Genomic DNA, 115,343 nt, shown 5'->3' on the forward strand with positions numbered 1-115,343 from the left:
GCTGGTAAGCTAGGAGAAGGAATGAATGCGTTTAAAGTAGCCGATAAAGTAACCATGTTAAGCAAGCTAGAAAGACAACTAGATAGTGGATAAAGCGCTGAAATATGGAGATGATACTCTAAAAGCATTTGTAAAAAAATTATAGAATATCCCACTGCCAATAATAGACAAAGCGGCACTTGCAGGAGGAGGAAGCTTCAACGTAGTAGGAAAAGGTACCTTAATCAGGAATAAAATTTGATACAGATGGATTCCCATTTTTTGATTCTGAGCACACAATGAAGTTAGATGAAATAGATTTTTTAAATCTAGAGGAACGCATTTTGATAGAGCAAGTAAAAACCTTCCTATACCATAAGTCTAACAGCAGAAATTTTAAATGGTTTATCAAATGATCTTCTAAGCAGAATCCAGTTTCCCTTTTTCTCTCTAAAATTGCTTGGACTTTTCCAACCTAATTTTTTTATATGAGAATGATTGTAATAATCAATATAATGTTAAATCTCTTCTTTTAGTTCTTGTTAGTTACCATAAATCACTCCGTAATACATTTCTTATTTTAGAATTTCTTCGAAATGTCCTTTACAAGACATGATTTGGAATATTAGATTCGTTCTTAAAAAAGGTCCATACGCTTTCATTTGATAAGCCGATCCTTGATCAGAGTGAAATGTTCGACAGAAAGTACAATCATTTGCTTTTTTTGATGGACATTCTTATATTTAAGCAGATATATAATTTTAAATAGCTCTAATATGTTTAATTGTTTTTATTTCATATTCGTAATGGAATTTATTATTGTTGTTTTTTAGTATAAAACTATTGAAGAAATACTCTATAACGGTTATTCTTAAATGGAATGATAATTTTAAATTGGGGGAGAAATGATGGGAGATCGTGTAATAACTACTGCAAATCTAAATTATATTGAAAATAATTTAAAGAATCTTAATTATCAGCTTAATACGATGAACAATCAAGTAGAAATGGTTGATAAAAATGTGCAAGTAGTCTATCAAGAACTAGCAGATTTGGCACAAGAATTTCGAGATTACGTAGAACAGGCAAATAAGCAACACTATATTTCGATTGCTGAAACACGCTTGGTGAAGATTAGGCAGGAGATAGAGAATAAATTTGGTCATTATGATGATGTACGGAGAACAACTATTGGTATTTTACAAGCAGATGACCTTGAAATGATTCGGAAAGAAACCATTACATTGACTACTGAAGAACTAATGTTAAATTCACCTAACTATTGGCTAGCGCCTTGTCTAGTTGGAGTAGCAGCGTGGATTAATAATCAAAAAGAATTAGCAGAACGGTCTGTAAAAGAGGCGATTAGTCGTAATGATGAAAAAACGTCCCTTTTATTTGCTTTACTTTGCCGACGGATTGGTCGTAAGCAAGCGAGTATGAAATGGGCCTATCGCTATTTATGTAGTCAAGATGAAGAAAAATTAGATCGTGAAACAATCGTAATCATTGATGCTTTTTCTAGTGGTTTATTAGGGGCGGATACAGAAGGATTGGTTTCTAGAAAACTGACTGAGTGGTTGGACAAAATTTCGGAAAAACCTGGATTTGTCGAAAAACAAAAAGATCAATGGTCAGAAGCAATTTCATTATATCGACCAAATATGATTGAAGAGAATGTAAACTATCTCTATTTGAAAAAATATAGCGCTACTTGGCCAAAAATTGAAAATATTTTAAAAGGAGCTTATCTACATCGTAATCTCTTGGATTATTTTGTAACTATTTTTAATACACCTTATTCAACGAAAAGTTTAAAAGATCAACTAGATGATGTTCTATTTTCTTTAGTTTCTAATTATGATGTAGAAGAATTAGGTTATCGAAAAGATGAAAAATTGAATGAATTTATTATTCAATACGATGGTGATTTGTTGCGAGCACAAAATAGTATGCAAGTTGAAGAAACGGCTTATCAGCAAAATCGAGATTTTTCACAATTGTTAACTGATGCAGCAATGAAGCCAGAAGCTTCAAGCGCGAGTCTTTCAACTCAAAAGTTAGCCATTGCTCTATCTAAAGAATGGATTAACGAAGCATATCTTGATGTTGTAGCTAAAAATCGTATGAATATCCCCTATGAAATTGAATTTATGTTACAAGATTTTTCAGGGAATACGCAAGACGGTTCCAATGAAGAAGAAACAGTTAACCGTTATTCAGAATATATTGAAGAGAAAAAAATGATAGAAATTGAAAAAATCAAACCCAATAAAGTTGCTTTTTATGCTGGTTTAACTGTGGCTGGTATCGGAATTTTAATGAGTTTTATTGGAGTATTGATTGGAGTGATTGTGATTATAGGAGGAGGCTATTGGGCCTATAAAACCTACCTTAACAATAATTTAGTTGAAATTCGACGTCAAGAAACTAGAGATAGATATGATGAAATGAAAAAAAATGGAATAGAAATTATTCGTGCAGTGATGGCTGAAGTAGTCGATTTTAGAAAGCATTTTGAAGAAGTAGATGGTGAGAGCCAGCAAGTCATTGATTATATGGAACAAATTTCGCCAGAACAGTACGTTGCTTCAATTTCCGGTAATGTTAGAAAAATAAAAATTAAGGCAAAGGAGTAGAGCAGATGACGTGTCAAAAGTGTGGGAATACGGAAATAAGTGCTAATGATAAATTTTGTAAAATGTGCGAAACAAAAATAAACTCAGTAGAAGTTGTTGTACCGTTTTCTTCAATTGAAGAAGTTACCGAAGTAGAAAGTAAAATGCCATTAAAAACGAATAAATCAATTTTTTCACCCGTCTTTTCAATAGAAGATGAAGTAAGTGAAGCGGAAGCAATTTTAGCTAAAGGATTTCCTGAATGGGACTTAGAACCACCAATGATTTTGGTTAGGAGAAGGCATCAATGAGCTTAAAAATCCCAACTACCTATAAAGAATGGTCAGATATCTTAGAACAATTTGCTACAGGAGAAAATGACAAAGATGTTGTTGAACGAATGAAAACAGGATCCTTAAGTTGGCAGAGTGGAGTCGCCGAAAGATTTATTACAAGATTTTCAACTGTGATTAATTTACGTTTAGATCAAGCAACAAAAACATTTCAAAAAAGAATGACTCAAGCAAATGGGGCTGAAGGCGTAATTGTCCAAGCTCTTCTACAGTTGCGTAAAGAAATGATTTTATTAGAGGATGCGGTCTCAATTAATGCATTACCTGCGGATATGCGCAAGACGTTTGTTAAATTGATTCAAGACCAAAGAACAAGTATTCAAGATACACTAATCGATTCAGCTAAAAGTGAGCGTTCTGGAAAACTAATGAGTATTATTAGAAACAACAAATTAAAATAGAAGGGGTTTTAGCTAATGGGAAGCGTTAAAGAATGTAAGGACTTGATGAAAAGATATTCAATTGCACGAATTCCTTTAATTGTGATTGATACAATTGAGCGTTCTCGAACGCTAGATATGCTAAAAGAGGTTTCAGAAGACTTAGGGTTAGCATTTTTTGTTCATACCTTGTCAAAAGGTGTATACAATTTGACAGATCAACAAATTTTGAATGAAGATCATTCGATTTATGGTGCAATAGATTATATGAGCGACCAAATGAAACGTCGGCAAAATCTAACAATGATTTTAACTGAAGTACCAGATTTATCCAGTGATCATTCGGAGACTAAATTGATCATGGATTTAGTGAATTTAGCAAATGAATCTGGGGGAACCATCTTTGTTTTCACCAATAATCCAGTCTGGAGTCAATTACAACGATTAGGGATGCGCATTAAAGTTGATCTGCCTGACGAGGAAGAAATGTACGGGATAGTAAAGGAGTACATTGACGACTATCGAAGTGAGATTCCAATAGAGTGGGATAATCTTGATGTGATGGAAGTTGCCTCACTTTTAGCCGGTGTCACTCGAATCGAGGCAGAAAATGTTATTGCATCACTGATTTCTAATAAAGAAATCAAAAAAAATGATATCGACGAGGTTCGTTTTTCGAAAGATCGATTGTTTTCGGATATCTCTGGCTTGGAAAAAATTGAAGTAGATGAGCACGTTAAAGATGTAGGTGGACTAGCTGGATTACGTAAATGGCTAGATGTGAAAAGAACACTATTAACACCTGAAAAACGGTTGATAATGAAAGAAAGAGGGTTACAATCGCCAAGAGGTATTTTATTAGTTGGGGTACCAGGCTGTGGAAAATCCCTTTCAGCTAAATCAATCGCTGCTAATTGGAAATTACCGCTTTATCGTTTAGATTTTGCTACTGTTCAAGGAAGTTATGTCGGACAGTCAGAACAACAACTTCGGGATGCACTGACAACAGCTGAACACGTTTCCCCTTGTGTTTTATGGATTGATGAAATTGAGAAAGGATTATCTGGGTCTGGTGGATATGATGGTGGTGTTTCAACACGAATGGTGGGACAATTTTTATTCTGGTTACAAGAAAGTAAAAAGCAAGTTTTTGTTGTAGCAACCGCTAATGATGTTAGTATGTTACCTTCTGAGCTGTTACGACGTGGCCGATTTGACGAATTATTTTTCGTTGATTTGCCAACAGGAGAAGAAAGAAGAGAGATATTGAACATCTACATGAATAAATATTTGAAATTGAATTTTGAAGGTGAATTTTCTGATAAAATAGTTGAAATTTCTGAAGGATTTACGGGTGCTGATTTAGAATCTGCTGTTAGAGAGTTAACTTACGGGGCTATCGCAAGTGATGATTTTCAAATGACAGAAGCGATAATCTTAGATGTATTTAAAAATGTAGTACCATTATCACAAACAAGTCCAGAGAAGATTGAATCCATTCGTGAATGGGGGAAATCTCGTGCAGTACCAGCTTCAGGTAGACCAATTGGAGTCGAAGGGAAAATTTCTACTCCTCAACAAAATAAAACTCGAAAAGTACTTGTTTAGGAGGAATGAAAATGGTGAGACCTAGACCTATCTTAAATCAAATACAAAAACAAAACACTGTAGATTTAAAAACTGTCGAATCAAAACAAGCAGGTGCAACAGACCTGCTTGTTAAAAATCGTATACTTCGCAAAAAACGTTCTAAAGAATACATGGGACTATTATCGAAATTGGATATGGGGCAACAAATGCTTTCTCAAGAAGAAGTCAGCAGAGTCATAACTGATCTCCAAAAGGAATTTCCCGAAGTCGTCTTGAGTGGTATTTTATTAGGATATGTAGCTAAGTGTTATTTAGGAGCCCCTTATGAAGTACACATTTTGGATTATAGTTTGGAGATTATTGAACATATGAAGAAAGGTCAACCATTGCCTGGTGAAATGGAAAAAGCTAGAGGGTTAGTGTGGCAAAGGAATTATGCGTTTGTTGAAGTTTATACGGATTGCTGTCGAGCGATTAGCCAAAGTGGCGATGTATCAGTGATTCCTCGTTAATTTGAAGAGGAAATATGTTTTTCAAGAAGAGTCTTTTTAATTGTATTCCTAATAAAATGCGCCAAATCGCTTTACAAGAAGGTATTCTTGAAAGGTTAGTTGATGAAGTGAAAAGAATATTTAGTCCTTAAGAAAAATTGTTGTGCTATAGAAAACTAGCGATGCAATAATTTTTTTATTATCATGATTATATAGTTAAAGTACTTCCAGAGATTAATTGAACTGGATTTCATTTAAAGCAAGCTTTGAATAATGATGAAATTAAAAAAATAGTTCAATACTAACTGCAATTTACAATTGGCAAAAAAATAATGGATACAACAACAGTCTTTAATAGTATCTAAAAATCTTGACATTTCCCAAAAACCTGCTAAATTTACCAACTGAATTTCATATGCTATAGTATGAAAATAACCCTTGAGAGGAAGTTGGATATGAAAAAAATAGTGGAGCCCGTTCAGGAAATAACCGAATTTATTGAAAATGAAGAGATCTATATAGAAGAGATTGAAAGTCATACACACTATAAAAATTGTCGGATTGAAATGAGATTTGGCGTAAAAAAAATCAATGAAGTGAAATTTGAAAATTGTCAATTTGAAATCAAAGACTTTAATAATATGGAATTTTTAGATGTCGTATTTATTAATTGCGACCTATCAAATAAAGATTTTTCAGATTCGATTCTCTACCGAACACGCTTTGAAACTTGTAAATTAAGTGGCGGGAACTTTATTGGAACCGTATTGAAAAATGTGCAGTGGTTTGACTGCTTATTAAGCTATATTAATTTTTCGGATACAAAAATGGAGAATAGTCTATTTTCCGAAGGACGACTAAATGAAAGCTATTTCCAAGAAGCTACTTTAAAAAAAGTTCATTTTAAAAATATCGATATGGATGAGATTGATTTAAAAGGCACAGATCTTAGAGGTGTTGATTTATCTGAGGCGACTTTTGAAACAATCAGCTTAGATATTCCGCTTGCAAAAGGCTTGATTATTGACTACAGTCAGGCTTATAAAATTATTTCATTATGTGGCATTGTTATTAAATAAAGAGTTAAGTTTTTTATATAAAGATTAATTTTTTTAGAACCTCATTAGAAGGTTCTTTTTTTGCATTAAAACCAAATGATATTCATAATGGTTTGTTCTGAAAGAAAACAATAAGATGTTATATTATAAAAAAAGAGATGAAACTATGTAAAAAGAACGTTCTTGATGTTATAATGTAAGAGGTTACAAATTTATCTCATAGGAGTGAATCGGATGAAAGCAGCAGTAGTTAGTGAAAAAAATAACGGGAAAGTTGAAATTAAAGACGTAACATTACGAGCTCTAAAAGAAGGTGAAGCGTTAGTTGATGTGGAATATTGTGGCGTTTGTCACACAGATTTACATGTTGCCCATGGTGATTTTGGTGAAGTTCCAGGACGTGTTATTGGACATGAAGGAATTGGAATCGTCAAAGAAATCGCGCCTGATGTTACGAATTTAAAAGTTGGTGACCGCGTAAGTATTGCTTGGTTTTTTGAAGGCTGTGGAACATGTGAATATTGCGTTACGGGTCGTGAAACATTCTGTCGTGATGTTAAAAATGCAGGTTTTTCAGTTGATGGTGCGATGGCAGAAGAATGTATCGTTAAAGCTGATTATGCAGTTAAAGTACCAGAAGGATTAGATCCGGCTCAAGCAAGTAGTATCAGCTGTGCGGGTGTGACTTGTTACAAAGCAATTAAAGTTTCTGACGTGAAGCCAGGACAATGGATTGCGATTTATGGTATTGGTGGACTGGGGAATTTAGCCATTCAATACGCTAAAAATGTTTTTAATGCAAAGGTAATTGCAGTTGATATTAATGATGATAAATTAGAATTTGCAAAAGAATTAGGTGCAGATTTAGTTTGCAACCCATTGAAAGATGGTGACGCAGGTGAGTGGATTCAAAAAGCTGTTGGCGGCGCACATGCAGCTGTCGTAACAGCAGTGTCTAAAGTAGCTTTCAATCAAGCGGTTAATTCAGTTCGTGCTGCTTCAAAAGTAGTGGCAGTAGGATTGCCTTCTGAGACGATGGATCTAGAAATTGTTAAAACGGTTTTAGATGGCATTCAAATCGTTGGTTCATTAGTTGGAACTAGAAAAGATTTAGAAGAAGCATTCCAATTTGGCGCTGAAGGAAAAGTTGTGCCATTAGTTGAAACGCGTAGCTTAGATGAAGTAAACGATATTTTTGAAGAAATGGAACAAGGAAAAATTAGAGGAAGAATGGTTGTCGATTTACACAAAGGATGCAGCCATTAATGAATGAAACAAGAAGGATCAACTGATCTTTCTTGTTTTTTTACCTATTTTTATTTTTTGTTTGCAACCCCTTTCTTTAAGCAGTAGAATAAGAGAGTAAGAGAAACGGAGGGAATCATCGTTATGAAACAATTAGATTTAGGAAAAAGTGGCTTAATGGTTTCAGAAATTGCCTTAGGCTGCATGAGAATGTCGGATCTTTCAATTCAAGAGGCTAGTAAGGTGATTGAAACATCTGTAAGTGAAGGCATGACGTTTTTTGATCATGCGGATATTTATGGTGGCGGAGCTTCTGAAGAAATTTTTGCGTCAGCTTTAAAACAAACATCGATTAAACGAGAAGAGATTCATTTACAAACAAAATGTGGCATTCGTAAGGGATTCTTTGATTTTTCTAAGGAACATATTATCGCTTCAGTTGAAGGAAGCTTAAAACGTTTAAATACAGATTACGTTGACACGTTGTTACTCCATAGACCAGATACGTTGATGGAACCAGCAGAAGTAGCAGAAGCCTTTAACGACTTACAAAAAAGTGGAAAAGTGCGTCATTTTGGTGTCAGCAATCAAAATCCGTTACAAGTAGACTTATTACAAAAATCAGTGGATCAAAAACTAATCGCAAATCAATTACAATTCGGTGTGATGCATACAGGAATGATTGACTCAGGTATCAACGCGAATATGAAAAATTCAGCAAGTATTTTCCATGATGGAGGCGTATTAGAATATTCACGCTTAAAAGAAATCACCATTCAAGCGTGGTCACCGTATCAATACGGCATGTTTGAAGGGGTCTTTTTAGGCAATGAAAAATTCCCAGAGGTTAACCAAAAAATCGATGAAATTGCAGACCGCTACCAAGTCAGCAATACAACGATTGCAACAGCTTGGATCTTGCGTCATCCAGCAAATATGCAGACCATTGTTGGGAGCATGAATACCGACCGAATCAAACAAATTGCACAAGCTTCTGACATTCAATTAAGTCGTGAAGAATGGTATGAAATTTATCGCGCAGCAGGCAATCAACTGCCTTAATATAAAAAAACACGTCAACAATCGTTTAGTATTGTTGGCGTGTTTTAATTTTAATTGGTATGAGATTTACGATAAACCTCTAAAGTTGAATGTTGTTCTGTTGCTAATTGGAAGCCACATTTTTCAACTAATTTCTTTGAAGCGGTATTTTCTTTTTCGATAGAAGCAAACACCGTTTCCAATCCGAGCTTTTCAAAAGCGGTCTGGCAAAGAAGAGCAACAATTTCAGTTCCTAATCCAAGATTCCAAAAAGTCGGTAAAATTTCATAGCCGATTTCAGTTTCCTTTGCTTGCCAGTCAAAGAAATTAAAACCACAACTGCCAATGCAATTATTCTGGTAATAAATAGCATAGCGCACTGCTTTTTCAGTTAGCAAGCTTTCTTCAAAAAAAGCAATCATCTCTTTTGCCTGTTGAAGCGATTCAAATGGTGCAATATTCATATACTTGGTAACGGTTGAATTCGACCAAACATTAAAGAGAACCGTAGCTTCGCTTAATTGAACTGGGGTTAACGTTAGTCGTTTAGTTTTTAGTAATGTTGGGATCACTTAATTACACATCCTTTATTTTTTTTAGGTAGTGGTATTTGTGATTTTCGCTGGCATTGTTCACTCCCTTCAAGAAAGTTAAATATTAAAGTAAAACAATCAAAATTCCGGTCATAATAATTAATGAAAGAATAATACTTGCCGATGAAATAAATCCAGCAACAGAGGCTTTACAACCAAAGGCGATTGAGCTAATCGTAGACAAACTACCAATTGGAGCAAATGCAAGTAAGACAAGCACTTTACGAATAAACAATGGGAACGGCAATACGAAATAGAAAAAACAAGCCACGACGGTAGCCAGTAAATAACGAGTAACTAATACTTTACTGACAAGTTTTAAATCGGTTTTTTGAATCGAGATTTCTAAGTACAAACCAATCATAAACATTGATAAGAAGGCATTTCCGCTAGCAAATAAGTGTACATAGGATAAGACGTTTTTTGGAATTGTAATGTGAAAGATGGCAAGAAAAAACATCAGAATGTAAACCGTGAAAGGAGGAGAAGAAAACAACCGTTTTAAGCTTTGAAGTGCAGAAAATTTAGATTCACTTTTACCCGTCATTTTTTCTACTAAAATGGTTGAACCTCCTGATAACATTAAGGCATTTCCCATGTCGAACATACATAAAAAAGGAACGGCGGCGCTAAAAAAACCTTGTACAAAAGGAAGGGTAAAGTTGCCAATATTATAACCTGAGATTCCAAACATCATAAAGCCTTGTTGGATGGGATCTTTCTTTTTCCAAATGAAACCGCCAAAAAACACGAGCACCACATTCGTAAGAAAACCAATTAAAATTAAATAAAAGAAAACGGAATTTACTTGAACACCATTAAATCCCAAAATAATAGCAGCTGGTAAGGTAAGATTGACGATTACCTTCGATAAGAGGTGGCCATCACTTTGCTTAAATAGCCCTCCTTGTTTTAATAAATAGGCAACTGAGATAATCAATAAAAATCCCGTTGCTTGTAAAATAATCGAACTCATTAAATCACTCCTCTACTACTATTATGGAATGAATAGGCTAGAAGAGCAAGGAGAAAAAATGCCATCTTGTAAATTATGGTATACTAAATTGAATTCAATTAAAGTGGGTGAAAAAATGAATGGCAAAAATAGAAAAGATATCCAAATTGGTGCATCGGTTGAAATTGTGTTAAAAAAAGACCAACGCACTGGAAAATTAACTAAAGGACACGTTAAAAGAATTTTAACCAACAGTCCTACTCATCCACACGGCATTAAAGTCATGTTAGTAGAAGAGGACCAAGTTGGGCGTGTTCAAAAAATCAATCCAAATTAAAAGGTTGAAAAGAGAGTTCTCTTTTCAACCTTTTTTTAATTTGGACTAAGCTGATTTAATTTCTCTAAAGCTTTTTTTGGAACGTCATTTTGTGTGACTTCTTCCCACTCACGAACATAGTCCCCTTTAGCATCTAATTTAAGATACGCGCCTTCCTTTAAAATGCCTCCTGCGTAATATTTAATGGGAGATTCGTCCCCATCTTGGTTATAAGCTTTTTGAGTATAATGATAACCGCCTTCTGGAACTTTGACAGCATCCTTTGTTGAAGTCAAAACATAGACAGGCTCACTCTTTACTAGTGGATTAAAGCGATCGCCAAATCCGATAATGGCTAAAGCACTGGCTGCGATAGCTAAAATAATTAATAAAATACTACTACTTAAAATTACTTTTTTCATACAAATCATTCTCCTTTTTTTTATTACTCTTTAAGTATAAAGTATTTGTTATTTTTTTGAATTGAATCACCTTACAAAAAAGTGACGAAACTTACAGAACTGTTAGAAACGACTAGGTCTTAAGGTTGATTTTTTGTTATTAAATCATTAAGATATGCTCAAAGTTGAACAAAATCTTGTTTTTGACCTAAAAAAAGGCGTATACTATTTATATAGTAAGAATTAGATAGTAGGGGGCTTAAAGAATGAGAATAGGAATTCCAAAAGAGATTAAGAACAATGAAAATAGAGTGGCGATTGTGCCAGCGGGTGTTGCGACTTTAGTTGCAGCAGGACACGAGGTGTTTGTTGAAAATGAAGCAGGCGTTGGAGCGGGTTTTTCTAACGCTGAATATGTAAAAGTAGGGGCAAAAATGATTGAAGAGGCTGAAACCGTTTGGTCAGCCGATATGATTATGAAAGTAAAAGAACCACAAGTATCAGAATATCGTTATTTTAGAGAAGACTTGATTTTGTTTACTTACTTACATTTAGCGCCAGTAAAAGAATTAACGCTAGCATTAAAAGAAAGTGGCGTGACAGCTGTTGCTTATGAAACGATGGTAGACAATGAAAGAACCTTGCCGTTGTTAACACCAATGAGTGAAGTGGCAGGAAGAATGTCTGTGCAAATTGGCGCTCAATTTTTAGAAAGTCAATATGGCGGCAATGGCACCTTGCTTGCAGGCGTTCCTGGGGTTAAGCGTGGTAAAATTGTGATTATTGGTGGAGGGAAAGCCGGTACGAATGCAGCTAAAGTTGGCATTGGAATGGGTGCTTCTGTGACAATTTTAGATGTTAGTTCAAAACGATTAGCGGAATTAGATGATTTATTTGGCAATCAAATCAATACGGCGATTTCTAACGGATACACGATTGCACAGGAATTACGCGACGCGGATGTTGTGATTGGAGCCGTTCTAATACCGGGAGCGAAGGCACCAAAATTAGTTACGGAAGAGATGGTCAAGGAAATGAAAAAAGGCGCTGTTTTAGTTGATATTGCTATTGATCAAGGAGGCATTTTTGAAACAACAGATAAAATTACGACTCATGATGATCCTATTTATCTAAAACATGGTGTCATTCACTATGCCGTTGCCAATATGCCTGGTGCAGTAGCTAGAACATCAACACTGGCACTAACAAATGCTACGTTACCTTATGCACTTCAAATTGCCAATCAGGGTATCAAAGAAGCAGCGAAAGCTAATCCAACAATTTTTAGTGGACTTAATTTGATGAATCATGAAGTTACTTATGAAGCAGTTGCACTTGCTCATGGGTTAAATTATGTTTCGGCAATTAATTATATAGAATAAAAAGACAAAAAACGAACTCTTTATTGGAATTTGATGCAAATTCGCGAATAAAGGTTTCGTTTTTTTCATGAAAGTTTTATAATAGTAAAGAAGAGAAAATATTTGTTGATAAAGGAGTTCATCATTTTGGCTAGAAGCAATAAAGAAATTAGCGTAGAAGTGAGAGAGACGAGTAAAAATACTGAGAGTTTTGTAGAACTTGAATTAGTCGTAAATAAAGAGGTAATAGGCATTGTTCAGCAAGAAGTTGGTCAAAATCCTATTATTATTACAAATGATGGCAAACAACAAACTGTTAAATCAGTTGATGTTGGAATCAATGAACTGATTATGGCGTATAATTTACACAATTAAAAAGAAGAGTGAAAAATCTATTTTTAGATTTTCCACTCTTTATTTTTTTGTTTGAAAACCAATTATGCTATTCTAAGGATAAGAACTTTTTAAAATGACTTGTATAGGATGTGACGTATTGGTTTCAACAGAAAAGAAAGAAAAAATAAAAGAGTCAGCAGTCGCCATTTTTATTTTAGCAAAGAATAATTGGGCAAGGGTAAATATTTCCTCTCAATCTGCTGAATTAGCGTATTATGTGTTGCTCTCATTGTTTCCTATTTTGATTGTTGTAGGAAATTTAGTGCCATTTTTACCGATTGATGTCGATGCAACTCTGCCTTACATCGAATCGATGATGCCTCCTGATATTTTTAAAGTCTTAAAGCCAATTTTGCTACAGTTTTTAAATAGCTCAAGTAGTAGCGCTATTTCAATTGGATTGATAACGGCAATTTGGTCTTCTTCGAAAGGCTTTAATTCGCTACAAACGGTATTGAATAGTGTTTACGGAACCAAGAAACGAAAGAATTTTATTATTGTTCGAGTAGTGTCCTTCTTAATTGCGTTAGCCATGATTGTGATTCTTGGAGCTATTGTCTTTCTATTCGTTTTTGGCGAACAACTCATTCGGTTTATCCAAGATAAATTGTCATTGCCTTTCGATTTGTTAACGGACTTTACTCAATTGAAGTGGGGCGTTACGGTGATTGTTTTAACGGTTATTTTTACAGTGATTTATTTCTTGGTTCCGAATAATCGCTGGAATATTCTCTACTCATTGCCAGGAGCTGTTTTTGCAACTGTTGGTTGGTTGGTTTCATCCCAAGCTTTCTCGTTATATGTTCGTTTTGGTGGTGGAAATTCAGTAGGGTATGGAACGATTGGTATTTTTATTGTGTTGATGTTATGGTTGTATTTAGTATCGATGATCTTGTTAACAGGAGCTTTTGTCAATGTTATGGTGTATCAATATCTGAACGGCGTTGACTTTCAAAATGAGCCGAAAAGAGAAGTGAAAATGGCAAAAGTATCAAAAAAACAGCGTCGGAAATTAACTAAAACTTAGGCATTTTTAATGAAAAATGAATAATTCAACAGGGAAAATGCATAAACTTACAAAGTGAGAAGGATTTCCTATTTTGAATGGCTTGACTATGCTAAACTAGATAGGATTATAAGAATTTAGGAGATTACTAAAGTGGATAAAATTCGTAAGCAAGAAGAAATAAAAAGTGACCAGCATAAAGTTGGACTGTTGCCGTTGATTACCTTAGTGATGGGTTCTGCTATTGGTGCCGGAATTTTTAATTTGATGAAAGATATGGCTCAAGGAGCAGCTCCAGGGGCGGTATTGATTAGCTGGGTGATTGTTGGAATCGGAATTATAGCCTTAGCTTTATGTTTTCAAAATTTATCAAATGCGTTGCCAGAATTAGATGCCGGAATTTTTCAATATGCAGAAGATGGTTTTGGGAAATTTGCGGGCTTTGCAAGTGCATGGGGGTACTGGTTGTCGATTTGGCTAGGCAATGTTGCTTTTGCAACGATGTTGATGAGTAGTTTGGGTTTCTTTTTTCCAATTTTTAAAGGAGGACAAAATATTCCTTCTATTATTGGTGCTAGTATTTTATTATGGTTTTTGAATTATTTAGTAACTAAAGGAGTAGAAAATGCTACAGTTATCAATTTTGTTGTTACAATCTGCAAGTTGGTTCCGATTTTTGTCTTTATTGTTTGTGGCTTGTTTGCCTTTAAGCTAAGTACGTTTACCTATGATTTTTGGGGAACAGTTTCTCAACGTTTTGAATGGGCAGATGTCTTCTATCAAGTGAAGTCAACGATGCTGATTACGATTTTTGTTTTTGTTGGGATTGAAGGTGCTTCAATCTTGTCATCCCGTGCAAAATATAAAAAAGATGTTGGACGCGCGACCATTATTGGTGTTTTAAGCGTTTTAGTCATCTACATGTTGGTGACGATTCTTTCCTTTGGCATTTTACCGCAAGGGGAGCTAGCTCATTTACCTGAACCGGGGATGGCTTATGTTTTAGAGGCGATTGTTGGTTATTGGGGCGCAGCGTTTATTTGTGGCGGACTGTCTATTTCAATTTTGGGTGTGTGGCTGTCATGGACAATTTTACCTGCCGAAACAGGATTGATTGCAGCAAAACAAGGCTTGTTTCCACAATTATTTGGGAAAGTAAACAAGCATGGTGCGCCAACCTATTCATTGGCAATCACAAGTGGTTGTATTCAATTGTTTATGTTTACCTTTTTAATTACCGATGAAGCTTACCAGTTTATGGCTTCGATGGTTTCAAGTGTTGTGATTATTACCTATTTATTTGTGACGCTTTACCAAGTAAAATTTTCTTATCAGCAACCGAAAAGTAAAAATAGAACTATCCAATTAGCGATTGGAGTTGTTGCAACACTTTTCCAAATTTGGGCATTCTTTAGTGCTGGTTTAAAATACAACTTATTATTAACGCTTCTCTTTGTACCAGGTATTTTTGTTTATATTCAAGCTCAAAAAGAGCAGGGGCGTTCAAAAAATATCTTTTCCAATTTTGAAAAAATGGTAGTCGGTTTGATTTTTGTTGGAAGTGTCGTGGCCCTTTACTTTTTAGTTACAGGTGTCATAGCTATTTAAATAAAAAGAAAAAAAGCATCCCTCGTTTTCGGAGGTGATGCTTTTTTTTGTTAGAATGTTTCAGCTAAAGTTTGAGCTTGTTCAAAACCTTTTGCCATAATTTGAGGAGCTAAATCTGGATCGTGATCCATTCCTTCAACAAAGATTTGGTGGTAGTCAGTTACTCCAATAAAGTTAAAAATCATTTTAAGGTATTGGCTAGCAGGGTCGTTTCCTTCATAAACGCCACCACTTGCTTGGATGTGTAGTACTTTTTTGTCAGTTACTAATCCAACAGGACCTTCAGCAGTATATTTAAATGTTTTTCCAGCAACGTTTACTGTATCAATCCATGCTTTTAAGCGAGTTGGAACATTTAAATTCCATAATGGATTTGCAATAACAACCTTATCTGCATCTAAAAATAGTTGAGTTAATTCGTTGAAACGAGAAACTTTGTCTTGTTGTTCTTGAGAAAGTGTTTCAAAGTTTGCTCCGTTTGCCAAAGCACCCCAAGCATTTAAAATATCTAAATCAACTTCTGGAATAAATGAAGTGTATAAGCTTAGCTCTTCAATTTTATCGAAATGATTTTTTGCAGCATAAGCTTCAACAAACTTGTCTGCTACTTGCATAGAACGTGATGTTTCTCCAGTTAAGGGATGTGCGCGAACGACTAATAATTTTGTCATGATTGTGAACCTCTTTCGTAGTTTTATGAATGTAGTAAGCTAAAAAATGCTTGTAACATGTTTACAAGATTAATCTTACCAAAAGTAAGTGAAAATTACAATACTTTTATATTAATAGTGTTAAAACAGCTTTGAGAAAAATTAACTACTGTTTAGTTTGTGTGAAAAAAGAGTGGAAATTCAAAAAGTCATGTAATGAGGGAGAGATTGAACGAATCTCAAAAAAAAATTTAGCTATACTAAGGTCAAGTAGTTAAAACAACTGAAACGAATTACCGCAATCGATTTAGAAAGGTGGAGCGCAAGATGAACATCAAAAAAAAAGTACTTGGAATAATTAGCGTAAGTCTATTTTTAATCCTAGGTTGGAATCAGTTAGCTGAAGCTAGTGAGAATGATTATACAGTTAAGGCTATTTTATCAGAAAATCAAGACCCGACTATTTCGAGCTATTTTGACGTAACTGTTACTCCGGGTGAGAAACAAAACTTTATTCTTTCTATCCAAAACAATTCAAATGATGCAAAAGAATATAAAATCGAACCCAATACAGCCGTGACAAATCGTAATGGAGTTATTGATTATAGCAACCAACTAGGAGCGAAAGATGCAACGCTAAAAAATAGCTTCAAAGAATTGATTTCGGATTCACAGAAAGTAAAGTTAGCAGCAGGTGAAAAGAGAAACATTGAATTTGAATTAAAAGTTCCTGAAAAGGAATTTGAAGGAATTATGTTAGGGGGATTTGTGGTAACCCCTATTGAACAAAAGAAAAGCGAACAGTCGATTTTACACGTCTACACTCATACTATTGCAGCAGTAATCAGACAATCTCATCATTCTATTGAACCAGAATTACAGCTTGATAGTGTGGAGCTAGGACAAATTAATTATCATAATATAGTTGAGGCAACATTGCATAATAGTAGACCGACAATCATCAGTGAATTAAAAATAGATGCAACCGTTACAAAAAAAGGACATACAGAAGTACTTTATCATGAAAAAAAAGAAAAATTAAAAATGGCTCCAAATTCAACGTTAGCCTATCCTATTCCTACTAATGAAGGTTTTAAGGCAGGTGAGTATACAGTGAGTATTGTTGCATCTTCGAAAGAAAATCAATGGCATTTTACAAAGGATTTTACCATTAAAAAAGAAAGCGAACAGCAATTAAATTCTAAAACAATCGATACAGAAAAAAAATCTAAGTGGGGATATCTTTTACTAGGAATAGTAGTCCTGATTATTCTGATGATAGGAGTAGGCCAGTATTTGAATAAAAGAGAAGAAAAAACTCTAAAAAAAGAGAGGAGGAAAAGGACTTGAAAAAATATAGTCTGATCTGCTTTGTGATTCTATTGATGGTTATTAGTTTAGGTGAGTCTAGGGTGACTGCTGTCACAACAGAAATGATAAATAATCAAGAATTAGGACACGAGTTAGTTGAAGACAATTTGAATGAAGAAAGTGCTGAAGCCGATGAATTAAATCAAGAAACAGTTGAGCAACTGATTCCTCAACATGAGCCAGATTTTACTACTCGTGATGTTTACGATGAAGTAAATGCAAACGAAGTTGCAATAAAAAATAGCAAAGGGTTGATTGAAAATGCAATGAATAATGCGTACGCCAAAAAAAAATTAGGCTATCAAGCTGGAGATACTATTTCTTGGTCAGTTTCAACGAGTATGGAACATTCGGGAACGGATATGATGGGATCGGCTTCTAACCTAAAATATACAGGAACGACTACAGTCAATCAGGATATTAATAAAATTTCTGATGATGGGACAGTTAGCTTTAAGTTCAATCTAGCAACTAAAATAGCTAGTTTGACAAGATTAAAAAATAAAGAAACCATTTTAGAAAGTGGAAAAGGACTTACCTATTCATACTCAGCAAAATATTCTTATCGAACTTCAAAAAAGGCATTAGGCATCTGGGTTCAAGTAGAAGATCGATTTGGAACGATTGCTTCTTTAGCTAAGCTTTCAAATATAGAGTTGGAAGAGGCTCCGGGTTTAATTGCAATTTCCAAAAAACCAACAAATATATTAGAACAAGAGAGTTCGTTTCCAGAAAATTCGATAGCTGAATTAGTGGAGGTATCACAAAAAATGAATGGAGGGAGCCTAACGTATGAATGGCTTATAAAACCAGATACATTATTACTAGGGGAGCAAATAGGGAGGATAAGGGTGACAGATACTTTGGGAGATTACAAGCATAGGGTTGACGTTGCAATCTCCTTTACTATTAAAGAGAAAGGAGAAATAAAAATTCAAGCACCAAAGCTGTTAGAATTTAAAGATTATCATATTCAAACAGCCGAAACCGTTGTTCAACGAAAAGAAAATAATTGGACAATTGTAGTTGAAGATTCACGAAATTTAACGAGTCTAGTAGAAGAACAATGGACATTAACTGCTAAAGCAGAGTCGTCTGAATCAGGTTTAGAACAATATATGGTTTTTATTGATGAAAATGGGACAGAGCCCAGTTTAATTGAAGAAACGCCCATATATAAAAATCAAGAGTTTAAAGAAAATACAGCCATTAATTGGCCAGAAAACAAAGGCTTTCTTTTAAGAATACCCAAAAATAATCAGTTGAGTTTAGAAAAAAATTATCAAACAATGATTACTTGGAATATTGTTGAAGGACCATAAAAAAGGAGAAAAAAAAATGAGAAAAACAATTTTAACACTAGTAGGATTAAGTATTTTAGGTGGGACAACCTTGGGAGGATTTGCATTGAACGTGCAAGCCGTCGAAACCATTAATAGTCAAGCGAATGTATCTATTTTAGGTGGTCCATTAAGTATAAATGGCATAGAAGAGATGAATTTTGGAAATATTGAGTTAAATGGTAAAGATCAGATTAAAACAGGTGATTCAATTTCAGTTACGTTTAGTGATTATCGTGGATCAAATAACGAAGGATTTGAATTAACTGTGAAAAGCGACAGTGCTTTTGATAATAAAGGCTTAAATTTAAAACTTAATCCAACAGCCTCAAGTGATAGTCAAGTCACCTTAGCACCTGAGTTTGAAGTCACAAATGAACTTCATCAAGTAGTTATAGGCGAACAAGAAAAATTAAAAGGAACAGCTACGGATTATGATGTGACAGTTGGAAATGAATTGATTGCAGCAAAATCTGCGAAAGCAGGAAGTTATCAAACGATTTTAACTTGGAATTTGACCGCAACTCCTAACGAGTAATAAAGAGCATCAAAGTAATTGTTCGAGGAAAAAGGACAATAAATAGTAGATGAAATAATAAGTAGAAGAGTTCTAATATAGCATAGCATTATAAGTAGAGTCATTTTTGAAAAGCAGCGAACCTTGTTTAAATTGGGAAAATCAACCAATTTGAACAAGGTTTCTTTTTTTTTAAGAATTAGCTCTATGATGAAAGAGCAAAATAATTTAAATAACTCAAAATTATTTTTGAGAACGCATTCATTAAAATAAGACAAAAACCAGTAAAAATTACTTGCAAAATGACAGGTTGTCATCTATAATGACAAAGTGTCATATGACGACGTGTCATTAATGCTTGATTAGATTAACCAAACTCTCTATGAAAGGAGTCAACGATATGCCTACTCAAACTTTTTTTAATCTTCCAAAAGATAAACAGCAACGTTTATTAGATGCCGCGGCAACTGAGTTTTCAAGAGTACCATTAAAAGATGCTTCTATTAATAATATTATTAAACTTGCTGAAATTTCACGAGGGAGCTTTTATCAATATTTTGAAGATAAGGAAGATTTGTATTATTATTTCTTTCAAACGCTTCGACATGATACAAAGAAAATTTTAGAAGATTGTTTTAAAAAAGCAGATGGGGATTTATTTGTCGCTTTTGATGCTTTTTTCCCAATGATTTTAACAATGATTACGGAAGAGCAACATTCAGAGTTTTTTAGACATTTATTTGTTCACATGGATTATCGGTCAAGTAGAAAAGTTTCACCAGAAACGATGCAGCAACAAAAATGTGAACATGCTAAAAAGAATGGTCATTTCTTTGAAGATTATGTTGATACGGATCTCTTAAAGATTGGCGATGAAGATGTTCATCTGCTTGTAAAATTAATTATGAGCTTCCTATTTCAAACAATTGGCGAAGGATTTGTTAAAGATTGGCCAAAAGAAAAAATGCTTGAGGTTTTTGATAAAAAACTAAGCTGGGTAAGATACGGGGTAGCTGTTAAAGAATAATGAGGTAAGGGATAGCCTTTACTTATTAGATAAAAAATCGTTCAATGTAACGACCAACAGAAAGAAAGGGATGATTAGTTTATGTTGAAATTAGCAAAAAGAATGTCTTTCTGGGCTGTAGCAGGAGCGATTCTGTTTATGATCGTCCAGGTGGTTAGTGATCTATATTTGCCAACCTTAACTTCAGATATTATTAATAATGGGGTTGCCAAAGGAGACGTTGATTACATTTGGTCTGTCGGACTTAAAATGTTAGGCTTTTCTTTAATCAGTATTGCTGCAGCAACTGGAAATGTTTTTCTGGCAGCTCGTCAATCACAAAAATTAGGGAAAACCTTACGTAGTGAGGTTTATAAAAAAGTAACGAATTTTACCAATGATGAATTTGATGAAATGGGAACTTCTTCTCTAATTACGCGGACAACCAATGACGTTGTTCAAGTTCAAAACGTTGTCATGATGTTTTTAAGAATGATGATTATGGCACCAATTATGTTGATTGGCGCAAGTTTCTTAGCCTATAGCAAAGATGGCGAATTAACAAAAATTTTCCTATATGTTTTGCCTATTCTAGCTGTTTTTATGGGTGTAATTATGTATTTTGCTGTTCCACTCTTTAAATCAATGCAAAAGAAAACGGATAAATTAAATCTTGTTTTCCGTGAAGGTTTAACTGGGATTCGTGTTATTCGTGCATTTAATCGCAGTAAATCTGAAGCTGTTCGTTTTGATGAAGCGAATAAAGATTTCACCGATACTTCTATTAAAGTAAATACTATTATGAGCTTTATGTTACCTGTTATGACTTTTGTTATGAGTGCAACAAATATTGCCATTATTTGGTATGGTGGACACTATATAGCTGATGGTACATTAGAAGTTGGGAACTTGATTGCCTTTATGACTTACGCAATGCAAATTTTAATGAGCTTTATGATGTTGTCGATGGTTTTCGTCTTTATTCCAAGAGGACAAGCATCTGCTGTTCGGATCAATGAAGTATTAAATATGGAAAGTAAAATTAATGATCCAAAAGTAATCACGAAAATGCCAGCTGAAAACCGTGGTACGTTAGACTTTAATCATGTTGATTTCCGCTATGAAGGCGCAGAACGACTAGCATTAAAAGATATTGATTTCCACGGACGTAACGGACAAACGGTTGCCATTATTGGTGGTACGGGGTCTGGTAAATCCTCTTTATCCAATTTAATTCCTCGTTTTTATGATGTTGAATCAGGTTCCATTGAGATTAATGGAATCGACATTCGTCAAATGAGCCAACATGAATTAAGAGATGCTGTAGGATTTGTTCCACAAAAAGCGATGCTCTTTACAGGAACCATTCGTGAAAATATTCAATATGGGAAAAAAGATGCAACCGATGAAGAGATTTGGCATGCACTTGAAATTGCACAATCTAAAGAATTTGTTGAAGAATTACCTGATGGACTGGATTCCTATGTTGAACAAGGCGGAGGCAATTTCTCTGGTGGACAAAAACAACGTTTGTGTATTGCAAGAGCATTAATTAAGAAAGCCGATATTTTTGTCTTTGATGATTCATTCTCAGCGCTTGACTTTAAAACTGATGCAGCACTTAGAAAAGCGTTGAAACCAGAAACAAAAGAAGCAGTTGTTGTTATCGTAGCGCAACGCATTAGTACGGTAGTGGATGCTGATTTAATTTTAGTCTTAGACGAAGGAGAACTCGTTGGAATGGGAACGCATGAGGAATTGAAAGAAACCAATGCAACGTACCAAGAAATTATTAGTTCTCAACTTAGAGAGGAGGAAATCTAATGAGCGAAAAAGCGAATCATTCAAAACCAGCTGCTGGAAAAGGACCAATGGGCGGCGGACCTGGTGCGCGTATGCCAGCTGAAAAGGCTAAAAACTTTTGGCCAACTGTGAAACGTTTATTAGGTTATATGTCAAAACGTTCAATTGCGATTATTGCTGTTTTCGTTTTAGCCATTACCTCAACTATTTTTCAAATTAGAACGCCTAAAATTTTAGGGGAAGCAACAACGGAAATCTTTAAAGGTGTGATGAAAGGTTTCAAAATGAAACAAGCTGGTATCGCAGTTGATAAATTTCCAATTGACTTTGATAAAATTGCTACCATTCTTTTAATTGTTGGTGGACTTTATATTGCTTCGGCTGTCTTTAGTTTCTTACAACAATTTATTATGACGCGTGTTTCTCAAAGAACAGTATTTGAATTAAGACGTGATTTAAAAACTAAAATGAATACTGTGCCAATGGAATATTATGATACCCATTCAAACGGAGACGTGATGTCACGTGCAGTTAATGATATGGATAATATTTCGAACACCTTGCAACAAAGTTTAACACAATTAGTTACAAGTATTGTGTTGTTCTTTGGGGTTATGTATATGATGTTCACAATCAGCTGGCAGTTAACTTTAGTTGCTTTGGCAACTGTACCACTAAGCTTGATTGTTGTTGGAATCGTAGCACCTAAATCACAAAAATTCTTTGCTAGCCAACAAAAAAGTTTAGGTCTTTTAAACAATCAAGTGGAAGAAACCTATAGCGGACATGTAGTTGTTAAAGGCTTTAACCAAGAGGGTGAAGCGATTGAAACATTTGAAGAGCAAAATGAAAAATTATTTGCGGCTTCATGGAAAGCGCAATTCATTTCTGGATTGATTTTCCCACTGATGAACTTTGTTAAAAACTTAGGCTATGTTTTTGTAGCTGTTCTTGGTGGAGTAAAAGTTGCTAATGGAAATATGACATTAGGGGATGTGCAAGCATTCTTACAATACACCAACCAATTTTCACAACCGATTACTCAAATCGCAAACTTAATGAATACAATTCAATCAACAGTCGCGTCAGCGGAACGGGTTTTTGAAGTTCTAGATGAAATGGATATGGACAATACGCCATCTGGCATTGCACCAATTCCAAATTCGCCTTATAAAATCAGTTTTGACCATGTTCAATTTGGCTATGGTGAAGGCAAAGAAAACTTGCTGATGACTGATTTTAACTTAGATGTTAAAGAAGGCCAAATGGTGGCGATTGTAGGCCCAACTGGTGCTGGTAAATCAACTCTAATCAATCTGCTAGAGCGTTTCTATGACGTTAAAGGTGGAAGCATTAAGTTAGATGGTACCGACACAAGAGATATGACTCGTGAAGAATTGCGTAGTCATTTCGCAATGGTACTGCAAGATACGTGGTTATTTAATGGAAGTATCTATGACAACATTAAATATGGGAATGAACGAAACGAAGCAGATGATCATATTATTGAAGCTGCCAAAGCGGCTCATGTCGATGACTTTGTGCGTAAATTACCACATGGATATGAGACTATTTTAAATGAAGACGCTAGCAATATTTCACAAGGACAACGTCAATTAATTACGATTGCTAGAGCCTTCCTTGCAGATCCAGAAGTTTTAATTCTTGATGAAGCAACATCAAGTGTGGATACTCGTACAGAAGTCTTGATTCAAAAAGCCATGCGTAAATTATTAAAAGGCAGAACAAGTTTTGTTGTTGCTCATCGCTTATCAACGATTCGAGATGCGGATAATATTATTGTAATGAACCATGGCTCTGTTATTGAAACAGGGACTCATGATGAATTAATGGCGAAAGATGGTTTTTATGCTGATTTATATAATAGCCAGTTTTCAGAAAAAGCCGCTGTATAATAAAGAAATAGAAGCTTGTTAAACTAAGAATTCTCTTAGCTTAACAAGCTTTTTTTGTTCCTTAGCTAGCGATTAAAAAAGGATGCAACTTTTTTTTATTATGGTAAAATGAACTAGTAAATGTAAGTAGAGGGAGTGGGAGCATGTCAGATTATCAAGTTGTAACAGCAAAAGATCGTGACCAAATGATGGAATTGGCAGCGTATGCATTTAATCAGGAAGTGACTGAAAAAAGAAGAGCTGTTTTTGAACGATTGTGTGAAGAGTCAATTTCTTTAGGTGCTTTTCAAGGAGATGTTTTAACGAGTCAGGTCATGGTAACGCCTTTTAACGTTCATCTGCATGGTAGTGTTTACCAAATGGGTGGAATTGGTTATGTAGCCAGCTACCCTGAGTATCGAGGTGGCGGGGATGTTGCAAAACTAATGAGGCTATCTCTTGAAAAAATGAGAGCAGCTGGCATGAGTTTATCTTATTTAGCGCCTTTTTCCTATGGTTTTTACCGTAAATATGGTTTTGAGCAAGTTTTCGATCGTTTGAAATTAACTTTTGAAGTGAGTGAACTCCCCTTTACTAAAGGAACAGAGGGCACGTTAAAGCGCCTTCAATGGGGAGATGCTCTAGAAACTTTAAAAGCTCTTTATGAAGAAAAAAATAAAACCGCAGTAGGGCCTTTAAAACGGAGCGACTGGTGGTGGGACTACTTGATGTTAAAGCATAGCCAACGTAAAATTGGCATTTATTATAATGAAGAAGGAACAGCAACGGGTTACGTCATCTATGAAGGTACGGGTATGACCTTTACAATTCATGAATTGATTTATTTAACAAAAACGGCTTATGATCGTTTATGGCAATTTATATCTTCTCATAGTGCGAGCTTTAATGAATTTGTTTATTTTACTGGAACAGATAATAATGAAGCATATTTATTAAGCAACCCACGTATTAAACAAGAAATTGTTCCTTTTATGATGGCACGAATTGTGGATATCGAACCTTTCTTGAAAAACTATGATTTTAAAAAAGGGCAAACAGGTACTTGTTATTTAAAAGTGAAGGATGAATCAGCAGCTTGGAACGAGGGTGTTTGGAAACTTCAAGTGAGCGAAAATAAAACAAAGGTATCCTTGCTTGAAAATCCATCAAAGACTGAATTAGAATGTGTTTTATCTGCAGATATTCAAACGTGGACGCAAATTTTTATGAACTATCAACCCATTCATCATTTAGCGTTTTATGAGCGTATTTCTGGAAATACAACTGAACTTGAACAATTAGCCGATCTATTGAAGACTGGAACTCCAGTTTTAGCCGATTATTTTTAAATAAAAAGCATTGCGAAATTTTCGCAATGCTTTTTTACTATAGAAGATTTAATACTTTTTCATAGGCTGAGATTTCACCTTTTAAGGTTTCGATTTTCAGTTCATTTTCGATGTAGTTAATGGCGTCTGCCAAATTTTCTGTGCGGTGTGTTGTTAATCGATCGACTTCTTTTTTTGCTTCGACTAGATAATGGTTGACTTGTTCTTTAGTTGTATTTGACATCTTAAATTCCTCCTCAAATTTCTCTAGTTACTTCTAATCTCATCCTACCTTTAATGGTTAAAATATGCAAAAGATATGAATTGAACATAAAACTTACAAAAAAGAAGTTTGTTACTTGAAGTAATTAAAAAAGTATGGTTAAATAGATTTAACTAGTAAAGTGAGATTGGAAAGGATGATAGACTATGACAAACATTCACCCAGCAGCCCATATTGGAATGGTGGCCTTAAAAGTTGAGAACTTGCCATTAATGAGCGAATTCTACCAAGAAATAATTGGATTAGATGTAAAAAAGCAAACAGAAACAGAAATACAACTTGGCAATCAAGAGGATGAAAAAATTTTATTAAGGCTTCAAAAAGTAACCCCGCAAAAGAAAAGTCAATCAACAACCGGCTTATACCACATTGCCTTTTTACTTCCAGAACGAAAAGATCTAGGGGATAGCTTATACCATCTATTAAAGGTTAACTATCCATTAGCAGGTGCAAGTGATCATGGATATAGCGAAGCAATTTATTTAACGGATCCTGAAGGGAATGGGATTGAAATTTATCGCGATAAACCAAAAGAAGTTTGGACGATTGAATCAGATGGTCGTATTGAGGGCATCACGATTGAAATGGATGCAGAAGGTGTTTTAGGAGAAGCAACAGGAAGTTTTAGGGGGATGCCATCTGGAACGACGGTTGGTCATGTTCATTTGACTGTAGCAGATTTAGCGAAAACAGAAGATTTTTATGTAGAATTAATTGGAATGTCTTTAAAATCAACATTACAAAATTCTGCTAAATTTATTGCCGCTGGGGACTATCATCACCATATAGGAACCAACATCTGGTCAGGTCGTCATTTACCACCATTGCCAGAAGATATGCGAGGATTAAATTATTTTACCATCGAGATACCATCAGCAGAAGATACCCAAGCAATCGCGTTGCGATTGAATGACGCAGAGTATCCTTTTGAGTGGAGAGAAAATGATACGACACTTGCTGTGACTGATCCAAATGGAATTCATCTTTTAGTGAAAGTTGAAAAATAACTAATAGCAAGTACCTCAAAGTTGATTTTTAATGAATTGAGGTACTCTTTTTAGTCATAAAAAAATGAATGAACCGATTGACGCTAAATAACATTCAATCGGTTCATTTGTTTTTACAGACAACAGCAATCCTATTTAATCCAATTATTTATCAGGCATTTCTATTTTTGCAGTACCATTACCTTGTTCAGTAACTTTGACTTTTTTTCCATCTATTTCTTTTACAGTCGTTTTAGTCTGTTCATCTGCCTCTTTCTTACCACAACCTGCTAAAAAGCTTGTTGAAACAAATAAAGACGCGAGTGCAACAACGATTAGTTTTAATTTTTTTGATTTCATAAAAATAATTCCTTTCATCAGTTATTGGTATTCTAGAATATAATTATTTCATAGGCGCTAATTGTACCTTTTTACCATTAATTTCTGAAGTAGCCGTTGGTGTTAGTTCCTTTTTATCGTTCTCTTTTTTTCCACAGCCAGTCATTAACCCTAAAGAGATAAAAGCCATTGTTAAACAAGTAATGATCATTTTTAATTTTTTTGATTTCATAAAATTGCTCCTTTCTTGAATTAAGTCAAGTATAGAAGAGAATTGTCAAAAAATGTATGGAATTCATCTGTATCTTATCTGAAGTTTTTATGAAGCCCTTTTCCAAGAGGTAAGTTGTATGCTATTGTACTATTAAAGATTGCAACGAAAGTAGGCAAGGTTATTGTGAATAAAACAATTTTAGTCGTAGAAGATGATCTAAATACAAATGAAGTGATTTCAATTTTTTTAAGAGAAAAAGGATACACAGTGGAATCTTTTGATAATGGTGAAAAAGCCTATGAGTTTATTTCAATGAACAAAGCCATCGATTTAATTATTGTGGATATCATGCTTCCTGGAATGGATGGAATTGAATTGTTAACTAAAGTTCGCTCCTTTTCTCAAGTACCAATCATTGTTTTAACAGCAATGGTAGATGAGCAAACCCAACTAGTAAGCTTTAGTAAACTTGCAGATGATTTTGTTGAAAAACCATTCTCACCGTTACTATTAGTGAAGCGAGTTGAAGCGATTTTAAGAAGAAGCAATCCAATAAAGCAAACAAAAACAATCATTGGAGACTATACGATTGAGTTGGATAACTTAAAGGTATTACATGAAGGGAAAGAAGCCCATTTGACCGTCAAGGAAGCCGAAATTTTACATTATTTAATTGAAAACCGTGGCAATATTGTCACACGAAAAAAATTGATTGAAAGCGTCTGGGAGTACGATTATGATGTAAATGATCGTTCATTAGACACACATATCAAAAACTTACGGAAAAAAATTGGTCAACAAAACATAATCACCTGTAAAGGTCTTGGCTACAAATTAGGTCAATGAGGAGAAAAGCAATCTTTCATTTAATGGAAGATGCTTTTTTTTTTTGAAAAATACAGATTAAATACAGATAAGTTACATAATGGCTTCACGAGGCTTTGGTATGATTTGACTAGTAAAGAAATGAGGGAAAACAATGATAAAGAAGAAAAAGAAAAAATTAATAATCGCACTAACCGTAGCAGGAATTATCGTTGCAGGTACATCGATTTATGTAGTATCTAATCAGAAACAACAAGAAAGCAATTTAGTTCAAGATGCGCCTCAAGTAAACAAAGTCAGTGATTTGATGTCTAGTAGCACGTCAAAAGGCGAATCTTATTTGACTGGTAAAGTAGCGCCTAATGCAACAAGTAAACTAAATGCAGATTCTGCAAAAGGAAAAATTAATGAAGTATTTGTAAAAGTAGGAGACAAAGTAACAAAAGGTCAAAAACTTTTTTCTTATAGCAACCCTGATGGTCAAATTGCGATGGAAGAAGCCGAGACTGATCGAACAAAACTCCAAAATAAAATCAATCAATTAAACGAATCAATTGCAACAAAACGAACACAATTGACTAAAAAAATGGATGAACTAACAGCATTAACGAATAAAGTCAACAATGCGACTACAGAAGAAAAAGAATCTTTAAATCAAGAGAAAAAAAGTTTAGAAGAAACAGTTGAGTTAGGAAAAAATGAGATTGAAACAGCTAAAAGCGAATTAAGTGATGCTAAATTAGACTTACAAAAAGCAGAACGCACACAGCAACTAACAAATGAAAAATATGGAAGTTCAGAAGTAGTATCAGACGTAGATGGCATTATTCAAAAAATAGACGATACTCAGATTAACAGCACTGTCAGTACTGGTTCACAGCCAGAAAGTTTTATGGAAATTATGGATACTTCTGTTTTAAGAGTTCTTGGGAAAGTAGATGAATTTCAAAAAGGAGAAATTGCAGTTGACCAACCTGTCAAATTAATTGATCGAAAAGATCAAAGTAAAACATGGCGTGGAAAAATTGCTAGAGTTGATGCAACGGCAACAGACGAAAAAGAGGAAAGTACTATTTCTAAATATCCGTTTGAAGTCGTGATGGAAAATGGAGAAGATATGCCTAATATTGGCAACCATGTCTATATTCAACCTGAAAAAGAAGAAAATGCGAAAGTCAGTCTTCCTACAGATTATATTATGAATGAAAAGAACAAAAAATTTGTCTGGAAAGTGATCAAAGGTCAAGTTGTTAAACAAGAAGTAACCCTAGGAAAATCGAATGAAGAAGCCAAGACGATTGAAGTTAACTCGGGATTAACAAAAGAAGATACAATTGTTTTTCCAACAAAACTTATTAAAGAAGGAATGAAGGTGCCAATTCATGATTAGCTTGAAAAACATTTATAAATCTTATTGGCAAGGAGAAGAAGAAATAGCTATTTTAAAAAACATCAATTTAGAAATAGAAAAAGGGGATTACATTTCAATTATGGGACCTTCTGGATCTGGGAAATCTACCTTAATGAACATCATTGGTTGTTTAGATAAACCAACTTCTGGAGACTACCACATCTATGATACAGATATTTTAAACTTAAACGAGCGCCAACTATCTGACTTACGAAATCAATCCATAGGATTTGTCTTTCAAAATTTCAATTTAATGCCACGTTTGTCCGTTCAAAAAAATGTAGAACTGCCCTTGATTTATTCAAAAATAACAAAATATGAGCGCTCAAGAAGAGCCGTTAGTGCCCTTGATAAGGTTGGATTATCTCAACGGTTAAGCTTTCGACCACCTGCTCTTTCAGGGGGACAAAAACAACGTGTTGCGATTGCAAGAGCATTAGTAACGAATTCTGATTTTATTTTAGCGGATGAACCAACAGGAGCGTTGGATACAAAAACAAGTACGGAAATTATGGCGCTTTTTGATGAATTTAATAAACTAGGTAAAACGATTATTATTATTACTCATGAAGCTGAAATTGCCGATTATACAAATCGAAAAATTGTGATTCGTGATGGTGAAATTATTTCAGATGAACGAAAGGAGGCATTAGATGAGTGAAAATATTTTGCTTTCATTAGAGTCGATTTGGGCCCATAAATTACGATCGATTTTAACGATGATTGGTGTGATTATTGGGATTGGCTCCATTGTAGCTATTTTTAGTATTGTTGAAGGAAACACAGAAAACACTAAAAAAAGTATGTTAGGTGGAGAAAACAATAGTATTTCGTTACAATACGCAACAAAGGAGACGCTAAGTGGACAATATGGTAACGATAATGGAAAGAAGCCGGACTATCTAAAGCCGCTTACTTCGCAGCAAATTAAACAAGTTCAAACGGTTGCTGGTGTTAAGGACGCAACGGTAAGCTATGAAGCTGAAACCGATGTGAGCCTTAAAAATAACTCTGTTACGAGTAAAGTTTTAGGGATTACAGATAATTATTTCAATTACGAAGGCTATTCTTTATTAGAAGGCAGACTGTTAAATCAAAGCGATTATGCTCTTTCAGAACAAGTAGCAGTAGTAGATCAATCTCTTTATCAACAGTTATTTCCAAAAGGAGATGGCATTGGTAAGTTGATTGAAATTAAAGGGCTACCGTACCGACTTGTAGGTGTCGTAAAACCCAAAGAAGATCAACAAACGGGAATGTTTTCATTTGATAAAAAAACAGATCGAGCGTTTGTGAGCATTAACAACTGGTCTAAGTTCATGGGCACTCTTAATCCAGAGCCTAAAGTAACAGTTCAAACAGAAAAATCAGATGATTTACAGCCAGTTGCTAATCGTGTGGCCGATACGTTAAATAAAATGATTCCTAAATCCGATTATTTATTTGGTATTCAAAATTCAAAGGAAATGGAAAAAAGTATGGAAGATTATGCACGTTCTCAATTCCAATTATTAGGTGGCCTTGCGAGTATTTCTTTAATTGTAGGGGGAATTGGCGTGATGAATATTATGCTCGTTTCCGTAACTGAGCGAACGCGTGAAATAGGAATCAAAAAAGCACTAGGAGCAAGGCGAGAAACAATCTTAACCCAATTTCTGATGGAGTCTATTGTATTGACTTTATTGGGTGGTATTTTAGGAATTACCCTTGGTTTAGCTGGAGGAAAACTAGCAACAAGCTTATTGGGCTATCCTTATTATATCTCGTTAATTGCCATTCTAGGAAGTGTCTTATTTTCAATTGTTATTGGGTTGATTTTTGGATTATTGCCAGCCATGAAGGCCTCTCGTCTAGATCCAATTGAGGCATTACGATACGAATAATTCTAAATAAGGTTGCGTCATTTGATAAAACCGTTATACTAAAAGAAAATGGAAAGCAGGAGGATGTAGATTTTGAAAATCAGAACAAAAAATTTTCTTTATACTTCAGGAATCATCATCCTTATTGTGACGATTGCTTTTAGTATTCTTTATCTTTTGATGCCTAATTATTATCAAATGAAGAAGGAAAGAGAACTTAAAGTAGCAATAAAACTTGTCGTTACAAAAATAGAAGAACAGCCAACTTCATCAGATTCTTTTCAAATTTTGTCACAAGAATCCTTTTATAGCGGATTGACCTTTATTTTGAAGGATCCTAATGGGAAGATAATTTACCCAAATACGCTACAATTATCTGATGCAGCCAATATACAGCAAACTAATGAAGTGCAGCAGGTTGAAGGAGCAGCGATTTTATTTTCAGATTTAGAAGAAATTGCCACGTATAGTCAAACGGCAAAAGTAAATAATGATTTACAGTATTTGACATATAATGAAGCGTTTAAAGACAATCAGCAAAGAAAGTATGTATTAACGGTCATTTATCCGTTACAACCCATTAATGAGGCTCAAGAGGTTCTTCTTGACATCTATCCGTTAGTCTTGCTGATTTGTTTTGTAATTGGGGCCTTTGGCGCCTATTTATATTCCTATTTCTCAACGAAGAGAATTACTAAAATTTCTGAAACTACTAGACAAATGACGTTTTCTAATGAAATTCTAGATAATGATATCAAGGGCGTTGATGAAATCAGTGAATTGTCTAAAGATATTCACTATTTGCATGCGAGCTTGGTAACTACAAATGAACAATTAAATCAGGATTTACTAATTATTTCAAAACTTGAAAATTCAAAAACCGAGTTTATGCAGATGGCTTCTCACGAATTAAAAACCCCATTGACTGCACTTTCAGGGATTGTTGAAGGAATGGTGCATAAAGTAGGGCCGTACCAAGATCGAGATAAGTATTTAGAAGTGTGCCAAATGCTATTAAAAGAGCAAGCGGACTTAATTAATGATATTCTTTATATTTCAAAATTAGATAAAATAGAAGAACAAAAAAAGACAACTTTCCAATTAAATGAATTAATTGAAGCTGAGCTCCCTAAATTTGAATCGTTTGTTATCAAGCAAGATTATCACTTGGAGATTGCTATAGAGCCAATTAAAATTAAAGCAAATCGAGAAGAAGTCCAAAGAGTCATTTCTAATTTAATGAGTAATGCAATGAAGTATACAAAAGCAGGCGGACGGATTAGTCTTACGGTAACTAAGGGGGAATTCCAAATTAAAAACGAATGCGAACCCTTAAAAAAACAAGAATTAGACCAAATTTTTGAGGCTTTTTATCGACCTGATTTTGCTAGAAATAGGAAAGATGGTGGGACGGGACTAGGTTTATTTATTGTCAGTCAACTTTTGAAAAAAAATCAATTAGGTTATGAATTTGTACCGATGGAAAATGGTCATGGAATGGTTTTTAAACTATTTTTTTGAGGGTGAGGAACGAATCTAGTATTTTAATAAAAAGTATTTCTTGTTGAATTCGAAGGATGAATTTAACAAGAAATGCTTTTTTAGCGTAGACTGTTCAAAAAATAAGAACCGTCCAACTAAAAAACATACCCTACTACTCTACACAAATGTTGTATGATAAATTTTATTTAGTTGGTTTGTCTGTTGAAGCTGCCTATCTACTTGCTTGATTTAATTTCCCTGTAATTGGTTGTTACTCCTCTAATAGTTAAGCTGTTTTTTTTGATAGCCATAAGTATCCATGTTTTTTGTATGATTGTAATGTTTTATTCTATGTTATTTAGAGGCGGATTGTGATAGCCGGTGTTCTCTAATTAGTTTTCCGATAACAGCCAAGTCATCTATAGTTGGAAGTAAGGAACAGCAGTAGATAGGCGTTTTGGGTAAAATAATTCCATCTATATTCGTTATGATGATGTCATATTGTGAAGCATTTTTTTTTAATTGGGTGATGGATCGTTGATGAATAACGGTCACGATACATTCTTGATTGAATTTTGATTGAATGTATTCACATAGAAGGTTCATATGTTCTAAATCTGAATTAAAAAAAATGCCAATCGTTGTACAGGGATTTTTTTTTTCTAATTCAATAATTAACTGTTTCCAATGAATCAGCAGACAGTAACAAAGATTGTACAATTGACTCTCTGAAGTGTTATAAGTAGTAAAAATTTTTTGATAATTTTGTAAAAAACATTGATAGAAAACAACGTTTTGTGAAATTGAATTTCTAATAAAGTCTTTTTTTTTATCAAATAATAGATGATTTTGCCCATAGTACATATTTATCTCATTAAATAAATGAAGCAAAACATGTTCGAAATTAGGAATCTTAACGCCTATGTCGTCAGAAATAAGTATGAGCAATCTTTTGCATTTATCATATAAATGCCAATTTCTACTATTTTTTATCTTAATAGATTCCAACTGAAGAGGATTTCTAGCGTATCTATCGTTACTAAAAAGGATAAGAAGTTGGTTTAATAACGGTTTAGTAAGTTTTAAATTAAAATGTTTTTTGAAATCTAACACGATCATACGATTACTTAATAGGTTATTGAAGCTTCTATTTGGATTTGTGTCGGAGAATTGAATGGTGTGTTTATTTTTAATTCTAATGATAGTAACGATAGTCCATATTTTTAGTTTATCAATATCAGAATAGTTTAATGAAAAGCAAGAGCGCACTTCGATAAACATAAACATTTTTTCTAAAAGAGATTCCTGAGCATTAGAAAAAGGATAGTTGGCGTGGGAGTATTTCTCAATAATAAGCTGGATCATGAAGTTACGAATAGCCATTTCACTTCCTATTAATTTATGTGGAATGCAAGAAATTGAAAAATTCAAAAAAGATAACTTTTTATTTAGGTTTTTTATTAATCGGTGGAGTGTGGATACGCTAATGTAAAGTTCAGCTGCTAAACTCTCAGATGAGTGGGTTTCGTTAAAAAAAATAGTTTCCAACAGTTTAAACTCAATGCTATTTGTCAAAACAAATGAATAAATGCAAGTGCGCGAATAATTAATGGGAAAGCTTAAAAGAATTCCCTGCTTTTTTGAAGTTTTAATTGTAAAATTTTTTGAAGCTTGATTTAAAAATTGGATATCATTACGAATTGACATTTTTGAGTAACCTAGAGTTTGACAAGCGGCATCCAAAGTAGTCCAGCTATTATCATACAAATATTCTAATAATTCTAATTGGCGTAAAGATTGCTTGTTTAATAAATTTCTCATACGAACTCCTTTATAACTATTATTTGACAACTATTAAATTTTAATAAACTAAATTATTAAAAAACAGAGGAACGGTTTTTTAGTTTACCACATATAAAAAAGATATAGAGCGAATATTCCAATCAAATTCAAACATTTAAGTGTCGTTATTTGATATTTACAGGCACGGTTTAATAGTTGTATTGTTAACTGTAGTTAAAAACGTATAGTTTATATGCTAGCTTTAGAAAGGAAGTTGATGAAATGACGACAATTGATGAAAGTTGGAGAGATGGATTTTTATACTTTGTTGAATTTCAAGTTATTCAACAGGGGGTATGTAAAACCTTTAAACGAAGCTTAATTATTTATGAAGAGCTTGATCAAAAAGATATGAAAAAATTACTTTTAACAAAATTTCCAAAAGTTGATTGTATAAAAAATATTGAGTATTTTGAAGAAGTATTATTATTAAGATAATTGAATCCTAACAGAAAAAAAGAAATTAAAATAGTATATTCGGCTATTTGAGGGTAGAGATAGGCAGTTAAAAAAGTCAATAATACCAAGGATGCATTCATTTATTTTTTGTTAAAACAAGAAGGAGAAGGTTAAAACGTGATACATGAGTTAAATTACAAAAAATGGTTAGTACTCCTATTGATGATTTTTACAATGGGATCAATAACGATTAAACAAGTAAAAGCTGCTGGTTTTGGAGAAAAGGATGAAATGCAAAAAAAAAATGCGCCATACTCTTATAATCCTGATTTAAAAAAAGAATTACGAAATTCATCGCATTCTAAAGTAGTTGTTTTAAATCCAAAAGATATAAAAGAATCATTAGAAGGAGAATATGCTTTTGTTCCTCGGTATTCAAAAGGAAAGACAAAAGTAACTGTCGTACGTGGCGATAAGTCGGAAGTTTATACAAAATCAGCCATTACAGTTACAAGCGAAGGTGCCAAAGAGGGAAGAAAAATCATTTTTGAAGATGTTGGTTTTTATAAAGGGAGGCAAATTGATTTAGTTGAAGAGATTATTTCTGTTAGTAAGGAGGCTACCTTTGGTCTTGGAGGAGATAATAGTGGTCTATTATATACTTCTTTTCTAGGAATTTCAGCAACGGGTAGTTCTAACCAAGATCGAGCCGAAGTACGTTACTCTTTTAAATATCATGATACGCAAGAACCTGCTAAAATTACTGGTTATTTAACCTTTATAGATATTGATAGAGAAGAAGCGATGGATTTGTTTGATTCCAATATTGAACATGTTTATGTTTTGAACACAAGTGAGGTTGTAGGAGACATGGTAGACGACAATCGACTTCATTTGCAATCTCCTAAAAGAAGTTATTGGTGGGACGATGATTGGAATGTGAAAGCAAGTGATATGACAAGGTGGGTATCTGTTACGTTTAAAGATACGGATTCACTCAATATAGCTGTTACAACAACCACAACGGCCATTGATGAATCAACAATTGGCTATGCAAGCCAATTGCTTTTACCCTTAAACTACCCCGCACCTAACAAAATAGCAATCAATACAGATGAGAACAAAGATCAACGGAAAATTCAATATTCAATCATTTCTCAGATTCCAGCAAAAGTAGTTCCCGTTCCTGAACCGAGATATAAAATTAAAGATACTCTTCCGCCGCAGTTCAAAGTAGACGATGTCACCTGTATCGATCGAGAAAGTGGTGAAAAAAAAGATTTTGATGTCAGTATCGAGGGTTCAACATTAATCATTGACGGAAAGAAATTTTTAGATGATCCTAAATTTTACAATCATCTATATGAATTTATTGTGACAGGCAGTTATGCAGAGGGCAAATTAAATCACTTTGAAACGGTACCTGGAGAGAATAATTATGTGAATATTCCGAACATTGCAGATTTAATCGTTTCCAATGTGGACGAAACGGATCGTATTTTAAAAACAAATGAAGCAAAAGCACCTGTTCGATTAATTGCTGGAGATGTAACTGTGAAATATTTAGAAGAATCTAGCAAACAACCCATAGCAGACGACATTGTTTTAAAAGGTGAACTTGATCAAGAGTATCAAACTGAAGCAAAAGAAGTGGGCGAATATACGTTAAAAACAACCCCAACCAATGCGAAAGGAACCTTTCAAAAACAAGACCAAGAGGTTCAGTATTTGTATGTTAAAAACCAGCCAGAAGCACGTATTACAAAAACAAGTCTTTTAAATAAAACTTATGAAGCAAGCAATCATTCCGATAGTGAATTAATTGAAACAGCAATGAAAGATGAAATTGATTTAACCAATCAGCTGACACTGAAAAAAAATGCTAGTGAACAATATGAGTTAAAGCAAAAAATAGTGATCCCGTTACATTCTTCTATCAAAAAAATTCAATTTAAAGGGAAATCATTATCAGACGATACATGGTCAGAAAAAAAATTAGATGAGTGGAAACAAGTAGAAATTGATATTCCAGTTGAGGCAACGGCTGATCCAGAGAAACTTGAGACCACTCTAGTTATTACCTTTGAAATGGAAGAGGGTTATTCAGACGGGGAAGTCGTTCCTATTCCAAAAGAAAAAAATAACATTCAAGTAAAAGAAGCGATTGAAAAATCAAATTCTTTTAATTCAGTAAGTATTGAAATGACAACCAACTCGTTACTTTTTAAGGCAACAACACTCGACTATGGCGAAAATGACGTCAGTACGAAAGAAACAATTTTAAACCGAAAAAATCAATCTGCTATCCTTACTTTTGAAGATACAAGGAGACAACCTAGCAATTTAACATTAAGTGTAAAAAGCAGTACCTTCAAAGATAGTAAGAATACCCCCTTGGGAGCAGAACTCTATTATTATGATGACGAAACGAACAATCAAGGAGTAACTTCCCTTGACACGCTAGTCCCAATTTTAACTACGGCTGATAAATTTCCTAACGAGCTTAATTGGAAACTAAAACAGGGACTGCGTCTTCTCGTTCCAGCAGGTGCAGCGTTAGTTGGAAACTATACAAGTGAGTTAGTCTGGACGTTGGCGGATGTTCCTGAAAACTAAGAGAGGATGAGTGTTGTTGATTAAAGTAAAGATGATTGGATTCATACTAGCCTTATTAATGGTCTTTCCTTATTCTGCTTGTGCAGATAGCAATAAAAGCCAAGCTGGAATTGAATTTACTGGAAGCTACGAAGAACCACCAAAGCCTTTGCCAATAGAAAAAGAACCACCAAAAAAATTACCTCAAACGGGTGATCATATGTCATTAAATTCATTTTTAATAGGCATGTTAATCATAAATAGTGCACTTATTGTGTTACTAAAAAATAAAAAGAATAAGAAGGAGATAAATTAATTATATGAAATTGATGCAAATTAGCGCAACAAGCGCAATGGTACTAACATTATTGGTAGGAGGAGCAACAACCACTATAGCAGCAGGAAATACTGGCGGTTCTGCAACTTCTAAAGGAGCCGTATCCTTTAAAGCTAATACAAACCCAACAGATCCCGTTGATCCGACAGATCCAACAGATCCAATCGATCCAATAGATCCCGTTGATCCAGGAACGCCAGGTCCATTAAGTTTAGATTATGCGCCAAACTTAAACTTTGATATGAATGAAATTTCAACAAAAGATGAAGTGTATCATGCAACATTAGTTGAAGTAAAAGATGGAGAAAATACTAGAGAAGTTCCCAATTTTGTGCAAGTGACCGATAAACGCGGAACGAATGCAGGCTGGACATTAGAAGTAAAACAAAATGGACAATTTAAAAATAACGATACATTGAATAAAGAATTAATTGGTTCGCAAATCAGTTTAACTAAAACAAAAGCAAACTCGATTAGTGTTGCTACAGCACCAACGGTAAACACAACAATTGAATTAGATCCAACAGGAGCTTCTTCTAAAGTTATGTCTGCGGCTAAAGATGCAGGAGCAGGAACATGGGTAGCTAGTTTTGGTAAAGACAATACTGAAGCAAAAGATGCGATTACATTAGCTGTTCCAGGCAAAACTGTTAAAGATGCTGTCGCTTATGAAACAACCTTAACATGGACATTAACAGATACACCTGAAAATGGTACAGAAACACTTAAACCATAAAAATGAATGCCACACAGTATCCTTAGTGTGGCATTTTTTCTCGAAAGGAGAAGAGAAAGCTGAAAAAAAAATATTTGTTTTTCCTAATGGTTATATTCTTTTTTATAACAAGTAGTCCTGTAAAAGCATCCGAATTAAATTTTGGAGTGGAAGCAGAATTACCAGTAAATCAAAAGGATGTAAAAAAAACTTATTTTGATTTATCTGTAATGGCAAATCAAATTCAAACAGTCTATATTCTACTTACAAACAATACAAATAAACCGGTAACGGTTGAACCTCAAATAAACGAAGCAAAAACAAATAATAATGGAAATGTACAATACGATAAAAATACAATCAAACGTGATCCTCAGCTAAAAAAAATCATTACAGATTACGTTAAAGTTCAACGCGACATTGTCATTTCACCAAATGACAGTGTCCGTCTTCCCATTAAAATCAAGATTCCAAAAGAAGGATTTGAAGGCATATTACTAGGTGGTATTTTACTACAACAAAAATCAAGTGAATTAGATGAAGTGAAAGAGGCAAAGGAAGGTTTAGGAATCAAAAATAACTACGCCTATGTTGTTGCGATACAACTAGATGAAAAAAATGAAGCGATTAAGCCTGAACTAGGACTTAACGAAGTGAAAGCGAATCAAAAAAACTACCGGAATGTAATTACCGCTTCACTTCAAAATAAGACCCCCGTGTTAATAAATCAACTAGAAGTAAAAGCTAAAATTTTTAAAAATAAACAGTTACTTTATACCCATGAACAAAAAACAATGCAAATGGCTCCTATGTCAAATTTTGAATTTGCGATTCCTTTACAAGGGAAAGAATTGAAACCAGGAAAGTACATCTTAGAAATGGAAGCCAACTCATTGCAAAACCATTGGCGATTTACGAAAGAATTTGAAATTAAGTCAAACGAGGCAAAACAATTAAATAGTCTGGACGTTACCATAAAAAAAGATGATACATGGTTCATTGTAGGCTTCGTACTATTTTGCTTCTTACTTTGCTTCATTCTAGTTTTAATATTAAAGAAAAAAAGTAAAAAAAATCTTGAAAATGGCTAGCAACGAGTCATTCCTATTTTAAACTAAAAAAGAATCTTTTAATAAAGTACAAAAGGCAAAAATAATGGGAGGATAGAATGATTAAATATAAAAATATTTGGAAACCACTAGTAGTTCTCATTTTCAGTCTCTACCTTATTACAACAAATCAAAACAGTGTTCATGCAAAAAATATCTATGATCTTGAAAATGATAGTTTTGTAAACAAGCAAAAATTGACTAAATTAAATGATTGGATGAAAACCAATCTCTCTGGACACAACAGCATGACTGGTAGAGGAATTCCCGGTTTATGGAATTTTGCATTTTCACAAACACCTTCAGAAGGAAAACTTTATGTCAAATCGGCTATGAATTCTGAAGTTAATAAAAACGTAACAATAAAAAATACTATTAATAGAGCTTTTTATAACGATTCAGAGAGTCAAATGTTAATTCTTCCCCCAGGTTCCTCAATGGCAGATCAAGTAATCGAAAATGCTGATGAATACGCCTTATACACTCCAGGAGGAGAATTGGTAACGCAAACGATTGGACGGAATGAAGACAATTCAGCTGAACTAGAAATTGCGGCAAATGCATCTGGCGTTAAGTTAAAACTTAGACGAATAACAGAAGATACAAATTTACCAGAAAATGCAACTTTAAACACCAACTTTACATTTAATAATGTGAAAAGTGCAATGGATGTTTTTCTTGGTTTGTACCGAAACCACAATACCGGATCAGGAGCCTACTCGTCAATGCCAAAGGGTTACTATTACAGTACAACAAATGTCAAAGTAGATATGTCAAAATATCTTGCTCCTGATCGTTTAAGTCTGAATTTAAAACAAGAGGAAGTCACTATATACAAAGGCGATCGATGGGATCCAGCTCAATATTTCAAAAATGCGACAGATATCGATGGCAATCAGCTGAATTATACGGAATTAACAAATGTTACAGATGAAGTGAATTCTGAAAAACAAGGAGATTACCAAGTCGTTTATACGAACGGAGATATCCAAAAAAAAATTATTGTCCATGTTATACCACCATTGACGTTAGAAGTGCCAAATGCTGTTCATTTTGGCAGCTACAAGCTAGGGAGCTCAACTAGCGAACTTTTGTGGGATACCCAAGCAAGAGTCAGTGTTGAAAGCTATCTTAGTGGTGGATGGGTATTATCGGCCTCTCTAAATAAAAGTTCTATTGGTTTTCAAAATTATATAATGAACGGCACGAAAAAACTAATTGATAATAAACTAATTGCAACGTCTAATGCTATTGGGAAAATAGATGTTAGCGATAGTTGGAATCAAACACAAGGGATTCATATTAACTACAGTCAAGCTAAAGAACTCAGAAAAGATAAAGCAATTATAGAATGGACGTTGTCTCCAAATACTAAGGGGGTATCAGAGTAATGAAAAAAACAACTAAAAAATTCGTATTCATCATTACCATTACCCTATTCAATATAATGACACTTTTTCCTGTAATCACATATGCAGATGAAAACTATTCTACAGTTGAAGGAACATTGATAGCTAAAACGCCTGAAAATAACAATAAAGAGGATCAAGCTCAAAATGATAGCAACTCAAAGTCAGAAGAAATAATTCCTAAACTAGGTGAAAGCTCCCAACTAATCAACTGGGGATTCTTTCTTGTCTTGTTCGTTTTGTTTTTCTTATTGTATAGAAAAAAGGAGAATAAAAATGAAAAATAAATTAATGTTAATTATTTTTATTGGCTATTTAAATAGTTCTTTTTCTCCATCAATAGAAGCAGCAACGACTAACTCTTCTATTGATGGAGAAATAACTAGCGGTGAATTTACATTGAATCCGCCCAATGATTTGAAATTTCAAGCTAAGCTAGATGGAAAAAAGCAAAAGCTTCAACTTGCTCCGATTAAAACAAAAGTAATAGATTATAGAGGAGTAGAAAATGGATGGCAGATAGTTGTGAAGTCATCTAATTATAATGATTATAAAGCGAACTTTGGCTTACTAATTAATGGGCAACAAATTTCAGATAACAGTACAATTATTTTTAAACAACAGCAACAAAAGCTTATTAAAGAGACTACACTACCAACTCAAGTGATGATTTCAGCGAATGCAAAAGCAGGAGTATACGGAGCAAAATTAGAATGGAATTTACAGCCAACAATTACAAACTCAATTACAGAATAGGAGAATGAAACATGAAAAAAAAGATAACAGGAACATTACTATTAGGAAGTATTTTATTAGGGGCATCAATTGGAATGGATGCACAAGCGGCAGATACTTTAAATGGGAGTACAGAGATTGGGGCAGAAATTACTAGAGGAGATGTAATATTAAGTATAGACAGTCCAACTAATTTCGGTTCACAACCCCTTTCAGCAATAGTTGACTTTGGATCAAAGGAAATTAAATATACAGTTACAGATTATAGCGGTTTAACAAATGGTTTTACAATTAGCGCTAAACTGACAGACACAGATGAAAAACGTTCATTGAAAATCGGTGAAACGGAACTTTCTGAAACGACAGCTCCAGTCATTAAAAAAACAACAAATACGGTTGGAGAAAATAAAGACAAAGTAACCTCTTCGCTAACATACACTGGAGTAACTAAAACTCAAAACTATACATCGACAATTGAATGGAATTTATCAAAAGTTGACACAAAACAAATTTCAGAATAAAAGAATTTTTTCCGTATTTTTTTAGAAAGTGAGGAAAATAATGAAGAAAATAGTTCAAACCCTATTAATCGTATTCATACTTTCGATTACTGCAAGTAAAACTACTTTTGCAACGACATCAGACAATAGTAGTTATTCAGTGTCGCCAATATATTCTGAACATCAAACAGAAGGCGTTGAAAATTTTTTTGATATCAGATGGTCACCCGCGTTAACAGATACTTTTTATTTAAGGATTACCAATAATTCAGATGAAGATAAAGCCTATGGAATTGAAGTTAATAAAGCGCGAACGAATAAAAATGGAATTGTTGATTATTCTGATAATACTCCAGAAAATTCAGCTAGTTTATACAAAATAACTGAAATGGTACAAGTGCCCAAGGAAGTCACAATTTTAGCAAATAGTAGTCAAGAGGTTCAAGGCACTATTTTGTTTCCAAAAGATAGTTTTAATGGAATACTTATGGCCGGAATTCATGTATCTGAAAAGAATAAAATCGACGCTAAGGCGACTATTTCTAATACTGTAGCATACAATATACCTTTAGTGATTAGAGGGGACAATGATGAAAGACCCAAACCTGAAATAACGTTGAATAAGTTAACGATACAAAATATAGATGGATTGAGTGTTGGGCTATCAAATAAAGGCTCTAATTTATTAAAAGAAGTAAAATTTGAAGCAAAAATTAAAGATAAAAATGGAAAAATTTTAAAAACACAAAAAAGTACAATTGATATCACGCCAGAAACTGAATTCATCTATCCCATCAATCTTGATTCAATTAACAAGCAAGAAGCAATGACACTAAGCCTCAAATTAAGTCATGGCAATAAAGATGAATGGCAGTATACAAAAAAAATTCCTAAACAAAAAAAAGATTTAAAAGTGCAGAGCACATCAATAAACAAGGAAGGAAAACATTTTTTATGGTATGCAATTGGACTTTCTGCAACAATATTAGTTGTCATTTATCGTTATAAAAAAAGAAAAGAGAGTAGACATTAAATTAAAAAAGAAAGTGGGGAAAAAAATGAAAAAAACAACACGATTTACTTTAATAAAAGCCGGAATTTTATCAGCTGCACTGGGAGGTCTATTAGTAGTATCACCACAAAATAGCTATGCTCATGGTTATGTTGAACAGCCTGCTAGTCGTGGTTATCAAGGAAAAATAGAAAGCTCCATTCTTGGTTGGTCGGCAGCGATAGAAAAATACGGCAATGTGATCACAGGACCACAATCACTTGAAGCACCCAAAGGATATCCGATTGCCGGACCAGCTGATGGAAAGATCGCTTCAGCTGAAGGAGGAGGTGGCCAAATTGGCGATTTTGTGATGGATAATCAAAGTTATGATCGTTGGATTAAGCAAGAAATGAAAGGTGGTTTAAACACTTTCAAATGGACTTTTACAGCCAACCATAAAACAACAAAATGGCATTACTATATAACGAAAAAAGGTTGGAATCAAAATGCTCCATTAACTCGCGCAACATTTGAGCCAATAGGAGTCGTTGAACATGATGGTTCATTATCATCAAATAACCCAACACATAAAATTAATGTTCCAACGGATCGCAGTGGCTACAACGTGATTTTAGCAGTCTGGGATGTAGCAGATACAGGAAACGCCTTTTACAATGTAATCGATGTAGATTTAAAGAATGACAACACAGGCGAAACAGAAAAAGACGCACCAAATACACCCACTCAACTAAAAGCCATTAATGTAACAAATAAAACTGTTCAATTAGCCTGGGCAGCACCAACAAATGTGGATGTAAAAGAATACAATATGTATCGCAATGATAAAAAAATAGGAACTATTGGTGGCACTTCGTTCAAAGATTCAACAGTTGCAGAAAATAGCTCATATCATTATCAAGTAGAAGCAGTTGGATTTGATGGTCAATTATCACAAAAATCGGATGTCTTATCAGTAAAAACAGATAAGACACCAAAAGAAGATACTGAAAAACCCTCAATTCCGCAATCCATTCATTCAATGGAAACCACAGATGACTCCATTGATTTAATGTGGCATGACTCCATTCATCCAATCGGAGTCAAAGAATATCATATTTACCGAGATGGTGTTAAAGTTGGAACAACAACTGGAACTAGAATGGTAGACAGTAATTTACAAGCTTCTACAGAGTACCGCTACACAGTTAAAGCCGTCAGTGTTGGAGGAAATGTATCTGGAGAAAGCACCCCATTTATAGTTAAAACAAAAGATACGTCAACTGATTATCGTTCTTGGGAAGTAGGCTCTTTAACAAAACCACTTTCTTATAAAGTTGGGGAAAAAATTTTTTATAAAGGAAAGAATTATGTTGTAGTGCTTGCTCATATTAATTACGGCGATACAAACTGGGCACCAGATAAAGCAGTAAATCTATTCAAAGAAGTAAAAAGTTACCGTGTTTGGAAGCTAGGGGCACTTACAAAACCTGAAGCTTATAAAATTGGAGAGAAAGTTTCTCTCAATGAAAAAATTTATGAAGTAACCAATGCACATAACAACTATGGTGATTCCAACTGGGCACCAGATAAGGCTGCTAGTCTTTTTAAAGTTGTAAAATAAAAAAAGATTGAGAAGGCTTGCTAGCTGTAACCTGCTAGCAAGCCTTCTTTTTATAATAATTTAATTCATTAAATAAACTATAAAAAAATGATTCAATTATAATGGATTAGATGATTTTTTTAGTGAGCATTAAGAATGGAACGAGTTGTTTTTAGTCAGGTGTTTGAAAACATCATTTAATAAAATTGTCTAATTTAATTATCTCTACATTATTGATCATCACTATAGTATAATTACTGTAGGTTAAAAAAAGGAAATGACAACAAGTAAAACATGGATTAATAAAGGCTTAATCAGAGAATTCACACTAAAAAACACTCCCATTACTTAGAGAGATTTAATAAACAAACAGGTATCTTAGAAAAGAAATTTTTAACAGAGAAAGAAGGACCAATATGTATCCTAAAACGCAAACAATGATTCACTCCCTAATCGAAGATAAAACCATTCCAGGTGCAAACTATCAATTTATCACAAAGGAAGGTATTGAAAGCTATTCAGAAGGATTGGCTGCTGTTTTTCCACAGAGTGAACCAATTAAAAGCGACTTGCTTTATGATGTAGCGTCCTTAACGAAAGTCATGATGACAACGACAGTGATTTTACAATTGTGGGAAACAGGACAATTAAAATTAACTGATCCTGTTAAGGTCTATCTACCGACCTTTAGTCAACCAAAAGTTACGATTCAACACCTATTGACTCATACATCAGCTTTACAAGGGTTTATTCCAAATCGAGATCAATTAAATCAAGCAGAATTAAAAGAAGCTTTGTTGCATTTACCGATTGGCGAAGGCTTTGAAAAAGAGGCAGTTTATACGGATTCTGGAATGATTTTACTCGGGTTTATTATTGAAGCTATTTTAAAAGATGATTTAGTCGCTATTTTCAATCAGAGAATTATCCAACCGTTAGATTTAAAAAATACCACCTTTAGCCCACGTGATCCAATGATGTGTGCACCAACTGAAAACCATCAAATCCGAGGCTTAATCCGAGGTGTGGTTCATGATCCAAAAGCCTTAGTTTTAGGTGAACACTGTGGTAGCGCCGGCCTTTTTTCAAATTTACAAGACGTGAGTCGCTTTAGTCAAATGCTGTTAAATCGTGGAACGATAGATGGGGTTGAAATTTTAAAAGAAGAAACCGTAACAGCTTTAATTCAGGATTGGACGCCTTCTGGCACCTTGCATCGTTCGTTAGGCTGGGATTTGTTTAGTTCCATTGATGGTACGGATAAAACCCGCTACTTATTTCATTCTGGATTTACAGGAACCTTTATTTTATTAGATTTAGCAGCGGAAGAAGGCTTCGTCTTTTTATCTAACCGTGTTCATCCAATTAATGACAATCCTCACTATTTGAAACGTCGAAATGAAGTCTTACAAGCCTACTTCCATGAAAAAGAAGCAAGATAATCAAAAAGACTAGTCAAATTATTAAAAAAAACTTACAAAATGACTAATTTTCATAAAATCGTTTTCAAATATGGTAAACTAAAGAATGTAAAAAGTAGAGGAGGAACAAACACGTGAATGAACCATTATTTTTAGAAGCCGTTTTACAAGAGAAAATCTGGGGTGGAACAAAGTTAAAAGACGTTTTTGGGTATTCTTTGCAAAGCGATAAAGTTGGAGAATGCTGGGCGATCAGTGCACATCCCAATGGCCCAAGTATTGTTAAAAATGGACCCTACAAAGGACTGACCTTAGCGGAGGTTTGGAGCCAACATCGTGATCTTTTTGGAAATGCTAAAGGGGATGTTTTTCCTTTATTAACTAAAATTTTAGATGCCAATGATGATTTATCTGTTCAAGTTCATCCAGACGATGCGTATGGGTTAAAGCATGAAGGCGAACTAGGTAAAACAGAGTGTTGGTATGTAATTGACGCAGACGAAGGTGCTGAAATCATTTATGGGCATCATGCTAAAAGTAAAGAAGAATTGGAACAGATGATTGAGTCTGGACAATGGGATCAATTATTACGTCGTATTAAAGTCAATAAAGGCGATTTTTTCCATGTACCAAGTGGGACGATTCATGCAATTGGAGCAGGGATTATGATTCTTGAAACCCAACAAAGCAGTGATACCACTTACCGTGTCTATGATTATGATCGCAAAGACGATCAAGGTAAGCTACGGGAATTGCATATTCAACAATCCGTTGATGTAACGACGATTCCTCATATTGATCCAGTCTTGCATATTGAGACCAAAAATCATGAAAATGTTGAAGTAACGACTTATGTGGAATCGGATTTCTTCGATGTGTATGAGTGGGATATTACTGGAAAAGCTGATTTTACAGCAACTGCACCCTATACATTAGTGAGTGTTTTAGCAGGAGAAGGAAAGCTATCTTTAGTAGACGGCTCAAGTTATCCATTAACAAAAGGGGTTCATTTTATTTTACCGAATGGCATCAAACAGTGGAGTATTGATGGAAAATTACAAATTATTGCTTCAACTCCTGGGAAAGAAAATCGTTAAATTAAACGGTTAAGTAAGTTAAAGAGTAAGTAGAAAAATATTTCTACTTACTCTTTTTTTTATATAAATAAAAAATTAATAACTAGGTACCTAAATAGTTTGCTTTTTTATGTAAGAGGGTGTATGATGTTAATTGTTAGGTACCTACTTAAAGACGAAAAACTAATTGAGGTGTAAAATATGAGTGAATTATCAAAGACATTATTTAATAATTTTGAACAATTAATGAGACAAAACCACAGAATGATGGGATTTATGAGTATGAATCGTGGAGGTAAACATTTTTCAAGTCAGCAAAGAGTTCTAGGAATATTAAAGAAACATAACGGTGAAATGACGACTAGCCAATTAGCAGAAGAATTAGATATCCGTCCATCTTCTGTTTCTGAACTGATTAAAAAATTAGAAAAATCGGGTTTTGTTACTCGTAAAAAAGATGAAAAAGATAAACGCGTGACGTTGATTCATCTTACTGAGTCAGGTATAACAGCAAGCGAAGAAAAATCGGATAAAATCGGTGATTTTAGCGAGATTTTTTTCAATAGCTTAGATGAAGAAGAACAAGCAGAATTGAATCGATTACTAGAAAAATTATTAACCAATTCTAAAGATCAACGAGAAGAATGGTTTGAACACATGCAACAAAGAAGAAGAAGACCTGATTTTGGTGGGCGAGAAAGAAGAAGACATCCAGGACATTCTTTTTCAGACTTTGAAGATCAGCCTGATGGAATGGATCGTGTTGATTTCTTTCATCATCCGTCTGAATTTAAAAATGAAGAAGAGCGAAACGAATTTATGACTAAATTTTTTGGAGGAAAAGAGCAATGAGAGAAGTACCAGAAAGTGAAGAAGAAATAATTGTAACAAAGGGCGAACATTATTCGTGGAAAGCATTCTTTAAATTAATTCGCAATACACAGCCTAGAAAAAGTCTTCTGGTTTTTGGATTGATTTTAAGCACGATTACAACCTTAGCGGGATTAGCAGTTCCATTATTAACTAAAAATTTAATAGATGGCTTTAGTATGGCTAGCATTTCGGTAGGCCTGATTGCCTTAATTATCGGAGCCTTCATTTTTCAAGCCTTAATCAGTAGCATAGGCTCATTTATGTTAGGTTACGTTGGGGAAGAAATCGTAGCAAAATTAAGAAAACAAGTTTGGAATAAATTAATCACCTTAAAAGTTCAGTATTACGAAAATACCAAAACGGGGGAAACGGTAAGCCGATTGATTAACGATACAACAACCGTAAAAATGTTGGTAGCAGATCAATTTCCAAGCTTTATTACAAGTATCATCTCAATGGTGGGTGCCTTAATTATCTTAACGATTATGGATTGGCGTATGATGCTGATGATTTTTATTTCGGTACCTATTGTGATGCTAGTTCTAATGCCTGTAGGTCGCATGATGCATAAAATTGCCAAAAAATTGCAAAAAGAAACCGCTGATTTCACTGGAATTACAAGTCAAACGTTATCTGAAATTCGTTTAGTAAAAGCTTCAAATGGAGAAACGGTTGAGAAAGAACACGGTGAAGACGGAATAAAAAAATTATTTAATATCGGAGTCTCAGAAGCTAAAGTTCAATCAGTGATTGGCCCAATTATGATTTTAGTGATGATGAGTATTTTTGTAGGGATTTTAACTTACGGAGCATTAAGAGTAGCAGATGGAAGCTTATCGAATGGAACCTTGATTGCCTTTTTACTTTATTTAGTTCAAATTATCGCTCCAGCTGCTCAATTTGCCCAATTTTTCTCACAACTACAAAAAACAAAAGGCTCAACAGAACGTCTTTCAGAAATTTTAGCAATGGAAGCAGAAGATTTTACTGTTGGCGAAGCTGTTGATGTGACGGGGAAAGAAATTAAAGTAGAGGATGTTTCGTTTGCTTATGATGAGGCACACCCTATTTTAAAAAATATTTCCTTTGTAGCAAAACCGAACACAGTAGTGGCCTTTGCAGGTCCAAGTGGTGGAGGGAAATCAACAATTTTTTCTTTATTGGAACGTTTCTATGAGCCACAAGCGGGTGAAATGTCAATTGGAAACCATAACTTGAAAGAAGTGTCGTTGTATTCATGGCGCTCTCAAATTGGCTATGTGGCGCAAGAAAGTGCCATTCTATCAGGAACAATACGGGATAACTTAGGCTATGGCATCAACAAAGCATTTTCTGACGAAGAATTATGGCACGTATTGGAACTCGCTTATGCTCGTCAATTCGTTTCAGAAATGCCACATGGATTAGACACAGAAGTTGGCGAACGAGGGGTTAAGCTATCTGGTGGGCAACGTCAACGGTTGGCGATTGCAAGAGCCTTTTTACGTGATCCTAAGATTTTGATGTTAGATGAAGCAACAGCTAGTTTAGATAGTGAATCAGAAGAAATGGTACAAAAAGCGTTGACAAATCTAATGAATGGAAGAACAACCTTGATTATTGCCCATCGCCTTTCAACTATTGTTCATGCAGATAAAATTTTATTTATTGAGCACGGTGAGGTAACCGGTGAAGGGACACATCAAGAATTAGTTGAAACACATGAATTGTACCATCGATATGTTAAAGAACAATTTAAACAATAAATGAAATAAATCTAAAATAAATCAATTGTTTAACAGAGGTGTAAAATGGGAAATATTCACGTATTTGAAAAAATGGCGGCAAATTATGAAAATGAAGAGCGAATAAAAATTGCTAAAATAATTGCGGAAACCATTCAGAAACAGCTACCTAAAGGAAAAGAACAGACAGCAATTGATTACGGATGTGGAACGGGACTTGTCGGCATGGAGTTGTTAAGTGACTTTAAATCTATCCAATTTGTGGACGCTTCAAAAAACATGATTGCAATGGTTGAACAAAAAATCAACGACAAACACCTATCAAATGCAACGACCCTTTGTGTAGACGGTGAAGTAGATCCATCAGTTACGTTACATGGAGATTGTATTTTTTTAGTTCAAGTCTTGCTCCATATTCCAACGATTGAAACGTTGCTTTCGAATTTGTATCGCGCCCTTAATGGAAATGGACAGTTGTTAATCATTGATTTTGATTATAATGAAGCAGTGGTTTCGGATAAAGTTCATTCAGGTTTTAAACAGCAGGAATTGATTCAAACAATGAAAAAAATCGGTTTTACAAATCTAAAAGCAAGAACATTTTATCATGGAAATCAGTTATTTATGAATCAAGATGCCTCTTTATTTATCCTAGAGGCGACTAAGAAATAATCAAAAAAGCATCTTACAATTTATGTAAGATGCTTTTTTTAATCCGCTAATTCAATCTCTGGATAGCGATTCTTCATTGCCGCTTTTAACACACGATCCGTTAAAACAGTATTTTTTACAAGCAATGGTCCGTGGAAATAAGAACAATAGGTTTGTTTATAAATCGCGCCTTCAGTTTGATCGTTGCCATTGTTTCCCTTGCCTTTTCGGACTATTCCTAACGGTTTTTCGTCTTTACCAAGGAAGGTCATACCATTATGATTTTCAAAACCAACATAGGTTTCACCAAATTCTTCATTTTTAATGACAATGTCCCCAATAAAGCGACTGTTGTCTTGGCTCAAAGTATAGTGATCTAACGCACCAATTCCATCGATTTTATTGCCACTGGCATCTATATAGTAATGACCAAGTAATTGATAGCCACCACAAATGGCAACCGTAACGCCGTCATTTTCGATATATTGAGTTAAGGCTTCTTTTTTATCTTGAATGTCTTTTGAAACAATTAATTGCTCATAATCTTGACCGCCACCAAAAAAGACGATGTCATATTTGGCTGGATCAAACGCTTCTTTTAAGCTGATAACTTCAATATCCAGTTGGATGCCTTTTTGTTTTGCCCGATGATTTAGCATCAAGAGGTTGCCATTATCTCCATAGGTGTTTAAAAGATTTCCATAGAGATGGCAGACTTTTAAGTTGTACATCTTACATCCCTTCCTTTACATGCCCTTGGTTGGCTAATTCTTTGCGTAATTGTAAAACAGCTGTATAAGTTGCTAACACGTAAATACGATTAGTCGGTGCATTTTTGAAGTCCTTAATCACGTCTTGTAAATTAGGAATAACCTTCAAGTCTTCTTTTGGAACACCTGCAACTTCTAAACGAATCGCAATATCTTCAACACGTTCACCACTAGCAGTTACTTGTTGAATGTTCATATCTTGAATTTTTTCATAATTAGCATCCCAAATCCAACTAATGTCAATCCCATCTGCATAATTTGCATTGAGTACTGAAACGAGTGAAAAAGGCTCTGGATCTAGCGCAATCATTTCTAAAATTTGATTTAAGCCAACAGGATTTTTAACTAAATTGATAATGATTTCTTTATCGCCAACTTTGATACTTTCTTGTCGCCCGAAAACTTTTTCGGATAGTTCAAACCCTTTGCGGATATCTGCAGGAGGAACATCGAAAATGCGACCAATAGAGTAAGCAGATAATGCATTGTAAACATTATATAAGCCACCGACATTGATTTTAAACGTTTCACCCTCAATAATAAATTCAGATGATTCATGATCGGTATGCACCATTTCAGTTAAACGATACGCAAGTTCAGGACGTTTAAAGTCACAATTTGGACAATAATATTTCCCTAAATTACTGTAGGTTATAAATTTATAATGTAAAATATTTTGACAATGAGGACAAAGGACGCCATCTGTATTGAAATGAGCCATTTCTTCACCATCAGGCAAATGGTCAAAGCCAAAATAAACTCGAGGATTGACTGTTTCTACCGAATTAAAAATAGGCGCATCACCATTGCTCACAATGGTTGCATTTGGTGCAAGAGCTGCACCATCCGTCATCATCCGATAAATGGTATAAATTTCTCCAAAACGATCCATTTGATCGCGAAAAACATTCGTAAATAGAATCGCCTTTGGCTTAATATACTTAGTTACATGAACTAAACTAGCTTCATCTACCTCTAAAACGGCAATTTTTTTATGTGTTGTCTTTTTAAAAGAGTGGTGGGTTAGAAAAGTCGAAATAATTCCCTGCTGCATATTTGCACCTGTTGGATTTGTAATAATATCTGGATATTTTTGTTTTAGAACTTGATAAGTAAGAGCTGTAGTTAATGTCTTTCCATTTGTTCCAGTCACAATCACAACTTCAAAATCTTTCGCTAATGCGCCAAGAACCGTTGGATCTAGTTTTTTTGTAATCACACCAGGTAGACTACTACCACCTTTAAAAAAGGTATGGAGTCCCCATCTTGTCGTTTTCCCCACCGTAATGGCAAAGCTGCTTCGTATACTCACACTTGTTCCCTCCAAAAAATACTTATGATAGTCTAACATATCATAGCATATTTTTTTTGAATTTTTATTAAAAAAACTCAACATCCTCATGAGAAACTTAAAATTTAAACAAAATTAAATAGTTTCTAGTAATCACTTATTTATTTTTACCAAGAATAATAGTAAAAATAAGGAGTGTATTTTTTATGAAAATAAGTTAAAATAACAAGGTACGTTATTTAAATCATTATACAGAAAAAAGGGACGAGGACTATGTTGGAAGATATAAGTATAAGCATCAAGTGTTTTAATCGAGAAAGTGTGTTATTAAAAGATACCAGGGGTGGAGTAACTCTTTTAAAAGAAAGCGAACTAATTAAGGAAATTAATCAATACGTTACAACAAATATTAGTGAATTTAGCCATGAACAAATTATTGAAATCAGCAATCCAGAAACGGTAGCCGATTTAAAGCAGCAAGTGATCATAGAAGTACGCGGTGAAAATAGTTTGCTTCAAAATCAACAAGAAATTATAGCAGTCCTGACAAATTACCAACATAATTTTGAAAAAAATAATCCTTACATGCAAGTCTATCAAGCTTATATAGTGACTGAATCACATCGCATTCGGTTGTGTTTAAATTTTTTCTTAAAATTTATTTATCAATACGAACAATTCAGTAAAATTGAAATACGAGATGCATTAATGAAACAAGGCGTCGATGCAACGGGCAGTATTTTAGCCAATTGGAAAAAAATTGAAATTCAACGTCTTAGTCAAAATTTGACGGCTAGAGTTTCACCGCTGCCTCAATCAAGACCAGTTGAAAGCTACGTTCCAAGGCCAGGCCAATTAATTGAAACGTCCAATCCGTTGATTCAAACAATCATCGAAAACTTAGAAAAGTTACGCCAACAAGTTTTAGCAATAGATACCCAACTTTCTACAGCAGACAATTTAGACGAAACGTTGGAGAGACAATTACAATCGAAACAAACAGAATTAGACAATATAGCAGCAATGATAGATTCTTTCACCAAAGAAAAAGAATCTTTGGAAAGTCATTACACAACAGTTGCCACAAAATTAAATCAATTAGAGCCGAAAATGAAGCAAGTTCAAGAAACTTCTCAATTGTTGCAAAATAAATTCAACCAAAACCACACCGTTGATCTTGAAAAAATTAAGCAACAATACAAACAACTCGAATTATATACAACAGAATTAGAAAAAAAGCAAAAACAACAACACTACATTGAGGAAAAAATCAATCAAATTGAACAACTAAACGAGCGAACAAAAGGACTAGTAGCGAAGTTTGAAAATAAAATAGTAGAATCATCTAATCAAACAGAAAAAGCCGTTGCTTTTTTAGAAAAAGAAAAACAATTACTAGCGAATTTAGCTCTAGTAGAGCGAAACTTAGCAAGTAAAACAGAAGCATTTGACTATGAAAAAAAAGAACTAACACTTTTTATTCAACAACTAAAGCATGAAAATCACTTGTTAAAAGACCAACTGCAACAAGCAAACGGAAGTAGTCAACCAGCCGTAGAACCTATTTTCGATAATGTTCATGAAAGCCTTCCTCAAAAAGTTGAGTTTGTAGATGTAAAAGAAGAAGATCAAGTTAGCCTGGATTTAATCAACGATCAAAAAGTAGTACAAACAAAATCCCTCATAAAAGAGTCAATTTCTGAAGAGAGAGATATCTACTTAAGTCGAAGCAGAAAAATAGATAATGCAAAAAAATTAACAAAACCCAAATTAACCTTGAAAGAGTACAATGATATCTATCAAAAAGTTCGTTATTTAGAACACACATGGATGATTTATTTAGATTACTTAGTAAGACTTGAATCAGATCCAGACGCGTTTCATTTAAGTCAGTTAACACCATCAGAACAACGCTTAAAAAAAAGAATCAATCGTCATTTGATCGAAGAATTTATTCGCTCCAATCAAATTTCTACAATGAAAGAAGAAATTGAACTGCGAAAACGCAACTTCTTTAAAAATCCGAAAATTAATTTAACCGCCAAAAAATACCGCGAGCTTCTTCAAGTTGTTGAAAATTATGAAGTAATGGACTACTTAAATCAGGTTTTAAGAAAAATTTATGAAACAACTAAATAATCATTTACTCGTTTGAAAAACCTTTAGACAGATTCAATCTGTTTAAAGGTTTTTCCGTTTGAGGTCATTTGAAAAAGCTTTTATAAATAAAAGATGAAATCTTCACCATTTTACAGTATAATGCTAGATGGATTCCTATAGAAAGAAAAGGGTGGAAAATAAGCATGGCACAACTTTTTTTTAAGTATGGCGCAATGAACAGTGGCAAGACGATTGAGATTTTAAAAGTAGCGCATAACTATGAAGAACAAAATAAACCCGTTGTCATTATGACTAGCGGAATAGATGATCGGGATGAAGTTGGCATCGTTTCAAGCCGAATTGGCCTTCGTAGAGAAGCTATCCCTATCTTTGACAATACAAACATTCTAAACGAAATTGAAACAATTGGCTTTAAACCAGCCTGTGTGCTGATTGATGAATCTCAATTTTTAACCAAAAAACACGTCCATGAGCTTGCGAATATTGTCGATCAATTAGATATTCCAGTCATGGCATTTGGCTTGAAAAATGATTTTAGAAATGAACTGTTTGAAGGCTCACAATATCTATTGATTTATGCAGATAAAATCGAAGAAATGAAAACGATTTGTTGGTATTGTCATAAAAAAGCCATTATGAACATGAGAATGGTTGATGGAAAACCTGTTTATACTGGCGAACAGATTCAAATTGGCGGAAACGAAGCCTACTTTCCCGTTTGTCGAAAGCACTATCACCACCCACCAATCAATTAAAGAAAACTTAAAAGGAGTGTTACCACACAATGTTTGATAAATTACAAGGCGTTGAAGGTCGCTATGAAGAACTTGGCGAATTATTAAGCGATCCAGAAGTTATTAGTGATACAAAACGCTTAATGGCATTAACAAAAGAAGAATCACAATTACGCGAAACCGTTGAAGTTTACCGTCGTTATAAAGTAGTTGTAAACGATATTGCCGATACAGAAGAAATGCTAGGAGAAAATCTAGATTCAGATATGGCTGAAATGGCCAAAGAAGAATTGTCTGATTTAAAAAAAGAAAAAGAACAAATTGAAGAAAAAATCAAAATTTTACTATTGCCAAAAGACGAAAATGATGATAAAAATATTATCATGGAAATTCGTGGCGCAGCCGGTGGCGATGAAGCAGCCTTATTTGCAGGAGATTTATTTGGGATGTACCAAAAATATGCAGAAGGCCAAGGCTGGAAAACCGAAGTGCTAGAAGCCAACATCACAGGAATCGGTGGTTATAAAGAGATTATCTTTATGATTTCAGGCAGCAACGTCTTTTCAAAATTAAAATATGAAAGTGGTGCTCACCGAGTTCAACGTGTTCCATCAACGGAATCACAAGGACGAATCCACACCTCAACGGCAACTGTTGTGGTGATGCCAGAAGCAGAAGAAGTTGAATTGGATATAGCCGATAAAGACATTCGTACAGATATCTATCACGCAAGTGGAGCGGGTGGGCAACATGTCAATAAAACTGCTTCAGCAGTACGCTTAACTCACTTGCCAACGGGAATTGCAGTTGCGATGCAGGACGAGCGGTCACAAATTAAAAATAGAGAAAAAGCGATGAAAATTTTGCGTGCACGTGTATACGATATGTTGCAAACAGAAGCTCAAAGTGAGTATGATGCCAACCGCAAGTCAGCGATTGGTACTGGGGACCGTTCCGAACGTATCCGAACGTATAATTTCCCACAAAACCGAGTAACTGATCACCGTATTGGGCTGACAATTCAAAAATTAGATCAAATTTTAGCAGGAAAGCTAGATGAAGTGATTGATGCATTAGTGGTCTTTGATCAAACCGAAAAACTGGAGCAAATGAAAAATGGCAATTAACCAAACTTATCAGGAAGTCCTTCATTGGGCTTCTTCTTTTTTAGAAGAGCATCAGCTAGATGGACGAGCAAGCGAACGCCTGTTGCTAGAACGATTAAACTGGAATAAAACGGACTTAATTCTTGCTTTCAAAACTGAAATTTCAACTGAAATAAAAAAACAACTTGAAAAAGATATGGATGCTCTCATTAATGGCGAGGCTCTGCAACATATTTTAGGCTACGAATGGTTTTATGATCGCCAATTTAAAGTGACAAAAGATACATTGATTCCTCGTCCTGAAACAGAAGAAATTATCGAAAAATTTTTAAAAATGAATGCCCCTGAAAAAGAACGTTTAGCAGTCTTAGATATCGGAACAGGAAGTGGAGCAATTGCCATTACTGTCAAAAAAGAACGTCCGCAAGATTGTGTAACAGCCGTTGATATTTCAAAAAAAGCCCTACTTGTTGCAAAAGAAAACGCGAAACTACTTGAAGCAGAGGTGCTCTTTTTGGAGGGAGATTTAACGGAACCTGTTGCAAAAAAACAATTTGATGTCGTTATTTCAAATCCTCCCTATATTTCAGAAGATGAGAAACCATTAGTTGATGAAGTCGTCTTAACAAATGAGCCTCATCTAGCACTATTTGCCAAAGAAAACGGGTTAGCTATTTACCAACGATTAGCAAAAGAATTGCCTCCTTTAATGAAACCAAAAGGTCAAATTATAGTAGAAATCGGATTTAAACAAGGAAAAGCTGTCGCTGCTCTATTCCAAGAAGCTTTCCCCGCAAGTCACGTAACAATCGAAAAAGACTTAACTGGGCATGATCGCATGATTTTTGTCCAATTGCCTTAATTTATTTAGAAAGAAGGAGTTTAAATGAAAACTCAACGATTTCAAAAAAATCAGATTACAAACGCTGCCGACTTATTAAAAGCAGGAGAATTAGTCGCTTTTCCAACGGAAACCGTCTATGGCTTAGGCGCAGATGCGATGAACGAAAAAGCTGTACAGCAAGTCTATCTAGCAAAAGGACGTCCTAGTGACAATCCCTTAATCGTTCATATCGCTGAAAAAAAAGAGTTGAATGATTTAGTTGAAGAAGTTCCAACAATTGCACAACAGCTGATGAACCGTTTTTGGCCAGGTCCATTGACGTTAATTTTCAATGCAAAAGAGGGCGTTTTTGCACCTACGGTAACAGCCGGTTTAACAAGTGTTGCAATCCGCATGCCAAACAATTCCGCAACTCTTGAGTTGATAAAAAAAGCAAACACCCCCTTAGTGGGTCCAAGTGCCAATACTTCTGGTCGCCCAAGCCCTACCACTAGTGAACATGTTTACCACGATTTAAATGGGAAAATTGCTGGGATTCTAGAAGATGGACAAACAGGGCTAGGCTTAGAGTCAACTGTTTTAGATATCACAAATCCTGAACAACCTATGATTTTACGACCAGGAGGCATCACTAAAGAGGAGATAGAAAAGGTAATTGGCTCAATCTCTATTGATCAACATTTAGTTGGAGAAAAAGAAACACCAAAAGCTCCTGGCATGAAATACACACACTATTCTCCAGCAGAACCAGTCATCATTGTAGATGGCGATAACCCAAAATGGCAAGAAGCAATTAACCATTACCTTACATTGGGCGAAAAAGTGGGATTATTAGCAAATGAAGAACGCATTTCCTATTTTCAAAATCAAGTAAGTGCTGTTTTTTCTTTGGGTAAAAAAACGAACATTGAAGATGCTTCTCACTATCTATATGCGGGTTTGCGTTTTTTTGAAAATACAGATGCAACGGTCATTTTAGCGGAAGCTTATCCTAGTAACGATTTTGGCGAAGCTTATATGAACCGATTAGAAAAATCTGCTGGAAAAAAATATTTTTAACGAACTTTTAAAGCAAAAAGTGAGAAATCTCATAAAAAAAATGCTATACTAAAGACAACTTAAAAGGGATGGAGTGTTGAAGTTGAATTTTGAAGAATTTGATCGTGAATTATGGGGCGCAATTGATCAAGAACGTGATCGTCAAGAACACAATATTGAGTTGATTGCTTCAGAAAACTTTGTTTCTAAAGCCGTTATGGCAGCACAAGGAAGTATTTTAACCAATAAGTATGCAGAAGGTTATCCTGGCAAAAGATATTACGGTGGCTGTGAGTACATAGATATCGTAGAAAATTTAGCAATAGATCGAGTAAAAGAGCTATTTGGTGCAGAATACGCAAATGTTCAACCACACTCAGGTTCACAAGCGAATATGGCTGTGTTTAATGCCTTTCTAGAACCAGGAGATACTATTTTAGGGATGGATTTGACCCATGGTGGGCATTTAACCCATGGTTCACCTGTTAACTTTAGCGGAAAAAACTATCACTTTATTGCTTACGGCGTCGACAAAGAAACGGAAATGATCGATTACGAAGAAGTTAAAAAGAAAGCCCTTGAAGGCAAACCAAAAATGATTATTGCTGGAGCAAGTGCCTACTCAAGAGCCATTGACTTCGCAAAATTCAAAGAAATCGCTGATGAAGTGGGTGCCTTTTTAATGGTCGACATGGCTCATATTGCTGGACTAGTAGCAACAGGAGATCATCAAAATCCAGTTCCTTACGCAGATGTAGTAACCTCAACAACTCATAAAACCTTACGTGGCCCTCGCGGCGGTTTGATTTTAGCCAAGGAACAATACGGAAAAGCCTTAAACAGTGCTATTTTCCCAGGAATTCAAGGTGGACCATTAGAACACGTGATTGCCGGAAAAGCAGTAGCCTTTAAAGAAGCAATGGAACCAAGCTTCAAAGCTTATACTACTCAGATCATTAAAAATGCTAAAGCAATGGAATCTGTTTTTAACGGCTCTGTGGGCCATTTGATTAGTCAAGGAACAGACAATCACTTATTGCTTTTAGATGTCACTAATTTTGGTTTAAACGGTAAAGAAGCCGAAGCCATTCTAGACAGCGTAGGCATTACTGTAAATAAGAATACCATTCCCTTCGAAACCTTAAGTCCATTTAAAACAAGCGGTATCCGAATTGGAACACCAGCCATTACAACACGAGGGTTCCTTGAAGAAGATTCAAAAGAAGTCGCTTCATTAATCGTAGCAGCCTTAACAGCTAAAGACGATACTAGTAAACTGGAAGAAATCAGCAAAGAGGTACGTGCCTTGACTGATCGCTATCCTCTTTACCCAACTGAAAAATAAAAGCTAAGACCATTCAGAGCCTCGTTTTTCTGAATGGTCTTTTTTTCAAAAAAAAACTCAAAAACACAAAGTTTTACTAGCTATATACAGTGATTTCAATTACAATAGAATTGTTTAAAAAAATTTTTAGAAAATGAGGGCTGAAAAAAATGGGTAAATTCCAAGTATTAGATCATCCGTTGATTCAACATAAGTTAACAATGATTCGCCAAACAAAAACAGGAACAAAAGTGTTTAGGGAAGTTGTTAATGAAATAGCTATGTTAATGGCTTACGAAGTTTCAAGAGATATGCCATTAGAAGATGTTGAAATCGAAACGCCTTTAGTAAAATCTGTTCAAAAACAATTATCTGGTAAAAAAGTTGCCATCGTTCCAATTTTAAGAGCCGGTCTTGGAATGGTTGACGGAATGCTTCAAATGATTCCAGCAGCTAAAGTTGGTCATATCGGGCTATACCGTGACCATGATTCATTAGAACCAGTTGAGTACTTTGTAAAACTTCCAAGTGATATTAATGAACGTCAAATGCTAGTAGTTGATCCAATGTTAGCAACAGGAGGATCTGCGATTATGGCAATTGATGCCTTAAAACGTCGTGGCGCAACAACCATTAAATTTGTTTGTCTAGTAGCAGCTCCAGAAGGCGTGAAAGCCTTACAAGAAGCTCATCCTGATGTGGATATCTACGTAGCCTCATTAGATGAAAAATTAGATGAAAACGGCTATATCGTTCCTGGATTAGGGGATGCTGGTGACCGTTTGTTTGGAACTAAATAAACGATTAAAATGATACCAAAAGTTTCTGTCAATGTTTAATTGATAGAAACTTTTTTAATAGATAAATTTTCTAAATATTGTTCATTAAGAGAAGGGGGAATTCTCTTTCTAAAAATAAAAATTAGTAAAATTTAAATAAAAATAAAGTTTAAAATATCAAAACTAAAACGCTACCATATGGGGCATACTTTCATTCGCTAACTTTGTGAAAAACAGATTAAATAAAACCCATAAACAAATAGAGAGTTTCTAATAGAAAAAATAGATAATATTAATGAATTAACGTTGGTATCAAAGCTTTTTTTTGAAAAACAGAAATGTTTTTCAAAAAGCTTTGTATTTTAGAAAGAATGGTGGTATGATAGCAAATGTTAAAGAGTGAACTTGGAAAAATGATACCTTGATAAGTTGTGAATTATCCTTTGATAGAATAAATAAAAACAAAGTTTATAATAGTAAAAGCGTTCTTATTTATGATAGAATAGAGAGGATCAACGAATGGCTTAAAAGATAAAATAAGAGGTATCATAGATTCATTTTTTCAATCATCACTCTGTTTTGTTTTACCTAACTTCGTTGGATGAAAGTTCAATTTTGGAAAAGAGGTGAAAGTTGTGGAACATAAAGCTCCAATAATTCATTTGTTTGGGTTGGGTTTCAATGTCACAAACATGATCACAGTTCTAGCTGCATGTTTGATTGTGTTTCTTGTTGTTTTCTTTTGTACAAGAAAGCTGGCAATCAAGCCAACAGGAGCTCAAAACTTTATCGAATGGATTGTGGATTTTGTTCGAACCATTATTTCAGGACCGATTTCTAGGAAAGAGGGAGAAAAATTCCAACTATTAGGTTTTACTTTGTTATTATTTGTTTTTGTATCTAATATGATGGGATTGCCTTTAATGCTAACAATCGGAGGTTATCAAGCATGGAAGAGTCCAACAGCAGACCCAATCGTCTGTCTATCATTAGCATTGATGGTCGTGTTATTGACTCACTTTTTTGGTGTTCAAGAACAAGGGTTTAAAAACTATTTCTTAAATAGTTATATCAAACCGGTATCGTTCTTACTTCCTATTAAGATATTGGAAGAATTCACGAATACATTAACGTTAGCATTGCGTCTATATGGTAACGTATATGCAGGTGAAATTCTATTAGGCTTGATTGCAAGTTTTGGTCAAAGTCACGGTATCTTAACGTGGATCATTGGGATCCCATTAGAAATGGTTTGGCAAGGTTTCTCTATCTTTATCGGAAGTATTCAAGCTTTTGTATTTACAACCTTGACAATGGTTTACATGGCACATAAAGTGCAAGCAGAAGAGTAACAATCACTAACAGTAATTAAATTTAGAAAAAGAGTGTAACACTCTTAAGGAGGAAATTTTATCATGGGTTTAATTGGAGCAGCAATCGCAGTAGCAGGAGCAGCAATCGGAGCATCATTAGGGAACGGAAAAGTTATTTCAAAAACAATCGAATCAGTAGCACGTCAACCAGAATTACAAAGTCGCTTACAAATGATGATGTTTATCGGAGTCGGTCTTATTGAAGCTGTTCCGATTATGGCAGTAGTTATTGCCTTTATCTTAGTATTTAAATAGAACGAATAAAAGGCGGAGAAAAAATTTTCATACATCTGCCTTTTTGGTTCATCTATGAATAAGTGATTAGAAGGAGTGTCGGGAATGTACGATTTAGTATTAGGAGAATCTACCAGTGCTGGAGATACAATTTTTGTCTTATTAGCCTTCTTATTGCTATTGTTAGTTCTAAAAAAGTTTGCTTGGAAACCTCTAATGGGGATTATGGAGGAACGTGAAAGGCAAATTTCGAAAAATATTGACAGTGCAGAAAACTCTCGTATTGAAGCCAATCGTTTAGCTGTTGAAGGCAAAGAAAAAATGGATGAGACTCGTAATGAAGCTTTGACTATTTTAAACAACGCTAGAGAAAATGGTGAAAGAATCAAACGTGATATGTTGGAAAAGGCGAAAGAAGATGCAGAACGCATCAAAGCTGAAGCACAGTTGGATATCGAAATGGAAAAACAAAAAGCAATAGAAAGCGTTAAAAGTGATGTGAGTCAACTATCAATGGAAATTGCAGCGAAGTTAATCGGTAAAGAACTTACAAGTGAGGGACATGCCGCTTTAATCGATGAGTACATTGAAGGGTTGGCTGATGACAAATGAAATTAAATAAGCACACAGTAGCAACTCGTTACGCAAAAGCATATTATAATTTAGCAGAAGAGCACGACTGTATCAAAGAAGCTTTTGATAATATGATGGATATTCGTCAAATTTTTGGCGAAAATCCTGGGTTGGGCTTAGTTTTATCAGATGCCAGATTAACACTTGCTCAAAAACGTCCGATTGTGGACAATTTAATTAAGAATTTTCCAGAGTTGATGCAAAACTTTGTCTTAATGATTTTTGATTATGATCGCATGGGCGACATGGAATTGATCGTGGATGAATTTGAAAAGCTTTATGACCACAAAAACCGGACAATTTTAGCGAAAGTGACAACAGCAGTGCCTTTAACAGAAGCACAAAAAACACGTTTAGCGGATGTTTTTGTAAAAAAATTAGACGGTAAAAAAGTGATTTTTGACGAAGTTGTTGATCCTGAGATTTTAGGTGGCGTAATCATCGAAGCAGAACATCAAATTTTTGATGGTAGTATTCGTTTAAATTTAGAAACATTGAAAAAACAAATTGCTAAATAAATGTAAAAGGTTGAAGAGGTGAAGAGGTAATGGGCATTAAAGCTGAAGAAATCAGTGCTCTAATTAAGCAACAAGTAGAAGGATACCGTAATGAATTAATTGTTGATGAAGTTGGAACGGTAACATATATCGGTGACGGAATCGCGCGCGCATACGGACTTGAAAATGCTATGGCTGGGGAATTATTAGAATTCTCAAATGGCGTTTTCGGAATGGCCCAAAACTTAGAGTCAAATGATGTTGGTATTATTATTTTAGGACCTTTCGAAGAAATTCGTGAAGGGGATAAAGTTAGAAGAACAGGACGTATTATGGAAGTTCCAGTTGGAGAAGCCTTAATTGGTCGTGTTGTAAATTCACTAGGACAACCAGTCGATGGACTTGGCGAAATCAAAACGTCTAAAACACGTCCTGTTGAAACCTTAGCGCCTGGCGTTATGCAACGTAAATCTGTTTCAGAACCACTTCAAACTGGATTAAAAGCGATTGATGCACTTGTTCCAATTGGTCGCGGTCAACGTGAGCTTGTTATTGGTGACCGTAAAACAGGAAAGACAAGTATTGCAATTGATACGATTATCAACCAAAAAGGCAAAGATATGATTTGTATCTATGTAGCGATTGGTCAAAAAGAATCCACTGTTCGTAACCAAGTAGAAACATTGAAAAAATTTGGTGCGATGGATTATACGATTGTCGTAACAGCTAGTGCCTCTCAACCTGCGCCAATGTTATTTATTGCACCATATTCTGGTAGTGCGATGGGTGAAGAATTTATGTACAACGGCAAACATGTCCTAATTGTTTTTGATGACTTATCAAAACAAGCAGCGGCATACCGTGAAATTTCCTTGCTTCTTCGTCGTCCTCCAGGTCGTGAAGCTTATCCAGGGGATGTCTTTTATTTACACTCACGTTTATTAGAACGTGCAGCAAAACTAAACGACGAACTAGGTGGCGGTTCAATGACAGCATTGCCTTTCGTTGAAACACAAGCAGGCGATATCTCAGCTTATATTCCAACGAACGTTATCTCGATTACAGATGGACAAATTTTCTTGGAAAGTGACTTATTCTACGCCGGTACAAGACCCGCTGTTGCAGCTGGTTTATCTGTATCACGTGTAGGTGGGGCAGCTCAAATTAAAGCGATGAAAAAAGTAGCAGGAACATTGCGTCTTGACTTAGCAAGTTTCCGTGAACTAGAAGCCTTTACTCAGTTCGGTTCAGATTTAGATGCGGCAACGCAAGCGAAGTTAAACCGTGGACGTCGTACAGTTGAAATTTTAAAACAAGACTTGCACGCGCCATTAGCTGTTGAAAAACAAGTAATGATCTTATATGCGTTGACACATGGCTTCTTGGATTCTATTCCAGTAGATGAGATTTTGCGCTTTGAACAAGAATTCTTTGATTTCTTAGATCAAGAGAAACCTGAAATATTAGCTGAAATTACTGAAACAAAAGATTTACCAGATTCTGAAAAATTAGATGCAGCAATCGTTGCTTTTAAAGAAATCTTTTTACCAATGGGTGTAACTTCAAGCTCAACAGATGAAAAAGATGAATCTGAAACAAAATAAAGGCGGTGGAGATAAATGGCAGCCTCTTTAATTGATATCAAAAAAAGAATTGCTTCAACTAAAAAGACGAGTCAAATTACAAGCGCCATGCAAATGGTTGCGGGTGCAAAATTAGGCAAAGCTGAAGATGTTGCAGCAGGTTTCCAAATCTACGCGTCAAAAGTTAGAGAAGTCGTTACCCATATGGCAGCGACTCAACTAGCTTTGATTGAAGATAGCAATTTAATCGGTTCAAACTCTGCATCTAATGTAGATTTTCACGATATGCTGATTGAAAGACCCGTGAAAAAAACTGGTTATATCGTTATTAGTTCGGATAAGGGCTTAGCTGGTAACTACAATAGTTCTGTTATTAAATCAACAGTTGATATGATTACAAAAGATCATAAATCATCTGATGAGTATGTTTTTATGGCAGTGGGTTCAGCCGCAGCGAATTTCTTTAAATCAAGAGGAATGAACTTGGCCTATGAACTACGCAATATCAGTGATCAACCTTCCTTTGAAGAAGTCAGAGAGATTGCAAGAACTGCGACAGAAATGTATAAAAATGAAGTATTTGATGAATTGTACGTTTGTTACAATCACCATATTAATTCACTCTCGTTCCAATATCGCGCTGAAAAAATGTTGCCATTAAGCGATTTGGATGCTAGCGAATCCGTTGAATATGAAGTGGAATATATCTTCGAACCTTCTAAAGAAGCAATTTTGGATATCCTATTGCCACAATATGCCGAAAGTTTGATATATGGCGCTATCTTAGATGCTAAGGCCGCGGAGCATGCTGCGAGAATGAGTGCCATGAAGAGTGCAACGGATAATGCTAAATCAATTATTGATGATTTAACCATCCATTATAACCGTGCGCGTCAAGCCGCAATCACGCAAGAAATTACGGAAATTGTCGGTGGAGCTTCGGCATTAGAATAGTTTAATAAGTGGGAGGAAAAACGAATGAGTATAGGTCAAATTGTTCAAGTAATTGGACCCGTTGTCGATGTGGAATTCCCATTAGATGGATCATTACCTGATATTAACAATGCCCTTATTGTACAAAAAATTAAAAATAAACAAGGAACAGCAGATGAAAACACTGAAACAGTGGTTTTAGAAGTTGCTTTGGAACTTGGTGACGGCGTAATCCGTACGATTGCAATGGAGTCAACAGATGGTTTACAACGTGGAATGAACGTTGTAGATACAGGAAAAGCAATTTCTGTTCCTGTAGGTAGCGAAACATTAGGTCGTGTATTTAATGTTTTAGGTGAAACAATTGATTTGAAGGAACCTTTTCCAGCTGATCACAGACGCGATGTAATTCATAGAAGCGCACCAACTTTTGATGAGTTAAGTAGCAGTACTGAAATTTTGGAAACGGGTATCAAAGTAATTGATTTACTTGCTCCATATTTAAAAGGTGGTAAAATTGGTCTTTTTGGTGGTGCCGGTGTTGGTAAAACCGTATTAATCCAAGAATTAATCCACAATATTGCTGAAGAACACGGCGGAATCTCTGTATTTGCTGGTGTAGGTGAACGTACTCGTGAAGGGAACGACTTATACTTTGAAATGAGAGAGTCTGGCGTTATTGAAAAAACAGCCATGGTATTTGGTCAAATGAATGAACCACCTGGTGCACGTATGCGTGTTGCTTTAACCGGTTTAACAATTGCTGAATATTTCCGTGATGATGAAGGTCAAGATGTTCTATTATTTATCGATAACATCTTCCGTTTCACACAAGCTGGTTCAGAAGTATCGGCTCTTTTAGGCCGTATGCCATCTGCCGTTGGGTACCAACCAACACTTGCTACTGAAATGGGTCAATTACAAGAGCGTATTACATCAACAAGAAAAGGCTCAATTACATCGATTCAAGCAATCTATGTACCAGCCGATGACTATACCGATCCAGCTCCAGCAACAGCTTTCGCCCATTTGGATGCAACAACCAACTTAGAGCGTAAATTGACTGAACAAGGGATTTATCCTGCAGTGGATCCGCTAGCATCATCCTCAAGTGCCTTAGCACCTGAAATTGTTGGCGCAGAACACTACAAAATTGCAACAGAGGTTCAACAAATTTTACAACGTTACCGTGAATTACAAGATATTATTGCCATTCTAGGGATGGATGAATTATCTGATAATGAAAAAGTTCTTGTATCACGTGCTCGTCGTATTCAATTCTTCTTATCGCAAAACTTCCATGTAGCTGAAGCCTTTACAGGACAACCAGGATCTTATGTTCCTGTTTCAGAAACAATTCGTGGATTTAAAGAAATTTTAAATGGGAAATACGATGATCTTCCAGAAGATGCATTTAGAAGTGTTGGCCGTATCGAAGAAGTTGTAGAGAAAGCCAAAGCTCAAGGTTTTGAATAAGGAGGAGTAACTATGGCTATTTTAAAAGTAAATATCGTTACCCCTGATGGCATTGTTTACAACCACCAATCTAAAATGGTTGTTGCTAAAACACTTGATGGAGAAGTGGGGATTTTACCTCAACATGCGCCTATTATTGTTCCTTTATCAATTGATGAAGTTCGTATCAAACGAGTAGATTCAGAAAACCATGAAGATGCAATCGCTGTGAATGGTGGCGTAATGGAAGTTCGTGACAATGTTTGTACGATTATTGCAGACAGTGCTGAGCGCGAACGTGACATTGATCTTGATCGCGCTGAACGAGCAAAATCAAGAGCTGAGAAACGAATTCAAGAAGCGCATGAAAAAGAAGACCGAGATGCTGTACAGCGAGCAACCGTTGCTCTTAACAAAGCAATCAATCGTATCAGTGTGTCAAAACATCGTCGCTAAAAGTTGCAAGTTGCTTCAATTAATAATATTAATTGAAGCGTACTTGTTTTTTTATTGGCATAATTTTATATTTAAAATAACAAATAAATATAAAAATATACATACAAAAGATAAAAAAATGCATAACAATACAATTAAGGCTCCCCTTAAATATTAAGAATGTTGCAAATGAAATAGGAATGATTTATTTTTTGATGTATTTATGGTAGCATATATTTAAATAACGAAAGGATGGTAGAAAAAATGAACCTTTTAGGTGTTCAAGCCATCATAGGAATTGCAACAAATATTTTTTTTATTATGGTTTCATTTTGGGCTTTAAAAGGCTTGAGAATTGAATCATGGATTAAGAAAAATCATGTCGCACAAGCACGTATTTTGTATGTTTTTTTTTCAATTACCATTGGATATACAGTCAGTAATTTTGTTTTAGAATTTTTGAATTTATCTAAAAATCTAATATTTTTACTTAATTAGATTAAATTTCCATAAGTTTTTTTACATTACTAGTTAATAATTTGTTTAAACAACGATGTTCATGATATAATGCCAAAAGTGGCATAAATCTATAATAAAATAACGTAATTTTAAATGAAAGAATTAACTGAGATTTTTCGGAGGGGTTAACATGGAAAAAATAATTGTTCGTGGCGGCAAACGTCTTGAAGGAACAGTTAAAGTAGAGGGTGCTAAAAATGCTGTTTTACCAATTTTAGCAGCGACAATTTTAGCAAGCGTTGGAGAAAGTAAATTAACAAATGTTCCAACTTTATCAGATGTATACACAATCAATGAAGTATTACACCATTTAAACTTAGATGTAGCATTTAATGAAACAGATAAAGAAGTTCAAATTAATGCAACACATGATTTGAATTTTGAAGCACCTTTTGAATATGTAAGCAAAATGCGAGCATCAATTGTTGTAATGGGTCCACTACTAGCACGTTTGGGACATGCAAAAGTAGCGTTACCTGGTGGTTGTGCGATCGGTACAAGACCAATCGATTTACATTTAAAAGGCTTTGAAGCGATGGGTGCGAGAGTACATATCGAAAATGGCTATATAGAGGCATTTGCTGATGAATTAGTAGGCGCTCGTATTTACCTTGATTTTCCAAGTGTTGGCGCAACTCAAAATATCATGATGGCAGCAACCTTAGCAAAAGGAACCACAACAATTGAAAATGTTGCAAGAGAGCCAGAAATTGTGGATCTTGCGAACTTCTTAAACCGAATGGGTGCAAAAGTTGTGGGAGCAGGAACTGAAACCATTAGAATTGAAGGCGTTGCAGAATTAACAGGCATTGAACATTCAATTATTCCTGACCGGATTGAAGCAGGAACCTTTATGATTGCTGCAGCAATGACACAAGGAAATGTTTTGGTGGAAGATGCAGTTGCAGAACATAATAAACCATTAATTTCAAAATTAAAAGAAATGAATGTAACGATTATTGAAGAAGAAAAGGGTCTACGTATTATTGGTCCTGAAAAATTAAAAGCAACGGATGTAAAAACAATGCCTCATCCTGGTTTTCCAACAGACATGCAAGCTCAAATGACGGCAATTCAATTAATGGCTGAAGGAACAAGTACGATGACTGAAACCGTTTTTGAAAATCGTTACATGCATATGGAAGAATTACGTCGCATGAATGCTCAGTTTAAAGTTGAAGGTCAATCTCTTGTTATTTATGGTCCAACAAAACTTCAAGGAGCTGAAGTAGCAGCAACCGATTTAAGAGCAGCAGCAGCTTTGATTTTAAGTGGTTTATGTTCTGAAGGTTACACTCGTGTGACTCATTTAGAGTACCTAGATCGTGGTTACTTTGAATTCCATAAAAAATTACAAGCATTAGGTGCTGATGTTGAACGTATCAATGAAGAAGAAGAGCATCTACTAAAAGAAGCAGAACTTGATCAAATTTTTGCATCATAAGAGAATTACTAGAAAAACACATCGTTAAGATGTGTTTTTTTTTAGAAAATATTCATAAAATCACGGTTTCCCATTAAGATAAGTTATGCTATAATAGAAAATTAGATGGCTACATAAATAGATAGCCTAAAAATGAACAAGAGCTTTGAGAGGAGAACAAAGATAATGGCGAAAGATATTGGGATAGATTTAGGGACAGCAAATGTATTAATACATGTGAAAGGCAAGGGGATTGTTTTAAATGAACCTGCTGTAGTTGCAGTTGATACCGCAACAAATCAAGTACTAGCTGTTGGAGAAGAAGCATATCGTATGGTTGGGCGTACTCCAGGAAATATTCGTGCGATTCGTCCTCTTGAAGATGGAGTAATTGCTGATTTTGATATTACTGAAGCAATGCTTTCATATTTTATTGATAAATTAAACGTAAAAGGGTTTTTATCAAAACCAAACATTTTAATCTGCTGTCCTACAAACATTACTTCAATTGAGCAAAAAGCCATTATTCAAGCTGCTGAAAAAAGCGGTGGTAAAAATGTGTACCTTGAAGAAGAGCCAAAAGTAGCAGCAATCGGTGCTGGAATGGATATTTTCCAACCTAGCGGCAACATGGTCATTGATATTGGCGGAGGAACAAGTGATATTGCAGTTCTTTCAATGGGAGATATTGTGACAAGTCGTTCACTTAAATTAGCTGGCGATAAATTAGACAGTGAAATCACTCAATATGTGAAGAAAAAATACAAATTGTTGATTGGTGAACGTACTGCAGAATCTATCAAAATTGAAATTGGAACAGTTTTCCCTAACAATCGTGATGACTCAATGGACGTTAGAGGTCGTGATATGGTAAGTGGATTACCAAGAACGATTACCATCACTTCTGCAGAAGTGCAAGAAGCTTTGAATGAATCAATGATGTTGATTGTTCAACAAGCAAAAGATGTTCTAGAACAAACTCCTCCTGAATTATCAGCAGATATTATCGACCGTGGTGTCATTTTAACGGGCGGAGGAGCTTTGCTAGATGGGATTGACCAATTATTCGCAGAAGAGCTTAAAGTTCCTGTATTTGCTGCAGAACATCCATTAGATGCAGTTGCGCTTGGAACTGGAATTTTACTTGAAAACATAAATAAAAAACGTCGTTAAAGCAAACTTTCTTATGAGAGTAATTGATTGAAGAGGTGTTACGTTGAAAGAGAATAAAATAAGAACTACTCCAATGCCCTTTGCATTGAAAGTATTGATTGTGCTTGTCTTGATCATAATGACCTTTTTAATAGGAGCAATGATTGGCTTTGGTGTTTTAGGGGATGGCAATCCTTTTGCAATTTTTAGTGGTGCAACATGGAAGCACATTTTCAGTTATTTTAGTAAGGGAATTTAATATTGTTTTAGCTAGAGCTACTTAACAAATTTGTTAAGTAGCTTTTTTTAATGAGATGAGATAAAAATGCGGATAGTTAGACTAGACAGAAAAAAGGAGTGAACAAAATGAATCAAGTATCATTGATAGGAAGAATTGTAAGAGAAGTTGAAATACAACAGGTAGGGAATGGAAGTCAAGTCATCAATAATACATTAGCCATTCAAAGAATATATAAAAAAGATAAAAAACAAGAAGCTGATTTTATTCCATTTGTTGCTTGGGGACCAGTAGCTAAAATTATTGCAGATAATTGTGAAAAGGGTGTTCAGCTTGGCTTAAGTGGCCGCATGCAGTCTAGAACGTATTTGAATAAGGAAGACGAGACCGTTTTTGCAGTAGAACTTCGAGTGGAAGAAGTCAGTTTGATTCTTAAGAAAAAATCAGAAGAGACAGCAAAAATGGCTACCAATGACAAATAAGTCCTGAAATTGTCCTATAAGTATGAAAAGATTATGAAGAAAGCTAGACTCTTTAGGTTTCGCCTTTTGTTGTTGAGGTAAAAATAGTATAATGAAAACAAGTGGAGAAACTGAAAAGAGGGATTAGATGAAAATATTAATGATTGAAGACAACCAATCTGTCTGTGAAATGATGGAAATGTTTTTCTTAAAAGAAGATTGGGATGCACTGTTTAAACAAGATGGAAAAGAAGGTTTAGATGCATTTTTGACACAACCTAATGCTTGGGATATTATTACCTTAGATTTAAATTTACCTACAATGGATGGTATTCAAATTTGCCGTGAAATTCGAAAAGTTTCAAAAACAGTTCCAATTATTATGTTGACTGCTAAAGATTCAGAAAGCGATCAAGTAATTGGGTTAGAAATGGGAGCTGATGATTATGTAACAAAACCATTTAGCCCGCTAACCTTAATTGCACGAATCAAAGCACTTCATCGTCGAGCAGATTTAGGACATGAGGAAGGTATGGAAAGCTCAGCAAAAAATGCAGATTTTGAAGTTGAAACAGATCACCTTAAAATTAATACTAAAACTAGAGAAGCCTTTTTGTATCATAAACCAATTGAAGGACTCACACCAAAAGAATTTGAATTGTTATATACGCTTGCTAAAAATCCTAAACAAGTCTTTTCAAGAGAACAACTATTAACGATTGTTTGGGATTATCAATACTATGGAGATGAACGAACGGTTGATGCCCATATTAAAAAGCTGCGTCAAAAAATTGAAAAAACAGGTCCACAAGTGATTCAAACAGTTTGGGGTGTTGGATACAAATTTGATGACACTGGAGTTGAGTAGTATTGAAATACCTTTATCAACAAATGTTGGCATTTTTTGCAGTAATTTTGACCATTTTAGTCATTATTGGCATTTCGTTTTCAAATTTTGCTAGTAGTACAGTCTATAAAAATACTGAAAAACAATTATATGGCTACGCACAATCCGTAATCGATGATGGCTTGATTAACCAAGTGGATTTAATTCAAGTCGTTTTAAAAAGCCAAAATGTCAATATGTCTATTTTTAATGAAGAAAAAGAAATGATTGCCCCTAAACAAGAACAAAATTATTCTTTAAATATTTCTGAAAAGGATTGGAAGGCATTGCAAGCAGGAAACCAGATTGCCTCTTCAATTAACAATACTGATTTTTTAGGAAATAAAGTCGAACAGATTAGAGTTTTTCAACCATTCTTTAAACGTGATACAGGAAAATTTGCTGGTGTAGTAGCGGTTGAAGCACCAGTGAGTGGAGTTGAATCTAGCATTAAAGATCTAAAACATAACTTATTTATTGCATTGTTACTTTCCAGTATTGGAGCGATGTTCTTAAGTTTCTTTTTGGCAAAATATCAAGTCAATCGAATCAACCGAATGCGAAAGGCAACTCATCGTATTTCCCAAGGAGATTTTGATGTTTATTTAGAAAACAAAGACCGTGATGAATTTGATGATTTGGCAGAAGATTTTAATGGAATGGCGCGTTCTCTAAAAGCTTCTCATGAAGAAATTGAGCGTCAGGAGAATCGGAGACGTCAATTTATGGCAGACGCAGCGCATGAGATGCGAACACCTTTAACAACGATTAATGGCTTATTAGAAGGATTAGAATACGATATGATTCCAGAAAATCAGAAAAAACGTAGTATTCAGCTGATGCAAAATGAAACGAGAAGACTGATCCGTCTAGTAAATGAAAATCTGGATTATGAAAAAATTCGTTCAAACCAAATTAGTTTAACAAAACAAACCTTCAATGCAGAAGAAGCTTTGACTGTAATCGTAGAGCAGTTAAAGAATAAGGCGAACGATGCTGGAAATCAATTAGAATTAAATTGTCCAGCAGATTTGACAGTATATGCTGACTACGACCGATTCGTTCAAATTATTGTAAATATTCTTCAAAATGCAATCCAATTTACAACTGATGGCAGTATTGTTATCAATGGTTCAAAAACTTTAACTGAAACCATTATTGAAATCCAAGATACTGGAATTGGAATGACTGCAGAAGAAGTTGAAAATATTTGGGAACGGTATTACAAAGCAGATGTCTCCAGGAAAAATACCAAATATGGTGAATCTGGATTAGGTTTGGCAATTGTCCAACAATTGATGAATTTACATCAAGCTAAAGTGACGGTAACGAGTGAAAAAGGTTCTGGAACAACTTTTAAACTTGCATTTCCAATTGAAACAAATGACTAAAAAAGGATGAGAAATAAAATTCTCATCCTTTTTGCTTGTATAAATTAGGCTGTGTATTAAATTAAAAAAAGTATAATAATTTACAATTAACTAATTTTTATGCTATAGTTACGGCACTTTAACAAGGATTAATAAAAAATTTAAAGGAGCGTATTTTTATGCCATTTACAATTATTGAATCTCCAGATCAACTTATTATTGGATTCTCCACTCCGATTGTTGTGCCAAGCAATCCAAGTGAGTTTCCTGCTATGAGCGATAAGAAATTGCAGCAACTTGAAGTGTTAAAAAAAGATAAAGCACAATTAATGGAATACGCACTTGATACTCATTTCTATGCTGTTAATAATGCAAGCTCAGGAGACCCCAACTACTTAGTTGGAGTTAAAGCTAGTTCTAAAGATCCAAATCAAGAAAGTTTTACCGTACCTACTGGATCGTATGCCATTTTTAAAACAACAGTCAAAAATCGTATAGAAGCAGATCAATTTATTGGTGCCTCTTACGGAGAAGTTTATCAATCAGCAGAGTTTCAAATCAATGGTAATTTTAATGTAGAAGTTGTTGATGACTTTATTCAAGATTCAGCAGTTGAATTTTCAGTGTGGATTCCTGTTGCAGATAAAGTGCAATTTTAAAAAAAAATAAAGAGTGATAAAAATCAAATTGATTTTTATCACTCTTTATTTAGTTATCGAAAGAATTTAGATGAAAATCTTTCTCATGAAACGTGTCATCACTTTGTTCAGCAATTTTATTAGAATTGGTTAGTAAAATAAAAGTGACGCCTCGGTCCTTAACAAAATTTTTAAAAATAAGTAACCAATTTAATTGCTCAGTTTCTGATAAAAACTCGATCCAAGAATCAACGATAATTATTTTTTTGCCACTGAAAATAGCTGAAATAAGTTGCACCTCTTTTAATTGAGTTGCGGTTAACTCTTGAATTGGTTTATGAGCTAATTTATAGGAAATATTCATTTCTTCTAAAGCATCCAGAATTAAAAAATCACTATTTCTTAATTTAGGTTTTGCTAATTTTAAACTTAATTTGATATTTTGAAAAGTTGATAAATAAGGAATAAAGGTCGAATCCGTTAAAATATAACCAACAGGAATTTTTTGTTTTTTTAAATAAGTTATAAGGTTTTTAGGTAGTGTAGAAATGGATTGTGAGGGTGTACTTATTTGATAAATACCGTTCTGTTTGAAAGGATTAAGAACACTATGAGGGAGTTGAGAGCAGTCAGTTGCCATTGTAAAACCTCCTTTGAAAAGTAACTAAAATGAGTGGCTTTTTTGAACAAAATATAAAGCTGGTAAAATTAAACTACTTGCAATAAAAGCATTAATTAATAAAACAAAACCTAAGTAATTTTGGACAGTAGTCGCAAAATTAACGGTAAAATTTTCTTCGGAATTAACAATCGGTAAAACCGTATTAAATCGAGTTACATTGATTTCGCTATCAGATTGGTTAGGCTCAGCACTTATTTGAGATTTCTGTTGCTTAGCAGTCATAGCTACCTGATCGCTATGAATCAAATTCAATTCAAGTTGTTGAATCTGATTTGTAATCGGACGGGCAAAGAAGCTTAAGAGAATCATCAAACTTAACAACGCAACATTTAAAATAATTCCATTTTCTAATATAATCTGTGTAAAAACCTTTTTTTTCTTTTCTCCAATTAATATAAAATTTTGCAATTCTTTCTTTCGTTGGTATAAAAAGAAAGAGTGAAGTAAAAGTAGTAAAATGATAGATACGATAGCTATTAGTAACAAGTAGTGATTCAGTGTTTGCTTTTGTTGAGTAATAGTTGAGACTAGTACTTTGAAAGATGGCGTAGTTGTAATCTGATTTTTTTGATTGAAACTTAAAGCATCATTTAAATAATTTAGGGAATTGCTCAGTTTATTTTGGATAGAAAAGAGAACATAAAAAGCGCAAGCGATGCCAGCATAGACTAAAAAAAGGAGGCTATTTTTAAGAGGACGATGTTGAATACTTAAAAAGGCTCGTTCAATCAATGACATATAAAGTTGCTCCTTTCTATTTCCAATTGTTACAATTATTATATAAAAGAGTTGTGAAAAAAGTGTGAATAGAGAATGTTTTTTCTGGTAAAACAAGAATTGAAAGTATATAAAAAAGTGAGAGATTCAAGAATAATTTCTTAAATCTCTCACTTTTGAAATTGTTAGTCAAGTGCTGCATGCATCCCTGCGATGCGTCCGGTAACAAAAGCTGCTGTAATATTATAACCACCAGTATATCCATTGACATCAAGAATTTCACCAGTAAAATACAAGCCTCTTTTGAATTTGCTTTCCATTGTTTTGGGATTGATTTCTTTTGTATTGATTCCACCACCCGTAACAAAAGCTTTTTCTAAAGGATGTGTTCCATTAGCAGTAAAACGGAAGTCTTTTAAAAAGTTACAAAATGATTTTAACTGTTCGGATGTCATCTGTTTTAAAGGCATATTTTCATCTAAGTTTAAGCGTTGGAAACTGAAAAGTAAATAACGTTCAAAGACCAGTCCTTTTAACGCATTTTTTACACTTTTATCGCCATCGTTTTTTAGTAGTTTTTGAAGTTCTTGCTCAACTTGACCGATGCTTAAATCCGGTAAGACATCTAGTTTCATGGTTACTTCTTCCGATTTATCGCGAGTCATTGTTTGATGGACAAACATTGAACAGCGCAAGGCTGCTGGACCAGAAACTCCGAAATGAGTAAAAATCATATCCATTTGGTGGGTGATAACGATTTTTTCTTTTTTATTTAAGACACTTAATGCTACATTACGCAAAGATAATCCTTGAAGAGTTTTATCTTGAATAAAGGGTTCGTCAGATAAAATAGGAGCTTCGGTTGGGTAAAGCGTCTTTAGTGTATGACCTGCTTTTTTAGCCCATTTGTAGCCATCCCCTGTTGAACCTGTACGAGGCATGGCACGACCACCGGTGGATAAAATCACTTTGTCAGCTGTTAAAGTACTGCCATCAAGAAGAAGTACACCAGTTACAGCATCTTCACTATAAAGAACCGTTTCTACTGGATTTTCAGTAATAATGTCAACCCCTAGTTGTTCCATTTTTGTTTGCAATGCTTCTAGGATCGTTTTTGATTTATCTGTAACGGGAAACATTCTGCCGTGATCTTCTTCTTTTAAACGAACGCCATTTGATTCAAAAAAATTGATAATATCATAGTTATCAAATTGGTGAAAAGCGCTATATAAAAAGCGACCATTGCCAGGGATATGCTGAATGATTTCGTCGGCATCACGATTGTTAGTTACATTACAACGTCCGCCACCTGTTACAAGTAGTTTGCGTCCTAATTTTTTATTTTTTTCAATTACAGTCACTTTTGCGTTATTTTCTGCAGCGGCTATAGCAGCCATCATGCCACTGGTGCCACCGCCAACAACGATTACGTGGGGGTTCGTCATGAATCGTTCCTCATTTCTTCATAAGTTCTTCTATCAATGTAGCATATTTTTTACTAAAAAGAAAAGCAACCTTCATTAATTTGAAAATTTTATTAAGTTTCCACAGTAATTTCTTGTTGTGTGAACGTTTTCTCTGTTATGATGAATAGATAAGTTTATTTTTAGAGGAAAGAGGTTTAGTATGGATATTTTAATTGCAATGATACCCGCAATAGCATGGGGAAGTATCGGTTTGGTAAGTAATAAAGTCGGTGGAACTGCTTATAATCAAACACTTGGAATGACTATTGGCGCATTTATTTTTTCAATTGGAATTTATTTTGTTTACCAACCTGCGATAGATATGAAAGTTATGATTGCAGGAGTATTGTCGGGCTTATTTTGGGTACTTGGTCAACAGCAACAATTTCAAAGTATGAAATATATGGGCGTCTCAGGGGCCTTACCTATTTCAACTGGAGGTCAATTGATTGCGAATACATTGGCTGGTGCTATTTTATTTGGAGAATGGCAAACGACGAGAGATTTTAGTATTGGAACGATAGCCTTAATTATTTTGATTTTAGGTGCCAGATTTACAGCTGTAACAGATCATAAAGAAGAAGGAGAAAATCACCAATTGAAAAAAGGATTGCAAGCAATTGCTATCTCAACGATTGGGTATGCCTTGTACACGATTACCGTTAAAGCTGCAAATGTAGATGCTATGGCAGTTATCTTACCTCAATCAGTAGGTATGCTAATTGGTGCAATTATTTTCTCTATTAAACAAGATGTTTTGAACAAATATACGGCTCGTAATTTGATTACAGGTTTGCTGTGGGCAATTGGAAATATTTTTATGCTGATAGCTATGAAAAAAATCGGTTTAGCCGTTAGTTTTTCACTTTCTCAAACAGGAATTATTATTTCAACATTAGGTGGAATTTGGTTGTTAGGTGAAAAGAAAACCAAACGTGAATTTCGCTATGTCATTATAGGCTGCTTATTAGTGATTGCTGGTGGCATGCTACTAGGATATTTGAAAGCATAAACCTTTTTAATTGAATGTGTAATTTATAGAAAAATTATGTTAAACTAAGAGCGTTCTGAAAAAAATTCAGAGCGCTCTTTTCAAAAGTATTTGATGAAAATGAAATTATTCTCTTAAAAGGTAGGAAATTAAATGAGCTATTTTAGAAAGAAAGAAATTGATCCAACTGTTCACCAACAGTCCAAGCTAAAAAAAGAATTAAAAACGTTTGATCTGATTTTGCTAGGGTTAGGTGCGATGGTTGGGACAGGTATTTTTGTTATTACGGGAACAGCAGCAGCTAAATATGCAGGACCATCTTTAATTATTTCGTTTGTGATTGCGGCTTTTTCATGTGCACTTTCTGCATTGTGTTACGCCGAATTTGCTTCAAGAGTACCGATTGCAGGTGGAGCTTATTCTTATGCGTACACCATCTTTGGTGAATTGGTAGGCTGGATGACGGGATGGCTTGTACTATGTGAATATTTATTAGCAAATGCATCCGTTGCTTCTGGTTGGTCTGGGTACGTTCATGGTTTTTTAGAAGGTTTAGGTATTCCTTTTCCAACAGCATTGACTGCGTCGTATAATTCTGAAAAAGGAACCTATGTAGATATTATTGCTGTACTGATTACGTTAGTTGTCATGTATTTAGTGATGCAAGGAGCCAAGAAGGCCTTACGTTTAAACAATGTGATGGTAGCAGTAAAATTTGGTTTAATTGTTTTATTTTTAGTTGTTGGTATTTTTTACGTGAAGCCAGAAAATTGGACGCCTTTTGCACCGTTCCAATTTAAAGGAATTGCCACGGGAGCAGCCATTGTTTTCTTTGCTTTTTTAGGCTTTGATGCGGTAAGTATGGCAGCTGAAGAAGTTGAAAATCCGCAACGGGACATTCCAAGAGGGATTATCGGTTCATTAGCAATTGCGACGATTCTCTATATTGTTGTGACACTTGTTTTAACCGGAATGGTTCCTTATTTACAATTAGATGTTAAAGATCCAGTGGCTTTTGCAGTTCGTTTTATTGGACATGATTTAATTGCAGGAGTTATTTCAGTGGGCGCTATTTTGACGTTGTTAACAGTATTAATTTCAATGATGTACGGTTTAACCCGAATGATTTATGCAATTGGTCGTGATGGTTTATTGCCAAAAACATTAAGTAAAGTTGATAGTAAAACAAAGACGCCAAAAAATGCGACGATTTTAATCGGAATTGTCTCAGCTGTTTTAGCAGGAGTGATTCCTTTGGAACAATTAGCCCAGTTGACGAATATTGTGACGTTGATGGCATTTGCAATAATGGCAGCAGGAATTATTAAACTTAGAAAAGACTACGGTCAACCGTTAGTCAATGAATTTAAAGTTCCATTTGTCCCAGTATTTCCAATTATTTCAATGGCTGTTTGTTTTTACTTAATGATTCAATTAGAAGTTAAAACGTGGATTGCCTTTATTATTTGGTTGGTTGTCGGTTTCTGTATTTATGTTTTATATGGCTATAAGCACAGTGAACTTGGTAAGATGAATAAAAAATAAGGATATGAATAAAATCGTTAAAGAAGAGTCTTTTCTTTAGCGGTTTTTTGTGTTTATATAATGATTTTTTTTATGGTAAACTACAATAGAAGAAACTAACAATAAGAGGGTGACAAGATGGCTTTTGTGAAAATGAAAGATGAATATAAACGTTATCAAATGGGGGACAGTGTCATTACCGCAAATGATGGCATTAATTTTGAAATTGAAAAAGGCGAGTTTGCCGTTATTTTAGGACCAAGTGGTGCTGGGAAATCAACTGTATTGAATATTCTTGGTGGAATGGATAGCGCAGATGAAGGACAAGTATTCGTTGATAATGTCGACATTGCCACCTTTACTAAAAAGCAGCTAACGACTTATCGTCGAAATGAAATAGGTTTTGTATTTCAATTTTATAATTTAGTCCCTAATTTAACGACCAAAGAGAATGTTGAATTGGCAAGTCAAATTTCTCCTCGTGCAATGGATGCAACGGAAGTTTTGCAACAAGTCGGTTTAGGGGAACGGTTAAATAATTTTCCAGCTCAACTTTCGGGAGGCGAACAACAACGTGTTGCGATTGCTAGAGCATTAGCTAAGCAACCTAAATTATTGCTCTGTGATGAGCCAACAGGAGCCTTGGATTATGAAACGGGGAAACAGGTATTAAAGCTCTTACAAGATACCTGTATCAACACAGGAACAACCGTCATTGTGATTACGCATAATTCTGCAATTGCTCCAATGGCAGATCGAGTGATTGAAATCAATAATGCGAAAGTTCGAAGTGTCAAAATTAACGAAAATCCAGTGTCTGTTGCAGACATTGAATGGTAGAAGGGCAGTGAGAAGATGAAAAAAACAGCACTTCTAAAAGATATTTTTCGTGAAATATGGCATACAAAGGCGCGTTTTTTATCTATTTTTGCCATCATAACGCTTGGCGTTGGTTTCTTTTCAGGTATCAAGGCTACAGGACCGAATATGATCGATACTGCGGACCATTATTTTAAAGAAAAAAATCTAATGGATGTCAAAGTTGTTTCTACCTATGGATTGAATAATGAGGATTTAACCTTACTCAAAAGTATAAAAGGTGCAGAGGTAGCAGGAGGCTACAGCCAAGATGTCTTTTTAGGAAACACAGGAATCGTGACGAAGGTGATGTCCTTACCAGAAAAAACGACAATGAATGATTACCGAGTAATGAAAGGCCGTTTACCAGTAAAAAAAGGTGAAATAGCATTAGATTATACTGAAAAAATGCAGCAGACGTTTAAAATTGGCGACAAGGTCAGTTTGACTTCAGAAGGAGATAAAACCAATTTAAATAGTGTCTTTAAGACGGTTGACTATCAAGTTGTCGGGTTTGTAAACAGTCCTCAATATATTGAAACTTTTCAACGAGGTAGTAGTACGATTGGGAAAGGAACAGCAGATGCTTTTGCTGTTATTCCAGAATCAGACTTTAAATCGGATCTTTATACAGAAGCTTATTTGACCTTTGATACTACCAAAAAATTAGCGGCTTATTCTAAAGAATATGAAGATCAGATTGACAAAGAAATCAAAGCTGTTGAAAAGAAAATTAACCAACGTCCTGAAGAAAGACTAGCAGAACTTAAACAAACTGGCGCAGAAAAAATAACTGATGGAACCACTAAAATCACAGAAGCAAAACAACAATTAGCAGATGGTCAAAAACAACTTGATGAAGCAAAAGCAAAGCTAGTTAGCGGGGAGTCAGACTATCAAACAGGACTAGAAACGTTTCAGTCTGAGATAGCAAAAGGCGAAGCAACGCTAACTGAAAATCAAGCAAAGCTTACTTCAAGTCAAGCAGAGCTTGAAGCAAATGAAACTCAATTAAATGAAGGGAAAAAACAGCTTGCGGCTGCCCAACAAGAATTAGCAACGAAAAAAGCAACGGCGATTGAAAGCATCAATCAAGGTCAGAACCTTGTCACATCTATCCGAGACAGTTTAAAAGTACCCATTGCCTTAGTTCCAGAAGCAACCAAAACTACTTTAATCACTAGTAGTACACAAGTAGATAAACAGTTGGGAGAACTAATTGCTGCCTACTTTGCAGGTGCAGTATCAGCTCAAGAGGTGACGGTCTCTCTTGATACAATAGAAGTAAAATTAAGCGCTAGTCAAACAGAATTAGACCAAGCAGAGTCTGCGTTAAATCAAAAAGCGACAGAATTAGCGAATGGAGAAACGGCTCTTCTTAATGGAAAAACACAACTTGACGCTGGAAGAAGGGCTTTATCAGAAGGTCAACAAAAATTAGCTTCTGAAAAAGCGACGGGTGAAAAAAAATTAGCCGAGGTAAGAAATCAACTAGATGAAGGAAATAAAGAATACGAGTCAGCTAAAGCTGAATTTGATCAAAAAAAACAACAAGGAGAAGCTGAAATAGCCAAAGGCGAACAAGAGTTAGCAGAAGCAAAAGAGCAGTTAACCACGTTAAAAAAACCTGAATATTTTGTGATGGATCGGACTTCAAATCCTGGCTACGAAGAATTTAGTGATAATGCCAATCGAATTTCAGCCATTGCACAAGTCTTTCCAGTCTTTTTCTTTTTGATTGCTGCCTTAGTGAGTTTAACGACGATGACTCGAATGGTTGAGGAGCAACGACTTCAAATTGGAACGTTAAAGGCACTAGGCTATACAAGTTTTGATATTTCTAAAAAATTCCTGATTTATGCCTTATTAGCAAGTGGTAGCGCGAGTTTGATTGGATTATTTATTGGTTATCAACTCTTTCCAACAATTATTTTTAATGCGTATGGGGCCCTTTATAACTTACCGGCTATTCGAATTACCTATTATCTAAGCTACGGAATTCTGTCGTTAGTAGTTGCACTATTTTGTACCGTATTGCCTGCTTTAATCGCCACCAGAGTTGAATTAATGAGCAACCCTGCAGCTTTAATGCGTCCTAAAGCACCTAAAAATGGCAAGAGAATTTTGTTAGAGCGCATAACCTTTCTTTGGGATCGTTTTAATTTTATTGAAAAAGTAACCGCTCGAAATTTATTTAGATACAAACAACGAATGCTGATGACGGTTTTAGGTGTGGCAGGTTGTACGGCTTTAATTTTAACTGGATTTGGTTTAAAGGATTCAATTGCGGATATTGCAGGATTACAGTACGGTAAAATTATGAAATACCAAGCAATTGTTGCTTTTAATCCAGATGCTAAACAAGCAGATAAAGAAAAATACAATCAGTTAATTACAGATACTAAAGAAATTAAACATCAATTAGCAGTTAATCAAGAAAATTTTAAAATGGAAAAACAAGGAGTCAATACACAAGAAGTGACGCTGTTTACTCCAGAAAAAACAACAAATTTCGATCAGTTCGTCCTTTTGAATAATCGTAAAACAAAAGCCAAAGAAGAAATTTCTAAGCAGGGTGGCGTGATTACTGAAAAGCTTGCAAAATTATTTGATTTAAAAGTAGGCGACAAACTCTCTATTAAGGATACAAACAATAAAACCTATTCTTTGAAGGTTACTGGCATTACTGAAAATTATGCAGGCCATATGATTTATATTAGTCCCACTTATTATCAGAAACTCTTTAAAAAAGAACCTCTCTATAATACTGAACTATTAAATTATAAAGCGAATCAAAAATGGGAAGATCAATTTGGCACTCGATTAACGGAGAATGGAAGTGTCGCACGAGTAACCTTTGTTGACCGTGTGGGCAGCTCCTTTAAAGACACCATGTCCAGCTTAAATATTGTGACTCTGGTATTGATTATCTCTGCGGCAGCACTTGCTTTTATTGTGTTATATAATTTAACCAATATCAATGTCTCAGAACGAATTAGAGAACTTTCAACAATCAAAGTTCTCGGGTTTTACGATGGGGAAGTTACGATGTATATCTATCGCGAAAACATTATCTTAACCATGATGGGAATTGTGACAGGATCCTTTTTAGGCATCTTCCTTCATGGATTTGTGCTACAAACCGCAGAAGTTGATATGATGATGTTTAGCCCAACCATAAAAGTGTTAAGCTACGTCTATTCGGCAGCTTTAACATTCCTATTCTCTGGAATTGTGATGTGGGCAATGCATTTGAAATTAAAACATATTGATATGATTGAAGCCTTAAAATCAGTCGATTAAAAATTTAAAAGGGTTATTAGAACAACTTTGTTTTAATAACCCTTTTTTTCACGTTAATGTTATTCCTTATATTGTTATTTTAACGAAAATGATATCTTTCTCATAAAAAGATTGATACAATATTTAATATAGAGGGGATGTGAAAAAAATGTTGTGGGGATATAGTTTGGAAACTATTTATTTTTACGTATTAATTGTAACCGCATTATTAGCCGTGGTTAGTTTTTTTATTGGAGACATTATCAATTTTGATGGCCCTATTGATCCGGTTTTAATTGTTCCTTGGTTTGCATTTATCGCTTTGTTTGGTTATTTAGGAGAAGCACATACTGAATTTCATAGTGGACTCATCATACTTACCAGTGGGATCCTTGCTTCTATTATTATTTTTTTACTGAATTTCTATTTAATTGTTCCATTAAGAAAATCTGATGCAACTCTTTCTTCATCTGAAAAGGACTTAGAAGGTCGAGTGGGAACGGTGATTACACCGATTCCACTAAAAGGGATGGGCGAAATCAGCATTAAAAGCGTCACTGGTTCGATCACAAAGCCGGCAAGCTTGTATCAACCTCTTTCGGAAATTAAGGCAGGAGAAAAAATATTGGTGATTGAGATTAACAATCGAGTTGCCTACGTGATGCCGTACGAAGAAAATTTTTAAGCGTGAATAAAATTGAAAGATGAAAAGGATGGGGAAAAATGTCAATTATAGTAATTGGAATATGTGGTTTTGTTGTGTTAATGTGTTTGCTAGTTTTTATTTCAAAATACCAAACAGCAAATCCAGATGAAGCATTAATTGTCAGTGGAAGTTATTTAGGTTCAAAAAATGTCTTTAAAGACGATGCTGGCAATAAAATTAAAATTGTTCGTGGTGGCGGTACGTTTGTGATGCCCGTTTTTCAACGATCAAATCGTTTAAGCTTATTATCAAGTAAATTAGATGTTTCAACACCAGAAGTCTATACAGAACAAGGCGTTCCAGTTATGGCAGATGGAACATCGATCATTAAAATTGGTTCCTCTGTTGAAGAAATCGCAACAGCAGCAGAGCAATTTTTAAGTAAATCTCGTGAAGAGCTAGAAAATGAAGCAAGAGAAGTCTTAGAAGGACATCTACGCTCAATCTTAGGTTCAATGACAGTCGAAGAAATCTATCAAAACCGTGATAAATTTAGCCAAAGTGTTCAAGAAGTTGCCAGCGTTGATTTGGCAAAAATGGGCTTAGTTATCGTTTCATTTACCATCAAAGAAGTACGGGATAAAAATGGCTATTTAGATTCACTTGGAAAACCAAGAATTGCGCAAGTGAAACGAGATGCGGATATTGCCATTGCCGAAGCAGACAAAGAAACACGTATCAAACGTGCGGAAGCTGAAAAAAATTCTAAGAAATCAGAATTAGAACGTGAAACAGAAGTCGCCGAAGCATTAAAAGAAAAAGAATTGAAATTGGCAGCGTACAAACAAGAGCAAGATATTGCCAAAGCGAAAGCCGATCAAGCCTATGGGTTAGAAAGTGCAAAAGCACAACAAGAAGTAACGGAACAAGAAATGCAAGTAAAAATCATTGAGCGTCAAAAACAAATTGAATTAGAAGAAAAAGAAATCACTCGTCGTGAAAAACAATATGACTCAGAAGTGAAGAAAAAGGCGGATGCAGATCGTTACGCACAAGAGCAAGATGCACTTGCAAATAAAGCTAAAGAAGTAGCTGAAGCCGAAGCGGATCAATTCCGTGTAGAAGCAATGGCAACAGCCAATGCAAACCAAGTCCGCTTAGAAGGACAAGCCTTAGCCGAAGCTATTTTAGCTAAAGGTCAAGCCGAAGCCGAAGCAAAACAAAAAATTGCTGAAGCCTTCAAGGAATATGGCGAAGCAGCAATTCTTTCAATGGTTGTTGAAATGCTACCAAGCATGGTGAAAGAAGCTGCACAACCAATGGCAAATATCGAAAAAATTACTGTAATTGACAACGGACAAGGTGAAGGCAGTGGTGCAGGAGCCAATCGTGTGTCAAATTATGCTACCAATCTTTTAGCGACAACTCAAGAAACCTTAAAAGAAACAACAGGATTGGACGTTAAAGAATTAATTGAAAAATTTGTTTCAAAAGCGCCACAAACAATCCATCAGGATATTCATCAAGATAAATAAACCAATAAAAAACCAAGAAACTAATCAGTTTCTTGGTTTTTTTCTTCGTTTTCTTTTTTAGTTAACAAAACATTCAGTTCATTTTCTTCTGTTTGAATGTCAGAAAGTTCTTCTTTAAGATCAGCTACTTCTTCATGAGCAGGGACCTTAATTAAGTGATTGACAGCAACGGCGACAAATGTACCAATAAAGGTATCAAATACACGCTCTAAGGCATAAATAATGGTTTCATTAGGTGGAATCGAAAAATAAATAATTAATAAAGTAGCAATAGCCCCAATGATTCCAGAGTTATAATTGATACCATCGCAAATGACAATAATCAACATAACAGCTACTGGAACACCAATGACTTCAAGAATAAACAAGTTACCAGACGAACGATAAAGTAAAATAAACAAAGCAGCCAATAAAGCGCCAAGTGTATTCCCTAAAATCCGCGATTTCCCAAATTTTACAGTTGTTTCCATATCTTGTCTTAATGCAAACACAGCAGAAAGCGAAGCAATCATTGCTGTTCCGCGACCACTATAATGAAATAATAGGATGCAAACGGCAACAGCAATTCCTGTTTTAATTGTTCTCATTCCTAATCTGAAATTTCCAAGTTCCATCAATTCATCACACTTTCACCTATAAATTTATCACTCAACAGCCTTATCTAAAGCGTTCATACTCGCATTTCCAGAACTTAAATCAGCAGTAAGAACTTCTAATTGTTGGAATAAAGCGCCATGTGCTAAATTGATTTTACTTAAATAAGTAGCAATGTCTTCTTGACTCAAGTCAGCTTTGTATTTTTTATAAAAAGTTTCTTCGCTTTCTTTAGCTTCTGTTGCATAATGAGCGAATGCTTCATAGGTTTTATTTAATTGTGTTAAGGTAGCAATTGCTTGGGTTACATCCTCTTTAGGCAAATCCACTGCATTTTTTTGTTGATAATCTTCTAAGGTTTGAATCGTTTTTTGAATGTTTAACATTTCGTCTTGAACGATAGTCAGCTCTTTTTGACGCGCTTTGAAATTTTTCCCAACTGCGCCTTTTTGTTTAGAAATCAAACTTTCAGAATGTGAGCTTTTCAAGTCTTTCGCCAAAGCGTCCATCATCTCATCTTCTAAAGTCTCAAATTTCTCTAAAGAAGTGTCAACTTTTTTTAGACTAGCTAAGTTTTGTTGAGCGATTTCTTGTGTACCCGCCCGTTCCTGAGAATGACCACAAGCTCCAAGAATGACAAGTAAGCAGCCTGTTATCAAGATCGTTAGTGTTTTATTTTTCATAAGAAATCCCCTTTAACACGTTAAATTTTATAGTACTAATAATATAGTAAAATCAGATAATTGCAAGTTCACAAAAAAGACTATAAGAATAAATGGAAATCATGGTATGATAAAAGAAAAATGCAGGAGTGAAGCCATGAAAATTGGATTGCGTACAATTAAAACAGCCTTAGGAGCTGCTATTGCGATTTTTATTGCAGATTACTTAAAGTTAGACTATGCCGTTTCAGCCGGAGTGATAACGATATTAAGTGTTCAAAACACAAAGAAAAAATCCATTACTTTAGCAGGACAACGCTTCTTATCAACCGCATTAGCCATTGCCATCGCTATTTTCTTCTTTTTAATAATTGGATTTAATCCAGTATCATTTGGCCTTTATTTATTAATTTTTATTCCAATAGCTTCAAAACTTCAATTAACAGACGGTATTGTCGTTAGCTCAGTTCTCGTTACACATCTCTTGATAGAAGAAAGTGCTTCTTTTCACTGGGTTTTAAATTGTTTTTTATTAATGTTTGTTGGAGTAGGAACAGCAATTGTATTGAACCTATACATGCCTTCTAGTGAAAAAAAATTAAAAGAATTGCAATTGATGATTGAAAAAGACATGAAATTGGTACTCTTGGACTTTTCAAAAGCCTTAAAACACGTTACGGAACCTCATCAATTAGACGCTTCTTTGCAAGAATTGAATGTTACAGTATTAAAAGCAGAAAAATTAGCCATGGAACAATTTAATAATCGACTGTTTGATCAATCCTATTACTACATTAAATATTTCGATATGCGAAAAATGCAATTGTATGTCTTAAAACAAATCAAAGTAGACATTACCTTGTGTCAGTTGCCAACGGAGCAAAATAAGAAACTAGCAGAAATTTTTGTGGCTACAGCAGAAAGTCTTCATGAAGACAATCCTGTCATCGAGTTATTAGAAGAAATCAAAGCGCTATTTGATTATTTTAGAAATAGCCCGTTGCCAACGACGCGACCTGAATTTGAAAATCGTGCGATGTTGTTTCAAATGCTGAATGACTTTAACTATTTTATTGAAATAAAAAAAGTATTTTATGAAGAATTTCGAACGGAAAGACAGCTTACACAAGAAGAATAAAGAGGGAAGGGACTTATAAAGTTAATTTCTAAGAGGTTACAAAAAATTAAATCGTCTTTGCAAGTCAGTAAAGAGGTTGGGACAGAAGTATTTGACTCCGATAAAATAAGAGGAAATTCACAAAGATTGATCTTCAATTTTTTATGAATTTCAAGTTATTTAAGAAGGAGTCACTTCTGCTCCAACCTTATATTTGGATTACATATCGCGAAGACGTGACTAGAAGAGGTAATTATGTCACGGTATGTTTCTAATGTAGTAAATAGTGATCATTAATGATTCATTTCGTTTATAAGCTTTTTTAATTGTACCTTATTGATTAGATAGCCCTTGTCTTCTTTGATCAAATAACCTTCTTCCGTCAGTTTTTTTAAGACATGTGTATAGTGCCTATAACTAACGCCAAGGTATTCTGCAATTTCAACGTGTTTTTCATGGTAAATGCCATTCATTTCAGCTTGTAAAATAATTTCTGCCAGCCGATATTTTAATTCATAGGATTGATTTCTAGAAAAATGCTCTACACGAATAAGGAGTTTTTCTCCGATGTATTTGGCTATTTTCTTGAAAAAAAGCCCCTCTGATTTTTGAATTTCCTTCAATGGTATAGCCAAACAAACTGTATTACCTATCGCTAATACATCCTTAGGTACCTTCTCTGCTCCAACTACTGTTAAATCTCCAATAAAATCTCCAATTGTTAAAAATTGAAGCAAGTTTCTTTTCCCATTTTCGTGAGTAATATAAATTTTTGCTCTGCCTTGCAGTAAAAAGAAAAGCTGGTCTAACGGTTTCGTTGCTTGCGTAATATATTCATTATTTTTATATTCTCTGATTTTAGCCATGTCTAGCATCTGATTTGAAAAATAGCGCTGTAAGCTTTCAAAATCAGTCATGTTTAGTCCTGAATAAACTTGTAAACTAGTTTCCTTCATTTTTCCACCTCAATAATAGGAGATATCTCCTATTATCATAGCATACTTATCGTTTATACTGAATAGGTAAGCCAAAAGGATTAAAGGAGTGTTTCTCATGAATAACATCATTAAAACGTTTGCTTTTTATATCTTAAGTGCTTTTGGTATCAGTCTAACCATTAAAGCCAGTATTGGGGTAAGCAGCTTCAACTCCATGAATGTCGCATTAGCTGAAGTCTTTTCTATTAAAGTTGGTACGATTACAACCGCGACCAATTTAGGGTTCCTTTTATTGTGCCTTCTGCTTTCTAAGAAAAATATTTTAAAAGACTATCTGCTCATGTTTAGCGCACTTATTTGCTTTGGCATCGTCATTAATTTTTTCCTCTATGATATTCTTGCTAGCTTTACCCTTAATACTTACTTCTTAAATGTTGGTCTCTTTATTCTAGGTACAGTTATTGCTGGTTTTGGAACGGGACAAGTATTAGCGATTGGTGTTCTTAAATTTCCAATCGAAAAATTTTGCGAATTAATGGCTACTAAAACTGTGCATTCATTTGCTTGGTATCGTTATGGGCTTGATATTTTTTTTGTACTCACTTCACTCACACTATCATTTTTATTTCATTTTCCAATTTTAATTAGAGAAGGAACCTTAATAAGTTTGTTGCTATTATCTGGCATCATTTCTTGGTCAAAAAACTTAAGCTTAAACAACAAAAAAGAGATTGAATCAGAAGTGTAGTGACCCCAAAAGTTAGAACAAATAGAAAAATTAATTGGCGGACTGAAGTCGGTATTGTACTGGATTTAGCCTAGCCAATTTTTCTTAAAAAGAATTAAAATTTTTTTATAAATTCTATAGCTAGCTCTATTTTAAGAACGATTAATTTTCATACATAGTAGCTAATTCATTCACTCTACGCTTCATTTCTGTGCGAATATGTTGTGGCTCTAAACATTCGCATTTATTTCCAAAGCTGAAAAGAATAGTGTAGTAATAGTCGTTTTCGATGAAAGGAAAATCAACAATATAATGCTCATCCCCGTCTGGTGCAAATTGTTCATAAGCACAAAAATCAAGCACTTTGTCCATAACGGATTGATGAATCCGAATCTGGATAGTTTCTACCATTGTTGCCACCTCATTAGTAAAATCTAACTGAGGTTTTTCAAAATCGCGTGGTGTAAAAAAAGTATCTTCTAGTTGTAAATTAGACATCCGAAACAATCTGAATAAGCGGAAATCATTTCGTTTCAGGCAATACCCATGCACATACCAATGGCTATTTTTCATTACCAATTGATAAGGCTCCACTGAACGAGTAGTTTTATTTCCATAGCGATCTGCATAGTCAAAGGATAGATTATTTTTTTCATGTAAAGCTTTTTTGATCATTTCTAAATAATTTTGTGCATCTCTGCCACCCATCCATGGACTTAAGTCTATATAAATTTGGTTTGCTTTTAGTTCAATATCTTTTGCGCTGTTAGCAGGAATAAAACTTTTTACTTTTGCAAGTGCATTTGACAGTTCCTTACTTTGCATCATATTAGAAATATTGGAAAGCCCCATTAAAATAGCAGAAAGATCATTAGTTGAAAATGTTTTTCGATCAATCTTATAATTTGGCATAATCTCAATACCGCCTCCCACACCGGATATCGATCGAACAGGAATACCAGCCATGTTTATAGCATCTATGTCACGATAAATAGTGCGAAGAGAAACTTCAAACCTATCCGCTAATGTTTGTGCACTAATGCGTTCCTTATCGAGGAGAACCATAATAATACTAATAAGTCTTTCAACTTTCATCTAAAGAAGCATCTCCTAACTGATTTTTTAATTAGTGTATATTGTTGACATCCTGATGTCAACAATAGCTTGATATACTAAGGAAGTAAAGGAAGGAGGGGAAGTTCATAAAAAATGATTATTAGTCGATTATCTTCCAATAGCAAAAAGGAAAGATTTTTTCAATAAAGATAGAAACGATTGTTGCTTAAATATCTTGTTTATTTAAGCCTAGTTTTATCTTAAGAACAGGCATTAGCAACAAATTAAATTTGGAGGGGATTTTTATGGCTACAGTTTATATTTATGTTTTGGATACATTAGCAGATTGGGAATTGGGGTATGTTACTTCAGAGTTAAATTCAGGTCGCTTTTTTAAAGAGGGCGAGCAACGACTATCGCTTAGGATGGTTAGTTATTCTAAGGAAACCATTCATACAATGGGGGGACTTGCAATAGAGCCAAATTATCTAATTGAGGATATTGAAGTGAGTGAAACGACTGTGCTATTATTACCAGGCGCAGAAACATGGAGTGATCCAAAACATGGCGCCATTATCGAAAAAACAAAGGAACTTCTAAAAGTAGGTGCAACTGTGTGTGCTATTTGCGGTGCTACTGCTGCCCTTGCAAATGCGGGTCTATTGAATAATCGTCCTCATACAAGTAATGGATTGGAATTTCTTGAAATGGTTTCTCATGGCTATAAAGGACAAGGCTTTTATATAGAAACCCCTTCTGTAGTGGATAACAATCTAATAACGGCAAGTTCCACTGGCGCTTTGTTATGGACAAAACAAATTATTGAACATATAGGGGTTTTTCAGTCCAGTACATTAGAATTTTGGTATGACTATTTTAGTACGGGCAATCCTAAAGACTTCTTTGCTCTCATGGAGACATTACCAGCTAACCATGAAAAATTAAGGTAAACAAAGATGTAGTCGTTTAGTAGTAGAGAGCGTCCTTTTAAAATACTTCTTAAAAAGCCAATCATTTTGTTACTTTTTAAGAAGTTTATTTTATCGAAATTTTTCAAAAATAAATAAATACGAAAATTCTATACAAAACAAATTATTAAAAGATTAGTACCCTAAGGTTAAAAAGAATCTTTTCTTTTTTTATACAGAAAACTATTGCTTAAATTGTCAGAATATTCTATACTGTCTAACAAGGAGATTAATTGTCAGAATATTTAAATAATTAAACCTGAATAGAAGCACATTGGGAGGAAAAGATATGAAAAGATTCGTTGCAAGTTTAGCAGTATTGGCATTGTTTGCTACAGGATGTGGTGCTGGGGGCGCTGCAAAAGATTCAGACACCATCAAAATTGGAGCAAACTTTGAATTATCAGGGGAAGTTTCAGCTTATGGAACAGCAGAATATCAAGGAGCAAAACTAGCTGTTGATGAGATTAACAAATCCGGTGGCGTTTTAGGAAAAAAATTAGAATTAGTCAAATTAGATAATAAATCAGAACCAACTGAATCAGCAAGTGTAGCGACCAAATTAGCCACGAAAGAAAAAGTAGTGGCAATTGTTGGCCCGGCAACATCAGGAAATGTAAAAGCAGCAACTCCAAGTGTCACAAAAGCAAAAGTTCCATTAGTTACCCCTTCAGGGACAGATGACTCTGTCACAGTTGAAAAAGGACGTCTTCAAGAATACATTTACCGTGTTTGCTTCCAAGATTCTTTCCAAGGTGTAACCTTAGCGAATTATGCTAACAAAGATTTGGGCGCCAAAAAAGCCGTCATTATTGGGGATAGCTCAAGTGATTATGCAAAAGGATTGACTAAAAGTTTTGAAAAAAGCTTCAAAGGAGAGATTGTTGCAAAAGAAAGTTTTACAACAGGAGATAAAGATTTTAAAGCTATTTTAACAAAAATCAAGGACAAAGATTTTGATGTCCTATATATGCCTTCATACTATGAAGAAGCAGGATTAATTATCAAACAAGCTCGTGAATTAGGCATTCAACAACCTATTCTTGGAGCAGATGGTTTTGGAAATGAAAAATTAGTTGATTTAGCATTGCCTGAAAATTTAAACAATATCTATTATACGGCACATTATTCGGATCAAAGTACAGATAAAAAAGTCCAAGATTTCGTAGCGGCTTTTAAAAAGGAAAACAAAAAAACACCTGATGCGTTTTCAGCACTTTCATACGATTCTGTATACATGATTGCAAAAGCAATTGAAAATGGAAAAGAAGCAACACCAGAAAAAGTAAATGATGCTCTTGGTAAAATAAAAGATTTTGAAGGCATTACAGGGAAAATTACAATGGATAAAGAACACAATCCAGTAAAATCAACCCTTGTAATCAAGCTTGAAAATGGGAAAGAAGTTAGCAACACAGTAGTAAATCCTTAATCCAAGTAAAAAGGTGACTAGGTGTAACGCTTGCCTAGCGCCTTTTTGATTTAAAAATGGCAAAGATTTCTTTGCAAACTAATGAATAGTGAGGTGTCAAATGGATAACTTAATTCAACAACTAATAAACGGACTGTCCTTAGGCAGTATTTATGCATTGATCGCGCTAGGCTATACAATGGTTTATGGCATTATCAAATTAATCAACTTTGCTCATGGTGAAATCTACATGGTTGGCTCTTACGTGGGATATACTGTTATTCGTAATTTTAATCTTGGACTTATTCCAGCTTTACTTTTTTCAATGATTTTTTGTGCAATCTTAGGAGTTATAATTGAACGTGTAGCCTATAAACCTTTACGAAAGGCAACCAGAGTAGCGGCTTTGATTACCGCAATTGGTGTGTCCTTCTTATTGCAGTACACAGTGCTGCTGATTATGGGACCTGAAGTTCGGGCGTTCCCTGAGACAATCAAAAATAAAAGTTATGAATTTTGGGGCATTACCATCAATGAACAACAGATTACTATTTTTGTTGTTACCGTTGTTTTGATGTTGGCGTTGCAGTTTATTGTGAAAAAAACCAAAATGGGGAAAGCCATGCGTGCAGTAAGCGTGGATGCAGATGCGGCTAAATTGATGGGAATTAATGTAGACAATACTATTTCATTTACCTTTGCGATTGGTTCCGCATTAGCGGGTGCCGCGGGTGTTTTGGTAGGGATTTATTATAATTCGATTGCGCCAATGATGGGAACAGCACCCGGATTGAAAGCTTTTATCGCAGCTGTTTTAGGTGGAATTGGCATTATTCCAGGAGCGATGTTTGGAGGATTTACTATCGGAATTATTGAAACATTAATTAGCGGATATGGCAATTCAATGATTAAGGATGCAGTAGTTTATGGCATCTTAATTTTAATCTTAGTTGTGAAGCCTTCTGGACTTTTTGGAAAAAATACAAAAGAAAAAGTGTAGGTGATAAAAATGAAACAATTTAATAAATACAATCTTGGCTGGCTCATTTTTATTGCGGGCGCTTATTTACTCATTTGGTTAGGAATTTATCTTGGATTAATTGATGCTTTTTATGAAATCACCCTGATTACAATTGGTCTTAACATCATTTTAGCGCTAGGGTTGAATTTGATTATCGGATTTTCGGGACAATTTTCATTGGGTCACGCAGGTTTTATGTCGATTGGTGCGTATTGTTGTGGAATTATGACTTTAAAAATTCCTACAATGCTAGGGTTTGCAGCGGGTATTTTACTTGGGATAGCCGTAGCTAGTTTGGTGGCGTTGGTAGTTGGAATTCCAACGTTACGTTTAAAAGGAGATTATTTGGCCATTGCAACATTAGGTGTGTCAGAAATCATTCGAATCGCTATTTTAAATATGGGAGATTTGACAAATGGAGCTGCTGGTTTAAGTGGCATTCCGTACTTTACAACATGGCAAATTTTATTTATCTTTGTAGTTTTAACAACCATTATCATTGTAAATTACATTCGTAGTAGTCCGGGAAGAGCGACAATTGCTGTTCGAGAAGATGAGATTGCAGCAGAATCAATGGGAATTTATACAACAAAATACAAAACCATTGCCTTTATCATTGGCGCAGCGACGGCAAGTATCGCAGGTTCGTTACACGCGACTTACTTCAGTGTGATTAATCCATCTGATTTTGGTTTTATGAAATCTGTTGATATTTTAATTATTGTGGTTTTTGGTGGTTTAGGGAGTATTACCGGAACCTTTATTGCAGCTATTCTATTAGGGATTATCAATATTGTTTTGCAAGATTTTGGTGCAATTAGAATGATTATCTATGCGGTAGCATTGATTGCGATTATGGTATTTAAACCTTCTGGTTTGTTAGGCACAAAAGAATTTACGATTAAAGGATTGCTTGATCGATTGCATAAAAATTCTCCTAAAAAGGAGGGAGAAGAATGAGTTTATTAGAAGTAAAAAAATTAACGAAGAACTTTGGCGGTTTAGCGGCTGTTTCAATGGTGAATTTAGAATTAGGAAATAATGAATTGGTGGGCTTAATTGGGCCAAATGGTGCGGGGAAAACGACCTTATTTAACTTGTTAACAGGCGTTTATGCTCCATCCGAAGGAACCATTGATTTAACTGTAGACAATAAAACGCAGAGACTTAATGGCAAGAAGCCCTATAAAATTACTGATTTAGGTTTAGCAAGAACGTTTCAAAACATTCGTTTATTTAAAGAACTAACTGTGTTGGACAATGTTTTAATTGCGATGCATGGCAAAGATAAGGTAGGTACTTTACGAAGTATTTTAAGAACCCCAGCGTTTTATCAATCGGAAGAAAAAATGAAACAAGAAGCCATAGCGTTGCTTAAATTGTTCAAATTAGAAACAAAAGAAAAGGAATTGGCTAAAAATTTACCTTATGGGGAGCAACGAAGATTAGAAATCGTTCGTGCTTTAGCAACAAAGCCTAAAATTTTATTTTTAGATGAACCGGCAGCTGGGATGAATCCGCAAGAAACAGCTGAGTTAACAGCCTTGATTCGCCAAATTCAACAACAATTTCAAATGACTATTTTGTTGATTGAACACGATATGTCTTTAGTAATGAAGGTTTGTGAACGAATCTATGTTTTAGAATACGGTCGCATGATTGCACATGGAACGCCAAATGAGATTAAAAATAATGAGGCTGTTATTAAGGCCTATTTAGGTGGTGACTAGCATGTTAAAAGTATCCGATTTATCAGTTCATTATGGAGTAATTCAAGCAATTAACAAGATTAATTTTGATGTTCATGAAGGCGAAATCGTGTCGTTGATTGGTGCCAACGGGGCTGGGAAATCAACGATTTTAAAAGCAATTACAGGCTTACATCGAAGCAGTCAAGGAGAGATTCTCTTTAAAAATCAAGCCATTCAAAAAGCGACGACTAAAAAAATTGTGGAAGCAGGCATTTCTCTTGTTCCGGAAGGACGCCATGTTTTCAGCGGTATGACCGTTTTAGAAAATCTTGAGTTAGGTGCTTATTTAAGAAAAGATAAAGCTGAAATCAAAAAAGACCTCGAACACATCTATGATCGTTTTCCTGTTTTAGCCGAACGAAAGAAACAAGATACCGCCACATTATCAGGTGGTGAGCAACAAATGGTAGCAATGGGGCGAGCAATGATGTCTCGACCAAAGTTGTTGCTTCTCGACGAACCGTCAATGGGGCTAGCGCCTATCTTCATTAAAGAGATTTTTAATATTATCGAAGCTATTAATCAACAAGGAACGACAGTGCTTTTGATTGAACAAAATGCGAAAGCCGCTCTTTCAATAGCTGATCGAGGATACGTTCTTGAAACTGGGAAAGTTGTATTAACAGGAACAGGAAAAGAATTATTAGCCAGCGATGAAGTTCAAAAAGCTTATCTAGGAGGGTAACCAATGGATGTCCATACGTATATGTCAAAAGAAGTGATTACCATTTCGCAAGATACAAAAATTTTAGAAGCATTGGATGTGATGAAAGCCCATAAAATCCATCGCTTGCCAGTAGTTGAAAAGGGGCAGTTAATTGGGTTAGTAACAGAAGGTGTAATTCAACAAAATTCACCATCCACTGCAACGAGCTTAAGCATTCATGAATTAAACTATCTGTTGACTAAAACGACGGTTAAGGAAATTATGCTAACCGATGTTAAAACGATTTCCCCAAATGCTTTACTAGAAGAGGCTGCGGTAAGAATGCGAGAGAATCAGATTAGTGTCTTACCAGTCGTTGAAAACCAAAATCAAGTAGTGGGAATCATCACAGAAAAGGATATTTTTGATGCATTTATTGATTTACTAGGCTATTACAATCAAAGCTGTCGCGTTGTAGTAGATATTCCAGAAGATCATACTGGTATTTTAGAAAACATTACTCACTTATTTGCCACAGAAAAGATGAGTATCGATCAAATTGCCGTATATCGTAAGACAGGGTTAACGCAAGTCGTGATTCAAGTGGCAAGTACCGATGATGCGAAAATTAAAGAGATGTTAACCCAGCAGCACTACCATGTAAGTTCGTGTCTTTTGAAAAATGGCAAATAAAATAAAAATCATAGTATGTATTGGTCTCATACCAATACATACTATGATTTTTTAGTTTTATTCAAAGTCGTAATGTAATCCCCATCGTTCACGAACAGTATCCATTATAGTTAAGACATCGTATGAAAGTGGTAAGAAAGGATCTTTTTTATTTGCTAATATCCAATCTGTCAGGGCAGTAGCCTCGTAATTTAACGCCTCTCCACTATTTCCAGCTTCAATAAGTTCTGTTTTTCCATCAGGTCGAGTTAATGTCGCTGACGTTGCACGAGGGTAATCATCTACAGTGATATAACCATCTTCGCAAGCGATGATTCCTCGTTTTGGCATTTTAGCACGGAAGGTAAGTGAGACAACAGCCATTTCATTGTCTTTATTTTTTAAAATAATCCCTGATTGCTCATCTACCCCTGTTTCAAATAGATTCATAGTGGTTAAGATCTCATGTGGCTGACTATTTAAAAAGAAACGAGTAAAAGATAACGCATAAGTGCCAATATCAAGTAAGGCGCCACCAGCGAGGGCTTTATTGTAAAAACGATTAGTAGGATCAGTTTCCTTTAAGCTTCCAAATGACACTTGGAGCATTTTTAATTTTCCAATGGTTCCACCATCTACAAGTTCTTTTAATTTATGATAAAGAGGCATATGGTAAATCGTCATAGCTTCTGATAAAATCAAGTGCTTTTCAGATGCCAAATCCATAGCGGCTTTTAATTGTGTGCCATTCATTGTAATGGCTTTTTCACAAAGAACGTGTTTGCCTGCCTGAAGACTCTTCATAATCAAGTCGTAGTGATGGCTGTGAGGCGTTGCAATGTAAACGATGTCGATGGCTTGATCATTTAATAGTTCGTCGTAATTGCCATAAGCGTTTTCAATTTGATGCTTTTCTGTAAATGCTTTTGCTTTTTCAAGAGAACGTGACCCCGCTGCATAAAGCGTAGCGTTTGGTGCCTTAAAGCTAGTGGCAAAGCTACTTGCGATATCCCCTAAACCTAGTATTGCCCAGTTGACTGTTTTCAATATAAAAACCTCCTAAGAATGAAGATAAATCAATCATCTTTCAGCATCATTGTAACAAAAGAAGTAGTCAATTCATAGTATAAAAAATGGGCTGAATTATTCCTTTTTCAATAATCAATTAAAGAAATCACTAAAATCGTCTTGATTTTTTCAAAAACGATTTTCTTATAGTGTTTCATAGGTTAGAATAGAAATGAAGGGGTTGAAGGTGAATGACAACATGGGAGAAGTTTAGACAAAATACGTCACTAAGACGTTTTGTCGTTTTTTTAGTAATTTGTTTGGTTTTATACTTAATTAAAGAAGTTTTAAGCTTAATTTTATTAACTTTTATTTTTACCTATTTAGTAATGCGGTTAGTAAAATCAATTCAAAAACGAGTTAAAATATCCCCTAAAATTATTGTGGTGGTTACGTATTTATTGATTGTTTCTTTATTTTATTTTGCAGTGACACACTACGTACCAAAACTGATTTTTCAAACGGGACAAATGATTGAATCGGTTTACCATTTCTATGAAAAACCACATAATAATAGTGTGATTTTAGATTGGATCGGTCGAAATTTAGATAGTGCAGAAATAAAAGATCAAGTGAAATCGGGAATTGCTTTGATCTTTAGTTATATTACAAGCATTGGTTCAATGAGTTTAACGTTCGTTTTATCATTCATTTTAAGCTTTTTCTTTTCAGTAGAAGAAGAGCGTGTTGCGAGTTTTAGTAAGTTATTTTTCAAAAGTAAAATTGGTTGGTTTGCTAAGGATGTCGCTTATTTAGGTGGGAAATTTATTGATACTTTTGGAGTTGTGATTGAAGCGCAATTCTTAATTGCGATTGTGAATACAGTGATTACGATGATAGGGTTGTACATTTTAGGCTTTCCTCAATTATTAACACTGGCGATTATGGTCTTTATTTTAAGCTTAATCCCAGTAGCAGGAGCTTTTATCTCTTGTATCCCTCTAAGCTTAATTGCCTATACAGTAGGTGGTTTCCAAGATGTGCTTTATGTTTTAGGAATGATTTGTATCGTGCACATGCTTGAATCCTATGTTTTAAATCCTAAATTAATGTCTTCAAAAACAGAGCTTCCTATTTTTTATACCTTTATTATTTTAATGTTTTCTGAGCGTTTCTTTGGAGTCTGGGGGTTGATAGTTGGAATTCCAATTTTTATTTTCTTATTAGACTTACTGGATGTGAAAACGATTCGCCGTAAACTGACTAAAAAAGAAAGTTAACTGTTTAAAAGTTCCTTATTAATATATTAATAAGGAACTTTTTTTGATATTCAGATATCATAATAGTTGTAAATTCACTTATTAAGTGTAAAATAAAGGTAGTTGTAGCAATCATTTAACTTTTTATTCTAAGGAGGAACCAATGATGAATCAAGCACTTGTTAGAATTGTTTTAATGGCTATTAAGGAAAAATATGTAAGTGAAAAGGCATTTTATAAAGATCAATTAGGAATCACCCCTCAAAGTTGGGATCGCTGGAAAAAAGGCGAGCAAGGACTGAAAAGTGAAAATATGCAGAAAATCGCTCGATTGTTTACGGAATACGAATGGATGCTTGTTCAAAAAGTATGCCGAAATGCGACAATTTTACCAGAAGTTGAAGCCAATTCAGTCACTGAATTTCAATCAATCAAATTTCATGTTGCAAAAAAATGGGTAGATACTGGAGTAGCAACGCTTAAATTCAAACAGTCAGATCAAAAGACAAATCAATCGTCTCAATTAAAACCAGCCGTAACAACACTAAGCATTGAAATGAATTATGACTTTTGGAGCTATAAAGATCGAATTGAGTTGCGTTTGCCAGGTGTGATCCAGCAGCAGATTGAAACAGAAAAACAAGATCTACTAGAATGGTTTAATGAAAATATTGAAGAAGAGTTTAAAATAATTGAATAACGATTATAAAAGGAATTTGTGAATAAAAGCAAATTCCTTTTTTTATTTAAATAATGAAAGGAAGTAAATTGCTTATTAAAAAATTAACTTTTTAATGGTATGATAGCTCTAGATGTTTAATGGTAAAAATTATTTTATTAGCAAGAAGCTTATTTTTGTCCATTTTTATTTTTGATAGTAGTTTTTAAATAACGATAACAATAGATTTATCTTAAAAATAGTCTTGTTTTTTTGACAAATTTTAAGTTATCTATTAATTTTAAAAACAGTTGCATTTAGTAAATGAGTCTACTTTAAGAATCGCTTCTATTAAAATAATTATTCGAAAAATATCTCAGACTGTTTATTGCTCTGATTATTTATGAACAACTTACATAAATGACTGGCACATAAAATTTGAATAAAAGAATTGGAGTTTTAAGTTATGTACAAAAAAGTATCAATCGTGTTATTAAGTTTAACAATTCTAAGTGGATGTCAATTTTCTGGAACAACTGCAGAATCTAATAAGGACACTTCCCATTCAAAAGAAATAGCCAAAGACACAGCAACAAAAACAAAGAAACAAGAAGATCCTTTACCTAACGTATCTTCAAATGATTGGAATTTAATTTTAGTCAACAATGACCACCCAATGGAAGCCATTGAAACACCATTGAAGGTTTTGCCAAATGGCCTACAAATTGATGAACGAATGGAAACAGATTACAATGCTTGGATGAACGCAGCCAAAGAAGCTGGCTTTAATATGGTATTAGTTTCTAGCTATCGTTCATATGATTTACAAAAACAAGTATACAACCAATCCATTTCAGACAACCAAAGCCAAGGGATGAGTTATGATGATGCGGTTGCTGAAACAAAAAAATATGTCGCTTTTCCTGGATCAAGTGAACATCAAACAGCTTTAGCGATTGATATTGTTGACGATGAATGGTTGGCAACAGGTAAAGGATTAATTCCTGAATATGATCAAACTGCCTCTCAAAAATGGCTTGTTCAAACAATGAAAGATTATGGCTTTATTTTAAGATTTCCTAAACACAAAGAAGATCTTACTAAAATTAGTTATGAGTCATGGCATTTTAGATATGTGGGAAAAGAAAATGCTGCCTACATTATAGATCATGATTTATCGTTAGAAGAGTATATTACCAAACTTCAAGAAGCGGGAAAATAACACATTCTAATGAGATTAAATAGAAAGGAGAGAAGCTTGTTGGTAAAAAAGAAAAGTAAATTTGTATTTTTTGGAAAGAAACGCACGATTTTCCCTAGTTATATTGTAGCCAGTTTATTTATTGTGACGCTTATTTTTTTCGGCACCCTTTCTCTTCTTTCTAAAGTTTCACCAAAAGAAGAAGCAACAGTTGAAATTAGCCAAGAAGAACAGTTTATTCAAAAAATCGCTAGTCATGCACAAGTTCTCTACCAACAATATCAAGTATTGCCAAGTATCAGTATTTCCCAGGCAATATTAGAGTCAGATTGGGGCACAAGTGAATTGTCAACTTTGAATAATAATTTTTATGGTATCAAAGGAACCGATGCAAGCAATACAGTTTTGATGACCACGAAAGAATTTGAAAATGGTCAATGGATTGAAATCAACGCACGCTTTAGAAAGTATGAAGACTGGAAAGAGTCAATGGAAGATCACGCAAAACTCTTTGTTAATGGAACAACTTGGAATGCAGATCAATATGCGACTGTTAGAGCTGCTAAAAATTATCAAGAGGCTGCACATGCTTTACAAGCATCGGGTTATGCAACAGACCCAGACTACCCAGCTAAATTAATTGAATTGATTCAACAATACAAACTTGATCAGTATGACCAAAAAGGACCATAAAAATTTATTTTTTTATGGTTTTTCAATAGCTTCTTTTTTGTAAAACAAGTAAAATAGAGCTACGAAGGAGTGATACAATGAAAGGTAAACAAGAACAAACGATTCCGACAATTACAACGGATTTACGAAAAGATATTATTACTGTTCCGAAGTCTATTAGTCAGGCAAGTGGGATTCGTATTTTTGGAAAATTGATTCGATCTATTATTTTTACAACAGATATAGCGATTATTTGCAACAATGATGCAGATGCAGTGATAGCTGTTTATCCTTTTACACCTCACCCAGCGATTATTCAAAGCATTACCTTAGCAGCCAATATTCCTGTTTTTTCAGGAGTAGGTGGTGGACTTACTCATGGGAAACGATCAGCGAATATCAGTTTATTTGCTGAAGCACAAGGCTCATTAGGCGTCGTAGTGAACGCGCCAACACCTACAAGTACGATTAAAGAGATCAGTGATAATATCGATATTCCAATTATTGGAACCATCGTTTCAGAATTTACAGATATTCAAGAAAAAATGAATGCTGGAATCAGTATTTTAAATGTCAGTGGTGGTGCGCATACAGCAAAAATGGTGAAAAAAATACGCAAAGATTTCCCCGATATTGCCATAATCGCCACTGGTGGACCTACCGAAGAATCTATTATTGAAACAATTGAAGCCGGTGCAAATGCTATCACCTATACGCCACCATCAAATGGTGTTTTATTTAGTAAAAAAATGGAAAACTATCGTGATAAAGAGGAAGCCCAGTTTCAAGAATAAATCAAAAGGAGGAAGAGAAGATGATTATTACAACAACTAATTCAGTAGAAAATAAAACAATCAAAAGCTATGAAGGCATCGTATTTGGTGAGGTGATTTCAGGTATCAATATGCTAAAAGATATGGGAGCAGGCCTTCGCAATATTTTTGGTGGACGCTCACAAGGATATGAGAACGAGTTGCTAAATGCTCGTACTGAAGCGTTGAAAGAAATGGAAGAACGAGCTAAAACAATGGGAGCCGATGCTGTTATTGGAGTGAAGATGGATTACGAAGTATTAGGTGCTGATAATGGAATGTTGATGGTAACTTGTAGCGGTACAGCAGTTAAATTAAATTAAAAATATGAAAAATTAGAGGAAGAAGTACAAATTCTACTCTGATTTTTTTATTTCTTAACAATTTTTTTACTATCATTCCCTATTTTGTTGGCATATAATATAATAAAATAGAGAGTGCTTTAAATTGAAAGGAAGTTGATAGTTTTGGGAGAGTCTCGTAGTCAAGAAAAAAAGCCAACTAAACTAGGATTGATTATTGGTGCAGTTGTTTTGGTAGTTGCAATCATTGGAGGAACAAGTTATTATTTTTGGAGCAATAGTCACAAAGATGAAAATGCAGCTAATAATGCTGCTAAAGAATTTACAACTGCTTTAAAAAAACAAAATTTTAAAAAAGTCAGCCAACTAGTATCTCCTCAATCTTTAAAAGCAGTGGATTATACAAAAGAAAGTTTGATGGATAAATACACAACTATTTTTGATGGTATTGGCGCTAATAATATTGAAATCAAAGAGTTAAAAGTTGAACCTGTTACAAAAAATAAAGAATATAAAATGAGCTACACAATGAATGTTACTACCAGTTTAGGTGAATTGAAACCAGAAAAACATGAAGCGAAGTTAACCAAAGCTGGAGATGATTATTTAGTAGACTGGGATGCCCATTTGATTTTTTCTAAAATGGAAGCAACGGATAAAATCAGTGTGACCACAACAACCGCTACTCGTGGAGAAATTCTCGATAAAAATGGAGAGCCTCTAGCCAATTTAAAAAAAATACCAGAAGCGGGTATCGTCCCAAATGATTTAGGGGAAGGCGATGCGAAAACCGAAGCAATTAAGACTATTAGTGAAAAGCTTAGTGTACCAGTTGAAACGATTGAAAAAAAATTAGGTGCAAGCTGGGTAAAACCTGAGCTATTAGTTCCAATTAAAGTCATGAAAGCAGGAGATACGCCGGTTATTCCAGGTGTCCAATATACATTAAGAGAAATGAGAAATTATCCTCTTAATGAAGCAGCTGCCCATTTAATTGGTTATGTCGGAGAAGTTTCAGCAGAAGACATTGAAAAAAATAAATCCTTAAATGCTGGAGATATTATTGGGAAATCTGGCTTGGAAGCAGCTAAAGATAAAGAATTACGTGGTAAAAATGGTGGACGCATCGTTATCAACGACAAAGACCAAAATTTAAAAGCAGTTCTTCAAGAAGTGGATAAAGTCGAAGGGGAAACAATCACCTTGACAATCGATAGCAAGATTCAAAAGCAAGCCTACGATCAAATTCAAGGTCAAAAAGGCTCAGCAGTAATGATGAATCCAACGGACGGTTCATTGATGGCTTTAGTAAGTAGTCCATCTTATGACGCAAATTTAATGACAAGTGGCATTTCGTCAGCAGAATACGACCAATATGCAAATGACAAAAATTTACCATTCTTAGCTAGATACGCTAGTAATTATGCGCCAGGTTCGACGTTCAAAACGATTACTGCAGGAATTGGGTTAGATGCAGGAATCACAACACCAGATAAAACCCATGATATTAGTGGCCTAAAATGGCAAAAAGATTCCTCTTGGGGAGATTATTTTGTCACACGAGTAAGCGACGTGCCAACTGTTAACATGACACAAGCCCTTGTTTATTCTGATAATATTTATTTTGCCCAAGAAGGTTTAGCAATGGGAAAAGAAACCTTTGAAAAAGGGTTAAACAAATTTATTTTTGGTGAAACGTTAGACTTGCCAATTGCGATGGATCCAGCACAAGTAGCCAATAAAAAAGGCCTTAATAGCGATATCTTATTGGCAGATACAGCCTACGGACAAGGTCAATTGCTAATGAGCCCAATCCAACAAGCAGTATCTTACACGCCTTTTGCAGACAACGGTCAAATTAGGTATCCAAAATTACTATCCGATCAAAAAACAGCTGAATCAAAACAAGCGATTACGGATAAATCAGCAACAATTGTAAAAGATGCGTTAATTGAGACAGTAAATTCCCCACAAGGAACAGCACATACGTTAGCTATTCCAGGGCATCAAATTGCCGCTAAAACCGGAACCGCTGAATTAAAAGAAAAGCAAGACACTAAAGGAGACGAAAATGCGTTCTTACTAGCCTTTGACGCTGACAATAACAATTATTTATTAGTAGCGATGTTAGAAGGCGGAACGAGTCGAGATGTTATTTCAAGAATGCGTCCTGTTCTTGAAGGTATGTATTAAAAAATAACAAAAGCAGTTATCTTTTCTAAGGTAGCTGCTTTTCCCTATTCAAAAGGAGAGCAAGCATGATAAAAGTTGTATTGACTCAAAATTCAGCCAAGCAAGAAGCGATGGCGAAATACATGAAAAATCAGTTCCCATTTGCAGGGATAAGTGCACCTCTTAGAAAAAGCCAATCTAAAGAGATGTTAAAAGAAAGTAAAACTTGGCCAATTCAAGAAGTTTTATCAGAAGTTAAACGCTACTATGCGCTAGAAAGTCGTGAATACCAGTATATTGCAATCGATTTATTGCAACAAAACATTAAGCGACTCAGCTATGAAGAGTTTGCTCCATTATTTTACTTAGTGACGGAAAAGGCATGGTGGGATTCTGTAGATTCATTAAGAGCAGTTATTTCAAGATGGTGTTTAGTAAATCCTGAAAAATTTGATTTAGTATTTCAGCATTTTACAACAAGTAAAAATTTTTGGAACCGACGAGTAGCCATCAATTTGCAATTAGGCTACAAAGAAAAAACACAAACAAATTATCTGCAAGCAGCAATTGTTCAAGATATAGATACGAATGAATTTTTTATTCAAAAAGCAATCGGCTGGTCACTTAGAGATTATAGTAAAAGCAACCCAGCTTGGGTAAGAAAGTTTATTTTAGAAACTCCTAATTTAAGTTCACTAGCTGTTCGAGAAGGGACGAAGTATCTTTGATAAAGGCGAATATTAAAACAAGCCATTTTTTTAATGTCTTGTTTTTAATCATTCTCCAAAGAGAACGTTTTCAGCTGATTTTCATCAAATTAGTGTTGCTCTTTTAGGGTTTGTGTGTTAATTTAATAGAAATAGAAATCCTATATTTACTGGTTTAAATCATTAAAATAAAATTGGATTGTTGGTCTTTTGAGAAACATCCTTCAATAAAAACTTATATAATAGCCAAAATAAGGTTGGCGAGTATCTACCCAGAACCGTAAATTACTGGACTATAAGTAAAGAAATTAATGAACAGTTTGACTGTGTTTTTTCTTTGCTTTGGTAAAAAAAGCAAAGGAAAGACACAGTTTTTATTTTTTTTAATTTAAGCACTAAATTTAGGCGATTTAACAAAAAAAGGAGTTTATCAAACATGAAATTATTAGAAGACCGTATTTTAACAGATGGCGTTGTCCTTGGGGAAGATGTATTGAAAGTAGACAATTTTTTAAATCATCAAATTGATCCAGTATTGATGCAAGAAATTGGCAATGAATTTGCACGTATTTTTAAAGGCCGAGGAATCAACAAAATAATTACTATCGAGTCTTCTGGTATCGCTCCAGCAGTATTTGCAGGACTTAAAATGGAAGTTCCTGTTATTTTTGCAAGAAAACATAAAAGTTTAACATTAACAGATAATTTATACAGTGCGAGTGTCTATTCTTTTACAAAAAACGTTACAAACGAAATTGCAGTGTCAAAAAACTTTTTAGATACTTCTGATAATGTGTTATTGATTGATGATTTTCTAGCAAATGGACAAGCTGCAATTGGCTTGATTGATATTTGTAAACAAGCAGGTGCGAAGGTAAGCGGTATGGGAATCGTCATTGAAAAGTCTTTCCAAAAGGGTCGTCAAATTGTTGAAGAAAGTGGTGTTGATATTGCATCACTTGCTCGAATTGAAGCATTTGTGGATGGCAAAGTAACCTTTGTGAAAGAGGAGGAAGCGTAATCGTGTTATCTAATGGAAAAGCAGCAGCTTTAGGATTACAACATGTTTTAGCTATGTATGCTGGAGCGGTTATTGTACCTCTTTTAATAGGTGGAGCGTTAGGTTTTAATGAAACGCAAATGACGTATTTAGTTTCCATTGATATTTTTATGTGTGGTGTCGCGACGCTTCTACAATTAACAGTTAATAAATTTTTTGGAATTGGACTACCGGTTGTATTGGGTTGTGCAATTCAAGCAGTATCCCCACTAATCTTGATTGGTTCTAACCAAGGAATTAGCGCAATGTATGGATCAATTATTGTTGCAGGAATTTTTATTTTGTTAATTTCTGGTATTTTTTCAAAAATAAAACGATTTTTTCCACCGGTTGTAACCGGAACGGTAATTACTGTAATTGGTTTAACCTTGATTCCTGTTGCGATTGAAAAAATGGGTGGCGGATTAAAAACAGCTCCAAATTTTGGAGACAGTCAATTTTTAATTCTATCCTTTTTAACAGTAGCTGTTATTTTGGGTATACAAGTTTATGGAGTTGGATTTATGCGATCAATCGCCGTTTTAATTGGTTTACTGGTAGGAACGATTGTAGCTGCAATGATGGGGCTAGTAAGTCTATCTCCTGTTTTACATGCCTCTTGGTTTCATATGCCAACACCATTTTACTTTGGCACCCCAACATTTGAATGGTCTTCTATCGTGACGATGATTCTTATTTCGCTGGTGAGCATGGTAGAATCAACAGGTGTTTATTTTGCACTTGGTGAAATTACTGAAAAAGATATTAGCGAAGATGATTTGAAACGTGGCTATCGCGCAGAAGGCTTGGCCGTTTTATTAGGCGGAATTTTTAATACATTCCCCTATACCGGATTTTCTCAAAATGTAGGGCTAGTTCAATTGTCTGGTATTAAAAATCGTAAACCAATTTATTTTTCAGCCGGATTTTTGATTTTACTAGGATTGTTGCCTAAGATTGGCGCGATGGCAACCATTATTCCTGAACCGGTTTTAGGTGGAGCGATGTTAGTGATGTTTGGAATGGTTGCGATTCAAGGAATTCGAATGCTGGTTAAAGTTGATTTTATGGTAGATGCAAATCTGTTAATTGTTGCTGTGTCAATTGGATTGGGACTTGGGGTCACAGTTGTTCCTGATATCTTTAAGCAATTTCCTGCAACGGTACAATTATTTACTGGTAACGGTATTGTGGTCGCAAGTATCACATCAATTGTTTTAAATTTAATTTTAAACCCAAGAAGTTTGAAGCAAACCAGTCGAGTAGTTGGCAGTGAATTTGCTGAAACTGGAAAATAAAAATGAAAACAGTGAAGAGAATGATTTCTTTTCATTGTTTTTTTTGTTTCTTTTCTTTATCATGGAGGTTGTAAGGAAAGAAGGTTTTAAAATGGGAATTGATTTAAAAATAATCGGCATGATTTTTGTGATTAACTTTTGTTACATCACACTAAATACAATTCGTTTTATGCTAACGATGAAAGGGTATCGTTTAATAGCGCCAATCGTTAGTGTTTTTGAGATTACTATCTATGTTGTAGGACTAAGTATGGTCTTAAATCGTCTGGATAACCCTTGGAATTTGGCTGCATATGCAATCGGTTATGGTGTCGGAATTGCAGTGGGCATTAAAATTGAGGAATACCTAGCTTTGGGTTACATTATGGTCACAGTAATTATTCCAGATGTGGAAAGCAATGTTCCAGAAGAATTAAGAGATTTGGGGTATGGGGTAACGATGAATTATGCCTATGGACGTGAAGGTGAGCGGATGATTTTAGAAATATTAAGTCCTCGTAAAACCGAAAGACTTCTCTATAAAGAAATCCATAAATTAGAACCAAAAGCATTCGTCATTTCCTATGAGCCTAAGTACATCAGCGGAGGTTTTTGGACAAAAAAAGTTCGAAAAAGAAGAAAAGCCATGCAAGACTAAAACACATAAAAACGAAGTCAGACATAAAAAATTGTCTGACTTTTTTTTATGCCGTGAAATAGAGTATTTAGGCTTATAAACGGTCATCATGATTTAACTGAATAAGAACCCCAAAAGGATCTTGAATAACGCCGTATGCCTCACTAAAGGCATTGCCAGATAAAGGGACAAGTACTTTTACTCGAGGTGCACTCACTAAGTTAGTATAAAACTGTTGAATTTGTTGCAAATCAGCACTTTGAATACATAAAGAAAGGTTGTTTCCAATTTGAAAAGGTCGTTCCAAGTCCATACTTTCTTCAGCAATCATGACTTTAGTTTTGCCAATTGTTAGAACAGAGTGAGAAATAAACTGTTTATTTTCTTCGGTTACTAGGAGAGAAGAGTCACGCTCCGCCATTTCCTCATAAGTAATTTTAAATTGTTCCTTGGCATGTAAGTGTTTTTTGTAAAAAGTGATTGCCTCTTGTGCTTTGCCATTCATTGAAAGAAAAATACCGATTTCTAACGTTTGATTCATTCTAAAAAACTCCTTTTTATTTTATTGATAATCGCTTCATTCAGTTGATTGATTATCTTGACTTCAGTATAGTAGATAAAGAGATCAAAACATGACACCTTTTAAAGGAGCAGAAGAATGAAAAAATCAGAACGGTTAAATGATATGATTCGATACTTGAATGATCGCTCTTTCTTCAACTTGAAAGAACTAATGGAGCGTTATACTATTTCCAAAAGTACTGCACTTCGTGATGTGCGTTCTTTGGAAGAGTTGGGAATGCCCATTTATACTGAGTATGGACGCTATGGGAAATATGGTATTTTGCAAAATAGACTCTTATCGCCAATTTTATTTACGATTGATGAAATTTATGCTCTTTATTTTGCGATGCTTACATTAGAAGCGTATCAATCCTCACCATTTCATTTAAGTGTAAAAAAATTGAATGAAAACTTTGAAAAATGTTTATCGAAAGATCAATGGCAACATCTTCATAAAATGAAGAAGGTTCTAAATTTTGAATCATACCCGCATCCTAATGTGAGTTCTTTTTTAGATCAAATTTTAGAAAGTATTTTAACTGGAAATGAGTGTACTGTTAGTTATTTAAAAGGAGAAGTGGAACAAGTTTATTCTGTCCAATTCTTTAAAATATCGGCTAAATTTGGACAATGGTATGTCAGTGGAATTAATTTGAAAACAAAGCGCATGATTGTTTTTAGAGGTGATAAAATAACTAGTTTTGATGTAGAAAATAGACCTTCATCGTTTCTTTCAGAAGAATTATTACAGTTATCTATTCACCAACAGACGAAATTAGGAACAGATTTTGAAGTCGAGATAAAAGAACAAGCTAAGGATCTATTTTACAAAGAAAATTACCCATCTATGAAGTTGATTGAAACCGATAAAATTATAATTAAGGGAAGCTACCAACAGCATGAAGAGCCTTTTATTGCTAATTATTTATTACGATATGGAGAGACTATTTTGGCTATTAGGCCTCCAGCATTAAAAAAAATAGTTGAAAATAGAATAAACGAGTTAGCAAAATATTATCAAAACATAAAATAAGCTTAAAAGCGAACGATTTATTAAAAATTAGATATAATATTCGATAATAATTGACTCCTTTACATGGCCTTGTTAAAATCAAAGAGAAGAGATTGGATGAGGGGGAAATAATTTGATCAATGAAGTCGCTGTTATCATGGGAAGTACTTCTGACTGGGAAACAATGCAATATGCGTGCAAAATTTTAGATGAATTTAAGGTTCCGTATGAAAAAAAAGTGGTTTCCGCTCATCGAACACCCGACTATATGTTTGAATTTGCAAAAACGGCTCGTTCTAAGGGGATTAAAGTAATTATTGCTGGTGCAGGAGGTGCGGCTCATCTACCAGGAATGGTGGCGGCAAAAACAACTTTACCTGTAATCGGAGTCCCAATTGAATCAAAAAGTTTAAAAGGAATGGACTCCCTGCTTTCAATTGTACAAATGCCAGCCGGTGTTCCAGTAGCAACGGTTGCGATTGGAAAACCAGGAGCCACAAACGCTGGATTATTAGCTTTACAAATGTTGTCAATGACAGATGAGGCAATTACTGATAAACTAAATAAGAGAAGAAAAGAAATAAAAGAAAAAGCAATGGAAAGTAGTGATGAACTTGTCTAATCTGATCGTTCCAGGAAAAACAATCGGAATCATTGGTGGAGGACAACTTGGGCGTATGATGACCTTATCAGCTAAAGAAATGGGTTATCGAGTAGGAGTCTTAGATCCAGAAGCCAACTGTCCAACCGCTCAAGTAGCAGACTGGCAAATTATAGCAAAATATAACGATGCAGAAGCATTAATGGAGTTGGCTTTAAAGTGTGATGTTATTACCTATGAATTTGAAAATGTTGACGTAGATGCATTAAGCAAAATTGAATCTATTGTGAAAGTTCCACAAGGTAGCGATTTATTATCTATTACACAAGATCGTTTATTAGAAAAAGCGTATCTAGAAGAAAATAATATCAATATTGCACCTTATGCGACAATTATTGATTTAGAAGATATTCGTTTAGCTATTGATAGTATTGGATTTCCTTGTGTTTTAAAAACCATTCGTGGCGGATATGATGGTAAGGGACAAGTTGTTTTATATAGCGAAGAAGACATTCCAAAATGTGAATTTTTACTACAAACAGGCATTTGTGTGCTAGAAGCATGGATTCCTTTTGAACGTGAGTGTTCCGTTATGGTGGCGCGAAACGAAGCAGAAGAAATTACTGTATTTCCAGTTGTAGAAAACTTGCATCGTAAAAATATTTTACATGAAACGATTGCTCCAGCAAGAATTCCTTTAGACGTTGCAGAAGAAGTTAAACGCGTCGCGATTGTGATTGCAGAAAAGTTAGAACTAGTGGGGGTCTTAGGCATTGAGTTATTTTTAACTTCAACGGGCACACTCTATGTTAACGAACTAGCGCCTCGTCCACACAATTCGGGACATTATTCAATTGAAGCTTGTACATTTTCACAATTTGATGCACACATTCGCGCAATTTGTGGATGGCCATTGCCCCAAGTTGAATTGCTCTCACCAGCAGTAATGGTGAATGTATTAGGAGAACAAATCGAAGAATCGTTATTTCAAATTTTATTAAAACCAGATTGGCATTTCCACTATTACGGAAAAGGAATTGCAAAACTAGGCCGTAAAATGGGACATATCACGATTTTAACAAAAGACATTGAACGAACATTAGAAACCATCGAAGATACTGGAATTTGGGAATAGGAGCGAATTAAACAATGATAGAACGTTATACAAGACCGGAAATGGGTAAATTATGGACAGATGAAAACCGTTATGATACTTGGCTAGAAGTCGAAATATTAGCAGACGAGGCATGGGCGGAACTAGGAGACATTCCAAAAGCTGATGTAGAAAAAATTCGTAAAAATGCTCGTTTCGACGTAGCGAGAATTCTAGAAATTGAGCAAGAAACAAGACACGATGTTGTAGCATTTACCCGTGCAGTTTCAGAGTCACTTGGGGAAGAACGTAAATGGGTTCATTATGGTTTGACAAGTACAGACGTTGTCGACACAGCTTACGGTTATCAATTAAAACAAGTGAATGATGTTCTTCGTCAAGATTTGACTAACTTCTTAACGATTATTGGTGAAAAAGCGAAAGAACATAAAATGACTGTTATGATGGGAAGAACTCACGGAGTCCACGCTGAACCAACAACATTTGGCTTGAAATTAGCTTTATGGTATTCCGAAATGAAACGCAATATTGAACGCTTTGAACATGCTGCAAAAGGTGTTGAAGCTGGGAAAATTAGTGGCGCTGTTGGAACCTTTGCGAATATCTCTCCCTTTGTTGAGGAATATGTATGTGATAAATTAAGGATAAGAGCGCAAGAAATCTCAACTCAAGTATTGCCTCGTGATTTACATGCAGAATACTTGTCTTCGATTGCATTAATTGCAACAAGTATCGAAAAATTTGCCACTGAAATTCGCGGTTTGCAAAAATCTGAAACTCGCGAAGTAGAAGAATTTTTTGCAAAAGGTCAAAAAGGTTCATCAGCAATGCCTCATAAGCGTAACCCAATTGGTTCAGAAAATATGAGCGGCTTAGCTCGTGTGATTCGAGGACATATGGTAACTGCTTATGAAAACGTAACGTTGTGGCATGAACGTGACATTTCACATTCATCTGCAGAACGGATTATTTTACCTGATGCAACGATTTTATTAGATTATATGTTAAACCGTTTTGGCAATATTGTGAAAAAATTGACAGTTTTCCCTGAAAATATGAAACGCAATATGGAGGCAACATTTGGTTTGATTTACAGTCAACGAGTATTGTTGAAATTGATTGACAAAGGAATGAGCCGTGAGGGAGCCTATGATTTAGTTCAACCTAAAACAGCTATTTCATGGGACAATCAAGTACCATTCCGTCCATTATTAGAAGAAGATGCTGAAATTATGTCGATTCTATCAATGGAAGATTTAGATGATGCATTTGACTATCATTACCATTTAAAGAATGTTGATACAATTTTTGATCGAGTTGGTTTAAATAAATAAACTAAAAACTTCCCTTCTTTAGGGAAGTTTTTTTTATTAAAAAAAAAGCCACCTGAATTAAATCAGATGGCTAAAAGGAGTTGGTTCTTTACTTTGGAGGAGTAAAGAATGAAAAAATAAAAAAGTTGGTTGTTGTTTGGTTATAAATATAGTATAAGCAATAAATATGACGAAATAATGATTAAATTGGTACGAATATGTAAAAAAAGTGTGAATTTTTTTTGAATTTATCCTAAATTTAGTTTTCTCTTAGTTCTTTCTTTAGAATAAAACGCGAAAATAGAAGCGAAGGAAGTGGGCATATGAAGGTTGTTAAAGGGATTTTACAGTTTACTTATCAGCAAATACAGTGTTGTTTATTTCCTATAATTATTGTTATATCACTTGGACTAACGAAATACATATCAATTGGAATGATTCCTCGATACGATCTGTTGTTGCTAATTTGTATCTTTACACAAATCACACTGCTTTATTTTAAACTAGAAACCAAGGATGAATTAAAGGTTATTATGTTATTTCACATTATTGGATTAGTATTAGAAATTTACAAAGTTCAATTTGGATCATGGAGTTATCCAGGTGCTGGTTTTTGGAAGATTGGTGGTGTCCCGTTGTATAGTGGTTTTATGTATTCAAGTATAGGGAGCTATATTTGTAAAGCATGGAAGGTTTTTGATTTGAAAATGAGTACGTGGCCAAATACTAAAGTAGTTATTTTATTGTGCAGTCTGATTTATCTGAATTTTTTTACCCACCATTTTATGGTTGATTTGCGTTGGTTTTTAATTGTAGCCGTATTTTATTTATTTTATCCTACATGGGTCTATTTTACAGTCGGTGAAAGTCGCCTGAAAATGCCGCTAAGCTTTTCTTTTCTATGCATTGCTTTCTTTATCTGGGTAGCAGAAAATATTGCAAGTTTTTTTGGTGCGTGGGCTTATCCAGATCAATTAAAACAATGGCGCTTCGTACATCTTGGGAAAATAACAAGTTGGTATCTACTGATTATTATCAGTATCATGATTGTTGCGCAACTAAAGATGACTAAAAATGAACTGAAAAAATAAGCTTACAAATAATAAGCGAAAATACTTGCTATTTTTCTTGAATGGGTGTATAACTATCTTAAGAGTTGGTCAGTGATGGTCAGACTCTTAATCAAGAACATTAACCAAGGAGGTTTGTAA

General features: G+C 34.7%; 115 protein-coding genes and 1 riboswitch. Of the genes, 96 read left to right on the plus strand and 19 right to left on the minus strand.

All coding sequences use genetic code 11. The features are described 5' to 3' along the window. The first annotated feature begins 887 nt into the window (after positions 1-887). The 8 genes from AC07SW_RS04420 to AC07SW_RS04455 all read left to right on the plus strand — a co-directional run bounded on the left by AC07SW_RS04420 (position 888) and on the right by AC07SW_RS04455 (position 8,776). On the plus strand, positions 888-2,618 hold the full coding sequence (locus AC07SW_RS04420) for a hypothetical protein (RefSeq protein WP_494632335.1): 1,731 nt from the start codon (positions 888-890) through the stop codon (positions 2,616-2,618). A gap of 5 nt (positions 2,619-2,623) precedes the next feature. Continuing rightward, positions 2,624-2,908 (plus strand): hypothetical protein, encoded by a 285-nt coding sequence (locus AC07SW_RS04425; RefSeq protein ID WP_135022546.1) that lies wholly within the window; start codon positions 2,624-2,626, stop codon positions 2,906-2,908. Next, a complete protein-coding gene (locus tag AC07SW_RS04430; RefSeq protein WP_135022547.1) occupies positions 2,905-3,351 on the plus strand; it encodes a hypothetical protein in 447 nt (148 codons plus the stop codon). The genes AC07SW_RS04425 and AC07SW_RS04430 overlap by 4 nt, the downstream gene beginning before the upstream one ends. Before the next feature lie 15 nt (positions 3,352-3,366). Then, a complete protein-coding gene (locus AC07SW_RS04435; protein WP_494632336.1) occupies positions 3,367-4,938 on the plus strand; it encodes an AAA family ATPase in 1,572 nt (523 codons plus the stop codon). A gap of 11 nt (positions 4,939-4,949) precedes the next feature. Next, positions 4,950-5,432, plus strand: a complete 483-nt coding sequence (locus AC07SW_RS04440) for a hypothetical protein (protein ID WP_463685171.1) — start codon at positions 4,950-4,952, stop codon at positions 5,430-5,432. A gap of 434 nt (positions 5,433-5,866) precedes the next feature. Then, the gene (locus AC07SW_RS04445) at positions 5,867-6,490 is read left to right on the plus strand and encodes a pentapeptide repeat-containing protein (RefSeq protein ID WP_135022550.1); all 624 of its coding nucleotides are present in this window, start codon (positions 5,867-5,869) and stop codon (positions 6,488-6,490) included. A 213-nt stretch (positions 6,491-6,703) separates the two neighbouring features. After that, positions 6,704-7,735, plus strand: a complete 1,032-nt coding sequence (adhP, locus tag AC07SW_RS04450) for an alcohol dehydrogenase AdhP (protein ID WP_074401907.1) — start codon at positions 6,704-6,706, stop codon at positions 7,733-7,735. A gap of 123 nt (positions 7,736-7,858) precedes the next feature. Then, positions 7,859-8,776 (plus strand): aldo/keto reductase, encoded by a 918-nt coding sequence (locus AC07SW_RS04455; protein WP_034571213.1) that lies wholly within the window; start codon positions 7,859-7,861, stop codon positions 8,774-8,776. A gap of 50 nt (positions 8,777-8,826) precedes the next feature. Here AC07SW_RS04455 and AC07SW_RS04460 read toward each other — a convergent pair whose 3' ends face one another. Next, positions 8,827-9,327, minus strand: a complete 501-nt coding sequence (locus tag AC07SW_RS04460; protein WP_311908151.1) for a GNAT family N-acetyltransferase — start codon at positions 9,325-9,327, stop codon at positions 8,827-8,829. A gap of 85 nt (positions 9,328-9,412) precedes the next feature. After that, positions 9,413-10,324: an AEC family transporter gene (locus AC07SW_RS04465; protein ID WP_135022552.1), complete on the minus strand. Its 912-nt coding sequence runs from the start codon at positions 10,322-10,324 to the stop codon at positions 9,413-9,415. Between the two features lie 58 nt (positions 10,325-10,382). On the opposite strand from AC07SW_RS04465, the gene AC07SW_RS04470 reads away from it, so the two are divergent. Then, complete coding sequence (locus tag AC07SW_RS04470; protein WP_311780019.1) at positions 10,383-10,640, plus strand: YwbE family protein; 258 nt, start codon at positions 10,383-10,385, stop codon at positions 10,638-10,640. Between the two features lie 35 nt (positions 10,641-10,675). Here the strand turns inward: AC07SW_RS04470 and AC07SW_RS04475 are convergent, their stop codons facing one another. After that, a complete protein-coding gene (locus tag AC07SW_RS04475) occupies positions 10,676-11,041 on the minus strand; it encodes a YxeA family protein (protein WP_051915670.1) in 366 nt (121 codons plus the stop codon). 245 nt (positions 11,042-11,286) lie between these two features. On the opposite strand from AC07SW_RS04475, the gene ald reads away from it, so the two are divergent. From ald to arcD, 4 genes are all read left to right on the plus strand, one after another. Further along, entirely contained in the window at positions 11,287-12,402 is a 1,116-nt protein-coding gene (gene ald, locus AC07SW_RS04480) for an alanine dehydrogenase (RefSeq protein WP_463685172.1), read from the plus strand. Positions 12,403-12,528: 126 nt separating this feature from the next. Further along, entirely contained in the window at positions 12,529-12,756 is a 228-nt protein-coding gene (locus AC07SW_RS04485; RefSeq protein ID WP_034571206.1) for a DUF2969 family protein, read from the plus strand. Between the two features lie 118 nt (positions 12,757-12,874). Beyond that, a complete protein-coding gene (locus AC07SW_RS04490) occupies positions 12,875-13,804 on the plus strand; it encodes a YihY/virulence factor BrkB family protein (protein ID WP_240308981.1) in 930 nt (309 codons plus the stop codon). A gap of 132 nt (positions 13,805-13,936) precedes the next feature. Next, positions 13,937-15,391 (plus strand): arginine-ornithine antiporter, encoded by a 1,455-nt coding sequence (gene arcD / locus AC07SW_RS04495; RefSeq protein WP_463685174.1) that lies wholly within the window; start codon positions 13,937-13,939, stop codon positions 15,389-15,391. A gap of 50 nt (positions 15,392-15,441) precedes the next feature. On the opposite strand, the gene AC07SW_RS04500 is transcribed toward arcD, so the two are convergent. After that, positions 15,442-16,062, minus strand: a complete 621-nt coding sequence (locus AC07SW_RS04500; protein WP_119907682.1) for an FMN-dependent NADH-azoreductase — start codon at positions 16,060-16,062, stop codon at positions 15,442-15,444. A 306-nt stretch (positions 16,063-16,368) separates the two neighbouring features. Between AC07SW_RS04500 and AC07SW_RS04505 the strand changes: the two genes are divergently transcribed. The 7 genes from AC07SW_RS04505 to AC07SW_RS04535 all read left to right on the plus strand — a co-directional run bounded on the left by AC07SW_RS04505 (position 16,369) and on the right by AC07SW_RS04535 (position 25,322). After that, entirely contained in the window at positions 16,369-17,391 is a 1,023-nt protein-coding gene (locus AC07SW_RS04505; protein WP_463685176.1) for a WxLIP family cell surface protein, read from the plus strand. Beyond that, a complete protein-coding gene (locus AC07SW_RS04510) occupies positions 17,388-18,734 on the plus strand; it encodes a hypothetical protein (RefSeq protein ID WP_494632339.1) in 1,347 nt (448 codons plus the stop codon). Before AC07SW_RS04505 ends, AC07SW_RS04510 begins: the two co-directional genes overlap by 4 nt. A gap of 16 nt (positions 18,735-18,750) precedes the next feature. After that, the gene (locus tag AC07SW_RS04515) at positions 18,751-19,290 is read left to right on the plus strand and encodes a WxL domain-containing protein (protein WP_135022558.1); all 540 of its coding nucleotides are present in this window, start codon (positions 18,751-18,753) and stop codon (positions 19,288-19,290) included. Positions 19,291-19,669: 379 nt separating this feature from the next. Continuing rightward, positions 19,670-20,296, plus strand: a complete 627-nt coding sequence (locus AC07SW_RS04520) for a TetR/AcrR family transcriptional regulator (RefSeq protein WP_034571197.1) — start codon at positions 19,670-19,672, stop codon at positions 20,294-20,296. 81 nt (positions 20,297-20,377) lie between these two features. Further along, positions 20,378-22,099: an ABC transporter ATP-binding protein gene (locus AC07SW_RS04525; RefSeq protein ID WP_034571194.1), complete on the plus strand. Its 1,722-nt coding sequence runs from the start codon at positions 20,378-20,380 to the stop codon at positions 22,097-22,099. Then, on the plus strand, positions 22,099-23,994 hold the full coding sequence (locus tag AC07SW_RS04530; protein ID WP_135022559.1) for an ABC transporter ATP-binding protein: 1,896 nt from the start codon (positions 22,099-22,101) through the stop codon (positions 23,992-23,994). The genes AC07SW_RS04525 and AC07SW_RS04530 overlap by 1 nt, the downstream gene beginning before the upstream one ends. Before the next feature lie 143 nt (positions 23,995-24,137). Continuing rightward, on the plus strand, positions 24,138-25,322 hold the full coding sequence (locus AC07SW_RS04535; RefSeq protein ID WP_463685178.1) for a GNAT family N-acetyltransferase: 1,185 nt from the start codon (positions 24,138-24,140) through the stop codon (positions 25,320-25,322). Positions 25,323-25,359: 37 nt separating this feature from the next. Here AC07SW_RS04535 and AC07SW_RS04540 read toward each other — a convergent pair whose 3' ends face one another. After that, on the minus strand, positions 25,360-25,545 hold the full coding sequence (locus AC07SW_RS04540) for a hypothetical protein (RefSeq protein WP_119907690.1): 186 nt from the start codon (positions 25,543-25,545) through the stop codon (positions 25,360-25,362). A 185-nt stretch (positions 25,546-25,730) separates the two neighbouring features. Here AC07SW_RS04540 and AC07SW_RS04545 point away from each other — a divergent pair, with 185 nt between their 5' ends. Continuing rightward, positions 25,731-26,591, plus strand: coding sequence for a VOC family protein (locus AC07SW_RS04545; RefSeq protein WP_463685180.1), 861 nt, complete (start codon positions 25,731-25,733; stop codon positions 26,589-26,591). Positions 26,592-26,735: 144 nt separating this feature from the next. On the opposite strand, the gene AC07SW_RS04550 is transcribed toward AC07SW_RS04545, so the two are convergent. Continuing rightward, complete coding sequence (locus AC07SW_RS04550) at positions 26,736-26,930, minus strand: hypothetical protein (RefSeq protein ID WP_034571180.1); 195 nt, start codon at positions 26,928-26,930, stop codon at positions 26,736-26,738. Positions 26,931-26,973: 43 nt separating this feature from the next. Beyond that, a complete protein-coding gene (locus AC07SW_RS04555) occupies positions 26,974-27,141 on the minus strand; it encodes a hypothetical protein (protein ID WP_156099054.1) in 168 nt (55 codons plus the stop codon). A 165-nt stretch (positions 27,142-27,306) separates the two neighbouring features. On the opposite strand from AC07SW_RS04555, the gene AC07SW_RS04560 reads away from it, so the two are divergent. The 5 genes from AC07SW_RS04560 to AC07SW_RS04580 all read left to right on the plus strand — a co-directional run bounded on the left by AC07SW_RS04560 (position 27,307) and on the right by AC07SW_RS04580 (position 32,742). Continuing rightward, entirely contained in the window at positions 27,307-27,969 is a 663-nt protein-coding gene (locus AC07SW_RS04560) for a response regulator transcription factor (protein ID WP_135022562.1), read from the plus strand. A 133-nt stretch (positions 27,970-28,102) separates the two neighbouring features. Then, the gene (locus AC07SW_RS04565; RefSeq protein WP_135022563.1) at positions 28,103-29,338 is read left to right on the plus strand and encodes an efflux RND transporter periplasmic adaptor subunit; all 1,236 of its coding nucleotides are present in this window, start codon (positions 28,103-28,105) and stop codon (positions 29,336-29,338) included. Further along, positions 29,331-30,020, plus strand: coding sequence for an ABC transporter ATP-binding protein (locus AC07SW_RS04570; RefSeq protein ID WP_034571154.1), 690 nt, complete (start codon positions 29,331-29,333; stop codon positions 30,018-30,020). The genes AC07SW_RS04565 and AC07SW_RS04570 overlap by 8 nt, the downstream gene beginning before the upstream one ends. Further along, a complete protein-coding gene (locus AC07SW_RS04575; protein WP_034571153.1) occupies positions 30,013-31,242 on the plus strand; it encodes an ABC transporter permease in 1,230 nt (409 codons plus the stop codon). The genes AC07SW_RS04570 and AC07SW_RS04575 overlap by 8 nt, the downstream gene beginning before the upstream one ends. A 72-nt stretch (positions 31,243-31,314) precedes the next feature. Beyond that, positions 31,315-32,742, plus strand: coding sequence for a sensor histidine kinase (locus AC07SW_RS04580; protein ID WP_135017695.1), 1,428 nt, complete (start codon positions 31,315-31,317; stop codon positions 32,740-32,742). Positions 32,743-33,057: 315 nt separating this feature from the next. On the opposite strand, the gene AC07SW_RS04585 is transcribed toward AC07SW_RS04580, so the two are convergent. Continuing rightward, positions 33,058-34,524 carry an AcpB/EbpR/MafR family transcriptional regulator gene (locus AC07SW_RS04585; protein WP_487528422.1) on the minus strand — a complete coding sequence of 489 codons (1,467 nt, stop codon included), beginning with the start codon at positions 34,522-34,524 and terminating at the stop codon, positions 33,058-33,060. Positions 34,525-34,767: 243 nt separating this feature from the next. On the opposite strand from AC07SW_RS04585, the gene AC07SW_RS04590 reads away from it, so the two are divergent. The 16 genes from AC07SW_RS04590 to AC07SW_RS04665 all read left to right on the plus strand — a co-directional run bounded on the left by AC07SW_RS04590 (position 34,768) and on the right by AC07SW_RS04665 (position 50,704). Next, positions 34,768-34,983 (plus strand): hypothetical protein, encoded by a 216-nt coding sequence (locus AC07SW_RS04590; RefSeq protein WP_034571144.1) that lies wholly within the window; start codon positions 34,768-34,770, stop codon positions 34,981-34,983. A 138-nt stretch (positions 34,984-35,121) separates the two neighbouring features. Then, on the plus strand, positions 35,122-37,560 hold the full coding sequence (locus tag AC07SW_RS04595; RefSeq protein ID WP_494632341.1) for a MucBP domain-containing protein: 2,439 nt from the start codon (positions 35,122-35,124) through the stop codon (positions 37,558-37,560). Between the two features lie 16 nt (positions 37,561-37,576). After that, a complete protein-coding gene (locus tag AC07SW_RS04600; RefSeq protein ID WP_494632343.1) occupies positions 37,577-37,855 on the plus strand; it encodes an EF2685/EF0750 family sortase-dependent surface protein in 279 nt (92 codons plus the stop codon). A gap of 13 nt (positions 37,856-37,868) precedes the next feature. Continuing rightward, positions 37,869-38,612 carry a WxL domain-containing protein gene (locus AC07SW_RS04605; protein ID WP_420354262.1) on the plus strand — a complete coding sequence of 248 codons (744 nt, stop codon included), beginning with the start codon at positions 37,869-37,871 and terminating at the stop codon, positions 38,610-38,612. Positions 38,613-38,758: 146 nt separating this feature from the next. Next, the gene (locus tag AC07SW_RS04610; RefSeq protein WP_494632344.1) at positions 38,759-39,682 is read left to right on the plus strand and encodes a WxLIP family cell surface protein; all 924 of its coding nucleotides are present in this window, start codon (positions 38,759-38,761) and stop codon (positions 39,680-39,682) included. Between the two features lie 77 nt (positions 39,683-39,759). Further along, positions 39,760-41,091 carry a bacterial Ig-like domain-containing protein gene (locus AC07SW_RS04615; RefSeq protein WP_494632345.1) on the plus strand — a complete coding sequence of 444 codons (1,332 nt, stop codon included), beginning with the start codon at positions 39,760-39,762 and terminating at the stop codon, positions 41,089-41,091. Next, on the plus strand, positions 41,091-41,396 hold the full coding sequence (locus AC07SW_RS04620) for a hypothetical protein (protein WP_034571127.1): 306 nt from the start codon (positions 41,091-41,093) through the stop codon (positions 41,394-41,396). Before AC07SW_RS04615 ends, AC07SW_RS04620 begins: the two co-directional genes overlap by 1 nt. Continuing rightward, positions 41,386-41,865 carry a hypothetical protein gene (locus AC07SW_RS04625; protein WP_135022573.1) on the plus strand — a complete coding sequence of 160 codons (480 nt, stop codon included), beginning with the start codon at positions 41,386-41,388 and terminating at the stop codon, positions 41,863-41,865. The genes AC07SW_RS04620 and AC07SW_RS04625 overlap by 11 nt, the downstream gene beginning before the upstream one ends. Positions 41,866-41,876: 11 nt before the next feature. Beyond that, on the plus strand, positions 41,877-42,365 hold the full coding sequence (locus tag AC07SW_RS04630; protein ID WP_490427915.1) for a hypothetical protein: 489 nt from the start codon (positions 41,877-41,879) through the stop codon (positions 42,363-42,365). Between the two features lie 40 nt (positions 42,366-42,405). Continuing rightward, positions 42,406-43,377, plus strand: a complete 972-nt coding sequence (locus tag AC07SW_RS04635; RefSeq protein WP_135022575.1) for a DUF916 domain-containing protein — start codon at positions 42,406-42,408, stop codon at positions 43,375-43,377. 25 nt (positions 43,378-43,402) lie between these two features. Continuing rightward, positions 43,403-44,959: a lytic polysaccharide monooxygenase gene (locus tag AC07SW_RS04640; protein WP_494632346.1), complete on the plus strand. Its 1,557-nt coding sequence runs from the start codon at positions 43,403-43,405 to the stop codon at positions 44,957-44,959. 395 nt (positions 44,960-45,354) lie between these two features. Next, positions 45,355-46,380: a serine hydrolase domain-containing protein gene (locus AC07SW_RS04645; protein WP_494632347.1), complete on the plus strand. Its 1,026-nt coding sequence runs from the start codon at positions 45,355-45,357 to the stop codon at positions 46,378-46,380. Positions 46,381-46,493: 113 nt separating this feature from the next. Beyond that, entirely contained in the window at positions 46,494-47,456 is a 963-nt protein-coding gene (gene manA / locus AC07SW_RS04650; protein ID WP_119907700.1) for a mannose-6-phosphate isomerase, class I, read from the plus strand. 180 nt (positions 47,457-47,636) lie between these two features. After that, on the plus strand, positions 47,637-48,287 hold the full coding sequence (locus AC07SW_RS04655) for a MarR family winged helix-turn-helix transcriptional regulator (protein WP_051915668.1): 651 nt from the start codon (positions 47,637-47,639) through the stop codon (positions 48,285-48,287). Continuing rightward, positions 48,284-50,053 (plus strand): ABC transporter ATP-binding protein, encoded by a 1,770-nt coding sequence (locus AC07SW_RS04660; RefSeq protein WP_311908121.1) that lies wholly within the window; start codon positions 48,284-48,286, stop codon positions 50,051-50,053. The genes AC07SW_RS04655 and AC07SW_RS04660 overlap by 4 nt, the downstream gene beginning before the upstream one ends. Positions 50,054-50,098: 45 nt before the next feature. Then, on the plus strand, positions 50,099-50,704 hold the full coding sequence (locus tag AC07SW_RS04665; RefSeq protein WP_119907702.1) for a class I SAM-dependent DNA methyltransferase: 606 nt from the start codon (positions 50,099-50,101) through the stop codon (positions 50,702-50,704). A gap of 38 nt (positions 50,705-50,742) precedes the next feature. Here AC07SW_RS04665 and AC07SW_RS04670 read toward each other — a convergent pair whose 3' ends face one another. Both AC07SW_RS04670 and AC07SW_RS04675 read right to left on the minus strand, forming a co-directional pair. Beyond that, positions 50,743-51,414, minus strand: a complete 672-nt coding sequence (locus AC07SW_RS04670; protein WP_494632349.1) for a type 1 glutamine amidotransferase — start codon at positions 51,412-51,414, stop codon at positions 50,743-50,745. A gap of 1 nt (position 51,415) precedes the next feature. Continuing rightward, on the minus strand, positions 51,416-52,765 hold the full coding sequence (locus AC07SW_RS04675; RefSeq protein ID WP_135022580.1) for a Mur ligase family protein: 1,350 nt from the start codon (positions 52,763-52,765) through the stop codon (positions 51,416-51,418). Between the two features lie 252 nt (positions 52,766-53,017). Between AC07SW_RS04675 and AC07SW_RS04680 the strand changes: the two genes are divergently transcribed. From AC07SW_RS04680 to AC07SW_RS04790, 23 genes are all read left to right on the plus strand, one after another. Further along, a complete protein-coding gene (locus AC07SW_RS04680; RefSeq protein WP_494632350.1) occupies positions 53,018-54,883 on the plus strand; it encodes a hypothetical protein in 1,866 nt (621 codons plus the stop codon). 164 nt (positions 54,884-55,047) lie between these two features. Then, positions 55,048-55,620 (plus strand): thymidine kinase, encoded by a 573-nt coding sequence (locus AC07SW_RS04685; RefSeq protein WP_034571101.1) that lies wholly within the window; start codon positions 55,048-55,050, stop codon positions 55,618-55,620. 29 nt (positions 55,621-55,649) lie between these two features. Beyond that, positions 55,650-56,726, plus strand: coding sequence for a peptide chain release factor 1 (gene prfA / locus AC07SW_RS04690; protein ID WP_034571099.1), 1,077 nt, complete (start codon positions 55,650-55,652; stop codon positions 56,724-56,726). Next, entirely contained in the window at positions 56,716-57,567 is an 852-nt protein-coding gene (prmC, locus tag AC07SW_RS04695) for a peptide chain release factor N(5)-glutamine methyltransferase (RefSeq protein ID WP_494632352.1), read from the plus strand. Before prfA ends, prmC begins: the two co-directional genes overlap by 11 nt. A gap of 24 nt (positions 57,568-57,591) precedes the next feature. Then, positions 57,592-58,608 (plus strand): L-threonylcarbamoyladenylate synthase, encoded by a 1,017-nt coding sequence (locus tag AC07SW_RS04700; RefSeq protein ID WP_494632353.1) that lies wholly within the window; start codon positions 57,592-57,594, stop codon positions 58,606-58,608. A gap of 82 nt (positions 58,609-58,690) precedes the next feature. Then, positions 58,691-59,932 carry a serine hydroxymethyltransferase gene (gene glyA, locus AC07SW_RS04705; RefSeq protein WP_494632354.1) on the plus strand — a complete coding sequence of 414 codons (1,242 nt, stop codon included), beginning with the start codon at positions 58,691-58,693 and terminating at the stop codon, positions 59,930-59,932. A 149-nt stretch (positions 59,933-60,081) separates the two neighbouring features. Beyond that, a complete protein-coding gene (gene upp / locus AC07SW_RS04710) occupies positions 60,082-60,711 on the plus strand; it encodes a uracil phosphoribosyltransferase (protein ID WP_034571091.1) in 630 nt (209 codons plus the stop codon). Positions 60,712-61,325: 614 nt separating this feature from the next. Continuing rightward, positions 61,326-62,042, plus strand: coding sequence for a F0F1 ATP synthase subunit A (atpB, locus tag AC07SW_RS04715; RefSeq protein WP_034571068.1), 717 nt, complete (start codon positions 61,326-61,328; stop codon positions 62,040-62,042). Positions 62,043-62,105: 63 nt separating this feature from the next. Beyond that, on the plus strand, positions 62,106-62,318 hold the full coding sequence (gene atpE / locus AC07SW_RS04720; protein WP_010054312.1) for a F0F1 ATP synthase subunit C: 213 nt from the start codon (positions 62,106-62,108) through the stop codon (positions 62,316-62,318). A gap of 84 nt (positions 62,319-62,402) precedes the next feature. After that, positions 62,403-62,909 (plus strand): F0F1 ATP synthase subunit B, encoded by a 507-nt coding sequence (atpF, locus tag AC07SW_RS04725; RefSeq protein ID WP_034571065.1) that lies wholly within the window; start codon positions 62,403-62,405, stop codon positions 62,907-62,909. Beyond that, entirely contained in the window at positions 62,906-63,448 is a 543-nt protein-coding gene (gene atpH, locus AC07SW_RS04730) for an ATP synthase F1 subunit delta (protein ID WP_034571062.1), read from the plus strand. The genes atpF and atpH overlap by 4 nt, the downstream gene beginning before the upstream one ends. A 29-nt stretch (positions 63,449-63,477) precedes the next feature. Continuing rightward, positions 63,478-65,031 carry a F0F1 ATP synthase subunit alpha gene (atpA, locus tag AC07SW_RS04735; RefSeq protein ID WP_034571059.1) on the plus strand — a complete coding sequence of 518 codons (1,554 nt, stop codon included), beginning with the start codon at positions 63,478-63,480 and terminating at the stop codon, positions 65,029-65,031. 15 nt (positions 65,032-65,046) lie between these two features. Then, on the plus strand, positions 65,047-65,964 hold the full coding sequence (locus AC07SW_RS04740; RefSeq protein WP_034571056.1) for a F0F1 ATP synthase subunit gamma: 918 nt from the start codon (positions 65,047-65,049) through the stop codon (positions 65,962-65,964). A 24-nt stretch (positions 65,965-65,988) separates the two neighbouring features. Beyond that, positions 65,989-67,419: a F0F1 ATP synthase subunit beta gene (atpD, locus tag AC07SW_RS04745; protein ID WP_034571053.1), complete on the plus strand. Its 1,431-nt coding sequence runs from the start codon at positions 65,989-65,991 to the stop codon at positions 67,417-67,419. Between the two features lie 12 nt (positions 67,420-67,431). After that, positions 67,432-67,854: a F0F1 ATP synthase subunit epsilon gene (locus AC07SW_RS04750; protein ID WP_034571050.1), complete on the plus strand. Its 423-nt coding sequence runs from the start codon at positions 67,432-67,434 to the stop codon at positions 67,852-67,854. Between the two features lie 243 nt (positions 67,855-68,097). Then, on the plus strand, positions 68,098-68,331 hold the full coding sequence (locus AC07SW_RS04755; RefSeq protein WP_034571047.1) for a DUF1146 family protein: 234 nt from the start codon (positions 68,098-68,100) through the stop codon (positions 68,329-68,331). 151 nt (positions 68,332-68,482) lie between these two features. Then, positions 68,483-69,796, plus strand: a complete 1,314-nt coding sequence (murA, locus tag AC07SW_RS04760; protein ID WP_119907708.1) for a UDP-N-acetylglucosamine 1-carboxyvinyltransferase — start codon at positions 68,483-68,485, stop codon at positions 69,794-69,796. Positions 69,797-69,961: 165 nt separating this feature from the next. Beyond that, entirely contained in the window at positions 69,962-70,948 is a 987-nt protein-coding gene (locus tag AC07SW_RS04765) for a rod shape-determining protein (RefSeq protein WP_034571040.1), read from the plus strand. A gap of 43 nt (positions 70,949-70,991) precedes the next feature. Further along, positions 70,992-71,186, plus strand: coding sequence for a DNA-directed RNA polymerase subunit beta (locus tag AC07SW_RS04770; RefSeq protein ID WP_034571037.1), 195 nt, complete (start codon positions 70,992-70,994; stop codon positions 71,184-71,186). Positions 71,187-71,293: 107 nt separating this feature from the next. Next, the gene (locus tag AC07SW_RS04775) at positions 71,294-71,647 is read left to right on the plus strand and encodes a single-stranded DNA-binding protein (RefSeq protein WP_034571034.1); all 354 of its coding nucleotides are present in this window, start codon (positions 71,294-71,296) and stop codon (positions 71,645-71,647) included. A 127-nt stretch (positions 71,648-71,774) separates the two neighbouring features. Beyond that, on the plus strand, positions 71,775-72,494 hold the full coding sequence (locus tag AC07SW_RS04780) for a winged helix-turn-helix domain-containing protein (protein WP_034571031.1): 720 nt from the start codon (positions 71,775-71,777) through the stop codon (positions 72,492-72,494). A gap of 23 nt (positions 72,495-72,517) precedes the next feature. Continuing rightward, complete coding sequence (locus AC07SW_RS04785) at positions 72,518-73,903, plus strand: ATP-binding protein (protein WP_413489700.1); 1,386 nt, start codon at positions 72,518-72,520, stop codon at positions 73,901-73,903. Between the two features lie 158 nt (positions 73,904-74,061). After that, positions 74,062-74,541 (plus strand): effector binding domain-containing protein, encoded by a 480-nt coding sequence (locus AC07SW_RS04790; RefSeq protein WP_135022589.1) that lies wholly within the window; start codon positions 74,062-74,064, stop codon positions 74,539-74,541. Between the two features lie 49 nt (positions 74,542-74,590). Here the strand turns inward: AC07SW_RS04790 and AC07SW_RS04795 are convergent, their stop codons facing one another. The 3 genes from AC07SW_RS04795 to AC07SW_RS04805 all read right to left on the minus strand — a co-directional run bounded on the left by AC07SW_RS04795 (position 74,591) and on the right by AC07SW_RS04805 (position 77,364). Continuing rightward, positions 74,591-75,160, minus strand: a complete 570-nt coding sequence (locus AC07SW_RS04795; RefSeq protein ID WP_051915660.1) for a P-loop NTPase family protein — start codon at positions 75,158-75,160, stop codon at positions 74,591-74,593. A gap of 24 nt (positions 75,161-75,184) precedes the next feature. Beyond that, on the minus strand, positions 75,185-75,940 hold the full coding sequence (locus AC07SW_RS04800; protein ID WP_135022590.1) for an FtsX-like permease family protein: 756 nt from the start codon (positions 75,938-75,940) through the stop codon (positions 75,185-75,187). Positions 75,941-76,104: 164 nt separating this feature from the next. Beyond that, entirely contained in the window at positions 76,105-77,364 is a 1,260-nt protein-coding gene (locus AC07SW_RS04805; RefSeq protein ID WP_494632357.1) for a BaiN/RdsA family NAD(P)/FAD-dependent oxidoreductase, read from the minus strand. A gap of 181 nt (positions 77,365-77,545) precedes the next feature. On the opposite strand from AC07SW_RS04805, the gene AC07SW_RS04810 reads away from it, so the two are divergent. The 6 genes from AC07SW_RS04810 (at position 77,546) to floT (ending at position 86,221) form a co-directional block, all read left to right on the plus strand. Continuing rightward, the gene (locus AC07SW_RS04810; RefSeq protein ID WP_119907711.1) at positions 77,546-78,397 is read left to right on the plus strand and encodes a GRP family sugar transporter; all 852 of its coding nucleotides are present in this window, start codon (positions 77,546-77,548) and stop codon (positions 78,395-78,397) included. Positions 78,398-78,529: 132 nt separating this feature from the next. Further along, positions 78,530-79,921, plus strand: coding sequence for an amino acid permease (locus AC07SW_RS04815; RefSeq protein WP_034571017.1), 1,392 nt, complete (start codon positions 78,530-78,532; stop codon positions 79,919-79,921). A 117-nt stretch (positions 79,922-80,038) separates the two neighbouring features. Next, complete coding sequence (locus tag AC07SW_RS04820; RefSeq protein ID WP_034571014.1) at positions 80,039-80,740, plus strand: ABC transporter ATP-binding protein; 702 nt, start codon at positions 80,039-80,041, stop codon at positions 80,738-80,740. Between the two features lie 15 nt (positions 80,741-80,755). Beyond that, entirely contained in the window at positions 80,756-84,061 is a 3,306-nt protein-coding gene (locus AC07SW_RS04825) for an FtsX-like permease family protein (protein ID WP_494632359.1), read from the plus strand. A gap of 148 nt (positions 84,062-84,209) precedes the next feature. Then, the gene (locus AC07SW_RS04830) at positions 84,210-84,725 is read left to right on the plus strand and encodes an NfeD family protein (protein WP_494632408.1); all 516 of its coding nucleotides are present in this window, start codon (positions 84,210-84,212) and stop codon (positions 84,723-84,725) included. 38 nt (positions 84,726-84,763) lie between these two features. After that, positions 84,764-86,221, plus strand: coding sequence for a flotillin lipid rafts scaffold protein FloT (floT, locus tag AC07SW_RS04835; RefSeq protein WP_034571005.1), 1,458 nt, complete (start codon positions 84,764-84,766; stop codon positions 86,219-86,221). 20 nt (positions 86,222-86,241) lie between these two features. Here floT and AC07SW_RS04840 read toward each other — a convergent pair whose 3' ends face one another. Then, entirely contained in the window at positions 86,242-86,835 is a 594-nt protein-coding gene (locus AC07SW_RS04840; RefSeq protein WP_135022593.1) for an FUSC family protein, read from the minus strand. Between the two features lie 30 nt (positions 86,836-86,865). Further along, the gene (locus AC07SW_RS04845; RefSeq protein WP_494632361.1) at positions 86,866-87,498 is read right to left on the minus strand and encodes a YkyA family protein; all 633 of its coding nucleotides are present in this window, start codon (positions 87,496-87,498) and stop codon (positions 86,866-86,868) included. Between the two features lie 136 nt (positions 87,499-87,634). On the opposite strand from AC07SW_RS04845, the gene AC07SW_RS04850 reads away from it, so the two are divergent. After that, entirely contained in the window at positions 87,635-88,615 is a 981-nt protein-coding gene (locus tag AC07SW_RS04850; protein WP_034570995.1) for an aromatic acid exporter family protein, read from the plus strand. 272 nt (positions 88,616-88,887) lie between these two features. On the opposite strand, the gene yeiL is transcribed toward AC07SW_RS04850, so the two are convergent. Beyond that, positions 88,888-89,550 carry a transcriptional regulator YeiL gene (gene yeiL, locus AC07SW_RS04855; protein ID WP_494632362.1) on the minus strand — a complete coding sequence of 221 codons (663 nt, stop codon included), beginning with the start codon at positions 89,548-89,550 and terminating at the stop codon, positions 88,888-88,890. Positions 89,551-89,647: 97 nt separating this feature from the next. Here yeiL and AC07SW_RS04860 point away from each other — a divergent pair, with 97 nt between their 5' ends. Beyond that, complete coding sequence (locus tag AC07SW_RS04860) at positions 89,648-90,280, plus strand: DUF6198 family protein (RefSeq protein ID WP_034570989.1); 633 nt, start codon at positions 89,648-89,650, stop codon at positions 90,278-90,280. Positions 90,281-90,421: 141 nt separating this feature from the next. Here AC07SW_RS04860 and AC07SW_RS04865 read toward each other — a convergent pair whose 3' ends face one another. Next, positions 90,422-91,354, minus strand: a complete 933-nt coding sequence (locus tag AC07SW_RS04865) for a helix-turn-helix transcriptional regulator (protein WP_034570986.1) — start codon at positions 91,352-91,354, stop codon at positions 90,422-90,424. 266 nt (positions 91,355-91,620) lie between these two features. Here AC07SW_RS04865 and AC07SW_RS04870 point away from each other — a divergent pair, with 266 nt between their 5' ends. The 7 genes from AC07SW_RS04870 (at position 91,621) to AC07SW_RS04900 (ending at position 97,805) form a co-directional block, all read left to right on the plus strand. Beyond that, positions 91,621-92,265, plus strand: coding sequence for a type 1 glutamine amidotransferase family protein (locus AC07SW_RS04870; protein ID WP_485402434.1), 645 nt, complete (start codon positions 91,621-91,623; stop codon positions 92,263-92,265). Between the two features lie 307 nt (positions 92,266-92,572). Then, complete coding sequence (locus AC07SW_RS04875) at positions 92,573-93,715, plus strand: ABC transporter substrate-binding protein (protein WP_311780050.1); 1,143 nt, start codon at positions 92,573-92,575, stop codon at positions 93,713-93,715. Positions 93,716-93,815: 100 nt separating this feature from the next. Then, positions 93,816-94,694: a branched-chain amino acid ABC transporter permease gene (locus AC07SW_RS04880; RefSeq protein ID WP_494632363.1), complete on the plus strand. Its 879-nt coding sequence runs from the start codon at positions 93,816-93,818 to the stop codon at positions 94,692-94,694. A 9-nt stretch (positions 94,695-94,703) separates the two neighbouring features. Beyond that, positions 94,704-95,675, plus strand: a complete 972-nt coding sequence (locus AC07SW_RS04885) for a branched-chain amino acid ABC transporter permease (protein WP_034570974.1) — start codon at positions 94,704-94,706, stop codon at positions 95,673-95,675. Next, positions 95,672-96,445 (plus strand): ABC transporter ATP-binding protein, encoded by a 774-nt coding sequence (locus AC07SW_RS04890; protein ID WP_074401963.1) that lies wholly within the window; start codon positions 95,672-95,674, stop codon positions 96,443-96,445. Before AC07SW_RS04885 ends, AC07SW_RS04890 begins: the two co-directional genes overlap by 4 nt. A gap of 1 nt (position 96,446) precedes the next feature. Next, positions 96,447-97,151, plus strand: coding sequence for an ABC transporter ATP-binding protein (locus AC07SW_RS04895; protein WP_034570968.1), 705 nt, complete (start codon positions 96,447-96,449; stop codon positions 97,149-97,151). 3 nt (positions 97,152-97,154) lie between these two features. Beyond that, positions 97,155-97,805 carry a CBS domain-containing protein gene (locus AC07SW_RS04900; protein WP_494632364.1) on the plus strand — a complete coding sequence of 217 codons (651 nt, stop codon included), beginning with the start codon at positions 97,155-97,157 and terminating at the stop codon, positions 97,803-97,805. A 57-nt stretch (positions 97,806-97,862) separates the two neighbouring features. Here AC07SW_RS04900 and AC07SW_RS04905 read toward each other — a convergent pair whose 3' ends face one another. Further along, entirely contained in the window at positions 97,863-98,831 is a 969-nt protein-coding gene (locus tag AC07SW_RS04905) for a Gfo/Idh/MocA family protein (RefSeq protein WP_135025066.1), read from the minus strand. A 212-nt stretch (positions 98,832-99,043) separates the two neighbouring features. On the opposite strand from AC07SW_RS04905, the gene AC07SW_RS04910 reads away from it, so the two are divergent. The 11 genes from AC07SW_RS04910 to AC07SW_RS04960 all read left to right on the plus strand — a co-directional run bounded on the left by AC07SW_RS04910 (position 99,044) and on the right by AC07SW_RS04960 (position 109,549). After that, positions 99,044-100,072, plus strand: coding sequence for an AI-2E family transporter (locus AC07SW_RS04910; RefSeq protein ID WP_311780053.1), 1,029 nt, complete (start codon positions 99,044-99,046; stop codon positions 100,070-100,072). A 145-nt stretch (positions 100,073-100,217) separates the two neighbouring features. After that, positions 100,218-100,751 (plus strand): hypothetical protein, encoded by a 534-nt coding sequence (locus AC07SW_RS04915; protein WP_487528511.1) that lies wholly within the window; start codon positions 100,218-100,220, stop codon positions 100,749-100,751. A gap of 424 nt (positions 100,752-101,175) precedes the next feature. After that, the gene (locus tag AC07SW_RS04920) at positions 101,176-101,931 is read left to right on the plus strand and encodes a M15 family metallopeptidase (protein WP_119907723.1); all 756 of its coding nucleotides are present in this window, start codon (positions 101,176-101,178) and stop codon (positions 101,929-101,931) included. A gap of 39 nt (positions 101,932-101,970) precedes the next feature. Next, positions 101,971-102,603 carry a glycoside hydrolase family 73 protein gene (locus AC07SW_RS04925; protein WP_311780055.1) on the plus strand — a complete coding sequence of 211 codons (633 nt, stop codon included), beginning with the start codon at positions 101,971-101,973 and terminating at the stop codon, positions 102,601-102,603. 77 nt (positions 102,604-102,680) lie between these two features. Further along, positions 102,681-103,376: a beta/alpha barrel domain-containing protein gene (locus AC07SW_RS04930; RefSeq protein ID WP_034570951.1), complete on the plus strand. Its 696-nt coding sequence runs from the start codon at positions 102,681-102,683 to the stop codon at positions 103,374-103,376. A 20-nt stretch (positions 103,377-103,396) separates the two neighbouring features. Next, a complete protein-coding gene (locus AC07SW_RS04935; protein ID WP_034570949.1) occupies positions 103,397-103,717 on the plus strand; it encodes a putative heavy metal-binding protein in 321 nt (106 codons plus the stop codon). Between the two features lie 144 nt (positions 103,718-103,861). After that, on the plus strand, positions 103,862-105,889 hold the full coding sequence (pbp4, locus tag AC07SW_RS04940) for a penicillin-binding protein PBP4(5) (RefSeq protein WP_494632366.1): 2,028 nt from the start codon (positions 103,862-103,864) through the stop codon (positions 105,887-105,889). A gap of 65 nt (positions 105,890-105,954) precedes the next feature. Beyond that, a complete protein-coding gene (locus AC07SW_RS04945; protein WP_494632367.1) occupies positions 105,955-106,596 on the plus strand; it encodes a DNA alkylation repair protein in 642 nt (213 codons plus the stop codon). Positions 106,597-106,790: 194 nt separating this feature from the next. Continuing rightward, a riboswitch (purine riboswitch) is annotated at positions 106,791-106,891 on the plus strand. Between the two features lie 120 nt (positions 106,892-107,011). Continuing rightward, the gene (locus tag AC07SW_RS04950) at positions 107,012-107,596 is read left to right on the plus strand and encodes a xanthine phosphoribosyltransferase (protein WP_494632368.1); all 585 of its coding nucleotides are present in this window, start codon (positions 107,012-107,014) and stop codon (positions 107,594-107,596) included. 53 nt (positions 107,597-107,649) lie between these two features. After that, positions 107,650-108,912, plus strand: coding sequence for a nucleobase:cation symporter-2 family protein (locus AC07SW_RS04955; RefSeq protein ID WP_494632410.1), 1,263 nt, complete (start codon positions 107,650-107,652; stop codon positions 108,910-108,912). 91 nt (positions 108,913-109,003) lie between these two features. Next, on the plus strand, positions 109,004-109,549 hold the full coding sequence (locus tag AC07SW_RS04960; RefSeq protein WP_119907728.1) for a DUF2179 domain-containing protein: 546 nt from the start codon (positions 109,004-109,006) through the stop codon (positions 109,547-109,549). 73 nt (positions 109,550-109,622) lie between these two features. Here AC07SW_RS04960 and AC07SW_RS04965 read toward each other — a convergent pair whose 3' ends face one another. Then, complete coding sequence (locus AC07SW_RS04965; RefSeq protein WP_311908085.1) at positions 109,623-110,069, minus strand: VOC family protein; 447 nt, start codon at positions 110,067-110,069, stop codon at positions 109,623-109,625. Positions 110,070-110,186: 117 nt separating this feature from the next. Here AC07SW_RS04965 and AC07SW_RS04970 point away from each other — a divergent pair, with 117 nt between their 5' ends. The 5 genes from AC07SW_RS04970 (at position 110,187) to AC07SW_RS04990 (ending at position 115,223) form a co-directional block, all read left to right on the plus strand. Beyond that, positions 110,187-111,125, plus strand: a complete 939-nt coding sequence (locus AC07SW_RS04970) for a helix-turn-helix transcriptional regulator (protein ID WP_494632369.1) — start codon at positions 110,187-110,189, stop codon at positions 111,123-111,125. Positions 111,126-111,237: 112 nt separating this feature from the next. After that, positions 111,238-111,726 carry a 5-(carboxyamino)imidazole ribonucleotide mutase gene (gene purE, locus AC07SW_RS04975; protein ID WP_201785263.1) on the plus strand — a complete coding sequence of 163 codons (489 nt, stop codon included), beginning with the start codon at positions 111,238-111,240 and terminating at the stop codon, positions 111,724-111,726. Further along, on the plus strand, positions 111,713-112,840 hold the full coding sequence (purK, locus tag AC07SW_RS04980) for a 5-(carboxyamino)imidazole ribonucleotide synthase (protein ID WP_174222329.1): 1,128 nt from the start codon (positions 111,713-111,715) through the stop codon (positions 112,838-112,840). The genes purE and purK overlap by 14 nt, the downstream gene beginning before the upstream one ends. A gap of 14 nt (positions 112,841-112,854) precedes the next feature. After that, positions 112,855-114,153, plus strand: coding sequence for an adenylosuccinate lyase (purB, locus tag AC07SW_RS04985; RefSeq protein WP_494632371.1), 1,299 nt, complete (start codon positions 112,855-112,857; stop codon positions 114,151-114,153). Positions 114,154-114,455: 302 nt separating this feature from the next. Then, positions 114,456-115,223: a DUF817 domain-containing protein gene (locus tag AC07SW_RS04990; RefSeq protein WP_034570921.1), complete on the plus strand. Its 768-nt coding sequence runs from the start codon at positions 114,456-114,458 to the stop codon at positions 115,221-115,223. Positions 115,224-115,343 lie beyond the last annotated feature (120 nt).

Source organism: Carnobacterium sp. GW821-FHT04C06 (assembly GCF_059420345.1).

What these genes read in the sequence shown, in the direction of transcription:
- AC07SW_RS04420 (WP_494632335.1), top strand. Translation starts at nt 888, where the DNA reads ATGGGAGATCGTGTAATAACTACTGCAAATCTAAATTATATTGAAAAT.
- AC07SW_RS04425 (WP_135022546.1), top strand. Translation starts at nt 2,624, where the DNA reads ATGACGTGTCAAAAGTGTGGGAATACGGAAATAAGTGCTAATGATAAA.
- AC07SW_RS04430 (WP_135022547.1), top strand. Translation starts at nt 2,905, where the DNA reads ATGAGCTTAAAAATCCCAACTACCTATAAAGAATGGTCAGATATCTTA.
- AC07SW_RS04435 (WP_494632336.1), top strand. Translation starts at nt 3,367, where the DNA reads ATGGGAAGCGTTAAAGAATGTAAGGACTTGATGAAAAGATATTCAATT.
- AC07SW_RS04440 (WP_463685171.1), top strand. Translation starts at nt 4,950, where the DNA reads ATGGTGAGACCTAGACCTATCTTAAATCAAATACAAAAACAAAACACT.
- AC07SW_RS04445 (WP_135022550.1), top strand. Translation starts at nt 5,867, where the DNA reads ATGAAAAAAATAGTGGAGCCCGTTCAGGAAATAACCGAATTTATTGAA.
- adhP (WP_074401907.1), top strand. Translation starts at nt 6,704, where the DNA reads ATGAAAGCAGCAGTAGTTAGTGAAAAAAATAACGGGAAAGTTGAAATT.
- AC07SW_RS04455 (WP_034571213.1), top strand. Translation starts at nt 7,859, where the DNA reads ATGAAACAATTAGATTTAGGAAAAAGTGGCTTAATGGTTTCAGAAATT.
- AC07SW_RS04465 (WP_135022552.1), bottom strand. Translation starts at nt 10,324, where the DNA reads ATGAGTTCGATTATTTTACAAGCAACGGGATTTTTATTGATTATCTCA.
- AC07SW_RS04470 (WP_311780019.1), top strand. Translation starts at nt 10,383, where the DNA reads ATGCCATCTTGTAAATTATGGTATACTAAATTGAATTCAATTAAAGTG.
- AC07SW_RS04475 (WP_051915670.1), bottom strand. Translation starts at nt 11,041, where the DNA reads ATGAAAAAAGTAATTTTAAGTAGTAGTATTTTATTAATTATTTTAGCT.
- ald (WP_463685172.1), top strand. Translation starts at nt 11,287, where the DNA reads ATGAGAATAGGAATTCCAAAAGAGATTAAGAACAATGAAAATAGAGTG.
- AC07SW_RS04500 (WP_119907682.1), bottom strand. Translation starts at nt 16,062, where the DNA reads ATGACAAAATTATTAGTCGTTCGCGCACATCCCTTAACTGGAGAAACA.
- AC07SW_RS04505 (WP_463685176.1), top strand. Translation starts at nt 16,369, where the DNA reads ATGAACATCAAAAAAAAAGTACTTGGAATAATTAGCGTAAGTCTATTT.
- AC07SW_RS04515 (WP_135022558.1), top strand. Translation starts at nt 18,751, where the DNA reads ATGAGAAAAACAATTTTAACACTAGTAGGATTAAGTATTTTAGGTGGG.
- AC07SW_RS04520 (WP_034571197.1), top strand. Translation starts at nt 19,670, where the DNA reads ATGCCTACTCAAACTTTTTTTAATCTTCCAAAAGATAAACAGCAACGT.
- AC07SW_RS04525 (WP_034571194.1), top strand. Translation starts at nt 20,378, where the DNA reads ATGTTGAAATTAGCAAAAAGAATGTCTTTCTGGGCTGTAGCAGGAGCG.
- AC07SW_RS04530 (WP_135022559.1), top strand. Translation starts at nt 22,099, where the DNA reads ATGAGCGAAAAAGCGAATCATTCAAAACCAGCTGCTGGAAAAGGACCA.
- AC07SW_RS04535 (WP_463685178.1), top strand. Translation starts at nt 24,138, where the DNA reads ATGTCAGATTATCAAGTTGTAACAGCAAAAGATCGTGACCAAATGATG.
- AC07SW_RS04540 (WP_119907690.1), bottom strand. Translation starts at nt 25,545, where the DNA reads ATGTCAAATACAACTAAAGAACAAGTCAACCATTATCTAGTCGAAGCA.
- AC07SW_RS04545 (WP_463685180.1), top strand. Translation starts at nt 25,731, where the DNA reads ATGACAAACATTCACCCAGCAGCCCATATTGGAATGGTGGCCTTAAAA.
- AC07SW_RS04550 (WP_034571180.1), bottom strand. Translation starts at nt 26,930, where the DNA reads ATGAAATCAAAAAAATTAAAACTAATCGTTGTTGCACTCGCGTCTTTA.
- AC07SW_RS04555 (WP_156099054.1), bottom strand. Translation starts at nt 27,141, where the DNA reads ATGAAATCAAAAAAATTAAAAATGATCATTACTTGTTTAACAATGGCT.
- AC07SW_RS04565 (WP_135022563.1), top strand. Translation starts at nt 28,103, where the DNA reads ATGATAAAGAAGAAAAAGAAAAAATTAATAATCGCACTAACCGTAGCA.
- AC07SW_RS04570 (WP_034571154.1), top strand. Translation starts at nt 29,331, where the DNA reads ATGATTAGCTTGAAAAACATTTATAAATCTTATTGGCAAGGAGAAGAA.
- AC07SW_RS04575 (WP_034571153.1), top strand. Translation starts at nt 30,013, where the DNA reads ATGAGTGAAAATATTTTGCTTTCATTAGAGTCGATTTGGGCCCATAAA.
- AC07SW_RS04585 (WP_487528422.1), bottom strand. Translation starts at nt 34,524, where the DNA reads ATGAGAAATTTATTAAACAAGCAATCTTTACGCCAATTAGAATTATTA.
- AC07SW_RS04590 (WP_034571144.1), top strand. Translation starts at nt 34,768, where the DNA reads ATGACGACAATTGATGAAAGTTGGAGAGATGGATTTTTATACTTTGTT.
- AC07SW_RS04605 (WP_420354262.1), top strand. Translation starts at nt 37,869, where the DNA reads ATGCAAATTAGCGCAACAAGCGCAATGGTACTAACATTATTGGTAGGA.
- AC07SW_RS04615 (WP_494632345.1), top strand. Translation starts at nt 39,760, where the DNA reads ATGATTAAATATAAAAATATTTGGAAACCACTAGTAGTTCTCATTTTC.
- AC07SW_RS04620 (WP_034571127.1), top strand. Translation starts at nt 41,091, where the DNA reads ATGAAAAAAACAACTAAAAAATTCGTATTCATCATTACCATTACCCTA.
- AC07SW_RS04625 (WP_135022573.1), top strand. Translation starts at nt 41,386, where the DNA reads ATGAAAAATAAATTAATGTTAATTATTTTTATTGGCTATTTAAATAGT.
- AC07SW_RS04630 (WP_490427915.1), top strand. Translation starts at nt 41,877, where the DNA reads ATGAAAAAAAAGATAACAGGAACATTACTATTAGGAAGTATTTTATTA.
- AC07SW_RS04635 (WP_135022575.1), top strand. Translation starts at nt 42,406, where the DNA reads ATGAAGAAAATAGTTCAAACCCTATTAATCGTATTCATACTTTCGATT.
- AC07SW_RS04640 (WP_494632346.1), top strand. Translation starts at nt 43,403, where the DNA reads ATGAAAAAAACAACACGATTTACTTTAATAAAAGCCGGAATTTTATCA.
- AC07SW_RS04645 (WP_494632347.1), top strand. Translation starts at nt 45,355, where the DNA reads ATGTATCCTAAAACGCAAACAATGATTCACTCCCTAATCGAAGATAAA.
- AC07SW_RS04655 (WP_051915668.1), top strand. Translation starts at nt 47,637, where the DNA reads ATGAGTGAATTATCAAAGACATTATTTAATAATTTTGAACAATTAATG.
- AC07SW_RS04660 (WP_311908121.1), top strand. Translation starts at nt 48,284, where the DNA reads ATGAGAGAAGTACCAGAAAGTGAAGAAGAAATAATTGTAACAAAGGGC.
- AC07SW_RS04665 (WP_119907702.1), top strand. Translation starts at nt 50,099, where the DNA reads ATGGGAAATATTCACGTATTTGAAAAAATGGCGGCAAATTATGAAAAT.
- AC07SW_RS04670 (WP_494632349.1), bottom strand. Translation starts at nt 51,414, where the DNA reads ATGTACAACTTAAAAGTCTGCCATCTCTATGGAAATCTTTTAAACACC.
- AC07SW_RS04680 (WP_494632350.1), top strand. Translation starts at nt 53,018, where the DNA reads ATGTTGGAAGATATAAGTATAAGCATCAAGTGTTTTAATCGAGAAAGT.
- AC07SW_RS04685 (WP_034571101.1), top strand. Translation starts at nt 55,048, where the DNA reads ATGGCACAACTTTTTTTTAAGTATGGCGCAATGAACAGTGGCAAGACG.
- prfA (WP_034571099.1), top strand. Translation starts at nt 55,650, where the DNA reads ATGTTTGATAAATTACAAGGCGTTGAAGGTCGCTATGAAGAACTTGGC.
- prmC (WP_494632352.1), top strand. Translation starts at nt 56,716, where the DNA reads ATGGCAATTAACCAAACTTATCAGGAAGTCCTTCATTGGGCTTCTTCT.
- AC07SW_RS04700 (WP_494632353.1), top strand. Translation starts at nt 57,592, where the DNA reads ATGAAAACTCAACGATTTCAAAAAAATCAGATTACAAACGCTGCCGAC.
- upp (WP_034571091.1), top strand. Translation starts at nt 60,082, where the DNA reads ATGGGTAAATTCCAAGTATTAGATCATCCGTTGATTCAACATAAGTTA.
- atpE (WP_010054312.1), top strand. Translation starts at nt 62,106, where the DNA reads ATGGGTTTAATTGGAGCAGCAATCGCAGTAGCAGGAGCAGCAATCGGA.
- atpF (WP_034571065.1), top strand. Translation starts at nt 62,403, where the DNA reads ATGTACGATTTAGTATTAGGAGAATCTACCAGTGCTGGAGATACAATT.
- atpH (WP_034571062.1), top strand. Translation starts at nt 62,906, where the DNA reads ATGAAATTAAATAAGCACACAGTAGCAACTCGTTACGCAAAAGCATAT.
- atpA (WP_034571059.1), top strand. Translation starts at nt 63,478, where the DNA reads ATGGGCATTAAAGCTGAAGAAATCAGTGCTCTAATTAAGCAACAAGTA.
- AC07SW_RS04740 (WP_034571056.1), top strand. Translation starts at nt 65,047, where the DNA reads ATGGCAGCCTCTTTAATTGATATCAAAAAAAGAATTGCTTCAACTAAA.
- atpD (WP_034571053.1), top strand. Translation starts at nt 65,989, where the DNA reads ATGAGTATAGGTCAAATTGTTCAAGTAATTGGACCCGTTGTCGATGTG.
- AC07SW_RS04750 (WP_034571050.1), top strand. Translation starts at nt 67,432, where the DNA reads ATGGCTATTTTAAAAGTAAATATCGTTACCCCTGATGGCATTGTTTAC.
- AC07SW_RS04755 (WP_034571047.1), top strand. Translation starts at nt 68,098, where the DNA reads ATGAACCTTTTAGGTGTTCAAGCCATCATAGGAATTGCAACAAATATT.
- murA (WP_119907708.1), top strand. Translation starts at nt 68,483, where the DNA reads ATGGAAAAAATAATTGTTCGTGGCGGCAAACGTCTTGAAGGAACAGTT.
- AC07SW_RS04765 (WP_034571040.1), top strand. Translation starts at nt 69,962, where the DNA reads ATGGCGAAAGATATTGGGATAGATTTAGGGACAGCAAATGTATTAATA.
- AC07SW_RS04775 (WP_034571034.1), top strand. Translation starts at nt 71,294, where the DNA reads ATGAATCAAGTATCATTGATAGGAAGAATTGTAAGAGAAGTTGAAATA.
- AC07SW_RS04780 (WP_034571031.1), top strand. Translation starts at nt 71,775, where the DNA reads ATGAAAATATTAATGATTGAAGACAACCAATCTGTCTGTGAAATGATG.
- AC07SW_RS04785 (WP_413489700.1), top strand. Translation starts at nt 72,518, where the DNA reads ATGTTGGCATTTTTTGCAGTAATTTTGACCATTTTAGTCATTATTGGC.
- AC07SW_RS04790 (WP_135022589.1), top strand. Translation starts at nt 74,062, where the DNA reads ATGCCATTTACAATTATTGAATCTCCAGATCAACTTATTATTGGATTC.
- AC07SW_RS04795 (WP_051915660.1), bottom strand. Translation starts at nt 75,160, where the DNA reads ATGGCAACTGACTGCTCTCAACTCCCTCATAGTGTTCTTAATCCTTTC.
- AC07SW_RS04800 (WP_135022590.1), bottom strand. Translation starts at nt 75,940, where the DNA reads ATGTCATTGATTGAACGAGCCTTTTTAAGTATTCAACATCGTCCTCTT.
- AC07SW_RS04805 (WP_494632357.1), bottom strand. Translation starts at nt 77,364, where the DNA reads ATGACGAACCCCCACGTAATCGTTGTTGGCGGTGGCACCAGTGGCATG.
- AC07SW_RS04810 (WP_119907711.1), top strand. Translation starts at nt 77,546, where the DNA reads ATGGATATTTTAATTGCAATGATACCCGCAATAGCATGGGGAAGTATC.
- AC07SW_RS04815 (WP_034571017.1), top strand. Translation starts at nt 78,530, where the DNA reads ATGAGCTATTTTAGAAAGAAAGAAATTGATCCAACTGTTCACCAACAG.
- AC07SW_RS04820 (WP_034571014.1), top strand. Translation starts at nt 80,039, where the DNA reads ATGGCTTTTGTGAAAATGAAAGATGAATATAAACGTTATCAAATGGGG.
- AC07SW_RS04825 (WP_494632359.1), top strand. Translation starts at nt 80,756, where the DNA reads ATGAAAAAAACAGCACTTCTAAAAGATATTTTTCGTGAAATATGGCAT.
- AC07SW_RS04830 (WP_494632408.1), top strand. Translation starts at nt 84,210, where the DNA reads ATGTTGTGGGGATATAGTTTGGAAACTATTTATTTTTACGTATTAATT.
- floT (WP_034571005.1), top strand. Translation starts at nt 84,764, where the DNA reads ATGTCAATTATAGTAATTGGAATATGTGGTTTTGTTGTGTTAATGTGT.
- AC07SW_RS04840 (WP_135022593.1), bottom strand. Translation starts at nt 86,835, where the DNA reads ATGGAACTTGGAAATTTCAGATTAGGAATGAGAACAATTAAAACAGGA.
- AC07SW_RS04845 (WP_494632361.1), bottom strand. Translation starts at nt 87,498, where the DNA reads ATGAAAAATAAAACACTAACGATCTTGATAACAGGCTGCTTACTTGTC.
- AC07SW_RS04850 (WP_034570995.1), top strand. Translation starts at nt 87,635, where the DNA reads ATGAAAATTGGATTGCGTACAATTAAAACAGCCTTAGGAGCTGCTATT.
- yeiL (WP_494632362.1), bottom strand. Translation starts at nt 89,550, where the DNA reads ATGAAGGAAACTAGTTTACAAGTTTATTCAGGACTAAACATGACTGAT.
- AC07SW_RS04860 (WP_034570989.1), top strand. Translation starts at nt 89,648, where the DNA reads ATGAATAACATCATTAAAACGTTTGCTTTTTATATCTTAAGTGCTTTT.
- AC07SW_RS04865 (WP_034570986.1), bottom strand. Translation starts at nt 91,354, where the DNA reads ATGAAAGTTGAAAGACTTATTAGTATTATTATGGTTCTCCTCGATAAG.
- AC07SW_RS04870 (WP_485402434.1), top strand. Translation starts at nt 91,621, where the DNA reads ATGGCTACAGTTTATATTTATGTTTTGGATACATTAGCAGATTGGGAA.
- AC07SW_RS04875 (WP_311780050.1), top strand. Translation starts at nt 92,573, where the DNA reads ATGAAAAGATTCGTTGCAAGTTTAGCAGTATTGGCATTGTTTGCTACA.
- AC07SW_RS04880 (WP_494632363.1), top strand. Translation starts at nt 93,816, where the DNA reads ATGGATAACTTAATTCAACAACTAATAAACGGACTGTCCTTAGGCAGT.
- AC07SW_RS04885 (WP_034570974.1), top strand. Translation starts at nt 94,704, where the DNA reads ATGAAACAATTTAATAAATACAATCTTGGCTGGCTCATTTTTATTGCG.
- AC07SW_RS04890 (WP_074401963.1), top strand. Translation starts at nt 95,672, where the DNA reads ATGAGTTTATTAGAAGTAAAAAAATTAACGAAGAACTTTGGCGGTTTA.
- AC07SW_RS04895 (WP_034570968.1), top strand. Translation starts at nt 96,447, where the DNA reads ATGTTAAAAGTATCCGATTTATCAGTTCATTATGGAGTAATTCAAGCA.
- AC07SW_RS04900 (WP_494632364.1), top strand. Translation starts at nt 97,155, where the DNA reads ATGGATGTCCATACGTATATGTCAAAAGAAGTGATTACCATTTCGCAA.
- AC07SW_RS04910 (WP_311780053.1), top strand. Translation starts at nt 99,044, where the DNA reads ATGACAACATGGGAGAAGTTTAGACAAAATACGTCACTAAGACGTTTT.
- AC07SW_RS04915 (WP_487528511.1), top strand. Translation starts at nt 100,218, where the DNA reads ATGAATCAAGCACTTGTTAGAATTGTTTTAATGGCTATTAAGGAAAAA.
- AC07SW_RS04920 (WP_119907723.1), top strand. Translation starts at nt 101,176, where the DNA reads ATGTACAAAAAAGTATCAATCGTGTTATTAAGTTTAACAATTCTAAGT.
- AC07SW_RS04930 (WP_034570951.1), top strand. Translation starts at nt 102,681, where the DNA reads ATGAAAGGTAAACAAGAACAAACGATTCCGACAATTACAACGGATTTA.
- AC07SW_RS04935 (WP_034570949.1), top strand. Translation starts at nt 103,397, where the DNA reads ATGATTATTACAACAACTAATTCAGTAGAAAATAAAACAATCAAAAGC.
- AC07SW_RS04945 (WP_494632367.1), top strand. Translation starts at nt 105,955, where the DNA reads ATGATAAAAGTTGTATTGACTCAAAATTCAGCCAAGCAAGAAGCGATG.
- AC07SW_RS04950 (WP_494632368.1), top strand. Translation starts at nt 107,012, where the DNA reads ATGAAATTATTAGAAGACCGTATTTTAACAGATGGCGTTGTCCTTGGG.
- AC07SW_RS04955 (WP_494632410.1), top strand. Translation starts at nt 107,650, where the DNA reads ATGTATGCTGGAGCGGTTATTGTACCTCTTTTAATAGGTGGAGCGTTA.
- AC07SW_RS04960 (WP_119907728.1), top strand. Translation starts at nt 109,004, where the DNA reads ATGGGAATTGATTTAAAAATAATCGGCATGATTTTTGTGATTAACTTT.
- AC07SW_RS04965 (WP_311908085.1), bottom strand. Translation starts at nt 110,069, where the DNA reads ATGAATCAAACGTTAGAAATCGGTATTTTTCTTTCAATGAATGGCAAA.
- AC07SW_RS04970 (WP_494632369.1), top strand. Translation starts at nt 110,187, where the DNA reads ATGAAAAAATCAGAACGGTTAAATGATATGATTCGATACTTGAATGAT.
- purK (WP_174222329.1), top strand. Translation starts at nt 111,713, where the DNA reads ATGAACTTGTCTAATCTGATCGTTCCAGGAAAAACAATCGGAATCATT.
- purB (WP_494632371.1), top strand. Translation starts at nt 112,855, where the DNA reads ATGATAGAACGTTATACAAGACCGGAAATGGGTAAATTATGGACAGAT.
- AC07SW_RS04990 (WP_034570921.1), top strand. Translation starts at nt 114,456, where the DNA reads ATGAAGGTTGTTAAAGGGATTTTACAGTTTACTTATCAGCAAATACAG.